This window comes from Derxia gummosa DSM 723, from assembly GCF_000482785.1.
In the GTDB taxonomy this organism is placed as follows: domain Bacteria; phylum Pseudomonadota; class Gammaproteobacteria; order Burkholderiales; family Burkholderiaceae_E; genus Derxia; species Derxia gummosa.
Window position 1 is genome coordinate 55,550 of sequence record NZ_AXWS01000015.1, and the last position, 115,343, is coordinate 170,892.

Consider the following 115,343-nt stretch of genomic DNA (forward strand, 5'->3'; position numbering starts at 1 on the left):
AGTCGCTCGACGACGAGTTCCGCTTCGGCTACGGCTATGCCACGCCGGTCACGCCGGCCGGCGGGCCGCAGGCACTGGCCGATGCCTTCGCGCACCGGCTGCTCGCGCTCGGCGGCCGGATCCTGCCCGGCTGCGCGGTGCGCGCGATCCGGCGCGAGGGGCGCGGCCACCGCGTCGAGACCGCGCTCGGCGCCATCACGGCCGGCATCGTGGTCACGACCCAGCCCAAGCCCGGCCATTTCCCGCCCGACCTGCGGCCGGGGCTGGGGGCCTCGGTGCTGCTGCTGAGTTTCGACGCGGCCTTCCGCTTTCCGCGCGGCGTGCACACGCATCTGCACTACCCGGCGGGCATCCGCGACTGGTTCGGCGCGATCCGCGACGGCCATCTGCCCGACGACTTCGGCTTTCATGTGTTTTCGAGCGATCTCGGCGACCAGGGCGGGCTGCGCACGGCCAACGTCTACTTCTATCTGCCCGAGGGCCGCGACCAGGACCCGGCCATGCGGCGCGCGGCGCAGAACCATGTGCTCGGCCGGCTCGACCGGCTGCTGCCCGGCCTGTCGCGCCATCTGCGCGCCAGCCAGCTCGTGACGCCCGACGAGTTCCGTGAGCGCCACGGGCTCGAATCGCGGGTCACGCCGCTCATCACGCCCTCGGGCCTGGGGCGCCCGCCCAACTACAGCCCCGAGACCGATCTCTTCCACGCGGGCGCGGCCGCCTGGCCGCCCGGCGAGCATGCGGGCGCGGCGGTGCGCTCGTCGCGCCATGTGGCCGAACTCGTGCGCGCGCGCCTCAACGGAGCCCTGAATGCAGCTTGAAGGCAGGACCGTCCTCATCACAGGCGGCAGCAGCGGCATCGGCCGCGCCCTGGTCGAGCGCTTTCTCGCGCTCGACTGCACGGTCGTCACCTGTTCGCGCCACGGGCCGGCGCCCGACGAGGCGCAGTCGCCCCGGTTGTGCCATCTGCGGCTCGACCTCGCCAGCCCCGAGGGCCGGCGCGCGCTGCTGACCGAGCTGCGCACCCGCTACGTGGATCTCTCGCTGCTCATCAACAACGCGGGCGTGCAGCATCTGGTGGACTTCACCACCGCGCCGATGAGCCACATCGAGGCCACGAGCCGCGAGGAGATCGCGCTCAACCTGGAGGCGCCACTGCTGCTCGGCGCCGCGCTGCTGCCGCTGCTGCGCGAGCAGCCCGAGGCGGCCATCGTCAACATCACGACCGGCCTCGCGCTCGCGCCCAAGAAGAGTTCGCCGGTGTACTGCGCGAGCAAGGCGGCGCTGCGCTCGTTCACGCGCTCCTTCCGCTACCAGGTGGAAGAGGTCGCGCCGCGGGTGCGCGTGGTCGAGGCGCTGCCGCCGCTGGTGGACACGCGCATGACCACCGGACGCGGCAGCGGCAAGCTCGCGCCGGCCGACGTGGCCGAGGCGCTGGTGGCCGGCCTGCGCGCCGGCCGCGACGAGATCTGCATCGGCAAGACGCGCCTGCTCAAGCTGCTGATGCGGCTGTCGCCGGCGCTGGTCTACCGCATCCTGCGAACCTGGTGAAACCGGAGAACGGAATGAAGCTTCTGACCCTCGCCGCGCTACTGGCCGGCCTGACCGGCGCCGTTGGCGCCACGCCCGTCGGCCTGTGGAAGACCATCGACGACGAGACCGGCCAGCCGCGCTCGCATGTGCGCATCACCGAACGCGACGGCCGCCTGAGCGGCCGCATCGAGAAGCTGCTGGTGCCGCCGGCCACGCCCGACTGCGTCAAGTGCAGCGACGAGCGCAAGGGCCAGCCGATCGAGGGCCTGACCATCCTGCGCGGGGTGCGCCGCGATGGCGAGGCCAACTGGGGCGGCGGCGACATCCTCGATCCGAAGTCGGGCAAGGTCTATTCGGTGCGCTTGACCGAGCTGGACGACGGCAGGCGGCTGGAGGTGCGCGGCTTCATTGGCGTGCCGCTGATCGGCCGCACCCAGGTGTGGGAGCGACTGGAGCCGTGATCGCCTCGCTGCTGCGCACGGCCATGCGGCGAGCCGGGGGGCTGTCGGGCGCGTGGCGGGCGTGGGGCGCCGCGCCCGCGTTCAGGCGACCGCGCGCAGCGGCGGCGCAAGCGCTTGCAGCCTCGCGTCCGTGCCGCCGGCCTCGCGGTAGCGCGCCGGCGTCAGGCCGACGCGGCGCAGGAAGTCGCGCGTGAAGTGCGGCTGGTCGCAGAAGCCGCAGAGATAGCCGATCTCGGCCAGTCCCACGCCGGTGTTGAGCAGCCACCAGGCGGCCGCGCGTACCCGCGCCTCGGCGACGATGGTGGTCAGGCTCAGCCCGTCGCGCGCGAGCATGCGTTGCAGCGTGCGCGGCGCGAGGCCGAGTTCACGCGCCACGCCGTCGAGGCGCTGGCCGGCGCCGCCCTCCGCCAGCACCTTGCGCGCGATGAAGCGCGCGGGCGCGGGCCAGCCGAGGGCGTCGCACAGGTCGGGTGGGCAACCGGCCGGTCGCGTCCTTGCATCGTTCACTGCCATGCCCTGCCAGCCGAAACGCCAGCGCGCGGTGCGGCCGGCGGCGATCAGCGCGCCGAGCGGGTGGGGCGAAGGAGCGCCGGTGCCGGCGTCGCGGTTGCCGTCGCCATCACCCGCCGTCGTGTCCGCCATGGCGCCGGGCGTGCCGGCTGAGCCGTCGTCCGCGGCGGGCGGCAGCGCCACGCCATCGAGCGCGAGCGTGAGTGGCCCCGTCACGAGCCGACGCAGCGCGCCGCACAGCACGCCCAGCACCACGAGGTTCTCGAAGGGATGGGGCGGCGGATCGCCGGGACGACGCGCCGCGTGCAGCAGTTCGGCGCCGTCGGCATCGGCATGCAGCAGCAGCACGCGATGCGCGGAGTGGACGTACTGCTCCAGCCGCTGCCAGCGCCGCAGCAGATCGTCGAGATCGCGTGCGCCGGTCAGTACTTGGTGCAGCGGCTCGCCCTGCACCGCGTCGAGGTCCTGCGCCAGGTCGAGCAGCCGCGCCGGCCCGTGCTGCCGGGCGATGTGACCCAGCAGCAGGCGCTTGGCCGCGAGCGGCACCGTGCCGCCCTCGGGCACGGGCATGGGCAGGTCGAGGCCGCGCCTCAGCATCGCGCGCAGCAGCAGCCGCAGCATCGCGGCACTCGCGAAGTCATCCATCGTCGTCGGAGCGCCGGTCGCATGGCCGGCGCTTTGCTTGAAAGTCGGACGTGGGTTTGGCACGCGGGCGGCCGGCGCGGCGCGCGGGCTTGCAGGCTGTTACAGGCATGACGGGCGCGGGGCTCGCGGACGGCCGGCCGCGCGACGCGGTTAGCCTTGCCGGGCGGGCCGGCGTTCCGGCCGACCGCGAACCCGTCGAGCCGGCGCGCACGCCGGCCGTCATTTCCTCTGGAGGAGACCCATGCAGGCCTACCGCATCCTGTTCGGCGCGGGCATCGACGCCCTCGCGCCCAGCACCGAAACCCCGCGCGCGCCCGGTCCGGGCGAGGTCAGGCTCAAGCTGCACGCCGCCTCGCTCAACTACCGCGATCTCATGGTCGCCACCGGCAGCTACTTCGCGCGCAGCCCCGAGCCGGTCATTCCCTGCTCCGACGGCGCGGGCGAGGTCGTCGAAGTGGGCGCCGGCGTGACGGGCTGGAAGCCGGGCGATCGCGTGTGCGCCAACTTCTTCCCGCACTGGATCTGGCCACCGGCCGAATACACGGTCGGGTCGATGAGGGCGTCGCGCAGGGTGCGGCGCGGCTGGGCGTACCAGTCGTTGTGGCCAGTCTCGTATTCGCTCACGGCTTCGAGGGCGATGCCGCCGCCGCCGCGGTTCCAGTACGACAGCACGCGGCCGGTGGCGTCGGTGCCCGCGTACTTGCCGGCGAAGGCGGCGTCGCGGCCGTCGAAGGCGTCGGGCTCCCACACCGAGTACACGCCGAACCAGTCGGGCCGCGAGTCGAGCAGGCCGCGCAGCTGGGTGTCGAGCTGCTCGCGCGTCGGCTGGCGGCCGGCGCCGCGCGCGGCGGCGAGCTGGGCCGCCATGCCGCGCGCCACGCCGAGGGTGGCGCGCAGGTCGTCGCCCACGTTGGCGGCAAGGCGTTCGGCGTCGAGCGTGGCGCGTTCGAGCGCGGCGTCCTCGGCCATGCGGCCGCCGGCGCGCGCGATGAACAGGCAGGTCACGATCAGGCTGGTGACGGCGCAGGCCACGGCCGCGAGCACCAGCCTCAGGCTGAGCGAACGGCCGCGGCGGCGCCGCGTGACGGGGGCGGCCAGATGCGCGGAAGAGGAGGAGGAAAAGCCTGGTTCGCCGTTCGCGCCGGCGGGCGAGGGGTGGTTCATGGTTCTGGGCCGCGGAGTGGAGGGGACGGCGCCGCCGGTCTGTGCCGGCGTCTGCCGCAGCGCAAAAAATGCCGACTGGAATGCTCGGGCAAAGCCGGCAAATGCGGCGGTGTTACAGCGCAAATCCGGCTCTCGCATCGTGGCAAGACCGCACGGCATGAACCCTGCACTACAGCGCCCGCCGAGGCGCGCGACCTCCTTCACCCGACAAAGCCGACAAAAACCGGCGGCCTTGTCGCGTCCGCGCGCCGCCAACCTCCCTCCGCGCGGAGCCAGCCCATGAAACTCCAGATCGAGCGCGCCCATGCGCTTGCCCTCGTCGAGCAGTTTCCCCATCTCGCCCACCTGAACGACCAGCTCAAGTTCGGCAGCAAGGTCGAGGTCAACTTCAGCCAGATCGGCGCCAGCGAGCTGGCCTTCCTCGGCAACCTGTACGAGCAGGGCGGCCCGACCATGAAGCTGCGCGCGGCCCAGATCGCCACGCTGCACAAGGCTCTGAATGACGACGGCGAGCGCTTCAAGGCCGACGACCTGGAGCAGCTCGTGCCCGCGATCGCGCGCTGGCTCGCCACCGACGCCCAGCGCGGCTGGCTGTTCACCGCGAGCGTCAATTCGCGGCCGCTGCCCTATGTGGTGACGCGCATCGACTTCACGCCCTCGTCCAACGACGAGACCGGCAAGGTCTTCCTGGAGCTGAAGGCGAATGCCAAGGGCACGCTCGCGACGGTGACGCTGCGCATCAACGGCACCGAGATGGCCGACCGCACGGTGGCCGAAATCTTTGCGGCCAAGGGCTACATCCACGAGACGCCGGAGCTGATCGAGGCCTACGACCGCACCACCGAGATCTACTTCGACTGGCGCGCGCGCTACGGCCAGCAGTTCAGCGGCCAGGGCACGGCCTTCTACGCCGAAGATCCCACGAGCACCCACCGCGACACCGACTGGTCGCGCAAGGACGTGGTGGTGCTGAGCACCGGCGGCGGAGCGGCCCGGCTGGTGAATGACGAAGGCATCCTCGCGACCCGCGCGCTCACGCTCGACGCGACCGGCGACATCCTCGGCCCCTACCTCCAGAAGGCGGCCAAGTCCAACCGCTACGACGCCGAGGACGAGGTCAAGGAACTCAAGGACGAGCTGCGCCGCGACCTGTTCACGCAACTGCCCGTCCATCCGCTGATCTTCATGTTCCACCTCGACCTGCACCATTACCTGTGGGTGCATGTGGAGGACATGGCGCTGTACGAATACCAGCCGCTGCTCAAGCAGAAGCTGGTGCTGCCCGAGGAGCAGACCGACCTCATCGACATCCTCACCGCCGAGATGGACGTGCTGATGGACGACATCGTCGCCGGCAAGTCGGGCGGCACGACGGTGCTGTGCGCCGGCCCGGCCGGCGTGGGCAAGACGCTCACCGCCGAGGTGTATTCCGAAATCATCCGCCGGCCGCTCTACCGCGTTCACTCGGGCCAGCTCGGGCTGAACGTGGCGGCGATGGAAACCGCGCTCAAGGACGTGCTGACGCGGGCGCAGCGCTGGGGCGCGGTCATGCTCATCGACGAGGCCGACGTGTACATCCGCCGCCGCGACGACAACATGACCGCCAACGCGGTGGTCGGCGTGTTCCTGCGCGTGCTGGAGTACTTCAACGGGCTGCTCTTCCTCACGACCAACCGTGTCGACGACATCGACGAGGCGATCGTTTCCCGCTGCATCGCGCTCATCAAGTTCAACCCGCCCGACCGCGCGGCGCGCCGCAAGATCTGGGGCGTGATGACCGGCCAGTTCGGCCTCGACGTGGCGCCCGAGCTGCTGGAGCAGCTGTCGGACATCTTCCCGGCCGCGACCGGCCGCGACATCAAGGGTCTGGCCAAGCTCACCGCCAAGTACTGCTCGCACAAGGACTGCGCGCCGACGCTGGAGGTGTTCAAGCGCTGCTCGGTGTTCCGCGGGATGGACCTGGGCGGCTGAGCCGCCGACACCGGCGCGGCGCCGGCCGGGCGCGGTCGGACCGCGTCGGCGACGCGCGGGAGTCCGCCAGCAACACCCGTCCGCGCGGCTGTCCGCGAGATGTAACCGGTGGCGGCTTCGGTCAGCGCGTGGCGGGCCGGGCCGTTGTAAGTTCGTGCCAATCGCGTCGTGACCGCCTGCTATCGGGCGGCGGCGCGCCACGAATCAGGTCATGTCCTCGCCCACCCCAAGCAGCCCGCCGCCCGCGCCCACGCCTCCCACCGGTACCGGCGAGGCCATGGCACGGCTGCTCGCGGCGGGCGGTCACGGCACGGGCGGGCAGGGCGCGGCGGGCGCCGGCGGCGGACAGGGCGGGCCGGACGGCGAGGGCGCGCCAGCCGAGCCGCGTGATCCGCGCGCCGAGATCGCGCGGCGCTTCAATGCGCTGATCGCCGCCGTCTTCATCGTCGGGCTGGTCGCGCTGGGCGGCTACTGGTGGAGCATCGAGCGCTCGATCGACCAGCTGCGCGCCAACACCGTGCGCGACGCGACCGAGTTCGGCCTGAGCCTGTCGCAGGCCGTCGCGGGCAGGGTCGATGCGACGGTGCGCGCGGTGGATGTGGCGCTCCAGTTCCTGAGCCGCCGCCCGCCCGAGCGCAATCCCGATTTCGATGCCGAGGCACGCGCCATCGCGGCGAGCTTCCCGCCCGGCATGCTGGTGCAGATCGGTGTCATCGGCGCCGACGGCAATCTCGCCTATTCCAGCCTGCCGGGCTGGAAGCCGCTGCACCTGGGCGACCGCGAGCATTTCACGGTGCATGCCGATGACAGCACCGACGACCGCCTGTTCATCAGCGCGCCGCTGCTCGGCCGCGTGTCCAACCAGTGGACGGTGCAGTTCTCGCGCCGCATCGACCGCGACGGGCATTTCGACGGCGTGGCGGTGATCTCGCTCGCGCCGGCGGCGCTGTCGGCCCAGCTCGGCGAGATCGGTCTGCCGAAGGGCGATGTGGCGGTGCTCATGCGCAGCGACGGCAGCTTTCTCGCGCGCAACACGGCGGGCGAGGAGGTGCTGGGCCGCAAGGTGCGCGCCGACCGCGAGTTCCTGCGTCCGGACGCGCCCCTGAGCGGCTGGTTCATGAGCCCCGGCACCTTCGACAAGACCGAGCGCATCTACGCCTGGCGCCGGCTGCCCGAGTTCGGGCTGGTGACGACGGTCGGACTCGATACCGCGCGCGTGCTGGCGGGTTCGGAGCGCGCGATGCTGCGCGGCCGGCTGCGCGGGGCCGGCATCACCGTGCTGTTCGTGCTGCTGACGGGCGGCGTGATGCTGCTGCTGTGGCGCGCGCGGCGCGACCAGATCGCGCTGGCCGACAACGCCCAGCTCTACCGCAACCTGTTCGACCGCAACCTGTCGGTCAAGCTCATGGTCGATCCCGAGACCGGCGCCATCGTCGAGGCCAACGCGGCGGCCTGCCGCTTCTACGGCTACACGCACGAGGAGCTGCTCACGCGCCGCATCGGCGACCTCAACACGCTCACGCCCGAACAGATCGCGCGCGAGATGGACGACGCCCGGCGCGAGCGGCGGCGCCAGTTCCGCTTCCGCCACCGCACCGCCTCGGGCCAGCTGCGCGATGTCGAGGTGTACTCGGGGCCGGTCGAGCGCGGCGGCCGCACGCTGCTCTATTCGATCGTGCACGACGTGACCGACCGGCGCCGGCTCGAGGAACGCCTGCGCGCCAGCGAGATGCGCCACCGCACGACCATCGAGCTGCTGGCCGAGGGCGTGCTGGTGTATGGCGCCGACGGCTCGCTGCTGTCGTCGAACGCGGCGGCGCGCACCCTGCTCAATGCCGACGATGCCGCGCTGTCGGCCGGCGACTATTCCCTCGTCAACCGCGACGGCGAGCCGCTCGCGCGCGACGACTATCCGTCGCGCCGCGCGCTGTCGGTGCTGGCCAGCCAGACCCTCGTGGGCGTGCCCCAGCCGGGCGGCGGCCATCGCTGGCTGGCGGTCAACACGCGCCGCCTGCCGCCCGAGATCGACGGCCACATCCCGGGCGCGATCCTGTCCTTCTCCGACGTCACGCGCGTCATCGACATGGAGCAGCAGGCGCTCAAGCTGACCCAGGCGCGCATCGCCGCCGAGGACGCGAGCCGCGCCAAGAGCGAGTTCCTGTCCAACATCAGTCACGAGGTGCGCACGCCGATGAACGCGGTGCTCGGGCTGGTGCGGCAGGCGCTCGCCACCCGGCTCGACGTGCGCCAGCGCGACCTGCTGGTCAACGCCTGGGCGGCGGCGAACGCGCTCATGAGCCTGCTCGACGACCTGCTCGACCTGTCGCGCATCGAGGCCGGACTGTTCGTGGTCGAGCACCGGCCCTTCAGCCTCGACGCGGTGCTGGAGGGCGCCGAATCGATCATCGAGCCGGTGTGCCAGCAGAAGGGGCTGGAGTTCCGCGTGCGCCGCGCCGAGGGCGTGCCCGACGGGCTCGTCGGTGATCCGATGCGGCTCGGCCAGGTGCTGACTAACCTGCTCGGCAACGCGGTCAAGTTCACCGAGCGCGGCGGCGTGAGCCTGCTGTGCGAGCTGGCCACCGACGAGGACGCGGGTACCGCGACCGTGCCGCTGGCAGTCACCGGCCTGCACGGCACGGCGCAGGCCGCGGCCGACTTCGTGGCCGCCGCCCCCGTCGCCGCGGCCGGCACCGACGGCGCCGGCCGCGTGCGCCTGCGCTTCGCCGTGATCGACACCGGCCTGGGCATGACGCCCACGACGGTCGAGCGGCTGTTCAGCCCTTTCAGCCAGGCCGACGGCTCGTCGACGCGCCGGCACGGCGGCAGCGGCATCGGCCTGTCGATCACGCGCCGGCTGGTGCGCCGCATGGGCGGCGACATCGCGGTCGCCAGCTCGCCGGGCATGGGCGCGACCTTCACCGTCACGCTCGCCTTCGGCCTCGCCGATCCGGTGGCCACGCCGGCGCCCGCGCCGCGTCCGCAGGCACCGGCGCCGGTCGTGGTGGAGGCCGACTTCGCGGGCCGACGCGTGCTGCTGGTGGAGGACAACCCGCTCAACCAGCTCGTCGCGGGCGAGATGCTGCGCACCCAGGGCATCGCCTTCGACATCGCCAGCCATGGCGCCGAGGCGCTCGACCGGCTCGCGCTGGCCGAATACGACGCGGTGCTCATGGACGTGCAGATGCCGGTGATGGACGGCTACACCGCCACGCGCGAGCTGCGCCGCAATCCGCGTCTCGCGCGGCTGCCGGTCATCGCGATGACGGCCAACGCGATGGTCGGCGACCGCGAGCGCTGCCTGGCCGCCGGCATGGACGACTACCTCGCCAAGCCGGTCGCGCCCGAGACGCTGTACGAGGCGCTGCGCCGCCAGTTCGCGCGCGTGGCCAGCGACAGCGGCGTGAATGCCGGCTGAGGGCCGCAAGCCGCGTCGGGGCGCGGGCGCGGCACAGGCCATGGCGGACGTCGCCATCGGCACCGCCAGCCCGACCGCGCGCCGGCCGGCCGCCGCCGGCAAGGCCACGCCGTCGGCCTCCCCCGACCCCGCCGCCTGGTTCGCCGCGCGCGGCTGGAAGCCCTTCGCCTTCCAGCGCGAGGTGTGGGCCGCGATCGCCGCCGGCCGCTCCGGCCTGCTGCACGCCACCACCGGTGCCGGCAAGACCTACGCCGTCTGGCTCGGCGCGCTCGCGGCCTTCGGCGCCGACGCGGGCGCCAACACGGTGCTCTGGATCACGCCGATGCGCGCCCTCGCGGCCGACACCACGCGTGCCCTGACCGACGCCGCCACCGCCCTCGTGCCCGGCTGGCGCCTCGGCGCGCGCACCGGCGACACCGGCAGCGCCGAGCGCGCCCGGCTCGATCGCAAGCCGCCGCAGGCCCTCGTCACCACGCCCGAATCGCTCACCCTGCTGCTCACCCGCGCCGACGCGCGCGAGCAGCTCGGCCGCGTGCGCATGGTGGTGGTGGACGAATGGCATGAACTCATGGGCAACAAGCGTGGCGTGCAGGTGCAGCTCGCGCTCGCGCGGCTCGCGCGCTGGAATCCCGCGCTCGTCGTGTGGGGGCTGAGCGCGACGCTCGGCAATCTCGACACGGCGCGCGCGGCGCTGCTGTGGCCGCTGCGCGGGCGCGAGCCGGCGCCGCCCGCGCAGCGTCGCCCGCGCGGCAGGGCCGCCGAGGCCGGCGCGGCCACCGCGGCGGGCGCGCCCGACACGCCTGATGCGCCCACGGCCATCCCCGGCGTGCTCGTGCAGGGCGAGCTGCCCAAGCGGCTCGTCATCGACACCCTCATCCCGGCGCAGATCGAGCGCTTTCCGTGGGGCGGCCACCTCGGCACCCGCATGCTCGAACCCGTCGTGCGCGAGCTGGACGCCGCCGCCACCTCGCTCGTCTTCACCAACACGCGCAGCCAGGCCGAGATCTGGTATCAGGCCCTGCTCGACGCGCGGCCCGACTGGGCCGGCCTCATCGCCCTGCATCACGGCTCGCTCGACAAGGAGATCCGCGACTGGGTCGAACTCGGGCTGAAGGAAGGGCGGCTCAAGGCCGTGGTGTGCACCTCCAGCCTCGACCTCGGCGTGGACTTCCTGCCGGTCGAGCGGGTGTTGCAGATCGGCTCGCCCAAGGGCGTCGCGCGGCTGCTGCAACGCGCGGGCCGCTCGGGCCACGCGCCGGGGCGGCCGAGCCGCGTCACGCTCGTGCCGACCCAGGCGCTGGAACTCGTCGAGGCCGCCGCCGCGCGCGAGGCCGCGCTCGCGCGCCGGGTCGAGCCGCGCGCCGCGCCGGCCAAGCCCATCGACGTGCTCGTGCAGCATCTCGTGAGCATGGCGCTCGGCGGCGGCTTCACGCCCGACGAGATGTTCGAAGAGGTGCATTCTGCGTACAGCTTTCGGGAGCTGACGCGCGCGGAGTTCGACTGGGCGCTCGGCTTCGTCGAGGGCGGCGGCCTGTCGCTCGCGGCCTATCCGGAGTACCACCGCATCGCGCGCGACGACGCGGGCATCTATCGCGTGCCGTCGGCGCAGATCGCGCGGCGGCATCGCATGAGCGTCGGCACCATCGTGAGCGACGCGATGATCAGCGTGAGCTGGCTCAGCGGCGGGCGCATCGGCAGCATCGAGGAACGCTTCATCGCCTTCCTCAAGCCGGGCGACGCCTTCGTGTTCGCGGGCCGGGTGCTGGAGCTGGTGCGCGTGCAGGCCATGACCGCCTACGTGCGCAAGGCCACCAAGAGCAAGGGCGTCGTGCCGCAATGGGCCGGCAGCAAGATGCCGCTGTCGAGCGAACTGGCCGACGCCGCCCTGCAAGCCATTGCACGCGCCCACGCCGGCGACCTGCGCGAGCCGGAACTCGCCGCCGTCAAGCCGCTGCTCGACCTCCAGCAGCGCTGGTCGGCGCTGCCCGAGCCGGGCCATCTGCTGTGCGAGACCTTCCGCTCGCGCGAGGGCCATCACTTCCTCTGCTATCCGTTCGCGGGGCGCATGGTGCACATCGGTCTCGGCTCGCTGCTCGCCTGGCGCGCCGCGCGCCATCGCGCCGACAGCTTCTCGATCTCGATGAACGACTACGGCTTCGAGCTGCTGTCGGCCGAGCCTTTCGACTGGCGTTCGCTCATCGACGGCGGGCTGTTCTCGCCCGACGGGCTGATGGACGACGTGCTCGAATCGCTCAACGCGAGCGAGCTGGCGCGGCGGCGCTTCCGCGAGATCGCGCGCATCTCGGGGCTCGTGTTCACCGGCTATCCCGGGGCGCCCAACAGCGCGCGCCAGGTGCAGGCCTCGGCCGGACTTTTCTACGAAGTGTTTCGCAAGCACGATCCGGCCAACCTGCTGCTGGCCCAGGCCGAGGCCGAGGCGCTGAGCCAGGAACTGGAACTCGACCGGCTGCGCGCCGCGCTCGAACGCATGAGCGCGCTGCCGGTGGTGCTGACCGCGCCGCCGCGCCCCACGCCCTTCGCGTTTGCCCTCATGGTGGAGCGCCTGCGCGAGTCGTTATCGACCGAGAAGCTCGCCGACCGCGTCGCCCGCATGCTGCGCGAACTGGAAGCGGCGGCGGGCTGAGCCACCCGCGCGGGCGAGGACAGGCACAACCGAGCGGGTGCCCTTGTAGGAAATCTTCTGACGCAAAACACAGAAGGCAGCCGTCTAAAGTTTTTGCGCGCGGCGGTTCACAGTGCAGTCCATGGTCATCGCTGCTGATGGCCGCAGACCAGATCGCACCGATCACAGGAAATCAGGAGCCCGCCATGAACCGCAACCAAGCCGCCAGCAACGACACCCTGCCGCTGACCTCGCCTTTCGCCCAGATGATTCCGGCCCTCGCGCGCCAGATCTGCGAACGCGGCGACGCGCTCAAGCTGCCGCGCAAGCAGTACTCGCCGCTCTCGCGCGGCGTCGCCTTCCAGTACAAGGAGATCGACGACGCGATCGACCGCGAGTTCGAGGCCAGCGCCAAGGCGGCGCGGCGCGCGGTTGCGGCCTGACCCGCATTCCTCCGCGATCGGAGCCGCGCGACGGGCGTGGCGCCGGGCCTGGGCAGCACGGTCTGCCAGCCATGGTGCCGGGCGCGTCCCCCGGGACTCGTGATCGATGTTTCAGCCGGCGGCGGAAGGACGCTCCGCCACCGGCCGGCGGCGACCTTCGGGTCGCCGCTTTCGTTTGTGCGGGCGCCATCGAGCGTGCCGCCCGGACCGCCCCGGCTCGCGCCCCGATGCAGCCGCGCCCGGTGACGATCGCGGCCCGTCACCGCGGCGGCGTCGTCACTCCGGCAGCGCGAACACCACGAATTCGCCTTCGCCCGGGGGCAGCGGCTTCGCGTCGGCGGCGAGCCGGCCGATGCCGTCGGCATCCGCCGCCAGTCCGCCCGCGCCGCTGAACACGCCCACGTACTGCCGGCCGCGCCATTCCCAGCTGGTCACGCTGCCCACCACGCCCGAACCGAGGCGCGGCGAGGTCCAGAGCACGCGGCCGTCGCGCGCGTCGAAGGCCTTGAGATAGCCGTCGAGCGTGCCGGCGAACACGAGGCCGGATGCCGTGGACAGCACGCCGCCCCACAGCGGCAGCGGCTCGTCATGGGTCCAGCGCGGCTTGCCGGCGAGCACGTCCCAGGCGAGCAGGGCGCCGGGCGAGGCGAGGGCGGGCGCGGCGCGCGGCGCGCTCGCGGCCGATGTGGCGGAGCCGTCGCCCGAATCCGAGCCGTCGCCCGAGCTGTCGCCTGAACCCAGACCCGCGCCAGCCGCTGGCGCGCGCCTGAGCGTATAGCTCGCGCCGATCCACGGCTGGCCGGCGGCGTAGTCGGCGGCGAAGGCTTCCATGTCCATGCACAGCCGGATCATCGGCACGAAGGCCAGGCCGCGCGCCGGGTCGAGGCTGGCGGGCGCCTGGTTCTTGGCGCCGATCGCGGCGGGGCAGATGTTGCTGACGGTCGTGTCCTCGCCCGCGTGCTGGAGCGATTTCGCGGGATCGACCTCGGGCCGGCCCGAGCGCGCGTCGATGCGCGTCGCCCAGTTGGCGGCCGGGTCGAAGCGGTCGGCGCGCACGAGGGCGCCGGTCTCGCGGTCGAGCACATAGGCCCAGCCGTTGCGGTCGAAGTGCGCGAGCAGCGGCCGGCGCGCCGGCGGCGGGCCGTCGAACAGCATCGACTCGTTGACGCCGTCGTAATCCCATTCGTCATGCGGCGTGAGCTGGAACACCCAGCGCACGCGGCCGCTGCGCAGGTCGCGCGCCCAGAGCGCGTTGGTCCAGCGGTTGTCGCCGGGGCGCTGCCGCGGATTCCACGTGCCCGGATTGCCGCTGCCGTAAATGACGAGGCCGCGCTTCGCGTCGAAGCTGAAGCCGCCCCAGGTCGTGCCGCCGCCGAGCTTCCAGGCCTCGCCCTGCCAGCTTTGCAGCGAGGAGTCGGGGCCGACCGGGCGCGCGGCGCCGTCGCGCCAGCTGAGCGTGCGGTCGGGATCGACGAGCAGATCGGCGTCCGGGCCGGTGCTGTATCCGCGCCAGAGGTGGCGGCCGCTGCGCAGGTCGTAGGCGTCGAGATGGCCGCGCACGCCGTATTCGCCGCCCGCGATGCCGGCGATGACCACGTCGCCGAAGACGCGCGGCGCGCCGCTGCTGCTGGCGCCGCTGGCCGGGTCGTCGAGTTGCGCGCGCCAGCGTTCGGCGCCGGTCGCCGCGTCGAGCGCGATGAGGCTGGCGTCGGCGGTGGCGACGATGACGGTGCCGGCATCGCGGCGGCCGGCGCGCGTCGCGGCTCGGGCCTCGGCCGGGGCCGCCGCTGGCGGTGCCCACGCCAGCCCGCGATTGACCGTGTCGCAGCACATGCGGCCGGGCGCGGATTCGTCCTGCTTGGGCGTGTAGGTCCAGCGCCGGCGCCGCGTGGCGAGGTCGAGCGCGATGACGCGGTTGGGCCAGGGCGTGACCATCCAGAGCGTGTCGCCCGCGATCACCGGCTCGCCTTCGTGGCCGCGCGTCGCGCCGGTGGCGAAGCGCCAGGCCGGCGCGAGCCGCGCGACGTTGGCGGGCGTGATCCGCGCGAGCGGGGAGTGGCGCCGCGCGGCGGGGTCGGCCGAGGGCGTGGCCGCAGGTGCGGCGCCCGGCGTGGCAGCGTCCGCCGGGCGCGCGGCCGTGGCGCCGGCAGGGACGCCAGGAGCGGCGGAGGTGGCGCCGGTAGCGGAGGTGGCAAAGGCGGCGGAGGTGGCGAAGGCGGCGGAGGTGGCGGAGGTGGCGGAGGTGGCGGCGTCGGGAGCCGCGCTCGCCAGCAGCGCGGCCAGCAGCATCGGAACGGGGCGGAAGGCGGTCATGGCCGCGACGCTAGCACCGCCGTCCGTCGCCGCCGCGCCGAGGGCAAGTCAGGTCTGCGGAATGCCGCCCGACCGTTCGTTCCGCGCCCCGGCGGCGCGGACGGCGCCGCTTGCCACGATGCGGCCGCGCGCGCCCCGTTCGATGGCGCGGCTTTCCCACATCCCGACCGTCGGCGGGCTTCTCAGGCGTGCTGGCGATGTTCCGCTCCTGACGGCGGCGCGCCAGAAAACTTGAGCGCGATGACCCGGCGTTTTCCATCGCAGCTCGCCCGCTTCTGGATGTAAGTCGGCACTTAGCCTCCGAGCCTGACCAAATTGGGTCCAGGCAGCGCGTTTCCATCGTGGGAGGGGCGCGACGCCGACCGCCTGCGCGGCAAGGACCCCCGGAGAACAAGATGGCCTCGCTCATCACCTCGATGTCCACCGCGCAGATCGCGGCGCTGTCCACCGCCTCGATCGCCCGCCTCGGTACCGCCGACTGGCGCGCCTTCAGCACCGCGCAGATCGCCGCGCTCACCTCGGCCCAGATCGCCGCGATTCCCACCTCGGGGATGGCCTCGCTCACCAATGCCGTGGTCGCCGCGCTGACGACGGCCCAGCTGCCGTCCTTCGGCACCGCCCAGCTGCGCGCGCTGACGCCGTCGCAGACCGCCGCGCTCACCAGCGCCCAGACGGTGGCGCTCACCACCGCGCAGGTGGCCGGCCTCACCAATGCCCAGATCGCCGCGCTGCCCACGGCCGACATCGCGGCGCTCACGACCGACCAGGTCGCCGCGCTGAGTTCGAGCCAGACGCTGTCGCTCACCACGGCGCAGATCGTCGCGCTCGACACCGACGCGCTGGCCGCGCTCACCACGGCCCAGGTGGCGGCGCTGACGGTGGCCCAGCTCGCCGCCTTTGCCACCGGCGACATCGCCGCGCTCACCACCGCCCAGATCGCCGCGCTCACCACGGTGCAGGCGCGCGCGCTGACCAATGCGCAGATGGGCGCGCTCACCACCGACCAGGTGGCCGCGCTCACCAGCGCCGACCTGCGCGCGCTGAGCGCGACCCAGGTCGGCGCCATCACCACGGCCGGCGTGGCCGCGCTCACCACCGACCAGATCGTCGCGCTCGGCACGGCCGGCGCGCGCGCCCTCACCAACGGCCAGATGGGCGCGCTCACCACCGACCAGGTGGCCGCGCTCGGCACCGCCCAGGTGGCCGGCATGCTGCCATCGCAGATCGCGGCGCTCGGCACGGCCCAGGCCGCCGCGCTCACCACGGCCCAGATCGCCGCGCTGCTGCCGGCCCAGACCGTGCTGCTGCCGACCGCGACGATGGCCGCGCTCACCACGGCGCAGATCGTCGCCCTCACCACGGCCCAGGTGCGCGCGATGACGGGCAGCCAGCTCGCCGCGCTCGACACCGACCAGATCGCCGCGCTCGCCACCGACGACCTGCGTTCCCTCACCAACACCACGCTGGCCGCGCTCACCGCCACCCAGGCGCCGGCGCTCGGCACGGCGCAGTTGCAGGCGCTGCTCAGTTCGCAGCTGCCGGCCCTCGGCACCGCCGCGCTGGCCGCGCTCACCACGACGCAGATCGCCGCGCTCACCACCGGCCAGATGCTCGCGCTGACCTCGGCCCAGCTGGTCGCGCTCACCACCGACCAGACGGCCTCGCTCACCACCGCGCAGGTGGCGGCGCTCACCGCCGCGCAGATCGTCGCGGTCGCCACCGACGACATGGCCGCGCTCACCACCGCGCAGGTGGCGGCGCTGACGCTGGCCCAGGCGCGCGCCCTCACCACGGCCCAGGTGCACGCGCTGACGAGCACCCAGGTGGCCGCGCTCACCACGGCCGACCTCGCCGGCCTGAACGTGGTCCAGATCGCCGCCATCGGCACCGACGACATCGGCGCGCTCACCACCGCGCAGGTGGCCGCGCTCACCGCCGCCCAGGCGCGCGGCATGACCACCGCCCAGCTCGCCGAACTCGGCACCGACCAGATCGTCGCGCTCGGCACGGCCCAGCTCGCCGGCCTGACCGGCGCCCAGGTGACGGCGCTCGGCACCGCCAATCTCGCGGCGCTCACCACCGGCCAGATCACCGCGCTGACGGCGCTCCAGGCCGCGGCGCTCGGCACGGCCGACATCGCCGCGCTCACCACCGCCCAGGTGGCGGCGCTCACCAGCACCCAGGTGGCGGCGCTCACCACGGCCGCCGTGCATGCGCTCGACGCGACCCAGATCGCCGAACTCACCACGACCGCCGTGGCCGCGCTCACCTCCACCCAGATGAACGCGCTCACCACCGCCCAGGTGGCCGCGCTCACGACGGCCCAGGTGGCGGCACTGCGCAACAGCCAGCTTTCGATGCTCGGCACCGATGACGTGGTGGCGCTCGGCACCGGCCAGGTGGCCGCGCTCACCACGGCGCAGATGGCCGCCTTCGGCACCGCCGCGATCGCCGCCTTCACCACCGACCAGATCGCCGCGCTGCCCACCAACCGCATCGCCGCGCTCAGCGCGACCCAGGTCGGCGCGCTCACCACGGCCGACGTGGCGGCGCTTTCCACCGGCCAGCTGCGCGCGCTCAACGCGGGCCAGCTCGCGGCCCTGACCACCGCCGGCATCGCCGCGCTCGACACGGCCCAGGCCGCCGCGCTCACCACCACGCAGCTGCCGGCGCTGCGCACCAACCAGATTTCGGCGCTCGCCACCGATGCCGTCGCCGCGCTCGGCACCGCCCAGCTCGCGGTGCTGACGCCCGCGCAGATGACGGCCTTCGGCACGGCCCAGATCGCGGCGCTCACCACCACCCAGCTGCCGGCGCTGAGCAATGCCCAGACGGTGGCGCTCACCACCGCCGCGCTGGCCGCGCTCACCACCGATCAGGTGGTGGCGCTGCGCACCGGCCAGGTGGCCGCGCTCACCAATGTGCAGGTGGCGGCGCTCACCACGGCCGAGGTCGGCGCGCTCACCACCGCCCAGGTGCAGGCGCTGACCAATTCGCAGATCGGCGCGCTGCGCACCGCCCAGGTGGCCGCGCTCGACACCGCGCAGGTGGCGGCGCTCGGCACCGGCCAGGTGGCCGCGCTCACCACGGCGGCCATCGTCGCGCTCACGACCGACCAGGTCGCGGCGCTCACGACCACGGCCTTCGCCGCGCTCACCGCCACCCAGATCCGCGCCCTCGCCACCGATGACGCCGCCGCGCTCACCACCGCCCAGGTGGCGGCGATGTCGTCGGCGCAGGCGGTGGCGCTTACCAATGCCAGCCTGGCCCAGATCGGCACGGCCCAGGTCGCGGCGCTCGGCACCGCGGCGCTGCGCGCGCTGCTGCCGGCCCAGGTCGGCGCGCTCACGACCGACCAGGTCGCGGCGCTCACCACCGGCCAGATCGCCGCGCTCACCTCGGCCCAGATGACGTCCTTCGGCACCGCCGACGTGGCCGCGCTCACCACCGCCCAGGTGGCCGCGCTTGGCACGGGCCAGATCCCGGCGCTGACCAGCGCGGGCATCCACGCGATGAGCACCGACCAGATCGCCGCGCTCGGCACGGCCCAGATCGCCGCGCTCAACACGGTGCAGGTGCTCGGCATCGGCACGGCGGCGGCCGCCGCGCTCGGCACGGCGCAGATCGTCGCGCTCGGCACGGCCAAGCTGGCGGCGCTCGGCACCGCCAACATCGCCGCGCTGTCCACCGACCAGGTGCATGCCTTCACGACCGACCAGGTGCGCGCGCTGACCACGGCGCAGATCGTCGCGCTCGACACCGCGCAGATCGAGACGCTCACCGCGGCCCAGGTCGGCGCGCTGACGGCGCCGCAGGTCGGCGCCCTCGCCACCGGCGACGTGATCACGCTCGCCACCGACCGCATCGCCGCGCTCGGCAGCGCGCAGATCGCCGCGCTCGGCACCGCCAACGCCGCCGCGCTCACCACCACGCAGATCGGCGCGCTCACCACCGCCCAGATGCTGGCGCTGACCTCGCTGCAACTGCCGGCGCTCACCACCGACCAGATCGCCGCGCTCGGCACGGCCCAGATCGCCGCGCTCACGGTGCCGCAGGTGATCGCGCTCACCGGCACCCAGCTCGCGGCCATCCCGACAGCCGGCATCGCCGCGATGACGACGGCCCAGCTGCTGTCCTTCACCACCGCCGACATCGTCTCGCTCGGCAGCGACCAGATCGGCGCGCTCACCACCGCCCAGCTCGTGGCGCTGACGCCGGCCCAGGTCGGCGCCTTCGGCACCGACGACATCGGCGCGCTCGGCACGGCCCAGGTCGCGGCCTTCACGACGGCGCAAGTGGCGGCGCTGCCGACGGCCGACGTGCATGCGCTCGGCACCGACCAGCTCGTCGCGCTCGGCGCCACGCGGCTGGCGGCGATGACCACCGCGCAGATCGGCGCGCTCGACACCGCCCAGGTGGCGGCGCTCACCACGGCCCAGGTCGCGGCCATCACCACGGCGCAGATGGCCGCCATCAGCACGACCGACATCGGCGCGATGAGCACCGACCAGATCGCCGCGCTCACCAGCAACCAGGCACGCGTGCTGACCACGGCGCAGATCGCCGCCTTCGGCACCGACCAGATCGCCGCGCTCACCAGCGCCGACCTGCGCGCGCTGCTGCCGGCCACCTTCCAGGCGCTGACGACGGCCCAGGTGGCGGCGCTCGGCACCGCCCAGGTGGCGGCGCTGACGGCGGCCCAGGTGCCGCTGCTCGGCACGGCCCAGCTCGGCGCGCTCGACACCGCCCAGCTCGTGGCGCTCGGCACCGCGCAGGTGGCCGCCTTCACGACGGCCCAGGTGGCGGCGCTCGGCACCGACCAGATCGCCGCGCTCACCACGGCCCAGATCGGCGCGCTGACCCAGCCGCAGACCGTGGCCATCACCACCGCCGACATCGCGGCGCTGACCACGGCCCAGGTGGTCGCGCTCACGACCAACCAGGTCAAGGTGCTCACCAACGCCCAGCTCGGCGCGCTCGATACCGCCCAGATCGCGGCGATGGAGACGGTCGATCTGCGCAGCCTGTCCAACAGCCAGGTCGCGGCCATCGCCACCGACGGCATCGCCGCGCTCGGCACGGCCCAGGTGGCGGCGCTGCTCGCCAGCCAGGTCACGGCGCTCACCACCGCGCAGGTGGCGGCGCTCGGCACGGCCCAGGCCGCCGCGCTCACGACCGGCCAGCTCATCGGCATGACCACAGCGCAGATCGCCGCGCTCGGCACCGACAACCTCGCCGCGCTCGGCACCGCCCAGGTGGCGGCGCTGACGACGGCCCAGGTGGCCTCGCTCACCTCGGGCGCGGCGGCGGCGCTCACCACCGCGCAGATCGGCGCGCTCACGACGGCCCAGGTCGGCGCGCTCGCCACCGGCGTCATCGCCAACCTGGCCGACACCCAGGTCGGTGCGCTCGGCACGGCGCAGATCGGCGCGCTCAAGCCGAACCAGATCGGCGCGCTCGCCACCGCCACCGTGGCCGCGCTCACCACCACGCAGTTGCAGGCGCTGGCCTCGGCCCAGGTGGCCGCGCTCAGCACCGGCGCCGTGGGCGCGCTCACCACGGCCCAGGTCGTGGCGCTCACCAGCGTCCAGATGCGCGCGCTGACCACGGCGCAGATCGGCGCCTTCGACACCGCCCAGGTCGCCGCGATCGAGACCGCCGACCTCGCCGCGCTCGCGCCGGCCAGCGTCGCGGCCTTCACCAGCACCCAGACCGCCGCCTTCACGACGGCGCAGATCGCGGCGCTGAGCGGCCCGCAGATCACCTCGCTCACCACCGACGCCTTCGCCGCGCTGACCACGGCGCAGATCGCCGCGCTCGGCACGGCCCAGGTGCTGGCGCTCAACACGCGCCAGATCGCCGCGCTCACCACCGACGAGGCCGGCGCGCTCAGCACCGCCCAGATCGCCGCGCTGACGGCGGCCCAGATCGCCAGCGTCGGCACCGCCGCGCTCGGCGCGCTCGACACCGCGCAGATCGCCGCGCTCAGCACCGGCCAGACCCGCGCCCTCACCACGGCCCAGCTCGCCGCGCTCGGCACCGACCAGATCGCCGCCTTCGACACCGCCGACATCGCGGTGCTGGCCGTCTCCTCGATGGCCGCGCTCACCACCGCGCAGATCGCCGCACTCACCACCGCCCAGGTGGTGGCGCTGAGCGCCCAGCAGGTGGGTGCGCTCGGCACCGCGCAGGTCGCGGCCATGACCACGGCGCAGATCGCCGCGATCGAGACCATCGACCTGCGCGCCCTCGGCGCGGCGGCGCTCGTGGCGCTCGGCACCGACCAGGTGGTCGCGCTCACCACGGGCCAGGTCGCGGCGCTGACGGCCGCGCAGGCGGCGGCGCTCGCCACCGACGACGTGGCCGTGCTCACCACCGACCAGATCGGCGCGCTCGGCACCGCCCAGCTCGCGGCGCTCACCACCGCCCAGATCGACGCGCTCACCACCGCCCAGCTCGCCGGCCTCACCACCGCCGAGATGGCCGCGCTCACCTCGGCCCAGGTGGTCGCCTTCGGCACCGACGACGTGCTCGCGTTCGGCACCGCCCAGCTCGCCGCGCTCTCGCTCAACGGCGTGCGCGCGCTCGAAACCGCCGACATGGCCGCGCTCACCAGCGACCAGGTGGCCGCCTTCGGTACCGCGCAGCTCGTGGCCCTGAGCACGGCCCAGCTCGCGGCCGTGGACACCGCCGCCATCGCCGGCCTCGGCACGGCGCAGATCGCCGCGCTCACCACGCTGCAGGTGGGCGGCCTGACCACGGCGCAGATCGGCGCGCTCACCACGGCCGAATTCGCCGCGATGACGTCGAGCCAGATCGCCGCGCTCGGCACCGCGCAGGTGGTGGCCATCGGCACCGCCGACATCGCCGCGCTCACCACGGTCCAGGCGCATGCGCTCACCACCGCGCAGATCGCCGCGCTCACCACCGACCAGGTGGTCGCGCTCGGCACCGACGCCATCGCCGCGATGACGATGACGCAATCGAGCGCCTTCACCGGCACCCAGATCGCCGAGATGAGCGTGAGCCAGCTCGACGCGCTGATCGCCACCTCGCCCGTGGTGCTCGACCTCGACGGCAACGGCGTGACCACGCTCGCCGCCGAGGCCGGCGTGAGCTTCGACCTCAACGCCACCGGCCATGCGCATCAGGTGGGCTGGGTCTCGGCCACCGACGGCCTGCTGGTGCGCGACCTGAACGGCGACGGCGTCATCAACGACGGCCGCGAGCTGTTCGGCAGCGCCACGCCGCTGGCCGACGGCAGCCGCGCCGGCAACGGCTACAACGCGATGGCCGCGCTCGACAGCAACCACGACGGCAAGCTCAGCGGCGCCGACGCGGCCTGGAACGAACTGCGCGTGTGGATCGACGCCAACGGCGACGGCAAGAGCGCCGCGAGCGAACTCGTGACGCTGGCCCAGCTCGGCATCACCGCGCTCGACCTGCATGCCAGCACCGGCACCACCGTCGACCACGGCAACCTGCTCGGACTCGAATCGAGCTACACGACGGCCGACGGCGCCTCGCATGCGATGGCCGACGTGTGGTTCGCGCGGGCCACGGGCACGGCGGCTTCCGCCACGCCGGCCGGCGTGGCGGCGGCGACGGTCGCGGCGGCCGCCGCGCATGACGCGACGGCGCACGACGCTCAGACGGGCGCTGGCGGCACGGCTGGCATCCCGGCCGATGCCGGCGCGCCGGCCGGCCACGCCACGCCTGCGCTCGCCGACCTGCTCGCCGCGCCGGGCAGCCTGGGCGGCGGACTCGATGCGGTGGCCGCCGGCCATGCGCATGCGGCGGTGGTCGGCGGCGTCGTGGCCAGCGCCACGCTGATCGAGGAGCAGAAGCATCTGCCGCTGATCTGACCGGTGGCGGGCGTATCGTCGCGGGCCGTCCCGAACCGCCCGCCCGAGATGCGCCTTCGATCCCTTCGCCTTCTTGCCCGCGCGGCGCTCGCCGCTTGCCTGGGCGCGCTCGCCTGCCCGCCGGCCGGTGCGGGCGCCGTGCCCGCCGTGCTGCTGCCGGGCAGCTATCCGGCCGACCAGGCCCCGGCCCGGCCGGGTGACGGCTGGTTTGCGCTGAACGCGCCCGACGAAGGCTGGCAACTCGTGCGCGTGAAGCTGCGGCCGGCCCGCATCGACAAGGGGCCGGGCGAGCCGCCCGGCGTGCGCATTCCCGACCGACCCGCCGGTGTGCTGGTCTTCGTGCGGCAGGCGGGGCTGACGGCCGGCAAGGTCCGGACGCCGGCATTGGACTTCCGCGCCGGCACGCTCGCCTTCGAGGCCGCCGCGCCGCTGCGGCTGCCCTTCGACGGGCGCGACTACCGAATCGACGTGGCCGATGGCCGCCCGCGCCTGCGGCTCGATGACCGCGTCACGCCACTCGACGGCCTGAGCGTGGGCGAGTCCGCCCCGGGCAGCGACTACCTGTCGTCAGCCAGCCTGCTGTGGGCCGGCGATCTGGATCGCGATGGCCGGCTCGATCTGCTGGTCGCGCACGACAGCCTCAACCGCAACGGCGTCTGCCTCTTCCTGTCGTCGCGCGCGGCGCCCGGGCAGCTGGTCGGTCGTGCCGGTTGCCACGATCTCGCCGGTTGCTGAGGCAGCGAGGCCGGGGGGCGGTGCCCGCTCGGCCGCGACGGTGCCGGCGGCGGGGCGCCGGCCGCGCATAATCGCCGGCCCCAAACCCCAACGAAAGGACGCGCCATGGGCGTCGAAATCGAGGTCGTCACCGAAGGCGACGGCAAGACCTTCCCGGCCAAGGGCCAGACCGTGATCGTCCATTACACCGGCACGCTGCTCGACGGCACGAAGTTCGACAGCTCGCGCGATCGCAACCAGCCCTTCCAGTTCGTGATCGGCATGGGCTCGGTCATCCGCGGCTGGGACGAGGGCGTGGCCAAGCTGTCGGTCGGCACGCGCGCCAAGCTCACCTGCTCGCCCGACTACGCCTACGGCTCGCGCGGCTTCCCGGGCGTGATCCCGCCCAATTCGACGCTGGTGTTCGATGTGGAGCTGCTCGGCGTGCGCTGAGCGACATGCGCCGGGCGCGGGCCGCTGGCTCCGCGACTGGCGCGCCACCGCGCTGCCGGATGGCGATGTGAAACGGCCCGGTTCGTCCGGGCCGTTTGCTTTTGCGCGCTCGCTTCGCGTCGGTGTTGTCTTACCGCGCCGCGAGCAAGCCCGGCCCGAGCGACCGCAGCCGCAGGTTCGCCTGATACCCGTCGAACAGCGAGTTGAGGTAGGCCGCCCGCAGCGCGTAATGGTCGGCCTCGGCGCTCATCACGTCGAACAGCGAGCGCCGGCCAAGCTCGGCCCATTGCTGGAAGGTGGCCTCGCGCAATTCGTCGCTGGCGCGCACCACGTCGCCGTAGCCGCGCGCGCGGTCGAAGCTGGCGGCGAGCTGGTCGAAGGTTTCGAGCAATTGCGTCTGGCGCTGGGCGTTGGCTTCGGTCACGCGCTCGCGCGCGGCGGCGGCGCGTTCGAGCGCGGCGCGGCGCGCGGCCACGTCGGACTGGCCGCTGAAGATCGTGTAGCTGAGCTGGATGCCGGCCATCCAGGCGCCCGCGTTCAGCTCGCCGTTGCGGCCGACGCTGCGCGAGGCGGCGAGACTGACCTGCGGCTTCTGCCCGGCGGCGACCGCCTCGGCCTGGCTGCCGGCGGCGTCGGCCTGGGCGCGCAGCTGGCGCAGCTCGCGGCTGTCGCGCGCGTCGGCGCTGAGCTGCTCGAAATCGGGCGCGCCGATGAGCGCGGGCGCGATGCCGTCGGCGGGTGCGAGGTCGTCGCCGACGAAGCGGCGCAGCCGGGTCTCGATCTGGCGCTGCGTGGCGAGCGCGGCGTCGCGCGCGAGTTCGGCCTGGGCCTGGGTCTTTCGCGCCTGCACGAGTTCGCTGGCGCGGCCGCGATCGACCGCGACGATCTGCCCGATGCGGTCGGCCAGCGCGGCCATGCGCAGTGCGTACTGGCGCTGCACGCCGGCCTGGGCGCGGGCGCGTTCGCGCTCGACGGCGAGGGTGGCGGCTTCGAGCGCGACGGCTTCGCGCGTGGCATCGACGCCGAGCGCGGCAGCTTCGGCGAGGCGACGGCGCCAGTCTTCGAGCGCGCTCTGGCGGCCGAAGTCGTACACCGGCACGCTCGCGCCGAGGCTGGCCGAGGTCTGGCGGCCGTTGCCGAGCCAGGGCGTGCTGGCGCCGGCAAAGGCGGCGCGCGCGCCGGCATCGACGCGCGGCAGACGGGCGCCGCGCGTCTCGTCGAGATCGGCGCGGCTCGCGTCGGCCTCGCGTTCGCCGGCCGCGACGAGCGCGCTGCGCGCGGCGGCGAGGCGCACGAGGGCTTGCAGGCGCAGTTCGGCGTCGCGGGTGTCGATCTGGAGGAAGCGGTCGGGGGCGGCGTCGGCGTCGCGCGCGGCGCGCGGGGCGTCGATTACGAGCGGCGCGGTGCCGGAGGCGGCGGCCGACACCTCGGCCCGCGCGGCGGCGCTGCCGAGCGCGAGCAGCAGGGCGAGGGCGGCCGTGCGAAGCCGCGTGCGGCCAGTGGCGGGCACCGGCGCGGCGCGTCGGGCGTCGCCTGCGGCGGCGCGCGTCGGCGCGGGGATACGTCGTTCAGCGTTCACGGAAAGCCTCCCGCGACTTGAGCACGGGCTTGAGCAGGTATTCGAGGATCGTGCGGTCGCCGGTGCGGATCTCGACGCTCGCGGTCATGCCGGGCACGACGGGCAGCGGCTCGCCGTGCGCGCGCAGCGTCGAGGCATCGGCGCTGACGATCACGCGGAAGTAGCCATCCTGCTGCTGGGCCGAGCGTTCGTCGGTGAGGGAATCGGGGCTGATGTACTCGACCCGGCCCGACAGCCCGCCATGCGTGAAGTAGTCGTAGGCGCTGAGTTTGATCTGCGCCGGCAGCCCCACCTGCAGAAAGCCGAGGTCGGCCGGCTTGACCTTGGCCTCGACCTTGAGCCGGTCGCCCACCGGCAGGATGTCCAGCACCGGCTGGCCGGCGGCCACCACGCCGCCGCGCGTGGCGATGCGGATGTTCTTCACCACGCCGCGCACCGGCGACACGAGCGTGCTGCGCTCGACCTGATCGCGCCGCGCGACCTGCTGCTCGTCGATGCCCGCGAGGTCGGCGGCGACGCGGGTGCGCTCGGCAGCGGCGTCCTGGCGGAAGCGGTTGATGCGCTCGCTGATGGCGGTCTCGGCGTCGTTGGCGGCGCGGCGCAGGCGGATGACTTCCACCTCGCTTTGCAGGCCGCGCGCGGCGAGGCTTTCGGCGATGGCGAGTTCGCGCCGCGCGAGGTCGAGGCTGGCGCGGTAGCCGGCCACCGATTCGTCGAGCGCGCGGCGGCGGGCGGCGAAGGCGTCGGCTTCGTCCTGCCGCGCCTGCGGGCGTTCGGCGAGGTCGGCGGGCCAGACGGGCGCGGCGCCGCGCGTCTCGGCGTCGAGCCGGGCGAGCTGGGCGCGCAGCGCGAGCTGGCGCGCGCGGCCTTCGTTGCTCTGCGCGGCGACGCGCGTCGGATCGAGCCGCGCGACGGGCTGGCCGGCCTCGACCAGCTCGCCGTCGCGCACGAGCAGCTCGGCGAGCAGGCCGCCTTCGAGGCTGGCGACGAGCTGCTCGCGGCCCTCGGGCACGACGCGGCCGTCGGCCTTGGTGACGACATCGACCTGCGCGACCGCCGCCCAGCCGATCGCCGCCGCGATGAATAGCGCCATGAGCCAGAGCGCCGCGTTGGCGCGCGGCATGCGCTCGGCGAGCTGGGCGTCGCGCAGGCCGTCGAGAAAGCGCTCGTCGCCGGGGAAGACGCGGCCGGCCGGGCGGGGGAGGGCGGGGCGGGTCATGGCGTGGGTTGGGCCGAGGCGGCTTGCGCGGCTTGGGGCGGTTGCTCGGGCCGCGCGGGTTGCGCGGCCGGTGCGGCGTTGGCGGTCTGCGCGGCGGCCGCCTGGGCGCGGCGGGTGAGTTCGGCCATCACGCGGCGGCGCAGGGCTTCGGCGGCAGCCGTGGCGGGGTCGGGTGCGGCGGCGGTCGTGGTGGCTGGCGTCGGTGTTTCGGGCGTGACGGGCGTGACGGGCGCGGTGGCGACGGTGCCGTCGGCAGTCGGGACGGCTTGCGCCGACGTCGCGGCGCGAGCGGGCATCGCGGCCTGTTCCGGCATTGCTTCGATCCGCGCCGACGCCTGAGCGGCCACCTGCGCCGGCATCGCCCGCGCCACCTGCGCGGCTTCGGCCGTCGTCACCCGTCCCGGCGTGGCGCTGCCCGCCATCGCCGTCTGCTGTGCCTGCAACGTCGCCAGCACCTCGGCCTTGCTGCCGTCGAGCACCACCTTGCCGGCCTCGACCACGACGATGCGGTCCACCAGCGCGAGCAGCGCCGGCCGGTGCGTCACCACCACGAGCGTGCGGCCGTCCACCGTCGCGCCGAGCTGGCGGATGAAATCCATCTCGGCCTGGGCGTCCATCGAGCTGGTCGGCTCGTCCATCAGCAGCACGCGCGGGCGCGTGACGAGGCAGCGCGCCAGCGCGACGAGTTGGCGCTGGCCGCCCGACAGCAGCCCGCCCATCTCGCCCACCGGCAAGTCCCAGCCGAGCGGATGCGCGGCCGCAAGCCGGTCGAGCCCGGTCTGCCGCGCCACCTGCTGGAACCAGCCGGCGTCGATGTTGGCGCGGCCCATGAACACGTTCTCGCGCAGCGTGCCGTGGAACAGTCTCGGCTCCTGCGCGACGAAGCCGGTCTGGGCGCGGAAGTCGGCCGGGTCGATCTGGCGCAGGTCGAGCCCGTCCACCAGCACCGTGCCCGCCGTCGGCTGGTACAGCCCCGCGAGCAGGCGCAGCAGCGTCGATTTGCCGCTGCCGATCTTGCCGAGGATGGCCACGCGCTCGCCGGCGCGGATGTCGAGGCTCACGTCCCTGAGCACGGTCGGCGCGTGGCGGCCCGCCGCGCCGGGCAGGCCGCCGAGGCCGCCGGCCGCGCCCGTCGCGCCGCCCGCGCCAAAGCCCGCCGCCCCCGCCGCCCCGAAGGCCGACGCCGCCATGCCCGCCGCCGCGCCCGCATGCCCGCCGCCGCGCCTGGCCGGATACGCAAAGCTCACGTCCTTCAACGCCAGCTCGCCCCGGATGTCCGGTCGCGCGAGATAGCTGCGGTCGGGCGCGCGCTCGGTCGGCAGGCACATGAGCTGGTCGAGCATCACCAGCGCCGCCTTCGCGCCCTGGTAGCGCGTGGCCAGCGCCACCACGCCGCCGAGCGGCGCGATCGCGCGGCCCGCGAACATCACCGCGCCGATCAGCGCGCCGCCGGTGATGACGCCGTCATGGATCAGATGCACGCCCCACACCAGCATCACCAGCGTGACGAGCTGCTGCGACATGCCGGCGATGTTGTTGACCCAGCTCGACAGCCCGCGCGCGCCCAGCGCCGAAGCCGCCGCCGCTGCGTTCGCCTCTTCGTAACGCTTGAGGAAATGCGCCTGCGCGCCGGCCGCGCGCACCTCCTCCAGCCCCTCGACCGCCTCGATCAGCACGCCATGCAGCGCCGCCTGCTCGACCTGGTTGGCGCGCATGTGGCGCGCGAGCATGCGCTGCGTGATCCAGCACAGCCCGCCCACCAGCGGCACGCTCACCACCAGCACCCAGGCCAGCGGCCCGGCGATGAAGAAGGTGACCGCGATGAACAGCGCCACGAAGGGCAGATCGCTCAGCGCCGACAGCGTGGCCGAGGCCGAGAAGTCGCGCACCGTCTCGATCTGCGCCACCTGATGCGCGAAGGCGCCGGCCGATTCGGGCTTGTGCTCCAGCCGGATGCCGAGCGTCTGGCGGAACAGCAGGCTGCCGAGCGCGAGGTCGGCCTTCTTGCCGGCGTGGTCGATGAGATGGCTGCGCAACTGGCGCGCCGCGAGATCGAAGCCCGTGGCCAGCAGCGCGCCCACCGCGAGCGAATACAGCGTGACGAAGGCCTCGTGCGGGATCACGCGGTCGTACACGACGGACGTGAAGAAGCCGCTCACCAGCATCAGCACATTGGTGATGAGCGCCGCGAGCATGGCCGAGCGGTAGTAGGGCGAGTAGCGCTTGAGCGTGCCCCAGAGCCAGTGCTGGCCGGGCGCGAGCAGCAGGCTGTCGCCGCCGGCGGGCGCGCGCTGGCCGGCCGGGCGCGGCGTGGCGAGCAGGGCGCTGCCGGCGTAGTCGGCCAGCAGCTCGGCTTCGGTGGCGATGCGCGCGATGCCGCTGGCCGGAAGCAGGATTTCGAATGCGGGTTCGCGCTGGTCGAGCCGGCGCGTGATGGCGACGACCTCGCCGCTCTTCATGAACAGCAGCGCCGGCAGCAGCAGGCTCAGGATGTCGCGCGGCGCGCGCCGCACGAGACCGGCGCTGAAGCCGGCGTTGCGCAAGGCCGCAAGCGCTTGCGCGGGCCGCAGCCGGCCGCTGACGGCGATGCCGTCGAGCAGCGCCGCGCCGCTGCGCTCCATGCCGTGATGGCGGCAGAGCCAGAGCAGCGCGATGATGAGCGGATCGTCGCCGGGGATGTCGGTGGCGCGGCGGTGATGGCTGTCGCCGCCCTGGGCGGCGTCGGGCGGCGTGCCTTCGGTCTGCGCGCCGGAAGCTGCGACAGGCGGGCGCATTGCGTCCGCCAAAGTGCTGCCGGCGCCGGACCCGCCCGGCGCGGCGGCATTCATCCCGCCAGCCGCTCGATGGCGGCTTCGAGGTCACGCACGAGGCCGGGGATGTCGAACAGCGGCGTGTTCATGCGCTCCTGCGCCAGATAGCGGCGGTAGCTCGCCACGCGCGCCGGATTGCGGCCGAGCGCGATGGCCAGCTTCTCGTACTCGGCCTCGCTCTCGGTGATGAGGTCGGGCAGGCCGACGGCGGTCAGCAGGCTGCCCGCCATGCGCGAGATGTAGCTGCGGCCAGAGCGCGTGACGAGCGGCAGGCCCATGAACAGCGCGTCGTTGGCCGTGGTGCCGGCGTTGTACGGGAAGGTGTCGAGAAAGAGATTGGCCAGCGGCAGGCGCGCGAGATAGTCGGCCGGCGCGGCGCGGCTGGCGAACACGAGCCGCGACGGATCGACGCCGGCCGCCGCCGCCGCGCGATGCATCGCGTCATGCGCCCAGCGGTTGTCGGCCAGCAGCCAGAGCTGGCTGTCGGGCACGCCGGCGAGGATGCGCATCCAGCTCCCGAACTGCGCCTCGCTGATCTTGTAGTTGTTGTTGAACGAGCAGAACACGAAGGCGTCGTCGCGCAGACCCATCTGGGCGCGCGTGGGCCGGGTGCCGATCTCGCGCTTGCGGTCGCTCACCTGGTAGCAGTGCGGCAGGTAGACCGGCTGCTCGGTCATGTAAGGCAGCAGGCTGTCGGGCATGACGTAGCGGTCGGCGATCACATGATCGACGCCGGGCAGGGCGCTGGTGCCGGGCAGGCCGAGCCAGCCGATCTGCACCGGCGCCGGGCGGTAGCCGAGGATGTCGGGCCGCGCGCCCGAGGTCAGCCCCTGCAAATCGATGAGCACGTCGATCTCGTTGGCATGGATGACGCGCGCGGCGGTCTCGTCGTCCAGATGGCCGATCGGCACGTAATGGTCGAAGCCCTCGACGATGCGCCGGCGCACGCTCGTGCCGTCCTCGCGCGACCAGCAGAAGCCATACACCTCGAAGCGCTCGCGGTCGTGCAGCGAGAACAGCTCGGCCGTCAGCAGCCCCACCGCGTGCAGGCAGAAGTCGCCCGACAGATAGCCGATGCGCAGCTTGCCCTCGCGGCCGTCCGGATGCGCCGGCAGCGGCACGGGCTGCTTCACGCGCTCGTGCACGAAGCGCTGGGCCGCGAGCAGTTGCAGCGCCGGGTCGTCGGTGTGGGCCAGCATCGCCAGCGGCGAGGTGCCCATGAGCAGCTTGTTGGGCGTGACGCCCGGCAGCTCGCGCATCACCGGCCAGGCGCATTGCTTCTGGCGGATGTGGACGTAGTGCTGCACCACCTTGGGCTGGTCGGGGCGGATCGCGAGGCTGACCTCCATGTAGGTCTCGGCCTCGTCATAGCGCTTCATCTCCTCCAGCACGCGGGCGAGGTTGTTGAGCGCATGCAGGCGCAGCTCGGTGTCGGCATCGAGTTCGGGCTGATCGTCGAGCAGGTCGAGCACCGAGCGCCATTCGCTCAGCGCGGCCTTGCGTTCGCCCAGGCGTTCGAGCTGGTGGCCGAGGTTGAGATGGGCGTGGATGAAATCGGGCTTGGCCGCGATGGCTTCGCGGTAGATGGTCGCCGCCTCGGAGCAGCGGTCGAGCGCGCCGAGCACGGTGCCGAGGTTGAACAGCGCGACGTTGCGGAACGGCGAGTCGCCGCGCGCGAGCCAGGCGCGGTAGAGCGTCGCGGCGGCATCGAGCTGCTGGCGGCCGACGAGCTGCTGGGCGCGGTCGATCACGTCGGGCAGCGCGAGCTGGCCCTCGCGCAGCGCGGCGAGCGAGGTTTCGAGAAAGCTGTCGGTGGCTGCGCCGGCCGGATCGGTCCTGTCCATCGCGTGTCGTTCCTGTGCTGACCCGCGCCTGCGGATGGGCAACGGGAAATGACGCGATGCTAGGGACGGCCGGCGGCGCGGATTCGGTGGAGGAAAGGGGTGGGCGCGGCCCTGTTTCGGGGTTGGCGCGGCGCGCTTCTGGCGGGTTGTGACGGAGTTGGCGCGAAGCGGAGTGCCGCATGGGCGCGTCGGCGTGGCCGGCATTCGTCGGCGCCGGTCCGCAACCGTTCACAGCGAATGCCGGCCGATTGGCGGGACGGAAACTCGTCCATTGCCGGGGCGGGATGGCGCCCTTTCGCGGCGATCCGATACGGAAATGAAAGCCGGGATTTCATTTGCCGAAGGCGCCAGCCGGGAGTTTCGCGCGCAATGAAATGGCGGTATCGCAATGCCGCAGCCGGAAAGTGTCTCGCGTGATCGTGGCGGCAATTCATTCCGGATGCCGGCGCGATTTGCCGGCCGTCTACCGTCTGCCGTTGGCCACCGGGTGACCGTTGCCGCTCCACCCGGGCGATTGCCGGAAATGAAGTTACCCCGGCGCGCAATTGCGCGATATGAATCGGCAATTGCGGTGGAATCGGCAGGAAGTTGTCGCCCGCTCGCCTTTTGCCGTCTTGCGTATCACGGGATTGCTCGATGCGGAATTGGCCGGCGAATTCGAGAATCGAATCACATGCGAGGCAATTCGGTCGTCATTGCCTCGAATGCGTGTGCATCCGCACTTGAGGCTTCCCTGTTCCGGCTAATAGTGCGGGGTTTCCCCGATCGAGCGGGCGGGCAAAGGCCGCCGGTGGGCGGCAACGACATGAACAAGGCGGTCCGGCGTGCGCCGCGTCGCCAATACGCAGGAAGGGAATGAGGATGGATGCGCAATTCATCACGCGCGATTTCATGGGTGCGCCGGGCGGCGGGCCGATGGCGCGACGGGGTGCGGCCCTGCGCAGCGGGTTGCTGGCGACGGCCTTCGTGCTGTTCGGATGGGTGACGGTCATCAACGGCGGCTTCGTGATCGCCGGCTGGCGCGCGCCGCTGTTCTTCTGCGAGGGCCAGATCGCGCTGGCGGCGGCGCTGGCGGTGTTCCATGTGGCGGGCCAGCTCGGGCTGCGCTTCGCCAAGCTGGTGGGATGGGGCATGGGCGCGGCCCTGGTGCTGATGCTGGGGGCGGTGCTGCCGCCGCTCGTCTGGCTGGCCCTCGGTCCGCGGGGCTGAGCGGCGGTTCGGCCGGCAGGCAGGCGGTTCGGCGCGCGCAGCCGGCCGGGACGGCGGCCGCCGCGACCGGGCGGCGCGCCGCCGTCGTCGATCAGGGAATGAGCCCGCAGGCGAGGCGCGCTCCGCCGCCGCCGAGCGGGGCGGGCTGGTCGGCGTAGTTGTCGCCGCCGGCGTGGATGACGATGGCCTTGCCCGCAACCTCGGCCAGCTTGAGGCGGGGCGCGACCACGGGCTTGCTGGCGCGGCCGTCGGGGTCCACGTCGAGCACCGGCAGGTCGCCCATGTGGCCCATGCCGCCGGGGCCGGCGTGGGCCTTGTGGCCCTCGGGGTCGAAATGCCCGCCCGCCGCGCCGGCCGGTACCGGCTTGCCTTCGGGGCTGGTGGTGGTGTCGCAGCTGCCGTTGGCATGCACATGGAAGCCGTGCGGGCCGGGCGGCAGGCCGGTGAGCATGGGCGTGAACTGGAGGCCGGCCGGCGTGTCGGCCAGCATGACGTGGCCGATGGTGGCGCCCGGGCCGTCGGGGCCGACGAGCTTGACGGTGACGCTGCTGTCGGCGCGCGCTGCGCCGGTGGCGAGCAGCGCGGCGGTGGCCAGCGCGCCGAGCGCGGCGTGCCGGAGGGCGGGCAGGCGGGGGTGGTTGGGCTTCATGACGGTTCTCGCACGCGGTTGTTGGAATGCGCGGCGGGGGGCTGCCCGGCCGTCGGGGCCGGCGCGACGCCCGCGCCGCGACCCGAAGACTGAACCCGTCGGCCCCGTCACGGCCAGCCCTGCGTGTAACCCCGGGATGGATGGGCAACGGGGCTGCCGGGGCGCGGGCGCCACCGCGTGCCCGCCGGACTCACCGGGCTCACCGGCGATGCGGCGATGCGGCGATGCGGCGATGCGGCGATGCGCCCGTCGGACCCGGGCGCTCTCGCCCGGCCGCTCAGAACGGCTGCGGCGCCGGCGTCGAGGCCACCGACGGTGGCAGTGCCGGCAGCACGATGCTCGGCTGCCGGCCCGTCAGCGTGCGCAGGAAGGCGGCGATCTTGCGCGCGTCGTCGTCGCCGATCTGCCGGCCGAGCTGGACCCGGCCCATGACCCGCACCGCTTCTTCCAGGCTGTTGACGCTGCCGTCATGGAAGTAGGGATAGGTCAGTTCGACATTGCGCAGCGTCGGCACCTTGAACACGTTGCGGTCCGACTCCTTGCCGGTCACGCCGGCGCGGCCGATGGCGGGGTTGTCGGTCCTGAACGGCTCGGCCACCCCGAGCTTCTGGAACGAGGTGCCGCCCACGGCCGGGCCGTTGTGGCAGGACACGCAGCCGGTGTCCTTGAACAGGGCGTAGCCGGCCAGCTCGTCGGCGTTCAGCGCCTTGCGGTCGCCCTTGAGCCAGAGGTCGAAGCGCGAGTCGGGCGTGACGAGCGTGTCCTCGAAGGCGGCGATCGCGGTGGTCACGCGGTCGATGTCGATGGCGGCGTCGCCGAAGGCGGCCTTGAATTCGGGCGCGTAGCCCGGAATGGCGCGCAGCACGCCGATGGCGAGTTCATGCGTCGAGGCCATCTCGCCCGGGTTGGCGATCGGGCCGCCGGCCTGGGCCTTGAGGTCGGGCGCGCGGCCGTCCCAGAACTGGGCGACGTTGAAGCGCGCGTTGAGCACCGTGGGCGAGTTGATCGGGCCCTGCTGCCAGCGGTCGCCGATCGAGCTGCGCAGGTTGTCGGTGCCGCCGGTGGCGAGGTTGTGGCAGGAGTTGCACGAGATCGCGCCCGAGCGCGACAGGCGCGGGTCGAAGTAGAGCTTCTTGCCCAGCTCGACGAGCGCGGGTTGCGTGACCTTGGCTGGCGCGATCGGTTGGATCGGCTCGGCCGGGGCGGCGTTCTGCCGCGCGAGCGCGATGCCCGACAGGGTGGCGAGGGTGGCAAGCGCCAAGGTGATGGCGAAGGGCTTCTTCACTGGCTTTCTCCGGATGGCTGGAAGTGCTTGTGCTGAGCCATCCGTGTGGATGGACGGCAGGGAAAACCTCGGCCGCCCGGCTTTGGGAATCCTTAAGACAAACGCTCCGGTACGTGCGCGCGTGATTCCCGTCACGAAAGCCGCGCCGGCTGCTGCCCGCGCGCTTCACGCGGGCGGGCGGGGACGCCGGCCGAAGCGGCGATGCCGATGGCGTGCCGGCGTGGTCGGGCGCTGGCGCGGCGGTCGTCCGGCGGTGGTCGCGGGTGTGATGACGGCGCGTTTGTCGGCGCGCGGGGCTGGGGGCGGGTATGCCCGCATCACGGGACGGGATCCCGGGCCGTTGTGACAAACCTCAACCCGGCCTCGGTGCCGCGTGCCTAGCATCCGCGCCGATCTCAACCTTTCTGATTCATTTCGACATCGACGCCATGAACACTTCCCAACACGTCCTGCGCGACCTCGGCATGAGCCGTCGCGGCTTCACCAAGCTCGCCGCCTTCGGCGCCGGCGCCGCGCTGTTCGGGCGCAGTTCGCTCGTGCTCGCGGGCGGCCATGCCGACGCGCTGCTGCTGAGCTGCATGGACTACCGCCTGATGGACAACGTGGCCAGCTACATGAACGGCCGCGGCCTGACCAAGCATTACGACCATGTGGTGCTCGCGGGCGCCTCGCTCGGCGCGGTGAGCGACAAGTTCCCGGCCTGGAACCAGACCTTCTGGGGCCATCTGGACGTGGCCATCAAGCTGCATGCCGTGCCCAAGGTGATCGTCATGGACCACCGCGATTGCGGCGCCTACAAGCTGGTGATGGGCGAAGGCCATCTGGCGTCGGTCGAGACCGAGCGCGATGCGCACGCCAAGGTGATCGGCGATTTCAAGCAGCAGGTGGCGGCGAAGTACCCGAGCCTTCAGGTGGAAGGGCTGCTGATGGCGCTCGACGGATCGGTCGAGGCGGTGTGACGCGGCGGGGCCTGTGCGGCCCCGCTCAGATGTGGAAGAACTTGGCCACGAGGCTCGCCACTGCCGACAGCAGCAGCGTGGTGGTGACGGGCAGGAACACCTCCCGCCCGAACAGCGTGAAGCGGATGTCGCCCGGCAGCCGGCCGAAGCCGAGCCGGTGCAGCCAGGGATTCACGGCGCCGATGAGCACCAGCGCGACAAAGATGGCGAGGAACCAGCGGATCACGTTCGTGCTCGTCAGAGGAGGGGCGCCGCCGCGCTCAGAGCGTGTGCGACCGGTCGCCGCTGGCGAAGCCGGGAATCGCGCCGTCGATGCCGTGTGCGAAGGCGATCACCTTGAAGAGCTCGCCCATCTCGTGCTCGTCGAGCAGCTTGTGAGCTTCGCTGGCGGCGCGCAGATAGGCGGCCGAGCGCGGCTCGCCGGCGGCGGCGATGTGGTCGGCGATGCCGGCGTCTAGCAGGAAGCGGTTCTGCGGCGCGTAGCCGGCGTGGGTCGCGCCGGCATCGATCGCGGCGAGCGCGACGGCGGTGAAATTGACGTGCGCGGTGATGTCCTGCAGGCCGGGCAGGAAGAACGGGTCGTCGTGCGCGTGGTGGCGGTAGTGGCACATGAGCGTGCCCTGCGCCCGCTGCGGGTGGAAGAACTCGGCGGCGGGGAAACCGTAGTCGATGAGAATTGCCGCGCCCCGGTCGAGCAGGCGGGCGAGGGTGGCGGCGAAGGCTTCGGCGGCGGGGCAGAGTTCGGTGAGGTAGGGCGCGGGCAGGCAGTCGGCGTAGAGCGCGAGGCGCTCGGCGGCGGGCGTGGCGGGCCAGTCGAGGCCGTCCTGTTCGGCGAGGCTGGCGCCGATGCTTGCGTCGATGAGGGCGAGGGTGTCGGCGGCGTGCGGGGCGAGGGTGCGCGACGCATCGCCGGCCTCGGCTCTGGCCGCATCGCCCGCCGACGCGCCTGCCGTCAGCGGCCGGTCTTCCCACTCGAAGCCGCTCGCGCCAATTGTCACGCCACGCTCGCGCCAGCCCTCGCCATCCCACAGCACCAGCTTCACCGGCATCGCGTCGAGCACCTCGTTGCCGACGATGCAGCCGCTGAAGCGGTCGGGCAGCGCGTCGAGCCAGACCAGCTTGTGCGCATGCGCGGGCGCGCGACGCTCGACCGTCTCGCGCTGGCGCGCGCGCAGCTCGGCCGACACCTCGACGATGAGGTACTCGGCGCAGTCGTCGCCGAGCGCGTTCAGCAGCTCGGCCGCGAGCGCGCCCGAGCCGGCGCCGAACTCCATCACCGCGCGGCTGTCTGCCGCCTTGAGCACCGCGCGCACCGGCGTGGCGAGCGTGCGGCCGTAAAGCGGCGACAGCTCCGGCGCGGTCACGAAATCGCTGCCGTCGGCGGCGAGGCGGCCGAACTTGTGGCTGCCGCCCGTGTAGTAGCCGAGGCCCGGCGTGTAGAGCGCGCGCTGCATGAAATCGTCGAAGCCGATCCAGCCGCCGGCGGCGCGGATCGCGGCCACGATCGCATCGGCCAGCGCCTGGGATTGCGCGAGCGCCTCGGGCGCGGGAGCGGGCAGCGCCGGGCGGCGCGAGGACGGAACGGGCAAGACGGGAACTCCTGACGACTACACTCGGACAACAACTCTCGGCACGCCAGCGGCGGCCGGCCGCGCGGCCGGCGCGCGGCGCGCCACCATCGGGACAACAACACGGCCCGCGGGCCGCATGGCGCATGAACCTGCCTCACCCCACGCGCGCGGCGCAGACCGGCGCAGCCTCCATCGACGCCGGCCAGCCGGCGGGCACCGCCACCGGCTCGGCGCGTGACGCCGGCCTCGCGCCCGACGGCCAGCGCCGCGTCGCGCTCGTCACCGGCAGCGCGAAGCGGCTCGGCCGCATGACCGCCACCGCGCTGCATGCGGCGGGGGCTGACGTGATCGTCCACCACCGCAACTCGCCGGGCGAGGCGGCCGAATTGTGCGCCATGCTCAACGCGCGCCGGCCCGGCTCCGCGATCGCGCTCCAGCAGCCGCTCGACGGCCGCGCGAGCTGCCGCGACCTCGCCCGCCGCGCGCTGCGCTGGCGCGATCGGCTCGACGTGCTGGTCAACAACGCCTCCGAGTTCTTCCGCACGCCGCTGCAATCGACCCACGGCCTGCACGGCGACCACCGCGCCGACAGCGCCATCGCCGAGGCGCTGGCCGAGGAGGAAGAGCGCGCGCTGCAACTTTTCGCCAGCAACTGCTTCGTGCCCGCGTGGCTCGCCATCGAACTGCTGCCGGCGCTGCGCCGGACGCGCGGCGCCATCGTCAACGTGCAGGACATCAGCATCGAGCGGCCGCTGCCGGGCTATCTGTTCTACACGGCGTCGAAGGCCGCGCTCGCCTCGGTCACGCGCTCGCTCGCGCTCGAAGCCGCGCCCGAGGTGCGCGTGAATGCCGTCTCGCCCGGCAGCTTCGACTGGCCCGACGGCCAGTTCACCGAAGCCGAGCGCCGCAAGCTGGAAGAGGCGATCCCGCTCGCGCGCATCGGCGAGGGGCGCGATCTGGCGGAGGCGATCGTGTTTCTCGCGCTCGGGGCGGCGTATGTGAATGGAGTGGATCTGAAGGTGGATGGCGGGCAGGGGCTGACCCGCTGATCCGAGGGTGCTGCAGATGCGCAGGAAAATGCGCAGAATCCTGTGCATCCAAACCACAAGGAGCGCCGCATGGCCATCTCCGCCCGCGACATCGTGCCCTTCACCCAGGCACGCGCGAACCTGTCCGAACTGGCCGAACAGGCCAAGGCCGGCGCCGAAAAGATCATCACGCGCAACGGCGAAAGCTATGTCGCGCTGATCGACGCCGACCGGCTCGACTACTACCACCAGCTCGAACGCGAGCGCATCCACCTGCTGCTGCTCGACGACGCGCGTCGCGGGCTGGCCGACATCGCCGCCGGCCGCACGGTCGAGGCTGACGGGGCGCTCGCGGTGCTCCAGCGGCGGCGGGCGGGCGCGGCTGCGACGAATGCGGCTGCCGCAAGCGCGTTAGCTACGCCGACGCCGATCGCCGCCGAGCCGCGCGCCGCCTTCGGCCCGTCGGCGGACGGCGATGACAACTCCGCCGGCCATGAATGACGCGCTCTGGCGTGTCGAGCTGACCGAAAGCTTCCTCGCCCGGCTCGACGCGATCGAAGCCTTCCTGACCGAGGCCGACGCCGGTCAGGCCTTCGACGCGCTGCTTGACGAGTTACGCGACACGGTCGTGCCCAATCTCGCGCGCTTTCCGCGCCTCGGGCGGCGCTATCTCGATCGGCCGCCGCAATCCGCCGAAGCGCTCGCGCTGCTCGCGGCCCTGCCGCCCGGCGCGCCCGACGGCCTGCGCGAATACCTGCACGGCGACTGGTTGCTGCTGTATCTGCCGTCGGACGAAGCGCGGACGGTGTTTCTGTTGTCGATACGGCATCACCGGGAGTTGTCGTTCGATTTCGGGCGTCATCGGGGATGAGCGGGATTGCGGGCGCCTGAGCGCGAGCGTCGGCGAGCGTCGTCGGCCGCGCCGCCGCGTCACACATCCCGACCACCGGCCGCATTCCGCGCCTTGCCCGGGCGGAACGATCGGTTATCGTTGCCCGCCCCGTACCCCCCGGCCGCACCATGATCTTTCCCGCCGACGCCCTGCGCGACTGCCGTCGCCTCTTCCTGCGCGACTACGAGCTCGACCTCTCGATCGGCTGGCACGCCTTCGAGAAGAAGCACGAGCAGCGCGTCATCCTCAATGTCGAGCTGTGGGTGCCGCTCGCGAGCACCACGCCGCGCGCCGACCAGCTCGACGAGGTGGTGGACTACGACCTCATGCGCGAAGCCGTGCTCGCGCGCGTGCGCCAGGGGCACATCCATTTGCAGGAAACCCTCGTCGACGACATCGCGCGCGAATTGCTTGCGCACCCCCAGGTGCGCGCCGTGCGCGTGACGAGCGAGAAGCCCGACGCCTATCCCGACTGCGCGTCGGTCGGCGTCGAGGTCTTCCACATGAAGGAGATTTGAAATGAGCGCAGTGCCCGAACAGGTCGCTGACACCGCCAAGGCCGAGGCGCGCCGCAAGGCCCACGAGGCCAACAAGTTGAGCAAGCGCCTGTGCCGCCAGGTGGGCGAGGCGATCGGCGACTTCAACATGATCGAGGCCGGCGACAAGGTCATGGTCTGCATGTCGGGCGGCAAGGACAGCTTCGCGCTGCTCGACATCCTGCTCATGCTGCGCGACCGCGCGCCGATCGACTTCGGCATCGTCGCGGTCAACCTCGACCAGGGCCAGCCCGGCTTCCCGCGCGAGGTGCTGCCCAATTACCTGCGCGAGCGCGGCGTCGATTTCCACATTGAGTCGCAGGACACCTACTCGATCGTCAAGAAGCTCATCCCCGAGGGCGAGACCACCTGCGGCCTGTGCTCGCGGCTGCGGCGCGGCATCCTCTACCGCGTGGCGGGCGAGCTGGGCGCGACCAAGATCGCGCTCGGCCATCACCGCGACGACATCCTCCAGACCGTGTTCCTCAACATGTTCTTCGGCGGCAAGCTCAAGGGCATGCCGGCCAAGCTGGTGAGCGACAACGGCAAGCACACCGTCATCCGGCCGCTCGCCTACGTGAAGGAAACCGACCTGGAGCGCTGGGCCGAGCACCGCCAGTTCCCGATCATTCCCTGCGACCTGTGCGGCTCCCAGCCCAACCTCCAGCGCCAGGAGATGAAGAACATGCTGCGCGACTGGGACAAGCGCTTCCCCGGCCGCGTCGACAACGTGTTCCGCTCGCTGTCCGACCTCGTGCCCTCGCATCTGATGGACCGCCGGCTCTATCCGTTCGAGACCATCCGCGCGACCGGCGTGGCCGATCCCGACGGCGACATCGCCTTCGACGATCCGGACGGCGGCTGCGCGCCGGCCGTGCCACGCTCGCCGGGCGGGCATTCGCCGGGGCATCACGCGAGCGAAGGTTCGCGCAACGTCGCGCCCGTCACGTTCATGCCGCGCGGCGCGGGCAATCTCCCGGCCTTTTCCGAAGACGACGACGGCGAGTGACGCGGCGCGGGGCCGCCACCGGCCTCGTCCCGCATCGCCACCCGCGCGGGCCCGCCGGCCCGCTCTCCCGAACCCTCCACGGCTCATTCCTCCCGAACCATGCAGAAGATCGTGCTCATCACCGGCGTCTCGGGCGCCGGCAAGTCGGTGGCGCTCAAGGTGCTCGAAGACACCGGGTTCTATTGCGTGGACAACCTGCCGGCCAACTTCCTGTCGGAACTCGTGGCCCATCTGCGCGAGCAGGGCGAGGAGCAGGTGGCGGTGGCGATCGATGCGCGCTCGGGCGCCTCGGTGGCCGAGCTGCCGCACATCATCGCGGGCCTGCGCACCTTCGGCGCCGACGTGCGGATGATGTTCCTCACCGCGAGCACGCCCGAGCTGGTGCGGCGCTATTCCGAGACGCGCCGGCGCCATCCGCTGTCGCCCACCGCGATCGGCGTCGATGCCGATTCGACGCCCTCGCTCATCGAGGCCATCGAGCGCGAGCGCGACGTGGTCGGCAAGCTCGCGCAGTACGGCCATGTGGTGGACACGACCTCGCTGTCGGCGCCCAAGCTGCGGCACTGGGTGAGCGAATTCGTCGGCCGCGAATGGACCGGCCTGACGCTGATGTTCGAGAGCTTCGGCTTCAAGCGCGGCATTCCGCTCGACGCCGACCTCGTGTTCGACCTGCGGCCGCTGCCCAACCCGTTCTACGACCCGGCGCTGCGGCCGCTCACGGGGCGCGACAAGCCCGTCATCGAATTTCTGGAATCGGTGCCCGACGCGATCCGCCTCGCGGACGACATCGAGCGCTTCGTGCGCACCTGGCTGCCGGCCTTCGTGCGCGACCAGCGCAGCTATCTGACGGTGGCGATCGGCTGCACCGGCGGCCAGCACCGCTCGGTGTGGTGCAGCGAGCGGCTGGCCAAGGCGCTCACGCCGGAGGTGCCGCATGTGATCGTGCGGCACCGCGAGCTGGGCTGAGGCCGGCTCGCGCTTGCCGGGCAGGGCGCCCGGCATGACGCGGGCGGGTGGCGGGCATGTCACCCGCCACACAGCCCGCCACGGCCGGGCATCGCGCCCGGCCGCTTGTGGCGACTACTTCTGCGCGCCCGGCACCTGGCCGAACAGCGGGCTGCGCGGGCCCGGCAGGATGCCGTTGTTGAGCGGCGCGCCGAGCAGGCGCTGATCGGCGATGACCGAGTAGTTGTAGGCCGCGTCGGAGCTGGAATGGACGATCTGCTTGACCAGCGCCTCGACCAGCGCGCCGATCAGGCCGCCGCTGCTGCTGTTGTTCTGCTCGGCCGACGAGGCCGTTGCCGAACCGGCCCACAGCTCGGTGCCGCTGCGCAGGTCGATCACCTTGCCCTCGACCGTCACCCGCGTCTCGCTGGAGATGACGGCGTAGGTCGTGCCGTACTGCTTGACGCGCAGGTACACGGCCGCGTCGGCGCCGAACACTTCACGCAGCTTGGCCAGCGGTACCGACTGGGCGTCGCTGGCCGTGAGCACGCCGTTCTCGCGGAAGCTCTGGTCGACGAGCGTGACCGGCACCACGTAGTAGCCGGCCTCGGCCAGCGGCAGCGTGGCCGAGGCCCAGACCGCCGGCGTCGCCTTCACGTCGTTGGAATCGTTGACCGGCGGCAGCACCAGCATCGACGCCGGCTTGGCGGCGAGGAAGGCCGTGTAGTCGCGCTTGGCCGGCGTGGCGCAACCCGCGAGCGCGAGCAGCGCGACGCAGGCCGCCAGGGTGGGAAGACGCAGGAGCTTCATCACGATTTCTTCCCCTGGGCGGCGGTCGTCTTGCCGTCCATGCGGCGCAGCAGCGAATCGATGAACACGGCCGACTCCGGAAAGCTGGCGCGTTCGGCCTCGAACAGCGCGCGGGCCTGGTCGGGATTGCCGACGTTCAGGTACATCAGCCCGAGATGGGCGCGAAAGCCCGGCGGCAGCGCGAGGTTGCCGGCGCGGGCCTTCTCGGCCTGGGCTTCGAGCGTCTGGATCTGGGCCTGCGGATCGCTGCCGTCCATGAGCAGCGTCTGGTACTGCTGGCGCGGGAATTCCTGCCAGTGGTAGAGCGGCTTGGGCGCGGTCTGGCAGCCGGTGGCGGCGAGCGCGACCGCGCCGCAGGCCAGCGCGTTGGCCAGCGCGCGCGAGGCGCGGGTGCCGGGGCGTGCGGCGGGCAGCGGCGGCAGCGCGGCGACCGAGGCCGGCGCCGGCGCGGCGGTCATGGCCGGGCCGGCGTCGGTCGGGCCGGCCGCCGGCAGGGCGGAAGCGGACGAGCGACGCGCCATCAGTTGCCCCAGCGGTTCGCTTCGCGCGCGGCGACGAGGTCCTGCACCGCCTCGCGCATGGCCAGGTCGAGCACCTTGCCGTTGAGCGTGGCGTCATAGCCCGCCGTGCCGCCGAAGCCCAGCACCTCGCGGTTCGACAGCTCGTACTCGCCGGCGCCGCGCGCCGCGTACACCACCTCGGAGGTGCGCGTGTTGACGACGTTGATCGTCACCTTCGCGTAGGCCACCTGGCGCTTGCCGCGGCCGAGGATGCCGAACAGCTGCTGGTCGCCCACTTCCTTGCGGCCGAATTCGGAGATGTCGCCGGTGATGACGAAGTCGGCGCCCTTGAGCGTCTGGCTGATGCCCTGGATGCGCGCTTCCTGGCCCGTCTCGGCCATGTTGTCGCGGTCGAGCACCGAGAAGCGGCCCGACTGTTGCAGGTGGGCGATGAGCGTGGTCTTGGCCTGGCTGCCGAGGCGGTCGACGCCGTCGGAGAAGATGCCGCGCATGTAGCTGGAGCGGTTGTCGAACTTGCCCACCGAGATCGGCAGCTGCTTGCCGGCATAGGGCGTGTAGGCCGACTGCACGCGCTCGACCGCGACGCTGTGCGAGCTTTCGGTGGCGCAACCGGCGAGCAGGGCCAGCGCAACGGCGCCTGCGGCGGCGACGACGAATTTCTTGCTCATGTGAATCCTTCGAATCGTTGGTACGCGCGCGGCTGCTGCCGGCGCGCGGACGGCGATTAGAGCCGATCCGCCGGAATCCGATCTTGTTCAAAGCCGAAAGTGTCCCCAAGGCAACGCCGCGCGCGCGGCGTCGGCGCCACGGCCACCCCGATCCGGCGTACCGTCGCGGCTCCTCCACCGCCCATCGCGCCGGCAGCGTTCCGGCCGCCGCCGTCATGAACGATCTGCCGCTGTTCCCGCTCAACACCGTGCTGTTCCCGTCCGGCGTGCTGCCGCTGCGGGTGTTCGAGGCGCGCTACATGGACATGGTGCGCGACTGCCTGCGCGACGGGACGCGCTTCGGCGTGTGCCTGATCGCGCGCGGCAACGAGGTCGCGCGCAAGCCGGGCGAGGCGGCGGTGCCCGAGGACGTCGGCTGCATCGCCGAGATCCTGGCCTGGGACATGCGCGATCTCGGCGTGCTGCACATCCGCACCGTGGGGCGCGAGCGCTTCCGGGTGCTGCACTCGCGGGTGCAGGCGAACGGGCTGGTGCGCGCCGATGTCGAGATGATCGCGGCCGACGCGCCGGCGCCCGTCGCCACCGAGCACCGCGAATGCGTCGCGCTGCTCGCGCGCCTGATCGCCGAGCTGGAGGAGAAGCGCGACAACGCCGACGAGCCGCCCGAACCCGGCGCGCTCGACACCTTCCCCTTCCACGAGCCCTACGCGCTGCACGAGGCGGGCTGGGTGGCGAACCGGCTGTGCGAGGTGCTGCCGGTGCCGCTCAAGGCCAAGCAGAAGCTCATGGAGCTGGAAAGCGGCCATGAGCGGCTGGCGATCGTCGATACCTATCTGCGGCAGCAGAAGGTGCTGTGAGGCGCGCGGCCCCGCGACCCGGTCCGGGATCGCGCGGACGTGCGTTCGTCGGGCGCGGTGGCGTGCCCGCGCGCCGGGGCGCGGTCGGTGACGGCTATTCCGCGCCGAACAGGCCGCCGCGCTGGCTGGCGTCGATGTCGAGCAGCACGCGCTTGACGGGAGCGGGCAGGGCGGCGGTTTCCGCATCCGCGAGCGGCAGCCAGACTCGGCCGGGTTCTTCCGCGCCGGCCGGCTTGCGCACGAGGCGCGCGAGCATCGGCGTGAAGTTCAGGCGGAAGTGGGTGAACTGGTGCTCGCGCGGCGCGAGCGGCCGGGCGACGGCTTCGGCGTCGAGGCGGGCGAGGGCAGCGTGCAGCGCGGCTTCGTCGGCGAATTCGGGCAGGGTCCAGAGGCCGCCCCAGATGCCGCTGGGCGGGCGGCGTTCCAGCAGCACGTCGTCGCCTTGCAGCGCGAGGAGCATGACGGCGCTGCGCGTGGGGATGGCCTTCTTCGGGCGCGGCGCGGGCAGTTGCGCGGTGCGGCCGTCGCGCAGCGCGACGCAGTCGGCGGCGAGCGGGCAGGCGTCGCAGCCGGGCTTGCCGCGCGTGCAGACGGTGGCGCCGAGGTCCATCAGCCCTTGCGTGTGGCTCTCGATGGCGCCGGGTTCGTCGGGCGGGAGCACTTCGGTGGCGAGCGTCCAGAGCTTCGCTTCCACCGCCGGCGCGCCGGTCCAGCCCTCGATGCCGGCCCAGCGCGCGAGCACGCGCCGCACATTGCCGTCGAGGATGGCGCCTCGTTCGCCCGAGCTGAAGGCGGCGATGGCGGCGGCGGTCGAGCGGCCGATGCCGGGCAGGGTTTCGAGCGTGGCGGCGCGGGTGGGGAAGACGCCGCCGTGGTCGCGCATGACGGCGATGGCGCAGGCGTGCAGGTTCCGCGCGCGGGTGTAGTAGCCGAGGCCGGCCCACAGCGCCATCACGTCGCCGTCGGGCGCGGCGGCGAGGTCGGCGACGGTCGGGAAGCGTTCGAGAAAGCGGCCGTAGTAGGGGATGACCGTGGCGACCTGGGTCTGCTGCAACATGATTTCGGACAGCCAGATGCGGTAGGCGTCGCGGGTCTGTTGCCAGGGGAGGTGATGGCGGCCGTGGCGGCGCTGCCAGTCGACGAGGCGGGCGGAGAAGCTTGCGGTATCGGGCATCGGCCGATGATGCCAGCGGCGGCGGGCGGCACTGGCGTTGGAGAAGCGAGCCCCAACGCGGTTCGCGGCCCGCGTGATTCGCCGCGCAGCCGCCGACCGGCCGTGCTTCGTCAGCCCGCCGTGCCGGGCACCGGCGCAGCCGCGCCTGCCACCATTGCCGAGGCCGAGCCGCTGATGCGCATGCGCGGCACGTCGGTGGCCGTGAGCGGCTGCACCTCGGTGGCGATCTGGATGCGCAGCTCCTGGCTGCGCGCGTCGTGGTCGGTGGTGAGCTGGGTGGCGAACGTGAGCTGGCCGCGCAGTTCGTCGACGCGGTCATCGAGTTCGTGGCTGGCCTCGTGCACGCGGCGGATCGACTCGAGCCGGCGGCGCAGATCACGCTGGTACTCGCGCACCTGCGATTCGATGGGCGTGAGCGCGCAGTCGAGCCAGGCTTCGGCGTCGCGGCCGGCGCGGTCGAAGATGTCGCGCACGCCCTGGGCCATGGCCGCGAAGAAGCGCTCGACCAGATTCGCGCGCAGCCGCGTCACGATGTTGAGCGCGCCGAAATGCGCGTCGGCCTTGCGCCGCAGCCGGTCGATCGCCTCGACGTAGCGGCCGAGCTTGAGCTGGGGCGCGGGCGGGATGGTCATGCTGCGCTCCACCGCGAAGCGCTTGCCCATCGCGTTGACGAGCGACTGGATCTCGTCGAGCGTCGATTGCGCGATGCGCATGCGCTCGCCCAGGGTGTCGAAGTATTCGTGCATCGAGCCGCGCAGCGGCGCCGAGAAACGGTGCTGGATCATCTTGTCGCGCGCTTCGCGCGCCGCCTCGTTGACCGCCTCCTCGCCGAGCACCGCCCATACCTGGTTGGACAACCGCGTGAACACCGCGCGCAGCGCCACCAGCTGCTTGACCAGCTGGTCGAAGTCGCTGCGTTCGTTCTGGAGCCGTTCGAGCATGCGGTCGACGGCGACGGTGTTCTTGCCGCGCAGCGATTCAAGTTCCTCCAGTTGCTCGGCCACGATGCGCTGGCGCCCGACCAGCAGCGAGCGCGCCTCGCGGTCGACGGCCGCGAGGTCGAGCGCGAGCTGGGTGCGCACGATGCGCTGGCGCTGCTCGACCAGGCGCTCGGACAGCGCGGTCTCGAAGGCGCCGACACCCGAGCGCGCGAGCAGCTCGTCGTCATGGTCGATCTTGGCCAGCAGCGCCTTCTGCGCGCTGAGCGCGAACACCTGGTCGCGCTCGAGGCCGAGGGTGCGGGCGCTTTCGTCGACCTGGCGCGCGATCTCGGCCTCGATCTCGGCCGGCGTGCGCAGCGCGTCCCACATCGCGTCGATCTTGTTGAGCACCACCACGCGATGGCTCGACGCCATGCCGCCCAGGTGCTCGCTCCAGACCTCGTGCTCGGACAGCGTCACGCCGGTGTCGGCGGCGAGGATGAACACCACCGCGTCGGCGCCCGGCAGCAGGTTGAGCGTGAGCTCGGGTTCGCTGCCGAGCGCGTTGAGGCCCGGCGTGTCGATCACGACCAGGCCCTGCTCCAGCAGCGGATGCGGGAAGTTGATGATGGCGTGGCGCCAGACCGGGATCTCGACCGTCGAGGCCGGCTCGTCGTCGGCGGCGAGGCCCAGTTCGCGCGCCTCGGCCACCGGCGCCTCGCGCGTCTCGGCCACGCGGGCGAGCGCGGCGGCGACGGCGTCGGCGTCATCGGTGCGGAAGTTGAAGCTGGTCCAGGCGTCGGGGCGCTGGCGGTAGTCGGAAGTGGTGGCGGCGCTGGCGCGGGTCTCGATCGGCAGCAGGCGGATGCAGGCCGGCAGCGACGGGTCGTACACCAGCTCGGTCGGGCACATCGTGGTGCGGCCAGCGGCGCTCGGCAGCATGCGGCGGCCGTAGCTGGCGAAGAAGACCGCGTTGATCAGCTCGCTCTTGCCGCGCGAGAACTCGGCGACGAAGGCCACGCTGAGCTTCTCGCCCCGCAGCCGGTCGAGCATGCGGCCGAGCGCGGCCGAGACGGCGGGGCTTTCGAGACCTTCGCCCGACAGCCAGTCGCGGTGGCGCGCGATGGCCTGGGCGAGGGTGCTGCGCCAGCTGCTGTAGTCCTCGACCTGGCGAGCGAATTGGCTCATCGGGGGTGCTCCGTCGGGTAGTGCTTTGGGGGTTCGGGCGACGGTAGCACGCGGTTTCAATGCTGACAGGTCGAGCACCAGTAGGTTGCGCGCTGTCCTTGACGGATTGCTCGCACGGGATTGCCGCAGGCCCGGCAAGGCTCGCCGGCGCGGCCGTAAACCGCGGTTTCGAGCTGGAAATAGCCGGGCGAGCCGTCGCTGCGGGCGAAGTCGCGCAGCGTGCTGCCGCCGGCCTGGATCGCGCGGCCGAGCACATCGCGGATGGCGGCGGCGAGCCGGTCGCAGCGCTCGGCCGACAGTCGCCCCGCCGGCGTGGTCGGCCGGATGCCGGCCAGGAACAGCGCCTCCGACGCATAGATGTTGCCGACGCCGACCACGATGTCCCCCGCCAGCAGCACCTGCTTGATCGCCGTGCGCCGCCCGCGTGACAGCCTGTGCAGCAGCGCGCCGTCGAAGCCGGCCGAGAACGGCTCGATGCCCAGGCTGGCGAGCAGCTTGTGCTCGTCCAGCGGCCCGTCGGCCCGCGCATGCCAGACCACGGCGCCGAAGCGGCGCGGATCGGTCAGCCGCAGCAGCTGCCGGCCCGCTGCGCCGTCGAACACCAGATCGAAGTGGTCCCACGGCCCCAGTGCCGTGCCCTCCGGCAGAACCGAAAGCCGGCCCGACATTCCAAGGTGGATCACGAGCCAGCCGGGCTCGGTCTCGACCAGCAGGTACTTGCCGCGCCTGCCGACCGCGAGCACTTCCCGGCCCGTGACCTGCGCGGCGGCCTCGGCGGCGAGCGGCCAGCGCAGCGCCTTGCCGGAGAGCCGGATCGCGACCACGCGCGCATGGAGCAGATGCGGCTCGACGCCGCGCCGCGTGACCTCGACTTCGGGCAGTTCGGGCATGGGAGCTATCGGAGGCTGAACGCAGGAATCGGCCCGCGTGCATGGACTATGCTTGCCGCGAACCACCACATGTGATCGGGCAGGGCGAATGGATATCGGAAGGCTCAAACATTCTAGTCGGGCGATCTGCCTCGCCTTCGGCCTCGCGGGCCTGCTGCCGGCGCTGCCCGCGTGCGCCATGCCGGGCCGCGTCGCGCTGGCCCAGGCCGACGGCGCCGCCGCCCCGCCGCCGGTCGCGCCCGCCGCCGAGCGCAAGCTGCCGGCCGAGCGCTTCGACGCGCCATCGATGTACCAGATCCTCATGGCCGAGATCGCGCTGCAACGCGGCGAGATCGCGGCCGGCTTCACCACCTATCTGTCGGTCGCGCGCACCACCGGCGACGCCCGGCTCGCGCGGCGCGCGGTCGAGATCGCGCTCGCGCGCCGCGACATCGAGGCGATGCTCGAAGCCACGCGGCTGTGGGCCAGGCTTGCGCCCGACGACCGCGACGCCCAGACGGCGTTGCGCGGTCTGCTGGTCGAGTCGGGCCGCATTGCCGAGGCCGAGCCGCTGCTGCGCGACTGGCTTGCCGGCCTCGCCCATCCCGAACTGGCCTTCGGCGAATTGCAGCAGCAGGCTTCCCTCGGCAGCGACAAGTCCGCCACGTTCCAGGTGCTCGACCGCCTTGCCGAGCCCTACAAGGATCAGCCGCAGGTGCGGCTCGCCCTCGCCCGCGCCGCCTTCGGCGCCAGCCAGCGCGAGCGCGCTCTCGACGAGGCCCGCGCCGCGCTCAAGCTCGACCCGTCGAGCGAGATGGCCGTGCTCATGACCGCCGAACTGCTCGGCCAGACCGACGCGCCCGGCGCGCTCGCGCTGCTGCGCGATCACGTCAAGGCCCATCCCGACAGCTACGAGGTCAAGCTCGCCTATGCGCGCGGTCTGGCCCAGTCGGGCGACGCGGCCGGCGCGCGCGGCGTGATCGCACCGCTCATGGAGCGTTCGGCGCCGCCGCGTCTCATCGCCGCCGCCGCCGCCATCGCCTACCAGATCAAGGAACCCGAACTGGCCCGTACCGGCTTCGAGCGCGCGATCGACGCCGCGCGCCGCCAGCCCAACAACGGCGGCCTCGATGTCGATGCCGTGCGCTTCGGCCTCGCCCAGCTGCTGGAGGACAGGTGCGACTACCGCGGCGCGGCCGACACGCTGCGCGGCGTGCAGGGCGCGCGCGCCTTCACCGCGCAACTGCGCGCTGCCACGCTCACCGCCCGCGCCGGCAAGGTCGATGACGCCCGCGCCATCCTGCGCGGCATGACCGCGCGCGACCCGTCGGAGGCGATGCAGATCACCCTCACCGAGGCCCAGATCCTGCGCGATGGCAAGGACGCGGCCGGCTCGTTCAAGGTGCTGTCCGACGCGCTCCAGAAGGCGCCCGACGCGCCCGAGCTGCTCTACGACTACGCGCTCAGCGCCGACAAGGTCGGCCAGCCGGCCGAGATGGAGCGCGCGCTGCGTCGCGTGATCGAACTGCGCCCGGACGAGGCCCAGGGCTACAACGCGCTCGGCTATTCGCTCGCCGATCGCGGCGAGCGGCTCGACGAGGCCGCCAAGCTCATCGACCGCGCGCTCGAAATCTCGCCCGACGACCCCTTCATCATCGACAGCAAGGGCTGGGTGCTGTTCCGCCAGGGCCGCTTCGACGAATCCATCGCCACGCTCCAGCGCGCCTACAAGCTGCGCAGCGATCCCGAGATCGCCGCCCACCTTGGCGAGGTGCTCTGGACCGCCGGCCAGCGCGACGCCGCCCAGCAGACCTGGAAGGCCGCGCGCGCCCAGGACCCCGCCAATGAGACGCTCGTCGAGACGCTCGCGCGGCTGAACGTGCGCTTCTGATGCGGCGGCAGTTGCGATCGGACGCCGGCGCCGGGGCGGAAAAGGCCGGCGTGTCGGCCGGCAACGGCGGCGTCATCGTGGCGGCGTGGATCGGCCTGAGCCTGCTGGCGGGGTGCGCCGCGCTGCCTTCGAACGGCGGCAATGGCGGCGGTGCCGCTCCGGCGACGCCCGCCGACACGCGCGCCGTCGCGCCGGTCACGACCACGGCGGTCGGCGCCGACGACATTCCGTCGCTCATCGTCGCCGGTCGGCTTTCCGTCACCACCGACAGCATCGAGCCCGACCGTTCGCCCGACTACAGCGGCGGCAGCTTCACCTGGACCGAGCGCGGCGACACCACCTCCATCGCCTTCGCGACGCCGCTCGGCCAGATCGTCGCCGAGCTGTGGATCGAGCCGGGCCGCGCGCGCATGTACAGCAATGCCGGCGAGGAAGTCGCTGCCACGCCCGAGGCGCTCGCCGCGCGCCGGCTCGGCTCGCCGCTACCCGTCTCGGGCATGCGCGACTGGCTGCGTGGCCGCGACCACGCCGGCCGCCAGCGCGCGCCGGAGGTCTTCACCGAGGACGGCTGGACGATCAGCTACCCGCGCATGGCGGATGACGACGCCCGGCCCGCCGTGATCCGCCTGCGCCGCGCCGGCCCGCCCGCGATCGATGTGCGCATCGTCATCGACGAATGGAGCCTGCCCGTCCGCTAGCCTGTGCCGACCGCCGACCGCCGACCGCCGACCGCCGACCGCCGACCGCCGACCGTCGACCGTCGACCGCTGACCGCTGACCGCTGACCGCTGACCGCCCGGCGCCGAACAATGGCGGCGCCAGCCGTGGTGGCGCCCCGCGCATGGCGTCGCCGGTGGTGTCGATGCGGCTTCGTTCGCGCCTCGGCCCCGTGTTCAGGCTTTGCCAGCCAATTCGCCTTCCGCGCTTCAATTTCCCGCTCCCGATTTCTTCAGGACTGCCCGTGGTGATGCCCTCCATCCGCTGGCTCGATGACGGCGGCGTCATGCTGCCCGCGCCCGCCAAGATCAATCTCTTCCTGCATGTCGTCGGCCGTCGCGCCGATGGTCGGCACCTGCTCCAGAGCGTCTTCCGCATGCTCGACCTCGCCGACGAGATAGAGCTGCATCCTCGCGCCGACGGCCGCATCGAGCGCATCACCGGCATGGACGGACTTCCACCCGAGCAGGATCTCGCCGTGCGCGCCGCCCTCGCGTTGCGCGAGGCCTCCGGCTGCACCGCCGGCGTGACTCTCGGCGTGCACAAGCGGATTCCGGCGGGCGGCGGACTCGGCGGCGGCTCGTCCGATGCCGCGACCGTGCTGCTGGGCCTCAACCGGCTCTGGAAGCTCGACCTGCCGCGTGCCCGACTCATGGAGATTGGTCTCGCGCTCGGTGCCGACATTCCCTTCTTCATTCATGGCCGCAGTGCCTTTGCCGAGGGCATCGGCGAGCTGCTGACGCCGGTCGAGCTGCCTCTGGCCAACTACCTTGTTGTTTTTCCGGGAGTCGCCGTCCCCACCGCCGAGATTTTCAAGGCGCCAGAGTTGACACGCGATACGGGACTCACTACAGTAGAGAGCTTTTCGGAAGCCATGCTTTTGGGTGCTTGCGGAAACAGCCGGCAAACACTGGGCTTCGGTCGCAACGATCTGGAGCCAGTCGCTGCAAGGCGGTATCCACAGGTTCAAGCCGCGCTCGACTGGCTGCAAGCCAAGTTCAGGCAAGGTCGGATGAGCGGCTCGGGAGCCAGTTGCTTTGCCCAGATCAGCGGCGCAGGCATATGGCAAGGCGAGTTGCCTGAAGGCATGCGGGCCGAAGTCGCAAGTGGAATCGATGTGCATCCCTTGCTTGACTGGGCCTGATCGCTGACGAAAAAGCAGTCATCCGTGCATTGCCGTCAGGCAGTGCATTAGGGGAGTCGCCAAGTTGGTCAAGGCACCGGATTTTGATTCCGGCATGCGAGGGTTCGAGTCCTTCCTCCCCTGCCAGCGCACAGCCCGCCAGGGTCTCCTGGCGGGCGTTTTGCTTTGTGGGGCGCGCTTTTCTGCATGTGCGCGTTCTCACGCGGTCCGTTCGTCAAAGCTCTCGTTCTTCCGCACGCCATGACACCCGTCGCCGACAGCCTGATGGTCTTCACCGGCAATGCGAACCCCAAGCTCGCCGCCGAAGTCGCCCGCAACCTGAATGTCCCGCTGGGCAAGATGACCGTCGGTCGCTTCTCCGACGGCGAAGTGATGGTCGAGATCAACGAGAACGTGCGCGGTCGCGACGTGTTCGTTATCCAGTCGACCTGCGCCCCGGCCAACGACACGCTGATGGAGTTGATGGTCATGGTCGACGCGCTCAAGCGCAGTTCGGCCGGCCGCATCACCGCCGTCATTCCCTACCTCGGCTATGCGCGCCAGGATCGCCGCACGCGTTCGGCTCGGGTCGCGATCAGCGCCAAGGTCGTCGCCAACATGCTCCAGGTCGCCGGTGTCGACCGCGTGCTGACGATGGATCTGCATGCCGACCAGATCCAGGGTTTCTTCGACATCCCGGTCGACAACATCTACGCCTCGCCGGTGCTGCTGGGCGACATCTGGAAGCAGGACATCAAGAACCTGCTCGTGGTGTCGCCGGACGTGGGCGGCGTGGTGCGCGCCCGCGCGATCGCCAAGCGTCTCGACAGCGACCTCGCCATCATCGACAAGCGCCGCCCCAAGGCGAACGTGTCGGAGGTGATGAACATCATCGGCGACGTCGCCAACCGCACCTGCGTGATCATGGACGACATGGTCGATACCGCCGGCACGCTGTGCAAGGCGGCCCAGGCGCTCAAGGACCACGGCGCCCAGCGCGTGCTGGCCTACTGCACGCACGGCGTGCTCTCGGGCGGCGCGGCCGAGCGCGTGGCGAATTCGGCGCTCGACGAGCTGGTCGTGACCGACACGATCCCGCTGCGCGACGACGCAGCCAAGTCGGGCAAGATCCGCGTCCTTTCGGTGGGCGCGCTGCTCGCCGAGACGATCAATCGCATCACCAAGTCGGATTCGGTCAGCAGCCTGTTCATGGAATGAGGCTGCCGGCCATCGCGATGCCGGCCTGAGCCGGCATCTTCACCTCGTGCGTGCCTGGTCGCGGGCCGCACATGCCAACGGAGCAATTCAATGCAAATCGAAGCCATTTCGCGCAGCCTGCAGGGCACCGGAGCGAGCCGCCGCCTGCGTCGCGCGGGCAAGGTCCCCGGCATCGTCTACGGTGGTGCCGCCGCCCCCGTGTCGATCGAGATCGATCACAACTTCCTGTTCCACGCGCTGCGCAAGGAAGCCTTCCATTCGTCGATCCTCGACCTGAGCATCGATGGCGCCGCCGCCGGCCAGGTCCTGCTGCGCGACTTCCAGATGCACCCGTACAAGCAGCTCGTCCTGCACATCGACCTGCAACGCGTCAGCGCCACCGAGAAGCTCCACACCAAGGTGCCGCTGCACTTCGTGGGCGCGGAAGAGTCGCCGGCCGTCAAGCTCGGCCACAACGTGGTCAGCCACGTCGTCACCGAACTCGAAGTCCTGTGCCTGCCCAAGGACCTGCCCGAGTTCCTGACCGTCGACCTGAGCAAGCTCGAAGCCGAAACCTCGGTGCACGCCAGCCAGCTCGCGCTGCCCGCCGGCGTTGAGCTCGCCGCCGCGTCGGCCGACGTGACCGTTGCCAGCGCTGTCGCGACCGCCAAGGGCGCGAGCGACGCCGCCGCCGAGTAATCCTCCGGCGCACCAGCAGAAGGCCCGCCCCGCGCGGGCCTTTTTTCTGCCCACATGAAACCCATCAAGCTCATCGTCGGCCTCGGCAATCCGGGCGGCGAATACGAGGACACGCGCCACAACGCGGGCTTCTGGTTCGTCGACCGGCTCGCGCGCCGCGCCGGCGCCACGCTGCGCGCCGAGAAGAACTGGAACGCCTTCGTCGGCAAGGGTCAGCTCGGCAATTCGCCGGTGTGGCTCATGCAGCCGCAGACCTTCATGAACCGCTCGGGCGTGTCGGTGTCGGGCATCGCGAGCTTCTACAAGATCACGCCCGAGGAAATCCTCGTCGCGCATGACGAGCTCGACTTCCTGCCGGGCGTGGTCAAGTTCAAGAAGGGCGGCTCGTCCGGCGGCCACAACGGGCTGAAGGACATCGACGCGCGCATCGGCGGACGCGACTACTGGCGCCTGCGCATCGGCATCGGCCATCCGCGCTCGCTCGCGCTGAACCAGCAGGTGGTGGATTTCGTGCTGCACCGGCCGAGCCGGACGCATCAGGACGAGATCGACCGCGCCATCGACGACGCCATCGACGTGATGGACGACTTCGTGCGCGGCGACGGCGACAAGGCCGTCGCGAAGCTGCACGCGCGCTGAGACCGTCCGGCCCGCGCCAGTGCGGCAGATGACAGGCGCGGCCGGCCGGACGGCTGGCGTGCCGCCTCTCCGCCCACCGCGCCGTATCCGCCGCCAGCGCTGACCGAACCCCGCCGGAGCCGCCTAGCTACACTCCGCGCATTCTTCTGATCGGAATTCCCATGAGCCTCAAATGCGGCATCGTCGGGCTGCCCAATGTCGGCAAGTCCACCCTGTTCAACGCGCTGACCAAGGCCGGCATCGCGGCCGAGAACTATCCGTTCTGCACGATCGAGCCGAATACCGGCACGGTCGAGGTGCCTGATCCGCGCCTCGTCGCGCTGAGCGCCATCGTCAAGCCCGAGCGCGTCATGCCCGCGATCGTCGAGTTCGTCGACATCGCCGGTCTGGTGGCCGGCGCGAGCCAGGGCGAAGGGCTCGGCAACCAGTTCCTCGCGCACATCCGCGAAACCGACGCGATCGTGAACGTGGCGCGCTGCTTCGAGGACGAGAACATCATCCACGTCGCCGGCCGCGTCGATCCGATCAGCGACATCGAGGTCATCCAGACCGAGCTGTGCCTGGCCGACATGGGCACGGTCGAGAAGTCGATCCACCGCTATCAGAAGACCGCGCGCAGCGGCGACAAGGAAGCCAAGAAGCTGGTGGACATCCTCGAACGCGTGCAGGCCCAGCTCGACCAGGGCCTGCCGGTACGCGCGCTCGACCTGAGCGACGACGAGCGGGCGCTCATCAAGCCGCTGTGCCTCATCACCGCCAAGCCGGCGATGTTCGTCGGCAACGTGGATGAAGGCGGCTTCGAGAACAACCCGCACCTCGACAGGCTCAAGGAATACGCGGCCAAGCAGAACGCGCCCGTCGTGGCCATCTGCGCCAAGATCGAATCGGAAATCTCCGATCTGAGCGACGAGGACAAGGCCGTGTTCCTGGCCGACATCGGCATGGAAGAACCGGGCCTCAACCGCCTGATCCGCGCCGGCTTCAGCCTGCTGGGCCTGCAAACCTATTTCACCGCCGGCGTGAAGGAAGTGCGCGCCTGGACCGTGCCCGTGGGCGCGACCGCGCCGCAGGCGGCCGGCGTGATCCACACCGATTTCGAGCGCGGCTTCATCCGCGCCGAAGTCATCGCCTATGACGACTTCATCGCGTTCAAGGGCGAGCAGGGCGCGAAGGAGAAGGGAAAGATGCGGCTCGAAGGCAAGGAATACGTCGTGAAGGATGGCGACGTGATGCACTTCCGGTTCAACGTCTGACGCTGGCGTCGGCGTTAGCCCCCTGCCGGCCGGCTCGCGTCACGCACGACCCGATCAGCCGGAATGCTGTGCTAGCTTGGCCCGGGCTAGTCGGGTGGCCATGCGCATCGCCCGCCTGAGCGCCCGGGCAAGCCCCGGGCACGGCTGATTCCAACCGCTCCCGAGGCTGATGCATGTCGATGGTCATTTACGAGCAGGACGGCGTGAGGCGCCGTACCAGCGGATCCTTCTATCGCGGTGAAACCGTCAATTACCACCCGCAGGATGCGTCTTTCGAGCGTGCCGATGCCATCGAGCAATATTTTGTGCATGGCTGGATGCCGGAAAAGGGATTCGTCAGCAAGAACACGCCCATCGTTGCATTCGGCTCCTGTTTTGCCGCCAATATTTCGAAGTATCTGCATGCGCGCGGCTATGACGTACTGACCAAGCGCGACAACAAGTCATACGTGACTTCAATGGGCGACGGCATCGTCCATACCTTTGCCTTGCGACAGCAATTCGAATGGGCCTGGCTCAGGAAGGTGCCCACCGTCGAACTCTGGCATGGCTACAAGGCCGAGCAGTTCGGCTATTCCGAGGATGCGCGGCGCGATACCGAGATGCTGTTCAACCGAGCGTCGGTATTCATCATCACACTCGGCCTGAGCGAGATCTGGTACGACGAACCGACCGGCGAGGTGTTCTGGCGTGCGGTGCCGGCCAGCAAGATCGACCCGTCGCGCCACAAGTTCCGCGTCTCGACCCATGCCGAGAATCTCGAGAACCTGCGCGCCATCCACGCGCTGATCCGCCGTTTCCGGCCCGAAGTGCCGGTGCTGTTCACGGTGTCGCCCATTCCGCTCACGGCTACTTTTCGGCCGGTGTCCTGCATTACCGCCAATTCGGTTTCGAAGGCGATATTGCGCTCGGCACTCGATGAATTCATTCGCGAGGCCAATGATCCGAAGCTGTTCTATTTCCCGAGCTACGAGATCGTGATGCATGGCTTCAATCATCAATGGATCGATGATCGCAAGCATGTCTATTCGCATGTGCTCGATTTCAACATGAAGGTGTTCGAGCATTTCTTCTGCACGCCGGGATTGCCGCGCGAAGAACTCGAAAGCTCGTTCCGGCGCGCGCTGCTGCTCGACCAGGCGATCGGCCGTGAAGGCCATTCGGTGGCGGCGGTGAAGCCGGCGACCGAGCGGCGGCCGCTGCTGACGCGCGACGAGCGCATCGAGCAGCGTCGGGAAGCCCGCCGCGCGGCGCGTGTCGCCGAGCGCATCCAGCAGCGCAAGCAGGTCAAGGCAGAGGCGACGGCCGCCGCCGTGCCGGCACGAAAGATTGCCTCGGCGGCCGCTATGCCCGCTGGCGTGCCGGTCCGGCCGCGGCGCGGCTGGCGCGCGCGGCTGGCGGCCTGGTTCGGGCGCCACGCTGCCTGAAGCCGGCGCACCGGCACGCAAGCGAGTGCCCGGGCAGTCGGACAGGGCCGACGGACGTGATCGTGACGGATGCCGCCGAGCGCCGGCTTCCGCGATGATCGCGGCCCGGAGGTCCAGATGAATTCCCAACTCTTGCGCCAGCGCGGCCCGCGCGTGGCGCTGGTCGTCGCGGCGGCGCTGCTCCTGCTGCATGCACTGTTCGGCTTCTTCGGCGTGCCCGCGCTGCTGCGCTGGGCCGCCGAATCGTTTGGCCAACGCGAACTCGGCCGCGCGCTGCGGATCGACGCGGCGCGCTTCAATCCCTACACGCTCCGGCTGGAACTGGATGGCGTCACGCTGGCTGGTGCTGGTCCTGGTGCTGGTGCTGGTGGCGGTGGCGGTGGCGGTGGCGGTGGCGGTGGCGGTGGCGACGCGCCGGGCGAGGCGACATCGGCCGGCGCGGACGCGGGAAATGGCGTGTCCGCCAGCGCCACCACGCCTGCCCCGCCGCCGCAGCTGAGCCTGCGCGCGGCCACGGTCGACCTGTCCTGGGCTTCGCTCTGGCGCCTCGCGCCGGTGGTGCAGGCGCTGCGGCTCGACGGGCTGGCGCTGAACGCGACCCGGCTCGCGCCGACGCGCTTCGATTTCAGCGACATCGTCGACCGGCTCGCCGCGCGGCCGCCGTCGCCCGACAGCGGACCGGCCCGCTTCTCGGTCAGCAACATCGAGATCAGCGACGCGAGCCTGGTGCTGGACGACCGCGTGCGCGGCCGGCGCGACGAGGTCACCGGGCTCAGGCTCGGCATTCCCTTCGTGTCGAGCCTGCCGGTCGATGCCGACGTCTGGGTCGAGCCGGTGCTGGCGCTCGATCTGAACGGCGCGCCGCTGAGTGCCAGCGGCCAGCTGCTGCCCTTCGGCGCGACCGGCGTGGAAGCGCGGCTCAAGCTCGCGCTTGACGGGCTCGACCTGCCCGGACTGCTCGGCTTCGCGCCCTTGCCGCCCGGCATCGGCCTGCGGTCGGGGCTGCTCGACGCCGATCTGACCCTGAGCTACCGGGCGCCGCGCGGCACGGCCGAGGCCTCGCCCGAACTCGACATCGGCGGCAGCCTGGCGCTGCGCGAGCTGGCGCTGGCAGGCCCCGAGCCGCTGCTGGCCTTCCGCCGACTCGCGGTCGGCATCGACACGCTCAAGCCCCTGGCGCGCGAGCTGAAGCTCGGCGAGGTGAGGCTGGAGACGCCGGAGGTCGAGCTGCTGCGCGACGCGGGCGGGAGCAACTGGCAGCGCTTCGTCGCGCGGCTGATGGCGGGCGAGAAGGCGGCCGGCGGCGACGCGGCGGATGTGCCGGTCGCGGCAAGCGGGTCTTCGCCGGCTGCCGGTGCCCCGGCCGAGCCCTGGCGGTGGTCGGTCGCGCGGCTGGCCATCGACGACGGCCGGCTGCATCTCGTCGACGCGACCGTCGGCGCGCAGCGCCGCGTGCAAGCGCTGTCGCTCGACCTCGCCGATCTGGCCGGCACGCCCGGCCAGCGCGCCAAGCTCAAGCTGCGCGCCGCCACGCCCGAGGGCGAGACGCTCGCCATCGACGGCAGCCTCGCGCCCGCGCCGCTGGCCGGACGCCTGCGTGTCGCGCTCGCCGGACTGGCGCTGGAGGGCGCCGCGCCCTGGCTCGCCGACGTGCTCGACGGCAGCCTCGCCGGGCGGGCCGACGTGGCAACGACACTGGATTTCTCGACCGGCGCCGCCGGTCGCCTCGGCCTGCGGCTCGACGGGCTTGTGCTCGACGCGCGGACGCTGCGCCTGCGCGGGCCGGCCGGCAGCGGCGCCGAGCTGGATGTCGCCCGGCTCGCGCTCGATGGCGGCACGGTCGATCTGACGGGCCGTGCCGTCGCGCTCGGCCGACTGGCGATCGAGACGCCCCGGCTGGGCCTGCGCCGGCTTGCCGACGGCAGCATCGGCTGGCAGCGGCTGGTGAAGGTCGGGCAGCGCGGGCAGGGCGGGCAGACCACGCCGGCCGGAACCACGCCGGCCGGAACCACGCCGGGCGAAGCCGACCCATCCGCAAGCGCCCCGGCCTGGAAGCTCTCCCTCGCCGGCCTGCATCTCGCCAGCGGCAGCGTCGCCTTCGACGACCTCGGCGCCGACCCGCTGCCCGCGCTCTCCGTCGGCGGCATCGGCCTCGATACCGGCCGACTCGATCCGGCCAGCCCCGCGCCGGTGCCGCTGCGTTTCGCGGCCATGATCGGCAAGGGCCGCATCGGCGCCGGCGGCACGGTCGCGCTCGCGCCGCCGGCCGCCCGGCTCGATCTCGACCTCGCGCGGCTCGACCTCGCCCAGCTCCAGCCCTGGATCGCGCGGCGCTTCAATGTCGTGCTCGCGTCGGCGCCGCTGTCGCTGCGCGGCCGGCTCGACGCCAGCCTCCCGTCGGGCGCGCCGCCGCGTCTCGGCTACGAAGGCGGCGTGCAGCTCGACGACTTCCGTCTCGCCGAGGGCGGCGGACGTGGCGACCTGCTGCGCTGGCAGTCGCTCCAGACCGCGCGGCTCACGCTGCGCAGCGACGGCGGCGCGCCGCTGATCGAGACCGCGCCGGTCACGCTGGCCGGCTTCTACGCGCGGCTGCGGGTGTCGCCGCAAGGGCGGCTCAACTTCGCCGAGCTGGCGCATGCGCCGGACGGCGGCCGCGCCGGAGCGGCGGGCGAGGGCGCGCGCGCAGCCCGGCCCGATGGTGCGTCGGCCGATCCCGCGCGTGGCAAGGCGGATGCCGCCCCGGCCGCCGCCGGCGCGCCGCAGTCCGTACCGGGCGCGTCCGCCGCCGCTTCGGCCTCCGCGCCCGTCATCCGCATCGCCGGCATCGCGCTCGGCAACGGCTCGGCCGACTTCACCGACGACTTCGTGCGGCCCAACTACCGCGCGCGCCTGACCGATCTCGGCGGCGCGATCGGTGCGCTCGCCAGCGACGCCGCCGCGCCCGCGCCGGTCAGCCTCGCGGCGCGCATCGACGGCGAAGCGCCGGTCAGCATCACCGGCAGCATCAACCCGCTCGCGCCGCGCCTCGCGCTCGACCTGCGCGCCGACGCGCGCGGCATCGATCTGCCCGGCCTCACGCCCTACTCGACCAAGTACGCCGGTTATCCGATCGAGCGCGGCAAGCTGTCGGTGGACGTCAGCTACCGGCTCGACGACGGCCGGCTCGATGCCGAGAACCATGTCTTCATCGACCAGCTCAGCTTCGGCGAGCGCGTCGAGAGCCCCACGGCCACGAAGCTGCCGGTGCTGCTCGCGGTCGCGCTGCTCAAGAACTCGCGCGGCGAGATCGACCTGCGCCTGCCCGTCAGCGGCTCGCTCGACGATCCGCAGTTCTCGGTCGCGGGCCTGATCGGCCGCGCGCTCGCCAACCTGGTTGCAAGCGCTGTCACCGCGCCGTTCCGGCTGCTCGGCAACCTGTTCGGCGGCGGCGAGGAACTCGGCCGCATCGACTTCGCGCCCGGCAGCGCCAGCCTCGGCGCCGACGCCGCGGCCCGGCTCGACAAGCTCGCCGCCGCGCTGCGCGACCGGCCCGGCCTGCGGCTCGACGTGACCGGCCGCGCCGATGCCGCCCGTGACGACGCCGGCCTGCGCGCGGGCCGGCTCGAAGCCCGCCTGCACGCGCTGCGCGGCGATGCGCCGACCGGCGCGAACGCTGGCCCCGCCGCGCCCGGCGCCGATCCGCTCACCGGCCCGGCCGCGCCCTCGCACCGCACCAGCGATGCCGAGCCGGCGCCGATCCCGCCGGCCGAGCGCGCCGCGCTGCTCGTCCGGCTGTGGAAGGCCAGCGAGCTGCCCGACAAGCCGCGCAACCTGCTCGGTCTCGTCACCACGCCGCCCGCACCGGAGATCGAGCAGCGCCTGCTCGCCGCCGACACGATCGACGCCGCCGCGCTGCGCGGACTCGCGCTGGACCGCGCCCGCGCCGTCATCCGCAACCTCGCCGAGCGTGAGGGCGTCGCGCGCGAGCGGCTGTTCCTCAACGAACCGAAGCTCGGCGGCGATGCTGCCGCCGGTGAGGCGGCCGGCGGCGGCATTGGCGTGGAGTTCGGCCTGCGCTGAACATCAGGCCGCCAACCTGCCCGCGCGCGCCGCGCGCCCCGCCGGCGGCCCGGGAATCCTTCCGGAACCGACCGCGCCGTTCGCGCGCCGGATCGCCGGTTCCCTCCGCCGGGCGTCGCGCGCCAGCGTCGGCCGGGCCGGCATCATCACGCCGTCCCGGTCCTGCTCGTCATGCAAGCGCTTTCACGCCGCCAGCGACCGCGCCCGCGCGGCCATGCGCCGGCGCCGTTGCGCTCCCAGCGCGCCGACGCCCGCCACCATCAGCGCGAGCGACGAGGGTTCGGGCACGGCCGCGGTCACATCGCGCAGGCCGCCGCCCGAGAACAGCGTGTTCGGCCCGCTGCCGAAGTCGCGCACATGGAACTCCAGTCCCGACGCCGCGCCGCCCGCGCCCGACAGCGAATTGGCGATCAGCGTGCCGTTGAAGCCGCCCCAGCCCGCCGTCACATCCGCCAGCGGCGCCAGGAAGCTGCCATGCGCGCTGCCTTGGAAGGTGAGCGACGTCGCCTCGTACAGGTTGAACAGCACATGGTCGAGCGTGATGCCGCCGGCCGAGCTGAAGCCCGTGTTCGGCATCGACAGCGAACTGCCCGCCACGTTGATGACCACCGTCGCGCCCGCCGGCGCAAAGATGCTGAAGCCCGAATAGGCGTGGTTGAAGCTGTCCGCCGACACGTTGAAGAAGCTGGTGCTGCCTGGCGCCGCACCGCCCGCATTGACCATCAGGGCGCCCCATTGCAGGCCGGCGGTCGGGTCGGCCGCATCCACCTGAGCCGCCGACAGCGCGGTCAGCTCGCCGCGCGCCGCCGCGAAGTCCACCGGCAGCGTGGTGCTGCCCTGGGTCGCGCTGCCGTTGAGCGTGAAGCTCGACGTCTTGCCGAAGTTGCTGCCGTAGGTGACGTTGCCGTTGATCTGCCCCGCCGGTGCGAGCGTGACCGAGCCGCCCGCCGACAGGTTGCCGTCGAGCCGCAGATTGCCCAGCGAGGCATTGCCGCCCACGACGATGTTGCTGCCCGGGCGCAGCGTCGCGTTCGTGTAGGTCAGGTCGCCGCCCACCACCAGCGTCGGCTCGCTGCCGTAGGTCAGGTCACCCACCGGCATGTTGGTGAAGGTGGCGTTGCCGCCCACCGCGATGCGGCCCTGGGTGTCGGAAGTCTGGTTGCTGTTGCCGAACAGGAAGACGTTGAACCCCCCCGCCACGCCGAGCGCCGAGGTTGCGTGCGCGCTGCCGCCACCTGCCACCAGTCCGATCGCGAGCAGCAGCGGCTTGAGCCGGAAGTGCGGAGGTCGTGCGAGTCTCATGGTCCTGATTTCCCTTGGATTCTGTTGTTGGAAGTCGGACAGCGCAGGCTTGCAATGGCATGCGGGCCAGGGTTTGCAAGCGCCTGCATTGCCGTCCGGGAACAAAAGAGAAATCAGGGAAACACTTCCGCGCCGAGACAAAAGTCGCGCGATTCACTCGGGTGTCATGAGGTGCGGGGCTTTCTCTTATCCAGGGAAATCCAGGTCTGATGCTTGCCGCATGGCGGGCGGTCTAACCTGGGTGGGCGACTTCCGGCGGAGGGTGGGACAACAGTCGAGCCGGTGCCGCACGGGTGCGGCAGGGCCGACCCGACGCGCGTGAGTCGCCCTTCTCCGTGCCGCTCCGGAGCGGTTGCTTTACTTGTGGTCGGGCGAGTCGTGACTTGCCGGGCAGTCGCGCAGCCTGCCCGCGGCCTCGCGGTCGAGCAGCGCCCGCTTGCGCTCGACGCCCCAGCGATAGCCCGACAGGCCGCCATCGCCGCGCACGATGCGGTGGCAGGGCACGGCCACGGCCACAGGATTGGCGGCGCAGGCGCCAGCGACCGCGCGCACCGCGCGGGGCGCGCCAATCGCGGCGGCGATCTCGGTGTAGCTCGCGGTCCGCCCGGGTGGCACGGCGCGCAACGCCTGCCACACGCGCAGCTGGAAGGCGGTGCCGCGCAGGTCGAGCGGCAGATCGAGCCCGAGCCGGGGCGCCTCGACGAAGCCGATGACCGTCGCCACCGTGCGCTCGAAATCGTCATCGCCGCCCACGAGATCGGCTGCGGGAAAGCGGCGCTGGAGATCGGCCACGAGCGGCGCGGGATCGTCGCCGAGCAGGATCGCGCAGATGCCGAGGTCGGTCGCCGCCACCAGCACCGCGCCGAGCGAGGACTCGGCCACGGCAAAGCGGATGCGCGTGCGCGGCGCGCCGGCGCGGTAGCGGCCGGGCGCCATGCCGAGCGCGGCGTCGGCGGCCTCGTAGAAGCGGCCGCTGGAGCCGTAGCCGGCGGCGTGGAAAGCCTCGGTCACACTGGCGCCGCCGGCGAGTTCGTCGCGCACGCGGGCGGCGCGGCGGGCGGCGGTCCAGGCCTTGGGGCTGAGGCCGGTCACGGCCTTGAACACGCGCTGGAGATGCCAGGCGCTCAGGCCGGCGCGCGCGGAAAGCTCGGCCAGCGTGGGCGGCGTCTCGGCCGCGTCGATGTGGCGGCAGAGGTCGGCGACGAGCGCGGCGTGGGGATGGGCGGGCGCGGCGGGGAGGGACGAGCCGTCGGCGGCGATGGCGCGCGGGCCGTCGGTGTCATGCATGCGGGAGGGAAGGGCGGCGTCCATCGCGGGTCTCCGGGAGTGCGTGCGGCGATTGTCGCCAGCGGCGACGGCCGCTGCACTCCGGAGCTTGCGGTTGGCGCGCGGGTCGGGCGACGCCGCGCGGCCATCGACGCAAGCGGGCCGCGCGCAAGGCGACCCGCCCGCCGTCACGCCGCCGACTGCATCTCGAACGGCAGCGAGCGCAGCCGCTTGCCGGTGAGCTTGGCGACCGCGTTGGCAAGCGCCGGCGCGAGCGCGGGCAGGCCGGGTTCGCCCATGCCCGTCGGCGCGTCCACCGACGGCACGATGAACACCTCCACCACCGGCATGTCGGGCATGCGCGCGACCGTGTACTGGTGGAAGTTGGTCTGCTCGACCGCGCCGTCCTTGAGCGTGATCGCGGCGCCCGGCAGCGTCGTGCCCAGCGCCATCAGCGCCGCGCCTTCCACCTGAGCCTGCACCGTGAGCGGATTGACCGCGAAGTTGCAATGCACGCCGCCCCAGACGTGATGCAGCTTGGGCTTGCCGTCGGCGACGGACGCCTCCACCACATAGGCCACGACCGAGTTGAAGCTCTCGTGCAGCGCCACGCCCCAGGCATGGCCGGCCGGCAACCTGCGCTTGCCGTAGCCCGACTTCTGCACCGCGAGGTCGAGCGCCGCGAGATGGCGCGGATGGTTCGGCCCGATGAGCTTGCGGCGGTACTCGACCGGATCGGCGCCGGCATTGGCGGCCAGTTCGTCGACGAGCGTTTCCATGACGTAGGCGGTGTGCGTGGAGCCGACCGAGCGCCACCACAGCACGGGCACGTTCACGTCCATGTTGTGTACCGACAGTTCCATCGGCACGGCATAGGGCGCGCCCATGCCCTCGACCATCGTGCCGTCGATGCCGTTCTTGAACAGGAAGCCCTCGAACAGCGTGCCCTTGACGATGCTCTGGCCGACGATGCGGTGCTCCCAGGCCAGCACCCGCCCGCCCGCATCCACGGCGATGCGCGCGCGGTGGACGTGCATCGGCCGGTAGTAGCCGCCGCGGATGTCGTCCTCGCGGCTCCAGATCATCTTGACCGGCTCGGCATGGCCGTCGGCCGCCCAGGCACGGGCGATGCGCGCGGCCTCGACCACGTAGTCACTGCTCGGCACCGCGCGCCGGCCGAAGCCGCCGCCCGCCATCTCGGTGTTGAACTTCACCTTCGCCGGTTCGAGGTCGAGCGTCTTCGCGATCGCGTTCTGGTCGACGGTCTGGAACTGCGAGCCGCACCACACTTCGGCCGAGCCGTCCTTGAGCGCAATGGTGCAGTTGAGCGGCTCCATCGGCGCATGGGCGAGGTAGGGGAAGACGTATTCGGCCTCGATCACCTTCGCGGTCGCGCCGAGCGGCTCGGTGACGGCGGCGGTGCTGGGCGCGCCGGTGACGGTGGTGGCGCGCGCCGTGCCAGCGACGGTCGTCATGCCGCCGGCTGCCGCGCCCGCACGGTCGCCCGCGCCGAGCGGCGCCGTGAGCGGCCCCATGTCGGCGGCCATCGCGACCGTGCCCTTCTGCTTCGCGCGCTCGCGGTAGCTGGCGAGCAGGGCGGCGCTGTCGGGCTTCTCGACGGCGGAGGTGTCCCACTTGATGTCGAGCGCCTCGCGCGCCTGCTTCGCGGGCCAGTAGCCGTCGGCCACCACCGCGATCGCCTCGCCGCCCCGGTCGGCCGGGATGCGCAGCACCGCGCGCACGCCCTTCACCGCCTTCGCCTTCGCGTCATCGACGGACGCCACCTTGGCGCCGAACACCGGCGGATGCGCGACCACCGCCACCTTCAGCCCCGGCAGCTGGCGGTCGATGCCATAGCTCTGCCGGCCGCTCGACTTGGCCGTCGCGTCGAGCCGGCGCGTCGGCTTGCCGAGCAGGCGGAACTGCTCGGGCTTCTTGAGCATGACCGTCTCGGGCAGCGCGATGCCGGCGGCCGATTCGGCCAGCTCGCCGTAGCGCAGCCGCTTGCCGTCGGGCGCGATGACGGCGCCGTCGGCGGTGCGCAGCGAGGCCACGTCGAGCTTCCAGCGCTGGGCCGCCGCGTTGACGAGCAGCGCCCGCGCCGTCGCGCCGAGCGTGCGGTAGTGCAGCCAGCTGTTCTTGATCGAGTTGGAGCCGCCGACCATCTGGATGCCGAACACCGGGTCCTTGTAGGCGTCGCCGGCGGGCGCGAGTTCGGGCTTGATCTTGCGCCAGTCGCAGTCCAGCTCCTCGGCGATGAGCATGGGCAGCGCGGTCTGCACGCCCTGGCCGAAGTCGAGCCGGTTCACCTGCACGGTCACGCTGTCGTCGGCGCCGATGCTGATGAAGGGGCCGGGCGGCAGCGCCTTGGGCGGCGGCGCGGCGCCCCAGATCTGCGGCTTGTCGGTCTGCTCGCTGGCGGCGCGCGCGAGCGGCGCGAGGCCGAGCATGAGGCTGCCGGCGGCGGTCGAGAGCAGGAAGCGGCGGCGGTCGATGCGCACCTCGCCAGCGGCTTCGGTGGCGTCGATGAGCGGGGAGTCGGCCTGCGCGGCGGCGCGCAGCTCGGGGTCGGACAGGAAGCGGTCGAGTCGCATCTTCGGTCTCCGGATCAGGCGAGCGACGCGGCCGCGTCGTGGATGGCGGCGCGGATGCGCTGGTAGGTGCCGCAGCGGCAGACGTTGCCGGCCATGGCGGCGTCGATGTCGGCGTCGCTGGGCTTGCGCTTTTCCTTGAGCAGGGCGGTCGCGCTCATGATCTGGCCGCTCTGGCAGTAGCCGCACTGGGCCACGTCGTGCTTGACCCAGGCGGCCTGCACCGCCTTGCCGACGCGGTCGGCGCCGATCGCCTCGATCGTGGTGATCTTCTTGCCGGCGACGGCGCTGACGGGCGTGATGCACGAGCGCGTGGCCTGGCCGTCCACATGCACGGTGCAGGCGCCGCACATGGCCATGCCGCAGCCGAACTTGGTGCCGGTCATGCCGGCGCTGTCGCGCAGTGCCCAGAGCACCGGCGTGTCGTCGCCGACATCGAACTGCATGTCGCGGCCGTTGATGTTGAGGGTGGTGGTCATGCGGTCTCCCGGGGTGGCAGGGGATTGCCGCGCGCGGCCCGTGGCAGCGGGCAGTGAGCGAGCGGCGGTCAAGGGAGGGGAATCGTGCGCGGGCTAGACTTGCCGCCCGCGGCGCTTCGGGCGCGGTGCTTCGCCGGCTCGGCGCACCGCATTGTCGGCCGGACACGCGGATCGTGGCGCCAGTCTGGCGTGGTTATCGCAGGTCTCGCGTCGCGCGGGGATGCAGGCATTCGAGGAGCGACGCGCATGGCGTATTCGATCAAGGAAATCTTCTACACGCTGCAAGGCGAGGGTGCGAACGCCGGGCGCGCCGCGGTGTTCTGCCGCTTCGCCGGTTGCAACCTCTGGACCGGGCGCGAGGCCGATCGTTCCGGCGCGGTCTGCAAGTTCTGCGACACCGACTTTGTCGGCACCGACGGCACGCTCGGCGGAAAATTCGCTGACGCGGCAGCCTTGTCGGACATGATCGCGGCGCAATGGCCGACGTTGCCGACTGTTACCATCCGCCCCTTCGTCGTCCTCACGGGTGGCGAGCCGCTGTTGCAGGTCGATGCGGCCCTCGTCGATGCGCTGCATGCGCGCGGCTTCGAGATCGCCGTCGAATCCAACGGCACGGTGGCGCCGCCGCCGGGCATTGACTGGCTGTGCGTCAGCCCCAAGGCAGGCGCGCCGCTCGTCGCCACGCGCGGGCAGGAGCTGAAGGTGGTCGTGCCCCAGGCCGGCCAGGACCTCGACGCCCTTGCCGCGCTCGACTTCGAACACCGCTTCCTGCAACCGATGGACGGCCCGCTCGCGCGCGACAACGCCCGCCTCGCCGTCGAACTCTGCATGCGTGACCCGCGCTGGCGCCTCAGCGCGCAGACCCACAAGTACCTGGGCATCCGATGATTTACGAACTCACCCAGGAATTCTTCTTCGACGCCGCCCACACGCTGGAGCGCACGATCGAGACGGATTCCAGCCGCCGCATCCACGGCCACACCTATCACGTGCTCGTCAGCCTGCGCGGCCAGCCCGACCCGAAGAGCGGCATGCTCATGGACCTCGGCTACTTCCGCGCCGCGCTCGCGAAGCTGCGCGACAAGCTCGACCACCGCTTCCTCGACGAGATTCCCGAGATCGGCCCGGCCACGCTCGAAAACCTCTGCGCCTACGTCTGGCGCGAGCTGGAAGGCGAGCTGCCCGCGATCGCGCGCGTCACGCTGGAGCGCCGCGCCGGCGGCGACCGCTGCACGCTCAGCCGCGACTGACGGTCCGCGCCGCCTGCCGCGCCGCGCGTGGCCTGGCGCGGCCGCGCCGGCCGATGCTCGGCACGCCCGCCACAGCCCGCGCTTTCTCACTGATTTCACAGGGATTTCCGCCCGGAAGCGCCTTCGCGCGCTGCTAGACTCCGGCCCCGTTTCCACCCCTCACCGAACACTGCCATGAGCGACACGCCGGAACTCGATCTCGAACACGAAGCCGCCAAGGTGCCGCCGCGCGTCAAGGCCGAAATCCTGTCCGAGGCGCTGCCCTTCATCCGCAAGTTCCACGGCAAGACCATCGTCATCAAGTACGGCGGCAACGCCATGACCGATCCGGCGCTCCAGCAGGACTTCGCCGAGGACGTGGTGCTGCTCAAGCTCGTCGGCCTCAACCCGGTGGTGGTGCACGGCGGCGGCCCGCAGATCGACGAGGCGCTGGCCAAGATCGGCAAGAAGGGCACCTTCATCCAGGGCATGCGCGTGACGGATGAAGAGACGATGGAAGTCGTCGAATGGGTGCTCGGCGGCGAGGTGCAGGGCGACATCGTCGGCCTCATCAACCACGCCGGCGGCAAGGCCGTGGGCCTGACGGGCCGTGACGGCGGCATGATCCGCGCCCGCAAGCTCATGCTTCCCGACCGCGACGATCCGTCCAAGCTGCACGACATCGGCCAGGTGGGCGAGATCACCCAGATCGACCCGTCGGTGGTGCGCGCGCTCCAGGACGACCAGTTCATCCCCGTGGTGGCGCCGATCGGCTTCGGCGAGAACAACGAGACCTACAACATCAACGCCGATCTGGTGGCGGGCAAGCTGGCCGAGGTGCTCAAGGCCGAGAAACTCGTGCTGCTCACCAACATCAAGGGCGTGCTCGACAAGAACGGCGAACTGCTTACGAAGCTGACCGCCAAGCGCATCGACGAGCTGTTTGCCGACGGCACGATCAGTGGCGGCATGATGCCCAAGATCAGCTCGGCCCTCGACGCGGCCAGGGCCGGCGTCAATGCCGTCCACATCATCGATGGCCGCGTGCCGCATTGCCTGCTGCTCGAAATCCTCACGGAAAAGGGCGTCGGCACCATGATCCGCTCGCACTGAGCGGATGCCGGTGCCGGAAGCACGGCGCATCCCGATCGGGATGCCGCCGACGCGCCACGGCGCGGTGGTGCGCCGCGCTTGCAAGCGATTGCAGACGCGCGACGATGACAACGCTTGCAAGCTGCGTCCGGTCTGGTTGTTCGACCTCGACAACACGCTGCACAACGCCTCGGCCCGCATCTTTCCGGAAATCAACCGGCTGATGACGGACTACATCGCGCGCCGGCTCGGCGTGTCGCGCGAGGCGGCCGACGCGCTGCGCCAGCAGCTCTGGCTGCGCTACGGCGCGACGCTGCTCGGTCTCGTGCGCCTGCACGGCGTGGACGAGGCCGAGTTCCTGCGCGAGACCCATGCCTTGGACGACATCGGCGCGCTGGTCGTGCCGGGGCGCGGACTGGCCACGGCACTGCGCCGGCTGCCCGGCCGCAAGATCGTCTTCACCAACGGGCCGGCCGCCTATGCGCGTCAGCTGCTGTTCCATCTCGGCATCGACCGGCATGTCGACCGCTGCGTGGCGGTCGAGCAGATGCGACTGCACGGTCGGTTGAGGCCCAAGCCCTCGCGCGCCATGCTGCGTGCCTTCATCGCGCGCGAACGGCTCGATCCGCGTCGCTGCGTACTCGTGGAGGACAGCGCGCCCAATCTCGTGGCTGCGCGCTCGCTTGGCGTGGGCACCGTGCTGATGACGGCCCACCTGCCAAGTGTCAAGCGCCGCCGGATCAACTGGGCCAAGCTAAAAATTCACGACTTGGCAATACTGCAACGACGGATTTCACATTTCCTGTGATGTGCTGTCCGCGCGTGTGGTTGCTTCCACAGCTTGTATCTCCCGTGTTTTCTATGTCGCCGTGAATGGTGCGGAGGCTGATGGCCTGTCTAGAATCCGCCGGCATGTCAATTTCTGTGACATTTTTGTCGAAACCCCTACCGGCTGCGATCTCGAAAGATGACTCTCACCACACTCGCGAACGAACACATTTCCGATGACGCCGGTGTCTCCCGCAAGCGGGCTTACAGCAAGCCGGGCGAGCGTCGGGTGCAGATTCTCCAGGCACTCGGCGAGATGCTCGAGCACCCCAAGGGCGAGCGAATCACCACCGCTGCGCTGGCCGCGCGCCTCGAAGTCTCGGAAGCCGCGCTGTATCGCCACTTCGCGAGCAAGGCCCAGATGTTCGAGTCGCTGATCGAATTCATCGAAGGCACGCTGATCGGCCTGACCGAGCAATGCGCGGCCGACCATGACGATGGCGTCGAGCAGACCCGGGCACTCGTGCTCGCGCTGCTGGGTTTCGCCGAGCAGAACCGCGGCATGACCCGCGTGCTGGTTGGCGATGCGCTCGTCGGCGAGAACGATCGCCTCCAGGTGCGCATGAACGAACTGTTCGACCGCATCGAGGCCGCCGTCGCGCGCGGACTGCGCACCGCTCTGTTCCAGGGCCGTCTGCCCTCGGGCTTCGACGTGGATGCGCGCGCCAATCTCATCCTCAGCTTCGTCGGCGGCAAGTGGCATCGCTATGCCAAGAGCGGCTGGCTGCGCACGCCGGCCGAGGGCGCCGAAGCCCAGGTCGCGGCGCTGCTTGCGGTCTGATGCCCTCCGTGCGGAGCTTTCGCTCCGCACCGCGCCTCGGCTGCCCTGATCAGTAGGCGCCGAAACCGCTGTCCCGGGCGATCGGCCGCGCGACCGCGAACAGGCCGAGCAGCACCATCGCCGCGAACAGCATCATCGACAGCTGCGGGATGTTGAAGCCGAACAGCGTCCATTCGACGGTCAGGCAGTCGCCGTGGCCCGCGAAGATGCGCGGCATGAGCTGTTCGAGCGTGAAGTTCTGGAGCATCCAGCTGAAGGGCCGGCCGCAGCTCGCCGACTCGGGCGGATGCTCGATGAGCCAGGCGTGCCAGCTGGCCACGCCCAGCCCGCCGAGCGACACCAGCGTGGCGAGGCCGGCGATCAGCCTCATCAGCCACGCGCGGGTGCCCGCGAGCGCGCCGACGAGCGCCAGCCCGCCCGCGATCACGTAGCCGAGCCGCTGCACGATGCACAGCGGGCAGGGTTCGATGCCGAGTTCATGCTGGACGTAGTAGGCCGAGGCCATCGAGCCGACCGAAATCAGGCAGACGAGTGCGAGCGCGCGGCGCGCGTTGAGCAGCTTGAGCATGGTTGCGGGAGGAGAGGTTCTAGTTGTGCGCGCCGCAGACCGGACAGTCCGGGTCGCGCGGCAGACGGATGCGGGTCCATTCCATCGAGCGGGCATCGAGCAGCAGCAGCTGCCCGGCGAGGCTGCGGCCCACGCCGGCGACGAGCTTGAGCGCCTCGGCGGCCTGCATCGCCCCGACGATGCCCACGAGCGGCGCGAACACGCCCATCGTCGCGCAGCGGATTTCCTCGGCGTCGTCGGCTTCCGGAAACAGGCAGTGATAGCAGGGCGCGTCGGCCGCGCGCGGATCGAACACGCTGATCTGCGCCTCGAAGCGGATGGCCGCGCCCGACACCAGTGGCACGCCCGCAGCGACGCAGGCGCGGTTGACCGCATGGCGCGTCGCGAAGTTGTCGGAGCAGTCGAGCACGACCGTGGCGCGCGCCACTTCGCGCGCGAGCCGTTCGGCATCGAGCCGCTCGGCGATCGCCACCACCTCGATCTGCGGATTGAGCGCGGCGAGCATCTCGCGCGCCGAATCGACCTTGGCCCAGCCCACGCGCGCCGTCGTGTGCGCGATCTGGCGCTGGAGATTGGTGAGATCGACCGTGTCGCCATCGGCGATGACGATGCGGCCGACGCCCGCCGTCGCGAGATACATCGCCGCCGGCGAGCCGAGACCGCCGGCGCCGATCACGAGCGCGGTCGCGCCGAGCAGCTTCTCCTGCCCCTCGATGCCGATCTCGTCGAGCAGGATGTGCCGGCTGTAGCGCAGCAGCTGGTCGTCATTCACGGCGCGCTCCCGACTGGCCCGCGCGCCGCGAGGCCGAACCTCATTGCTCGGACGGCGCGCTGCCGCCCTTGTCGGCGCCGACGGCGGCCGTGGTCGCGCCCTCGGGCCGGGGTTTGGCGGTTTCCACCGGCTTGCCCTTGAGCTGGTTGAGCGCCTGCTGGAGTTGCCAGTCGTCGGCCGAGCCGTATTCCACCGGCTTGCGGTTCTTGAGCAGCTCCTCGATGCGCTTGGCATCGGCGGCGCGCTGCTCGGGCGTCTTCTTGTCGGGCTTGGCTTCACCGCCCTCGGGGTTGGCGAGGTGATGGTCGAGATCGGCCTCGCGCGGGCCGAATTCGGCAAACGGATCGCCGTCCTTGTATTCGTCCACCAGCAGGTCGGGCGTGATGCCCTTGGCCTGGATGCTGCGGCCGGCCGGCGTGAAGTAGCGCGCCGTCGTCAGGCGGATGGCCGTCGTGGCCGACAGCGGCAGGATGGTCTGCACCGACCCCTTGCCGAAGCTCTGCGAGCCCATGACCGTCGCGCGCTTGTGGTCCTGCAGGGCGCCCGCGACGATTTCCGACGCCGACGCCGAGCCGCGATTGACCAGCACCACCATCGGCAGCTTCTTGGCATCGACCGACAGCTTGGCGACGTAATCGTCGGTGCCGCGGCCGCGCAGGTAATCCTCGGGATTGGCGAAGAACTTGCGCTTGGCGTCGTCGGTGCGGCCGTCGGTGGACACCACCAGATCGCCCTTCGGCAGGAAGGCCGCCGACACGCCGATGGCCGCGTTCAGCAGGCCGCCTGGATCGTTGCGCAGGTCGAGCACGATGCCCTTGAGCTGCCCTTGCGCCGCCAGCTTGTTGAACTGGGTGACGAGGTTCTCGGCCGTGCTTTCCTGGAACTGGGTGATGCGCAGATAGGCATAGCCCGGCTCGACCAGCTTGGCCTTGACCGACGCCACCTTGATGACTGCGCGCTCCAGCGTGATGACGATGGGCTTGCTCTCGCCCTTGCGCGCGAAGGTGACCGTGACGTTGGTCTTGGGCTTGCCGCGCAGCATCTTGACCACGTCGGTCGTGCTCATGCCCTTGGTCGGCTTGTCGTCCACGCGGATGATCAGGTCGCCGGCGCGCACGCCGGCGCGCGCGGCGGGCGTGTCCTCGATCGGCGCGATCACCTTCGGGAAGCCGTCTTCGCTGCCGATCTCCATGCCCAGACCGCCGAACTCGCCCTGCGTCTGGGTGGTGAGGTCCTTGAACGCATCGGCGTCGAGGTATTGCGAATGCGGATCGAGGCTTGTGAGCATGCCGGAGATGGCCTCGGTCACGAGCTTCTTGTCTTCGACCGGCTCGACGTAGTTGTTCTTGATCGCGCCGAACACATCGGTGAACTGGCGGATCTCCTCATAGGGCAGGGCCGGGCGCGGCTCGCGCTGCGCGACCGCCGACAGTTGCAGGCTCACGAGCACGCCTGCCACCACACCCGCCGAAACCAGACCCAGGCTCTTCAACTTGCCCATCGTTAAACCACCTATCGCGAGACGGCCCTAGGCCGGGGAAATTCGCCGCAAAAAAACAGCCCGGCAAGGCTTTGCCGGGCTTTGCATCATGCGGTCAGCGCAGCCATCCGGAAGGATCAAAAGGCTGGCCCGCACGCCTGAGTTCAAAGTATAGGCCGGGGCGTTCGGCGCCTCCGGTGGCACCCACGCTGGCGATGGTCTCGCCCGCGTTGACGGTTTGACCGGCGGTCTTGAAATTCGATTCATTGCCCGCGTAGATCGACAGGTATTGCCCGCCGTGATCGACGATCACGATGTTGCCGAAGCCGCGCAGCCAGTCGGCGAACACCACGCGCCCGCGCGCCACGGCATGCACCTCGGCACCGGTCGGCGCGGCGATGAAGATGCCCTTCCACACCGAACCGCCGTCGCGCGGCCGTCCGAAGCGGCCGGTGATCTCGCCCGGCGCCGGCTGCGCGAGCCGGCCGCGCAGCGCCTCGAAGGCGGAGCCGTCGGGCAGCATCGCGATGCTCGGCGCGGGCGGTGGAGGCGGGGCGGGCGCGGGTTCGGGGGCATGCACGGGCGGAGGCGCAGGCACGGATGCTGGCGCGGGCGCCGGCATCGGCGCGCCGGCGGCGGCCGCCTGCTGGCGCGCACGCGCCTCGCGTGCCTCGGCCTCGGCACGCCTGCGGGCGGCTTCCTTCTCTGCCAGGGCGCGCTTGGCGGCCTCGGCGGCGGCGAGACGCGCGGCCTCCTCGGCGCGGCGCTTTTCGGCGGCGAGGCGCTCGCGCTCCTTGCGCTCCTCCTCGGCGATGACCTTGCCGAGCTTGTCGATCAGGCCGTTCAGCCGCTCGGCGTCACGTTCGAGCGCGCCGACCTGCTTGCGCTGCTCCTCGAGCTTTGCCGACACGCGCGCCAGCGTGGCGCTGCGCGCCTGCTTCTCCCGTTCGAGCGCGTTGCGTTCCGATTCCTGCTGGCCGCGGATCTGCGCCAGCTCGTCGCGGCGCTGGCGCTGGGTCTCGGCCAGCGTGGCCAGGCGGGCCTCGTCGGCTTCGAGTTGGGTGATGAGCTTCTGCTGCGCGCGCCCCACGTAGCCGAGCAGCGCGAGGTTGCGGCCGGTGGTGTTGGGGTTCTCGCCCGACAGCAGCAGCTGCCAGGGGCTGGTGCGGCCCTGGGTGTATTCGGCGCGGCTCAGGCGGGCGAGCCGGGCGCGGTTGTCGCCGATCGCGGCCTCGACACGCGTGCGCTCGGCCTCGGCGGCAGCGAGTGCGGTCTCGGCGTCGCGCTGGCGCTGGTCGAGGTCGCGCAGCTTGCGGTTGGCCTCGGAGATCGCGCCTTCCGATTCGCGCAGGGCGTCGCGCGCCTCGCTGCGGTCGGATTCGGCCTTGCTCAGGTCGCGCTTGAGCGACTGGATGCGGTCGCGCAGTTCGCCGGCTTCGCTCTGCGCGGCGCGGCGCTGCTCGGCGGTGGCGCCGACCGGCGCGGGCGCCGGAATGGACACGGCCGGCGCGGCGGCCGCGAGCCCCGGCCCACCCGCGACCAGCGCGAATGCGAACAAGGCCGCGCCGCGACGGATGCGCGGCGCGGCCTCGCTGGAAATGGGCCGTTGCCGGCCCGGGAGCTTCATGGGCCTCAAGCCGCCTTGGCCTTGCCCTGGTTGGCGACGGCGTTCATCGCCGCCTCGATCTCGGCCTGGTTGCCGAGGTAGTAGTGCTTGATCGGCTTGAGGTTCTCGTCGAGTTCGTACACCAGCGGACGCGCGGTCGGGATGTTGAGCGCGACGATCTCGTCGTCACCGATGTTGTCGAGGTACTTGACCAGTGCGCGCAGCGAGTTGCCGTGGGCGGCGATGATCACCTTCTTGCCCGACTTGACCGCCGGGGCGATGGTCTCGTTCCAGTAGGGCAGCACGCGGGCGACGGTGTCCTTCAGGCATTCGGTCGCGGGCAGCTCGGCGGCCGGCACGTCGGCGTAGCGGGCGTCGAAGCGCGGATGGCGCTCGTCGTCGAGCGCGAGCGGGTTCGGCGCGATCGCATAGGCCCGGCGCCACACCAGCACCTGCTCGTCGCCGTACTTGGCGGCGGTCTCGGCCTTGTTGAGGCCTTGCAGCGCGCCGTAGTGGCGCTCGTTCAGGCGCCAGTGCTTCTGCACCGGAATCCAGGTGAGGTCCATCTCGTCGAGCACGGTGTTGAGCGTGCGGATCGCGCGCTTGAGCACCGAGGTGAAGGCGAGGTCGAACGAGAAACCTTCGGCCTTGAGGAGCTGGCCGGCGGCCTTGGCTTCCTTCGCGCCGTTCTCGGTGATGTCGACATCGGTCCAGCCGGTGAAGCGGTTGTCGAGATTCCACTGCGATTCGCCGTGGCGAATGAGGACGATCTTGTACATGGCGGGTCAGCGTTGCGCTGGGAGTTTGGAAACCGGGTCCGGCGGCGGCGCCCTCGGGGGCGGGCTTGCGGTGCCCGCTGCGGCGACTGGCGCGCATGCGGGCTGGGCGCGGCGGGAGGAAACGGGGCGCATTTTATAATGCCGGGCTTCGCGTCAGCCTGACGCCTTACCCATCGCGGCACCGCCGCCGCAAGGTCGCCTCCAAGTGAAGTTCCTGCTCGACAACTGGTACCTCGTCGCCTCGGCCCTCGTGTCGGGCGGATTGCTGCTCTGGCCCGTGCTGCGCGGCGGCAAGGGCGGCGTCTCGCATCACGAGGCGACCCGACTCATCAATGACCGCGAAGCCTGGCTCGTCGATGTGCGCAGTACCGAAGAATTCGCGCGTGGCCACATCGCCGGCGCCCGCAACATCCCGGTCGATCAGCTCGAAGGCCGCATCGCCGAGCTGAACAAGGCCAGGAGCAAGCCCGTCATCGTCGTCTGCCAGACCGGCCCGCGCGCCCAGCGCGCGCTCGCCGTGCTGACCAAGGCCGGCTTTGCCGAAGTCGTCACGCTCGAAGGTGGCGTCGCTGCGTGGCAGGCCGCCGGCCTGCCGCTGCGCAACGCCTGACGCAGCGCCCATCACAGGAGAACACCGTGGCGAAGATCGTCATGTACTTCCGCGACACCTGCCCCTACTGCCGCCGCGCCGAAGGCCTGCTGGTGAAGAAAGGCATCACCGACATCGAGAAGCTGTATCCCGACGACGATGCCGACCTCAAGCGCGAGATGATCGAGCGCTCGGGGCGCACGACCGTTCCGCAAATCTTCATCGACGGCAAGCACGTCGGCGGCTGCGACGATCTGCTCGCGCTCGATCGGCGCGGCGGACTCGATCCGCTGCTCGCGGCCTGAGACGTTCCGGTCGCACATCGCCTCCGCCGCGCCGGCCGATCCGATAACAGCCTCGCCGGACTGCGCCGAGCGGCCGTCGTCCGGTTTTCCCGCCCGCTCACTTTTCCGCCCATGCCGGGCGGCAATCCCCACAGGTGCATTCCATGGCTGAACAGCAAGCCCAGGCTCCCGTCTTCAATCTCCAGCGCGTCTATCTGAAGGACGCCTCGCTCGAACTGCCGAACGCGCCGCAGATCTTCCTGGAGCAGGAAGCGCCCGCCGTCGAGATCCAGGTCGATGTCGCCAACCAGAAGCTGGCCGCCGACATCTACGAAGTCGAGATCACCGCCACCGTCACCACCCGCGTGAAGGACAAGGTGCTGTTCCTGGCCGAAGGCAAGCAGGCCGGCATCTTCCAGATCGGCGCGATCCCCGACGACCAGCTCGACCCGATCCTCGGCATCTTGTGCGCGTCGATCGTCTTCCCCTACCTGCGCGCCAACCTGTCCGACCTGATCACCCGCACCGGCCTGCCGCCCGTGCTGCTGCAGGAAATCAACTTCGAGGCCTTCTACCAGCAGCGTCTCGCCCAGCGTCAGGCTGGCGCGAACGGCACGGTGCAGTAAGCCGCGTGGGCGCATCGGCATCGTTTCCGACCCTCGGCGTGCTCGGCGCCGGCAGCTGGGGCACGGCCCTGGCCGCCGCGCTCGCGCGCCACGGGCGTGAAGTCACGCTCTGGGCGCGCGATGCCGATGCCGCCGCCGCGATGCAGTCCACGCGCGAGAACGCGCGCTATCTCCCGGGCAACCGTCTGCCCGACTCCCTGAGCATCACCCCCGATTTCGACCGCGCCGCCACCGCCGGTGTCGTGGTCATCGCCACGCCGGCCGCCGCGCTGCGCGCCACCGCCGCGCGGCTCGCGCCGCTTGCGCCGAAGGCCGTCGTCTGGCTCTGCAAGGGCTTCGAGGAAGGCTCGGACCGCCTGCTGCATGAAGTGATGGCCGAGGCGCTGCCCGGCGTGCCGGCCGCCGCGCTGTCGGGCCCGAGCTTCGCGCGCGAAGTCGCGGCCGGGCTGCCCTGCGCGCTCGTGTGCGCCGCCGACGACATCGCGCTGGCCGACCGGCTCGCCGCCGTCTTCCATTCCGAGGCGATGCGCGTGTACGCATCGAGCGACCTCGCGGGCGTGGAGGTGTGCGGCGCGATCAAGAACGTGCTCGCCGTCGCCGCCGGTGTCGCCGACGGGCTGGAGCTGGGCCTCAATGCCCGCGCCGCGCTCATCACGCGCGGCCTTGCCGAGATGACCCGGCTCGGCCTCGCGCTCGGCGCCCGCACCGACACCTTCATGGGCCTCGCAGGCGTGGGCGACCTCATCCTCACCTGCACCGGCGACCTGTCGCGCAACCGCCGCGTCGGCCTCGCCATCGGGCGCGGCGAGGCGCTGGCCGATGCCGTCGGCGCGCTCGGCCAGGTGGCCGAAGGCGTGCGCTCGGCGCGACCGGCGCGCGAGCTGGGCCGGCGCCTCGGCGTCGAGTTGCCCATCACGGAAGCGGTGTGCCGCGTGCTGTTCGAGGGCGTGACGCCGCGTCACGCGCTGGCCGAACTGCTCGCCCGCGACCGCGCGCGCGAAGGCTTCGGCGGCTGAGGCCGCCCGCCGCCCCGTGCAATCCCTGGAAGTTGTAATCATCAGCTTCTGCCCGATCAATTGCTGACTAAGCAGTGATATACATGGCAGCCATCGTCCCACCGGACCCGGAACCGCCATGCCCGACATCGATTTCTACCAGCCCGACAACTACGAACCGAGCGCCAGCCTCGGCTTCACGATCAAGCGCGTCCTCAACTCGCTGACCCGCGCGATCGACGACCGCATGGCGGTGCACGGCATCACCGACGCGCAATGGAAGCCGCTGATCCATCTGCGCAACGGCAATGCGCGCACCGCCGCCGAACTCGCGCGCCACGGCTGCATCGACACCGGCGCCGTCACCCGGCTGCTCGACCGGCTGGAGAGCAAGGGCCTCATCGCTCGCGTGCGCTCGACCGAGGACCGGCGCGTGGTGAACCTCGAACTCACCGACGAAGGCCACCGCCTCGCCGACCTCATCCCCGGCGTGCTGTGCGACGTCATCAACGGCCATCTCGCCGGCTTCAGCCGCGACGAGCACGCGCTGCTGATGGGCCTGCTGCACCGCATGCTCGACAACGGCCTGCGTATGAGCGGCGACCCGCTCGCGGCGGATGACGAGGAGGTGGCATGAACACGCCCGCCCGCACCGAGCCGGCCAGCGGCGCGCCCGACCTCGGCCCGCGCGCCGCCGCGCCGGCCCGCCCGCTGCGCCGCGCCGGCCTCGCGGTGCTCGCCGCGCTTGCCATTGCCGGCTGCGCCGACATGCGTGGCATCGCGCCGACCGCCCAGCTCTCCGATCCGGCCGCGATCGGCGCCGGCCGCGCTCTGCCGGAGGGCGCAAGCGCCTCGGCCACCACCGCCGCCCGCCCGGCCGACAACGCCGCCCCCCCCATCACCTGGCCCGGCGACCGCTGGTGGACCAGCCTCGGCGACGACCGCCTCACGGCCCTCATCGACAACGCCCTCGCCGACGCGCCGAGCATGCGCATCGCCGCCGCGCGTCTCGCCCAGGCCCAGGCCGGCACCGAGACCGCCCGCGCCGCGCTGCTCCCGCGCGCCGATGCCCAGGCCAGCGTCACCCGCGAGCGCTTCACCGAGAACTACATCTACCCGGCGCCGCTCGCGGGTAGCGTCGACAGCGACGCCCTGCTGCGCCTCGGCGGGCAATGGGAGCTGGACCTGTTCGGCCGCAACCGCGCCGCGCTCGAAGCCGCGCTCGGCCAGGCCCGCGCCGCCGAGGCCGATCTGGCCGCCGCGCGCTGGATTCTTTCCACGCAGATCGCCACCGCCTACATCGACCTCGCCCGCGACATCGAGCTGCGCGAGCTGCTCATCGCCACGCGCGAGCAGCGCCAGCACATCCGCCAGCTCGTGTCCGACCGCGTCAGCGCCGGCCTCGACACGAATGTCGAGTTGCGCCAGGCCGAGACCACCGTGCCCCAGACCGGCCAGGACATCGCCGCCGCCGAGGAGCGCATCGAGCTGGGCCGCATCACGCTCGCCGCGCTCGCCGGCATCGCGCCGCAGACGCTGGCCGACCTCAAGCCCGCGCTCGGCGCGACCCGCGTGCTGCCGCCGCCGGCCGTGATCCCGGCCGACCTCATCGGCCGCCGCGCCGACGTGACCGGCGCGCGCCGACGCGTCGAGGCCGCGCTCGCGGGCGTGGACGTGGCGCGCGCCGCCTTCTACCCGAACGTGAATCTCAGCGCCTTCGTCGGCTTCCACGCCCTCGGCCTCGGCGACTGGATCGACGCCGGCAGCCGCGAATGGGGCGTCGCACCCGCGATCAGCCTGCCGATCTTCGAGGGCGGCCGGCTGCGCGCCCAGCTCAAGACGCGCGCCGCCGCCGCCGACGAGGCGATCGGCGTCTACAACCTCACGCTCACGCTCGCCATCCGCGACGTGGCCAATGCGCTCACCTCCGGCCGCGCCATCGACCGGCAGGCCGAGCAGCAGCGTGCCGCGCAGGCTGCCGCCGAAAGCGCCTACGACCTCGCCGAGCAGCGCTACCGCGCCGGCCTCGGCAGCTTCCTGACCGTGCTGAGCGCGGAAAGCAGCGTGCTGGCCGAACGCCGGCGCGGCACCGAACTGCGCGCCCGCGCGCTCGAAAACCAGATCAGCCTCGTCCGCGCGCTCGGCGGCGGCTACACCACCGGCTCCTGAGGGGAACCCCATGGCAAACGACCGCAACGACTCTCCCGCCACCCCGGCACAACCGGCCGCGCAGGCCGCCGGCCCGGCCGCCGCGCCGCGCGCCACCCCGGTCGGCACCGGCCAGCCACCCGTCCACCGCCCGCCCTTCGGCCGCGCCAAGGCGCTCATCGCCGTGGCCGTCGCCGTCATCGCCGGCGGCGCGGCCTGGGGCGCGCACTGGTATTCGCATGCGCGCTGGTTCGTCGAGACCGACAACGCCTACGTCGCCGGCAACGTCGTGCAGGTGACGCCGCAGGTCGGCGGCACGGTCACGGCCATCTTCGCCGACGACACCGACGTGGTCGCGGCCGGCGCGCCGCTCGTCAAGCTCGACCCGGCCGACGCCCAGGTGGCGCTCGACCAGGCCGAGGCCCAGCTTGGCCAGACCGTGCGCGAAGTGCGCACGCTGTTCGCCAACGACGCCAGCTTCGCCGCCAACGTCAAGCTGCGCGAAGCCGACGCCCAGCGGGTGCGCGCCGACCTCGCCAAGGCCGAGGACGACCTCAAGCGCCGCTCGGGCCTCACCGCCACCGGCGCCGTCTCGGGCGAGGAGCTGGAACACGCTCGCACCGCCGTCGCCAACGCGAAGAGCCAGCTCGCCGCCGCCGAGGCCGCCGTCACCGCCGCGCGCGAACAGCTCTCGGCCAACCAGGCGCTCACGCGCGGCACCACGGCCGAGGACCATCCCAACGTCCAGCGCGCCGCCGCCCGCGTGCGCGAAGCCTGGCTCGCCGTGCATCGCGGCGAACTCGTCGCACCGGTGGGCGGGCAGGTGGCCAAGCGCAATGTGCAGGTCGGCCAGCGCATCGCCGCCGGCACGCCGCTGATGGCCGTCGTGCCGCTCGACCAGCTCTGGGTCGACGCCAACTTCAAGGAAGTGCAGCTCACCAGCCTGCGCATCGGCCAGCCGGTCAAGCTCGTCGCCGACCTGTACGGCGACAAGGTGGAATACGACGGCAAGGTCGCGGGCCTGGGCGCCGGCACCGGCGCGGCCTTCTCGCTGCTGCCGGCGCAGAACGCGACCGGCAACTGGATCAAGGTGGTGCAGCGCGTGCCGGTGCGCGTGGTGCTCGACGCGAAGCAGCTCGCCGAACATCCGCTGCGCATCGGCCTGTCGATGGTCGCCACGGTCGATGTGCATGACCAGAGCGGCCCGTCGATCGCCAGCGCCACCAAGGCCGACAAGCCCGCCTTCGCCAGCGCGCCCGACGAAAGCAGCGCCGAGGCCGACCGCCTCGTCGCCGAGATCGTCGCGCGCAATCTCGGCAAGCCGGTGTCGTCGGTGGCGGCGGGCCGGTCGGCGGGGATGGCCGCGGGCAAGCCGGCCGCGCTGCTGCATGACGCGATGGCCACCGGCGCCGGCAGGGCGCGGCTCATCACCACCGCTGCCGCGCTGCCGGCCGCCTACTGAGCGAGGCCGCCATGGCAGCCCCCCAGGCTCCCGCCGCGCATCCGCCGCTCGAAGGCGCGGCGCGGCTCGTCGGCACCCTCGTGCTGGCGGCGGCCACGTTCATGAACGTGCTCGACACGTCCATCGCCAACGTGGCCATTCCCACCATCGCCGGCGACCTCGGCGTCAGCCCCAACCAGGGCACCTGGGTCATCACGAGCTTCGGCGTCGCCAACGCGATCACCGTGCCCATCACCGGCTGGCTCACCCAGCGCATCGGCGCCGTGAAGCTGTTCGTCAGCAGCGTGCTGCTGTTCGTGCTCACGTCCTGGCTGTGCGGCGTGGCGTCGAGCATCGAGATGCTGATCTTCTTCCGCATCCTGCAAGGCGCCGTGGCCGGGCCGATGATCCCGCTCAGCCAGACGCTGCTGCTGTCGAGCTACCCGAAGGAAAAGGCCGGCACCGCGCTTGCGTTCTGGTCGATGACGACGCTGGTCGCGCCGGTGGCCGGGCCGTTGCTCGGCGGCTGGATCACCGACAACATCAGCTGGCCGTGGATCTTCTACATCAACGTGCCGGTCGGCATCGTCGCGGCGGCCGGCACCTGGGCCATCTACCGCAAGCGCGAGACGCCCACGCGCAAGCTGCCGATCGACAGCATCGGCCTCGCGCTGCTCGTGCTGTGGGTGGGCAGCCTCCAGGTCGCGCTCGACAAGGGCAAGGAGCTGGACTGGTTCGAGTCGCCCTTCATCGTCGCGCTGCTGCTGGTGGCGGCCGTGGGCTTCGTGGTGTTCCTGATCTGGGAGCTGACCGACAAGCATCCGGTGGTCGATCTCACGCTGTTCACGCGCCGCAATTTCTGGGCGAGCACGATGACGCTGTCGATCGCCTTCGGCCTCTACTTCGGCAACGTGGTGCTGCTGCCGCTGTGGTTGCAGCAGTACATGGGCTACACCGCCACGATGGCCGGCGCGGTGCTCGCGCCCGTCGGGTTGCTGGCGGTGGTGCTGTCGCCGGTGGTGGGGCAGACGGTGCACAAGGTGGACACGCGCTGGTACAGCACGATCGCGCTGCTGGTGTTCGGCCTCGTGTTCTGGATGCGCTCGGGCTCGACGACCGACATGGACTTCCGCTCGATCATGCTGCCCACGCTCATCCAGGGCGTGGCGATGGCCTTCTTCTTCATCCCGCTGATCTCGGCGGCGCTGGCGGGTCTGCCGCCGGAGCGCATCCCGGCCGCGTCGGGGCTGAGCAATTTCTGCCGCATCACGGCGGGCAGCTTCGGCACCTCGATCTCGACCACGCTCTGGGACGACCGCATGACGCTGCACCACGCCCAGCTGGTGGAGCACATCACGCTCGCCGACCCGGCGGCGGTGCAGACGGTGCGGCAGCTGTCGGCGTCAGGACTGGGCGCCGATCAGGGCAGCGCGGTGCTGAACCGCCTCATCGACACCCAGGCGGCGGTGCTGGGGGTGAATGACATCTTCTGGGGGAGCGCGGTGCTGTTCGTGGCGCTGGTGGGGCTGGTCTGGGTGGCGAAGCCGGTGAGGAAGAGTGCGGCCGGCGGTGGTGGGGCCGAGGCGGCGAGTGGGGCGCATTGACGCTCCCCGCTGAAGGCCGTTGGCCTGATTCGCACAGGGCAAGGCGCGGCTGGCTGAATGCCACCGCGCCTTTGCCTTTTCCGGTCAGGCGACCGGCGCGTCGTCCTGCCAGTTCTCGGTCGCCAGCCCGTCCACCCGGGCGAATTCGCGCAGGTTGCGCGTGACCAGCGTCAGCCCGCGCGCGCGGGCCTGACCGGCGATGAGCACGTCGAACGGCCCGATCGGCGTGCCGCGCAGCGCGAGCTGCGCGCGCACCTCGCCGGAGTGACGGGCGTCTTCGGTGTCGAAGGGCAGTACTTCCAGCCGGATGCCATCCACGATCGCCAGATTGCGGTCGCGCCTCGGCGGCTGGCTCTTGAAGGCGCCGAAGTAAAGCTCGTGCATGACGACGGCACTCACGCCGATGTCGGCCGGCGCGTGCTGCCGCATGCGCTGCGCGACCGCGCCGGCCGGATCGTTGAGCACGGCAATCAGCGCGTTGGTGTCGAGCAGGTAGCGCATGGCGCCGCGGCCTCAGTCGCCGAAGAGCTGGTCGAGGCCGGGGCGTTCCTCGGCGGCCGGCTGCTCGGTCGCGGCCTGGACCACGGCGGCGTCAAGCGGGCCGCCGAGCGCATCGAGCCAGCCCCAGTCGTTGGCGATCGGTTCGAGGATCACCGCCGCGCCGTGGCGGCGGATGCGTACTTCGCTGCCTTCGATGCGGAATTCCTTCGGCAGGCGGACGGCCTGGGAGCGGCCGGACCAGAAGAGCTTGGCGGTTTCCATCGGCGAGTCCTTCGCGGGTATGTGCTGGATATCAGAAAGATATACCAATGCTTTCTGCTCTACGGACTCGGGTTGATGAGTGCGCCGGAACGCTCAGGCCACCGCCCTGAACGCCCCCGCCGCCGCAACCAGCGTCTCCGCCACCACCGCCCCGTCATGCGCGGCGCTCACAAACCCCGCTTCATACGCCGACGGCGCCAGATACACGCCGCGATCCAGCATCGCGTGGAAGAACTTCTTGAACCGCTCCACATCCGCCGTGTGCACCTCGCTCAGCGTGCCGGGCAGGCCCTCGCGGAAGTAGAAGCCGAACATCCCGCCCACGCTGTCCACCGCGAGCGGCAGGCCGGCGCTTTCGGCGGCGGCCTGGAAGCCGGCCATGAGCTTGGCGGTCTGCTCGCCGAGCCGGTCATGAAAGCCCGGTTCCTGGATCAGCCTGAGCGTCGCCAGCCCCGCCGCGACCGCCACCGGATTGCCCGACAGCGTGCCCGCCTGATACACCGGCCCCTCGGGCGCCAGAAACTTCATCACCTCGGCCGAGCCGCCGAAGGCCGCCACCGGCATGCCGCCGCCGATCACCTTGCCGAGCACCGTCAGGTCGGGCCGGATGCCGTACAGCGATTGCGCGCCGCCGAGCGCCACGCGGAATCCCGTCATCACCTCGTCCCAGATCAGCACCGAGCCGTGCTGGGTGCACAGCTCGCGCAGGCGGGCGTGCCATTCGGGTGTGCCGCGCACGAAGTTCATGTTCCCGGCGATCGGCTCGACGATCACGCAGGCGATCTCGTGGCCAAATTTCTCGAAGCAGGCGTCGATCTCGGCGATGTCGTTGTAGTCGAGCACGATGGTGTGCGCGGCGAAGTCGGCCGGCACACCGGCGCTGGTCGGGTTGCCGAAGGTGAGCAGGCCGCTGCCGGCCTTCACGAGCAGCGAGTCGGCGTGGCCGTGGTAGCAGCCGTCGAACTTGACGATGCGGGTGCGGCCGGTGGCGCCGCGCGCGAGGCGGATGGCGCTCATCGCGGCTTCGGTGCCGCTCGACACGAAGCGGATCTTTTCGAGGCTGGGCATGAGCTTCATGACCTCCTCGGCGATGACGATCTCGGCTTCGGTCGGCGCGCCGTAGCCGAGGCCGTGGGCGGCGGCGTCCTGCACGGCGGCCACGACGGTCGGGTGGGCGTGGCCGAGGATCATCGGGCCCCAGGAGCCGACGTAGTCGATGTACTCGCGGCCGTCGGCGTCCCACAGGCGGGCGCCGGCACCGCGTTCGAAGAAGCGCGGCGTGCCGCCGACCTGCCGGAAGGCGCGGACGGGCGAGTTGACGCCGCCGGGAATGCTGCGCTGCGCGCGCGCGAAGAGTTCGTCGTTTCGGCTCATGCGGGTGCTCCGTGATGCGGGGTGTGGCCGGCGGCGGGCGCCGGCGGGTGTTCTTGAATTTGGGGCGGCGCGGGCCGCCGGAATCATTTGCTTGGGGGCGGGATGCGGCGGCGGTCGCCGCTGCTCGTCGCCTGCCGCGTCAACTCATTTCCACAGCGCCGCGAACTCGGCGGCGCGCGCGCGGATGTCGGGCGCGGCAAACAGGTCGCTCACCACGGCGAGCATGTCGGCGCCGGCCGCGATCACCCGCGGCGCGTTGTCGAGCGCGATGCCGCCGATGGCCGCGAGCGGCAGGCCGAGGGCGCGCGCCTGTTCAAACAGCGCGAGCGGCGCGCGCACGGCGGCCGGCTTGGTCGATGAGGTGAACACGGCGCCGAAGGCGAGGTAGTCGGCGCCGGCCTCGGCGGCGGCGCGGGCGCGCTCGGGCTCGTCGTAGCAGCTGGCGCCGATGAGCAGGCCGGGATGCGCGGCGCGCAGCTCGGCGATCGGGCCGTCGTCGCGGCCGAGATGGACGCCGTCGGCGCCGACGGCAATTGCCAGTTCGGGCGCGTCGTTCACGAAGAAGAGGGCGCCCGCGCGGCGGCACAGCGCGGCGAGGGCGTGGGCATCGGCGCGGCGCTGGTCGGCGTCGTCATGCTTGGCGCGGTATTGCACGACGGTCGCGCCGCCCGCGATGGCGGCGGCGGTCGCGGCGAGCAGGTCGGCGCCGCGCAGCGATTCAGGCGTGACGGCGTAGAGGCCACGCAGGCGCGGGCGTAGCGCGATGCGCGCGGCGTCGGCCGGGATTACGCCGGCGAAGGCGCTGGCGGGCGTGGCGAGGGCGCCGCTCGCGACGCCATCCGGCAAGCCGCTCATTGCCCAGCCTCGTCTTCGCCCATGCGGGCCCAGAAGAAGCGGTCCGGGATCGCCTGTCCCATGCCCGGCCGGAAGCCGCCCGCGAGCGTCGCCCAGGTGAATTCCTGGGCTTCGCGCACCGCGTCGGTCAGTGCCATGCCCTGACCGAGCAGCGCCGCGATGGCCGAGGCCAGAGTGCAGCCCGAGCCGTGATAGCTGCCCGGCAGGCGGTCCCATTCATCACTACGGATGAGGCCGGCGACGCCGTAGAGCTTGTTGATGACGCTCGCCGTGCCCTCGTGGGTGCCGGTGATCAGCACGTTCTCGGCACCCATCTCCAGCAGGCGAGTGGCGCAGTCGTGCAGCTCGGGGTCGGTGTCGGGCTCCTCGTCGTGGTAGGCGAGGCGGCGCGCCTCCAGGCTGTTGGGCGTGATGATCAGCGTCTGCGGCAGCAGCAGTTCGCACATCGCGCCGAGCAGGTCTTCGTCGCCGAGCGGATCGCCACGCCCCGACGCCAGCACCGGGTCGAGGATGAGCGGCAGGTCGGGATAGTCGGAGGCGATCTCGGCCACCACCTGCACGTTCTCGGCCGAGCCGAGCACGCCCACCTTGATCGCGGAGATGCGCATGTCCTCGAGCAGCAGCCGAGCCTGGTCTTCCACCCACTCGGCGTCCATCACGAACATGCCCTCCACGCCGGCCGTGTCCTGCACGGTCACGCCGGTGACGATGGACAGCCCGTGGCAGCCCATCGCGGCAAAGGTGAGCAGGTCGGCCTGGAGGCCGGCGCCCGAGGTCGGGTCGGTCGCGGCAAAGGTGAGGATGAGGGGAGGAGAAGTGGCGTCGGTCATGAAGAGTTCCGGGCAGGGACCGGGCAGAATGCGCGCTGGTCGGGTCGGCCGGCGCATGGCAACCGAAAGCCGGCGACCCGCCCGGCCCGACCGATTCTAGCGACTCACCCGCCCGCGCCCCGGTGCATGGCGGGGTCGCAACCCTGTTCCTGAAGTTCCACTACTCCCCACAAACATGAAGACCTGGATGTGCCTGATCTGCGGCTGGATCTATGACGAAGCAGCCGGAGCGCCCGAAGAGGGCATCCCCGCCGGCACCCGCTGGGAAGACGTCCCGCCCAACTGGACCTGCCCCGAATGCGGTGCGCGCAAGGAAGATTTCGAGATGACCGAGTTTTGAGAAATAACAAAACTCACGGGATTGGCAGGTCGCAGGCGCGTGCGATTGCACATTCGGGCAATCGGGCACGACACTAGAGCGATGGCCCGCCACTAGAATCGTTTTCCCCCAGGCATCGTCGGCTGCGGCGATGCGGATCAGGCTTATCCGATGACTCAAGACTCCCCGCTGGCCGGCATCAAGGTCATGGTGATCGATGACTCCAGCACGATTCGACGCAGCGCAGAAATCTTTCTCGTCCAGGCCGGCTGCCAGGTGATCCTGGCCGAAGACGGCTTCGACGCGCTCGCCAAGATCAGCGACCACGTCCCCGATCTCATCTTCTGCGACATCCTCATGCCGCGGCTCGACGGCTACCAGACCTGCGCGCTCATCAAGAAGAGCCCGAAGTTCCACAACACGCCGGTGATCATGCTGTCGTCCAAGGACGGCCTGTTCGATCGAGCCCGGGGGCGACTGGTCGGCTCGGATGAGTACCTCACCAAGCCCTTCACCAAGGACAGCCTGCTCAAGACGGTACGTGCCCACTCGGGCCGCGACTGAGGCTTCATTCCCCGGAGACACATTCCATGGCGATCAAGAAAGTCCTCGTTGTCGATGACTCGCCCACCGAGCGCTTCTATCTCGCCGATCTGCTCACCAAGGCCGGCTTCGTCGTCGTCACCGCCGACAGCGGCGAGGAGGCTGTGAGCCGCGCGCGCGAGCAGCGCCCCGACCTCATCCTGATGGATGTGGTGATGCCCGGCGTCAACGGCTTCCAGGTCACGCGCCAGATCACGCGCGACACCGATCTCGGGCACATCCCCGTGATCATGTGCACGAGCAAGAACCAGGAAACCGACAAAATCTGGGGCATGCGCCAAGGCGCGCGTGACTACGTCACCAAGCCGATCAACGCCGACGAACTGCTCTCCAAGATCGCGGCCCTCGGCTGACGCACTCCATGGCACGCAACGAGCCCCGCACCCGCCTGCGCGAATTCCAGGCCGAACTGACCGAGCGGCTGGCCCGTGCCAAGACCGCCGCGGTCGGCAGCTCCCATCTGGGCATCGGCATCAACGACGAGCGCTGGCTCATCGACCTGACGGAGGCGGGCGAGATCGTGCCGGTGCCTGCCATCGTGCCGGTGCCGCACACGCTGCCGTGGTTCCGCGGGCTCACCAACGTGCGCGGCAACCTGCTGAGCGTCATCGACTTCTCGCGCTTCCTGGGGGGCGCGCCCACCCAGGTCGACCGCGACAGCCGCTGCCTCGTGTTCGGCAATTCACTCGACATCAACGCGGCGCTGCTCGTCAGTCGCATGCTCGGCCTGCACAGCACCGTCGGCTGGACCCGCACCGAAGCCGCTGGCGCCGATGGCGCTGCCAGTCCCGCGGTGTGGACCGACGACCAGCAGCGCAGCTGGCGCGAACTGAGCCTCGCCGCGCTCGCCAACGATGGGCGCTTCCTGCACATCTCGGCGATATGAATCGAATCGCAGCACTTCACATTCATTCCAAATTCGATCAGCCGGCCCGGTGACGGGCGGGAATACAGGAGAGGGTCATGGCATTCAGATTCCCTGAATTGCGTCTGCCGGCGGGACTTGCGGGGCGGCTCGCGCGTCCCGAGGCGGCACCGGGTTCACTGGGTGGCACCGATGGCCTGCCGGGCACGCGCGGCGGTGCCGACACGCGCTGGATGATCGGCGCGCTGGCGGCCGCGGCCGTCGTGGGTACCGCGACGCTGGCCTATGACTTCAGCGTCGCCAACCGGCTGAGCCGCCAGATCGACGTGGTCGGTTCGCTGCTCATGCACACCCAGCGCATGGCGCGCGTGGCGAATGACGCGGTGTCGGGTTCGCAAGTCGCCTACGACATCTTCCGCGATGCCCACGGCACGGTGCAGCGCAGCCTGGCCGAACTGCGCAACTCGACTTCCGGCGACGCGCTGGCGAGCTACGAGAAACTCGCCAAGCTCTGGGAGCCGAGCGACGTGGCCGCGACCCGTCTGGCCGAGGCCGAATCCCTCATCGGCCTGCAAGCCAGCGTGCATGACGCCACGCTCAACGCCGAGCGCGATCTGCTGAACCTGGTCGATCGCCAGGTGGCCAAGGCGCGCTCGCACGGCCCGGGCGCGCGCGACTACCTGCCCAGCTTCCAGCTCGCGATCGCGTCGACCGAGGTGTCGCGCACGATCGGCATGCTGATGCGCGGCGACTTCGCCGAGATCGATGCCGACCCCGCATCCATCGGCAAGCTCGACGGCCAGCTCAACGCGATGTCCGACGCGATCGATGCGCTCGACCGCAGCGGCGACGATCCCGACACCAAGGCCACCGTCGCGCGCCTGCGCACGATCGTGACCGGCTTCCGCACCTCGCTCAGCGGCCTCATGAGTCCCGAGCAGGACAAGCGCATCCAGGAAGTACACCAGATGGCGGTGCACATCGAGGCGTCGTCCGAAGCGGTGAAGGACGCGCTGCTCGAATTGCGCTCGGCCTACCTGTCGGAGGACTCGAGCCGCAAGGTCGACTTCCTGATCATCCTGGTCAGCGGCGCGCTCGTCGTCGGCCTGGGCATCGCGCTCGGCAAGACCTTCATCGACGACAGCCAGCGCCGTGCGGTCGAGGCGGAATCCCGCCGCGAACAGGCCGAACGGCAGGAGCAGGAGATGAAGCGCGTCAACGACCAGAATCAGGCGGCGATTCTCCGGCTCATGAACGAACTGCAGGAGGTGGCCGACGGCGACCTGACCGTGCAGGCAACCGTGTCGGAAGACATCACCGGCGCCATCGCCGACTCGGTCAACTACACGGTTGAAGAACTGCGAAACCTCGTCGGCCGGATCAACAACGCCGCCGAGCAGGTGGCGAACGCATCGAGCCAGGCGGCCCAGCGCTCGCAGGCGCTGCTGACCGCGTCGGAGTCGCAGTCGCGCGAGATCCGCGAGACCGGCGAGTCGGTCCTGCTGATGGCGCAGCAGATTCAGGAAGTGTCGTCGTCGGCGGCCGAGTCGGCCGAGGTGGCGCGGCAATCGCTGAAGGCGGCGGCCGATGGCCGGCTCGCGGTGCAGAACGCGATCTCGGGCATGAACGAAATCCGCGAGCAGATCCAGGAAACCTCCAAGCGCATCAAGCGGCTGGGCGAGTCGTCGCAGGAAATCGGTGAAATCGTCGAACTGATTACCGACATTACCGAGCAGACGAACGTGCTGGCGCTTAACGCCGCCATCCAGGCCGCGTCGGCGGGCGAGGCGGGCCGGGGCTTCTCGGTGGTTGCGGAAGAAGTGCAGCGGCTGGCCGAACGCTCCGGCGAGGCGGCCAAGCAGATCGCGGCGCTCATCCGAACCATCCAGACCGACACCCAGGACGCGGTGGCGGCCATGGAGAAGTCGACGGCGGGTGTGGTGGAAGGGGCCCGGCTGTCGGATGACGCGGGTCGCTCGCTGGAAGGCATCGGCGAGGTCTCGCGCACGCTGGCGGAGCTGATCGAGCGCATCTCGACCACCACGTCCGAGCAGGCCGGTTCGGCCGGCAGCGTGGCGCGCAGCATCGAGCGAATCCTGGCGGTGACGGAGCAGACCTCGCTCGGTACCGAGCAGACGGCGCGCTCGATCCGCGAACTCGCCGCGCTGGCCAAGGAACTCAAGAATTCGGTCGCGCGCTTCCGCGTGGCCTGATCGCCGTTTTCATCTAGGAGTGAGTGCATGACGACGGCCAACGTCCCGACGGGGATCGACACCGGTCCGCTGTCCTGGGTCATCGACGAGGTCCGGCAGGCGCTCGATTCGTCGCTGACCGGACTGCGCAATTTCGCGTCGCATCCCGATGAAGCCACGCCGCTGCGCATGGCCCGCACGCATCTGCACCAGGCGCATGGCGCGCTGCAGATGGTCGATCTCGATGGCGTGTCGCAGATCACCGCGCTCGGCGAGCGCGCCTTCGACCGCTTCACCGACGCGCCCGAGCTGTGCACCGAGGCCAACGTCGCGATCATCGACAGCGCCTTCCACGGGCTGGTCGAATATCTTGACGACCTGCTCGCGGGCCAGCCGCATCAGCCGGTGCGGCTCTATCCGCAATACCGCGACCTCGCGGCGCTGGTCGGCATCGACCGCGCGCATCCGGCCGACCTGTTCTTCCCCAACCTTGCCGAGCGCGTGCTCGACGACGATGCCTGCGAGCCGGTGGACGAGCCGGCGCGGCTCGCGCCGGCCCGCGCGAGCTACGAGCGTGGCCTGCTCAAGCTGCTGCGCAACATCGACCCGGCCTCCGCCGCGGCCGAGATGGGCCGGGCGGTGCGCAACTTCCGCGCTGCGCAGACGCCGGGCGCGGCGCGCTCCTTCTGGACCGTGCTGCATGCGCTGTGCGAAGGCATCGCCGACGGCAGCGTCGCGCCGTCCGACCTCCACCTCAAGCGGCTGGCCGCGCGCGTGAACATGCAGATGCGCCGCGCCGTAAACGGCCAGCCGGCGCTGGCCGAGCGGCTGCTGGCCGACGCGCTGTTCCATCTGTCGGCGTCGGACTCGCCCTCGCCCGAGATCGCGCGCGTGCGCAATACTTTCCGTCTCGCCAGCGTCCCGCGCGACTACGAGCATGCCCATTACGGCCGAGTCGATGCGCGCGTCGTCAAGCGCGCCAAGGAGCAGCTCGGCGCCGTGCGCTCCTCGTGGGACCGCTATGTCGGTGGCAAGGCCGCCGAGGCCGAGAGCCTGTTGCGCCAGGCTCGCATGTTCGGCGAGCTGGCCGGCGAGCTGGGCGAGCCGGGCATCGCCACCGTGTCGGCCGCCGTCACCGGCGTGGCCGAGACCTGTGCCGCCGCGCCCGGCGTCGCCACGGCCGACCTCGCGATCGAAACCGCGACCGCCATCCTCTTCCTCGAACACGGGCTCGACACCTTCAACCGCCTGAGCCCCGAGTACGCCGAGCGCGCCGACACGATCGCCGCGCGCCTGCGCCATGCGCTCGCCGGCGAGCCGAGCACCGAATCGGTCGCATGGCTGGCCGAGCTGTCGCGCGAGGCGCACGAGCGCTCGACGATGGCGACGCTCGTCAACGAGATCCAGACCAACCTGCGCGCGATCGAGCAGGCGCTCGACGCCTTCTTCCGCGACCCGTCGCGCCGCGATGGTCTCGGCAACTGCGCCGCGCTGCTGGCCCAGAGCGCCGGCGCGCTCGCCCTGCTGGATCACGAGACCGCGCACCAGGCGATGGAAGACTGCCGCGCCGCGATCGAGCGCTTTGCCGATCCCACCGTCGAGGCCGATCCGGCCGAATTCGACCGCGTGGCCCAGACCTTCGGCGCGCTCGGTTTCGTGGTCGATTCGCTGCGCCAGCCGACCGGCGCGCCGCATCCCGAACTCGAGCGCGATCCCGAGCGCGGCGGCTGGCGCGTCAAGGGCGTCGAGACGCCGCGTCGCGGCCTGACCGAGACCGTGCCGCCGCCGCTGCACATCCGGCCCGAGGCGCCGACCGAGCAGCCGGCCGAGGTCACGCTCGCGCCGCTCGCCCCCGACGAGCCCTTCGCCGAGCTGACCGAGGTGGTGGAGGTGGTCGAAGCCGCCGCGCCGCCCGAGGAGGGCGAGGCCGGCATCGACGGCGCCCATGCGAGCGTCGAGAACGAGCTGCGCGACTGCATCGCCGGCGCGCGCGCCGCCTTCGACCGCCTGCGCGCCGCTCCCGACGACGCAGCGCGTGCCGCCGAACTGCGCGGCCTGCTCACCCAGATCCGCCAGGACGCCGACCTCGTCGACGACGCACGGCTTCAGACCGCCGCCGCCAACGCGATCGCGCTCGCGGGCCAGCTCGGCCCCGAAGGCTCGATCGAGGCGCTTGGCCTCGCGCTCGCCGGGCTCGACATCGACAGCGCGCCGGCCACGGTCGCAGCGCCGGACGCCGCGACGCTCGCGCTCGCGGCCGCCGACGACGAGACCATCGACGCCGAGCTGCTCGACATCTTCCTGGGCGAGGCGCGCGAGGTGCTCGACACCATCGACGCCGCGCTTGGTCGCTGCAAGGGCGATCCGGGCCACCAGGGCAACCTGACCACGCTGAGGCGCAGCTTCCACACGCTCAAGGGATCGAGCCGCATGGTCGGTTTGCGCCAGTTCGGCGAGGCCGGCTGGGCGATGGAGCAGGTCTACAACCTCTGGCTGGCCGAGGAACGCCCGGGCGACCCGGCGCTGTTCGGTCTCACGCACGCCGCCCATCGCCAGATGGGCAGCTGGATCGACCAGATCGCAGCCGGGCAGGTGCACGCGGTGCAGCCCGACCGGCTCATCGCGGCAGCCGACCGGGTGCGGGCGGGAGAACATTTTTTTTTGACCGGTGAGAACACCTTCGCGGCGCCTGACTCACCTGTTTACCCGGCGCCGCCGTATGACCACGAACCGAGCTTCGACCCCGATTTCAAGAACGACGACGGGCTCTACCCCGGTTTCCGCTTCCGCGACGAGATCGGGCCGGCACTGACGGCCGAGACTGGCGATGCGCCGGCCGACAGCGGGCTCGCGCCGCCTCCGGCCGACGCCCCCCTCGCCGCGCCCGTGGATGTCGCCGGCACATTGCCCGAGCTTCCCGCCGCGCGTCTGTCGCCCGATCTCGAAGCACTGCTCAGCACGCCGCCCGAACCGGGCGAACTGCTCGACCTGCCCACCGGCTTCCTGGCCGGCAGCTCCCTCGTGCGCGGCATGGCGCACGAGCCGGGCGTCGATCTGCCGGTCGAGGCCGCGCAGCACGAGGCGGCGCCGCAGGCCGCGACCGACGAGGTGACCCTGACCACCGACCCGCCGGCCGACGGCGCGTCCGGCGCCGTCGGCATGCCGACGCCCGACGGCGACGCGCAGATCCCCGACGGCGCCTGCCCGGCTACCGAGGCGCATCTCCACGACGACACAGCGCCGGTCGATGCCCCGGCGCCGGACGACAGCACGCCCACGCCCGAAGCGGCGCTTCCGGTCGAAGCCGCGATGCCGAACGCACCGCTGCCCGCGGCCGACGATCCCGCCGACCCGGCAACGACCGAACCCGACCCGCCGAGCGCCGGCTTCGACGACTTCGCCGAGGCCGAGGCGCGGCACGCCCAGGAAGTTAGCCTGCTCCAGACCGATCTCGACCCGTTGCTGCCGCTCGACACGGCCGATGCCGATGGCACCGATCTCGCCTTGCCCGAGCCTGTCGCCGACGCCGAGCCACCGGCGGTCAATCCCGACGAGCGCCGCATCGGTCCGCTCGTCATTCCGACCCAGCTCTACGAGATCTACCTCGCCGAGGCCGACGACTGCCTGCGCATCCTCCAGCAGGAAGCCGAGCGCTGGCGCCATTTCCCCGACGGTCGTCTGCAGGAGCCGGCGGTGCGCAGCGCGCATTCGCTGGCCGGCTGCTCGGCCACCGCCGGGCTGATTCCGGTGCATGAACTCGCGGGTTGCGTCGAGAAGCTGCTCCAGGCCGCGCGGCGCGGTCACATCGTGCCCGTCAGTGCCGAGTTCGACACGCTCGAAGCGGCGCTGGACGGCCTCGCGGCCATGCTTCACCGCTTCGCCGCCGGCGTGCATCCCGACGCCGAGCCTGCGCTGATCGCGCGCGTGCACGAACTGGCGCTGCGCTGGAACGAAATCGCGGATGCCGGCGAACGCACGCCGGCCATCCGTTCGGCCGAGACCCGGCTCGACGATTTCGGCGCCGATCTCGACCTCCAGCTCGACATCGAGCTGCCGGTGGACGGTGTCGCGCCGGACGCGACCCAGCATGTCGGCTTCGCGCCCAAGGATCTGTTCAGCCGCTCGATCGGCAGCATCGATCTCGACCTGTCCGCGCTTGCCGACGAGCCGGTCGCCTCGCCCGAAGGCGCTGCCGCCCAGCCCGCCATCGCGCGGCCTGTCGGCACCGCGTCCGTGGTGAGTTCGGTCGTCGCGGCCATGCCGCCGGGCATTGCCACGGCCGGCGCGGCGCCGGCGCCGCGCGCCGCCAAGCAGGAGGAAAAGCCCGCGCGCGCCCGCGCCGACGACATCGAGCTGCCCGACGACGAGATCGATCCCGACCTCATCGACATCTTCATCGAGGAAGGGCGCGACTACATGCCGCGCATCGAGCAGGGCTTGCAGGCCCTGATCGACATGCCGGCCGATGACGCCAGGCTCGCAGCGGTGCTGCGCGCGCTGCACACGGTCAAGGGCAGTGCCCGCATGGCCGGCGCGATGCGGCTCGGCGCGCTCTGCCACGACATCGAGTCGCGCGCCGAGGCCGCGCGCGAGACGCCGACCGCCGAGCTGTTCGATGACCTCCTGCATCGCTTCGACAACGCCTACGCCGAGTTCGCGCGACTGTCGGGCGAGGAGTCGGTGTTCGAGACCGCGCCGGACGAGCCGCTGCCCGGCAACGCGGCGTTTGCCGCGCCGGCCGGCGATGCAATCGATGACGACCGGGACGCGCAAGCCATCGCGTCCGACACCGAGCCTGCCTCGCATGTCGCATTCGGCGCGGTCGCCGGCATCGGGAGGGCGCCGGACGACGTCGCGCCGCGCGAGGCCGGGACGGCCCTGGCCGGCGCCTCGTCGGATGGCGGCGCGCACGACACGGATGCCGCCACCCTTGATGTCTCGCCGCCGCCGATGCCCGACCCGGCGCCGGCGCCGAGCAGCTTCCGCTGGCCGGTCGCGCCGCTCACCGATCCCGACGGTCCGCTCTATCAGGCGGACGACGTCCGGGAGCCGGTCCAGCCTTCCGGGGCTGCCGAGCCTGTGGCTTCGGACACCGGGGCCGTGACTGTCGCCGGTATCGACATCGGCGCCTCGGCCGACGGCGCGGCCGTTCTCGCATCGTCGGACGAGGCATCGCGCGCGGACGCCATTGCGGCCGCGGCCGCAATGCCGCCACCCGCGCAGCCCGTCGCCTCGTCCGTGGCGCTTGCTCAACCGGTTGCCGTGTCCGCGCCTGCCGCGGCGGCCCAGGCTGCCGCCCAGCGCCAGCAGCGTCAGCAGGCACTCGTGCGGGTGCGTTCCGACCTGCTCGACCGCCTCGTCAACAACGCCGGTGAAGTCTCGATCGCCCGCGCGCGGCTCGAGAACGACCTCGGCACCGTCAAGGGGGCACTCGGCGACCTGACCGACAACGTCGATCGCCTGCGCGCCCAGTTGCGCGAGATCGAGATCGCCGCCGAAGCCCAGATGTCGAGCCGGATGGAGGCCGAAAAGGAAGCCGGCCGTTCCTTCGACCCTCTCGAATTCGACCGCTTCTCGCGCCTGCAGGAACTCACGCGGATGCTGGCCGAGTCGGTCAGCGACGTGCAGACGCTCCAGCAGAACATCGTCAAGGGCATGGACGGCGCCAACAAGGGCCTGCTCGGCCAGGCCCGCCTCACGCGCGAATTGCAGGAAGACCTGATGCGCGTGCGCATGGTGCCGGTCGACAGCGCGGCCGAGCGGCTGTACCGCGTCGTGCGCCAGTCAGCCAAGGAAGTCGGCAAGCGCGTCAACCTCGAACTGCGCGGCGCGACGGTCGAACTCGACCGGGGCGTGCTGGAGCGCATGACGGGGCCGTTCGAGCATCTGCTGCGCAACTCGGTCGTGCACGGCATCGAGTCGCGCGAGCGTCGCGTGGCGGCGGGCAAGCCCGAGGCAGGCACGATCGTCATTTCCGTGCGCCAGCGCGGCAATGAAGTCGAACTCGCCTTCGAGGACGACGGCGCCGGCATCGACGTGAACGCGGTGCGCGCCAAGGCAATCGCCAAGGGCCTGATCGCGGCCGATGCGCCCATCACCGACGCCCAGGTGGCCGAACTCGTGTTCGCGCCCGGCTTCACGACCGCGACCGAGGTCACCTCGCTCGCGGGCCGGGGTGTCGGCATGGACGTGGTGCGCGCCGAAGCCGGCGCGCTCGGCGGCCGGGTGCTGATCGACAACCATCCGGGCCAGGGCGTGACCTTCACGATCCGCCTGCCGCTCACGCTGGCCGTCACCCAGGTGGTGCTGGTGCGCGCGGGCGGTCGGCTGCATGCGATTCCGGCGGTGCTCGTGGGGCTGGTGCAGCAGCTGCGCTCGCCCCAGCTCGTCGCGGCCTACAACAGCGGCCGGCTCGACGTGGGCGGCCAGCCGGCCGATTTCGCGTATCTGCCGGCGCTGCTCGGCGATCACGACAGCCATGCGATCGCGCAGCGCTATTCACCGGTCATGACGCTGGAGTCGGGCGACCGGCGCGTCGCGCTGCACGTCGACGAAGTCGTCGGCAACCAGGAAGTGGTCGTCAAGAACATCGGTCCGCAGCTCGCGCGGATGGTCGGCATCACCGGCGCGACCGTGCTCGGCTCGGGCGACGTGGTGCTCATCATCGATCCGGTGCAGCTCGTCGAGCGGCTCGGCGTCACGCCGCGCCTGCCGACCGGTGTCGGGGCGGACGCGGTGGCGTCGGTCGAAAGTGCCGTGCCGGTCGATGCGGCGGACGCTGGCGAGGCTGGCGGGGTGGCAAGCGTCGCGGGCGTGGCACCGGCTGCCCAGCCGGTGGGCGCGCCGCGCGCCGTCAGGCCGCGCGCAGCCGACGCGGCGCTCGCCGCGCTGCCGGTCGCGATGGTGGTGGACGATTCGATCACCGTGCGTCGCGTCACCCAGCGTCTGCTCCAGCGCGAGGGCTATCAGGTCGTGCTCGCCAAGGACGGCGTGGATGCGCTGGAACAGCTCCAGGAATTCCGCCCGGACGTGATGCTGGTGGACATCGAGATGCCCCGCATGGACGGCTTCGACCTCACGCGCAACGTGCGTTCCGACTCGCGCATCGCCGATGTGCCGATCGTGATGATCACCTCGCGCACGGCCGACAAGCACCGCAACCACGCGCTCGAACTGGGCGTGAATGCCTATCTCGGCAAGCCCTACCGTGAAGACGAGCTGCTCGCCGTCATGCGCGGGCTGATCGAGGCGCATCGCGCGGCGGCCGAGGAAGTCTGAGCGCCTGCGACCACGCGACGGCGTGAGCCGACCCTGCCCGACGGCCGGTGGCGCCCCAGCCCCGGCCGTCGTCGCTTGTGCGATGGCCCGGGACGCAGGGCCGATATGGCGACGGTGGCGCGGCCGGTCGTGGAGCGCGTTGCGGGACTGCCCGCTCGCGCCGGTCGTCCGTCCCGGCTATTCGCCGCCCGCGAAGCCGTTCTGCCGCCAGGCTTCGAACACCACGACCGCCACCGCGTTCGACAGGTTGAGCGAGCGGTTGCCGGGCTGCATCGGCAGGCGCAGGCGCTGCTCGGGCGGAAAGCGGTCGCGCAGTCCGGGCGCGAGGCCGCGTGATTCGCTGCCGAACACGAACACGTCGCCGGGCTGGAAGGTCAGCGAGTGCGCCGGCCGCGAGGCATGGCGGCTGAGCGCGAACATGCGCGCCGGATCGGGCGTGACGGCGGCGAGGAATGCGTCCCAGCCGGCATGGGTGCGCACGCGCGCGTACTCGTGATAGTCGAGCCCGGCGCGCCGCAGCTTCGCGTCGTCGAGTTCGAAGCCGAGCGGCTCGATCAGATGCAGCCGCGCGCCGGTGTTGGCGCACAGGCGGATCACGTTGCCGGTGTTGGGCGGGATTTCGGGCTCGACGAGCACCACATCGAACATGTCAGGAACCTTCTTCGGAATCGGGCGGCGGCGTGCGCAGCGCGGCGATCGCGGCCAGCACCGGCAGACGCAGCGGCGCAAGCGCGCGGGCAGCCTCGGCCAGCGTCGCGCCTGTCGTCAGCACATCGTCGACGAGGGCCACGCGCCGGCCGGCGAGCCGCGCATGCGCGCCGGGCGCAAGCGCGAAGGCGTCGGCCACGGCCCGGACGCGGGCCGCGCGGCCGAGCGTGGCGATGGCCGGCGTGTCGCGCCGCCGCAGGAGGGCGCCATTGTCCACGCTCGCGCCGGTCGCGTCGGCCAGCATGCGGGCGATCTGCCGCGCCTGGTTGTGGCCGCGTGCCGCGAGCCGTGACGGCGCGAGCGGAATCGGCAGCAGTACCCAGCCGGCAAGGTCGATGCGGCGGGCACGCGCCGCGCACGCGATCAGCAACGCGAGCGGCGCCGCATGCGCGAGCTGGCCGCCGTACTTGAGGCCGCGGTCGATCGCGTCCCAGGGCGGCGCATAGCTCGCGCCGACCAGCGCGAAATCCCAGGGCGGGACACTCGCGGCGCAGCGCCGGCACAGCGGCGGGGCCGAGAACGGGCCGGCGAGGTGTGGCAGCGCGGTCGGGCCAGCTGTGGTCGGGATGCCGGTGGGCGAGTCGGGTGCGGCGTCGGCTGCGTTGGCGCGGAAGTCGCCGGGAGGCCGCTTCCGGGCAGTCGGCATGCCCGGCCGGATCTCCTCCGCGCAGGCCGCGCAGCGTGGGATCCGCCGCTCGATGCGCCGCGCGAAGCGCAGGCAGGGTACGCACAGTCCGTGCGCCCCGGCCTGGTCGTCGCAGGCCACGCAGCGGTTGCCGAAGGCAGCGGCGGCCAGCGTGCGCATGAACATGCGCGGCGAATGCAGCTTCAGCTGCGAGGCGTGGCGGGCGAGGGCGGGCGGATCGGCGGCTGGCATGGGGGCGGCGAAGGCGGGATGGCCGGGGCGGCCGGGATGACCACGCCGGGGCAGGGCCGTGACGGGCGGCCATCCTCACGCGTGGCACCATCGCGCGCCATGACTTCCGCCACCTCCCGCTCCAACGCCGGCCTGATCGACCCGCTGGCCGCCCGCCTCCAGTTCGAACGCCGCGCGCGCGGTTTCGATGCCCACGACTTCTTCCATCGCGAGGTCGAATCACGGTTGCTCGAACGGCTCGATCCGTTGCGCATCGAGCCGACGCGGGCCATCGACCTCGGTTGCGGTACCGGCCATGCGCTCGGCGTGCTGGCCGAGCGCTATCCGCGCGCCGACTGGACAGCGGTCGATCTCGCGGGCGGCATGCTGGCGCGAGCCCGGGTCCGCGCGCGCGAGGCGGCCGGCCTCGGTGGCACCGTCGCGCGGCTGCTCGGGCGGGTCGGCATGGGCGGCATCGCCCAGCGCGTGCCAGCGACGCGGCCGGGCGCCGCGAGCCTTGCCGGCGCGGGCTTCGTGCAGGCCGACTTCGCGCGCCTGCCCTTCGCCGACAACAGCTTCGACCTGCTCTGGTCAAACCTCGCGCTGCATTACGCGCCCGACATCGGCCGCGTCGTCGGCGAGTGGTCGCGCATCGCGCGGCCCGGCGCGGCGCTGATGTTCAGCTGCCTCGGCCCCGACAGCCTGCGCGAGTTGCGCGCGATCTGGCCCGGTGACGCACCGCGTGCCTTCGTGCCCTTCGCCGACATGCACGATCTCGGCGATCTCATGGTCCACAGCGGCTTCGTCGATCCGGTCATGGGCATGGAGCGCATCACGCTCACCTACGCCGATCCGACGCGCCTGTTGTCCGAACTCCGCGCGCTGACCGGCAATCCGCTCGCCGCGCGCGCGCCGCGCCTGCACGCACGCCGGCTGCGCGCCGACTTCCTCGCCGCGCTCGACGGCGCGCGCAACGCCGACGGCGTCATCCCCGTCACGATCGAAGTCGTGTACGGCCACGCCTGGGCCGGCGAGCCACGCCAGAAGCGCGAGCCGCTGCCCGGCGGCGGCGAGATCGCGTCGGTGCCGGTCGCTAGCCTCAAGCGTGGCGGTCGTCCGAACGCCTGAGCGCATCGCGCCGGCTGTTCGATCAGGCGGCGGCGCCCTTCCGCTTGCGGCCGCGCGGCGCGTGTCCGCGGCTGCGGCACCGCCTTGAGCGCCGGCCTTGGCTGGCAACCGGCGCCGCACGACAAGGCTCGCGAGCTTCGGTCCGATGTTGCCGACCGTAAGCGCCCGTGCGCCCGGCCCGCGCGCCCGCCGAGACTCGCAACGCGTACCGCGAGCCCCCGGGCCGGCCATGGCGACCACCGTCGCGGCGGCCGCACCCGAGGGGAAGCCCCCGGTGCGCGGGGCAGGCGAGTGTTCCTATGATCGGCTCGCCTTTGTCGTCAGCCTGACGTCAGCCGCGCAAGCGGCCGGGCGGCGGCAAGGCGCGCCAACGTAGAACCGGCCGGGCGCCTCCAGCCCGATGTCGCGCAAGCCCGCGCGGCACCGTGAGGGCGTTCGACAGCCTCCATACGAGGGAGATCATGCTCAGAACGCCGTGCCTCGCGCTCGCGCTCATCGCATCGACCCAGGCGGCCCGCGCGGCCGACGGGGTACAGAGCAAGTACAACCTCGCGCCGCCCATGTCGCCCATGGCGGAGGAGATCTACAGCCTCCACCACTACGTGATGGGCATCTGCGTCGCGATCTTCCTGTTCGTGTTCGCATGGATGTTCATCGCCATCCTGCGGCACCGGAAATCGGTCGGGCACCAGCCGGCCAACTTCCACGAGAACACGACGGTCGAGATCATCTGGACCGTCATTCCCTTCCTGATCGTCGTGGCCATCGCCGTGCCGGCCACGCGCATCGTCGTGGCGATGAAGGACACGTCGAGCGCCGACATCACGATCAAGGCCACCGGCTACCAGTGGAAATGGGGCTACGAATACCTGCGCGGCGAAGGCGAGGGCATCAGCTTCCTGAGCAATCTCGCCACGCCGCGCACCCAGCTCGCCTCGCTGTCCAACGACCGGGAGAGCAACGCCAACTACCTGATCGAGGTCGATCAGCCGCTCGTGGTGCCGGTCGATTCCAAGATCCGTGTCATCACCACCGCGACCGACGTCATCCACGCCTGGTTCGTGCCGGCCTTCGCCGTGAAGCAGGACGCCATCCCCGGCTTCGTGCGCGACACTTGGTTTCGCGCCACGGCCGTCGGCACCTATCGTGGCCAGTGCGCCGAGCTGTGCGGCAAGGAGCATGCGTACATGCCCATCGTCGTGCAGGTGCTCTCGCGCGAGGATTACGCGGCCTGGGTGGCGAACAAGAAGCGCGAATTGCAAGCGCTTGCGGATGATCCGGCCAAGACCTGGCAGCTCGCCGAGCTGACCGCGCGCGGCAAGACCGTGTTCGAGACCAACTGCGCCGCCTGCCATCAGGCCAACGGCAGCGGCAACGCCGCGATCGGCGCGCCGGCGCTCGTCGGCAGCAAGGTGGTGACGGGCGCGCCGGCCGAGCAGATCGACGTGGTCCTGCACGGCCGCAACAACCGCATGCCGCCGTGGCAGTCGCTGTCGGACGTGGAGCTGGCCTCGGTCATCACCTACACCAAGCATGCCTGGGGCAACAGCGTCGATCAGGTGATCCAGCCGCGCGACATCGCGGCGGCGCGCACGGCCAGGTAGCCGGCGCCTCCCATACCAACAGGCGCCGCCCGCGACGGCGACGCCAGCAGAGCGAGGGCGATGGCCGACATGCCGGCCGTCGAAGATTCATCCCGATTGCGGCTTACAACCACGCCGCCGGAGAAGCCCATGAGCGCAGTCCTGCCCGGCATCGAACATGACCCACACGCCCACGGCGCGCCCGAGGGCTGGCGGCGCTGGCTGTTCGCCACCAACCACAAGGACATCGGCACGCTCTACATGTGGTTCAGCTTCACGATGCTGCTGACCGGCGGCGTGCTCGCCCTCGGCATCCGCGCCGAGCTGTTCCAGCCCGGGCTGCAACTGTTCGAGCCCGAGCGCTTCAACCAGCTCACGACGATGCACGGCGTGATCATGGTGTTCGGCGCGATCATGCCGGCCTTCGTGGGCTTCGCGAACTGGATGGTGCCGCTGATGATCGGCTGCTCCGACATGGCCTTCGCGCGCATGAACAACTTCAGCTTCTGGCTCATGCCGCCGGCCGCGCTGCTGCTCGTCACGAGCTTCTTCGTGCCCGGCGGCGCGATGGCGGCGGGCTGGACCATGTACGCGCCGCTCTCGACGCAGATGGGCATCGGCATGGACATGGCCATCTTCGCGCTGCACATCCTCGGCGCGAGTTCGATCATGGGCTCGATCAACATCATCGTGACCATCCTCAACATGCGCGCCCCGGGCATGACGCTCATGAAGATGCCGATGTTCGTGTGGACCTGGCTCATCACCGCCTATCTGCTCATCGCGGTGCTGCCGGTGCTCGCGGGCGCCATCACGATGGTGCTGACCGACCGCCATTTCGGCACGCATTTCTTCAACGCGGCGGGCGGCGGCGACCCGGTGATGTTCCAGCACATCTTCTGGTTCTTCGGGCATCCGGAGGTCTACATCATGATCCTGCCCGCCTTCGGAATCATCTCGCACGTCATCCCGGCCTTCGCGCGCAAGCCGCTGTTCGGCTACAGCTCGATGGTCTATGCCACGGGCTCGATCGCCATCCTCTCGTTCATGGTCTGGGCCCACCACATGTTCACCACGGGCATGCCGGTGACAGGCCAGCTCTTCTTCATGTACGCGACGGCGCTTATCGCCGTGCCCACGGGCGTGAAGATCTTCAACTGGCTGGCCACGATGTGGCGCGGCGCGATGACCTTCGAGACGCCGATGCTGTTCGCGCTCGGCTTCATCTTCGTGTTCACGATCGGCGGGCTGACGGGCGTGATCCTGTCGGTCGCGCCCATCGACATCCAGTTGCAGGACACCTACTACGTCGTCGCGCACTTCCATTACGTGCTGGTGGCCGGCTCGCTGTTCGCGCTGTTCAGCGGCACCTACTACTGGCTGCCCAAGTGGACCGGCCATTACTACGACGAGAAGCTCGGCAAGCTGCACTTCTGGTGCTCGCTGATCTTCTTCAACGTCACCTTCTTCCCGATGCACTTCCTCGGCCTCGCGGGCATGCCGCGCCGCTATGCCGACTACCCGCTCCAATTCGCCGATTTCAACATGCTTGCAAGCGTCGGCGCCTTCGGCTTCGGGCTGTCGCAGCTCATCTTTTTGTGGGCGGTGCTCAAGTGCATCCGCGGCGGGCCGAAGGCGCCGCCCAATGCCTGGGAAGGCGCCGAGGGTCTCGAGTGGATGGTCGATTCGCCCGCGCCCCACCACACCTACGAAGACCCGCCCATCGTCAAGTGAAGGAGGCCGCCATGCAGCTCGACGACGAAATGATGGTCATGACCCTGAGGCCGGAACACGAGGCGCCCGCCGCCGATGACGCGCGCCGGCGCGCCGCGCTGCGCACCGGCTTGATCCTCGCCACGATTGCCGCCGTGTTCTTCGTCGGCATCATCGTCAAGATCGGCCTGCTCGGCGCCTGAGGCACGCATGCCCGCCGCCCGCGTCGCCACGCTCAACGCCGTCATGCTGCGCAAGCTCGCGGTGATGGCGGCGGTGATGTTCGCCTTCGGCTTCGCGCTCGTGCCTTTCTACAAGTCGATCTGCGAACTCACGGGCGTCAACCGCATCGTCAAGGCCGACGCGGCCGAGACGGGCGCATCGGCGGTGGACGCGACGCGCACGGTCACGATCGAATTCGACGCCAGCCCGCGCGCCGACTGGAGCTTTCGCCCGGTGCGGCATTCGCTCGACGCGCATCCGGGCGAGCTGGTGACGATCGAATACGAGATCACCAACCATGCCGCGCGCGACATCGTCGGCCAGGCCATCCCGAGCTACGCGCCGGTGCAGGCCGCCGCCCATCTGCGCAAGCTGGAGTGCTTCTGCTTTCGCCAGCAGCTGCTGCGCGCGGGCGAGACGCGGCGCTTTCCGGTCGTGTTTGTGATTGACCGCGCGTTGCCGCGCGAAGTGGCCACGGTGACGCTGTCGTACACCTTCTTCGAGATTCCGGGCGGCTCGCTCGCCGCCGTCGGCGGCGCGCGCAGCGGCGCCACGACCGCCCGCGCCGGAGACGGAGCGTGAGCCGCGATGACGACCACGATCGCCCCGACCCCGATGCCGCAGCGCGCGATCCGCGCGCCGATGCCCGCGCGCCGGCCGAGGCCGGTGCGCCGTCGCCTCGCGCCAGCCTCGGCCAGGTCGCGCGCGCGGTGTTCTGGTCGTTCTTCGGCGTGCGGCGCGGGGCCGCGCATGCGGAGGACTTCGCGCGCATCCGGCCGATGCAGCTGGTCATCGTCGGCATCGCGGCGGGCCTGCTGTTCGTGCTCGCGCTGGTGGCCATCGTCCGGCTGGTGCTGGCCTGAACCCGAAGATCGAATGCAGCTTCAACCGTGGGAGTCGAGATCATGAGCGCCACCCAGCATGCCAGTCCGAGCGCCCACGCCGCGCCTTTGCCGCACGGCGGACCCGCGCCGCGCTACTTCGTGCCCGCGCCGTCGAAGTGGCCGCTGGTCGGATCGTGCGCGATGCTGTTCGTGGTGTTCGGCGCGGCGATGACGGTCAACGGCATCGGCCCCGGGCCGTGGTCGCTTGCGATCGGCTTCGCCATCCTCGCGTACATGCTGTTCGGCTGGTTCGGCGAGGTCATCGACGAGTCGGAGCGCGGCAGCTACAGCGAGCATGTGGACATGTCCTTTCGCTGGAGCATGGGCTGGTTCATCTTCTCGGAGGTGATGTTCTTCAGCGCCTTCTTCGGCGCGCTGCTCTACGCGCGTGTCATCACCGTGCCCTGGCTGGCCGACGCCAATCACCAGGCCTTCCTGTGGCCCGGCTTCAGTTCGGCCTGGCCCACCGAGGGGCCGGCCGGCACCATCGACGACTTCCAGACGATGGGCCCCTGGCCCATTCCCACGATCAACACGCTGCTGCTGCTGAGTTCGGGCGCCACCGTCACCTGGGCGCATCACGGCCTGCTTGCGGGCAAGCGCGGCCAGCTCACGCTCGGCCTCGCGCTCACGGTGCTGCTCGGCGCCGTGTTCCTGAGCTTCCAGGCCTACGAGTACCACCACGCCTACACCGAGCTGAACCTCAAGCTCAGTTCGGGCGTGTTCGGCTCGACCTTCTTCATGCTGACCGGCTTTCACGGCTTTCACGTCACGCTCGGCGTGATCATGCTGACCGTGATGCTGGTGCGTTCGATGCGCGGGCATTTCACGCCGCGCCACCACTTCGCCTTCGAGGCGACCGCCTGGTACTGGCACTTCGTGGATGTGGTGTGGCTCGGGCTCTACGTGCTCGTGTACTGGCTCTGATCAGCCGCCCATGCGTCTGAACGCCACGCCGTGCGCCTCGATCCAGCCGAGCCTCCAGGCCAGCAGGATGAACAGGAACAGCGCGATCGAGAGGCCGATGCGCAGCGTGAGCGCGCGCGCCGTGCGGGCGCTGTCGCGACTCTTGAGCAGGAAGAACAGCGCCGAGAACAGGCTGGCGACGATCACGGCGAAGGCAAGGGCGACGAGCAGCTTCATGGCATTGTCCCGGTTCCGTCAGTCATCGCATTGGACCACCGTGGCAGTCCCCTTCAAACCCTCGTTCTGGCCGACGGTCGCGGCGCTCGGCCTTGTCGTGACAACGCTTGCACTCGGGCAATGGCAGCTCGGCCGTGCCCACGAGAAGCGGGCGCTGTACGCCGCCGCGCAAGCGGCCGATCGCGCCGAACCCGTGAGCATCGGCGGCGCACTGGTCGAGCCCCAGGCCGTCGCCCAGCGGCACGTGAGGCTGCGCGGGCATTTCCTGCCCGAAACCACCGTCTACATCGACAACCGCATGCTCGCCGACCGCGCGGGCTTCTACGTCATCACCGCCTTCGTGCCCGCCGACGGCGGCGCGGCCACGAGCGTCAACCGCGGCTGGTGGCCGCGCGATCCGGCGCGCCGCGACCATGTGGATGCGCCTCCGCCGCCGGCCGGCGACATCGAGATCGAAGGCAAGGCCGCGCCCCAGCTCGCGAGCTACTGGAATCTCTCGGGCATGGGCGCCGACAAGGACAAGGGCATCTGGCTCAACTTCGCGCTCGACGCCTTCGCCCAGCGCACCGGCCTCGTGCTGCAACCCTTCGTCGTGCAGCAGACGACCGACACGCATGACGAGCTTGTGCGGCTGTGGGACGAGCCCGGCTCCGGCGCGGCCAAGCACTACGGCTACGCGGTGCAATGGTTCGGCCTCGCGGGCGTCGCACTCGTGATGTGGGCGCGTGCCGGACTACGGCGCGGCCGCGCGCCGGCGGCGGGCGAGGGTGGACCGATCACTGACGACACGCGAGTCGCCGCGCCGATGGGCCGGACCGAGCCGTCGGCCGATTCACTGGCCGCGTCGTCGGACGCCGAGCCGGCCCGCCCCGCCGCCGCGGCGCCCTCGCGCCATCTGCCCGACTGAACCGGAGCCGCCATGCCCGCCACGCTCGCCGTCCCGTCCCCGCGTCCGCCGCGTCGCCTGTGGCCCTTGTGGGCCGTGCTCGCGGTGAGCCTCGCGCCCCTGCTGGCGGCGCTCGCGGCCTGGAGCCTCGACTGGCCCGGCGCGCGCGGCAACTACGGCGCGCTCGTCGATCCGCCGCGTGCCTTGCCAGCGCTTGCAACGCTCGATCTCGGCGGCCGGCCGGTCGACATGCGGCAATCCGCCAGCCGCCGCGCCGAGCCGACGTCATTGTCACTCGCCGGTGGTGTGCCTCCGGCGCTCGCTGGCAATCCATCGCTGCCGCGCTCCGCGGCGCATCCGCCGCGCTGGCGCATGCTCGTCGCCGCGCCCGCCGCCTGCGACGCCGCCTGCCGCCATCACCTCTGGCTCACGCGCCAGCTGCGCGCCGGCACCGGCGAGGACCGCGTGCGCATCGAGCGCGTCTGGCTCGTGACCGACGGCGCCATGCCCGACGCGGCCCTGCTCGCCGAGCATCCCGACCTGACCGTGCTGCGCGTCGCCGACGGCGCGAGCCGCGCCGCGCTCCTGCGCTGGCTCGGCGATGGCGGCTCGGCGCCGCGCCTCCTCGATCCGCGCGACGAACTCATGCTCGCCTGGCCGGCTGCCTCCGACGGCGCGCGCATGAGGCGCGACCTCGCGCGGCTGCTCAAGGTCTCGCGCATCGGCTGACGGCCGGCATCCACAGGAACGCGCATCGCATGCATCCCGCCCTCGTCCTCGCCATCGCCGTCTTCGTCGGCTGCGTGATCGTCGGCGCGCTCGTGCGCTGGCTGGAGGAGGGCGACGACCGGCGCTTCCGCCGGCTGGCGGCGCTGGCGGCGGCGCTCGCGCTCGGCGTGGTCGTGCTCGGCGCCTATGTGCGCCTGAGCGACGCCGGCCTCGGCTGCCCCGACTGGCCCGGCTGCTACGGCCATCCCACGCCGGCCCATGCGAGCGAGCACATCGCCGCCGCCGAGCAGGACGCGCCCTTCGGCCCCGTGTCGATGGCCAAGGCATGGAAGGAGATGGCGCATCGCTACCTCGCGGCGAGCCTCGGTCTGCTCATCCTCGCGCTGGCGATCGGCGCCTGGCGCAAGCGCTTGCAGGCGCCGGCGCGCGCGCGACTCGCGCTGCTGCTGCTGGGCGTGGTGCTGCTGCAAGGCGCGTTCGGCGCCTGGACGGTCACGCTGCTGCTGCGGCCCGCCATCGTCACCGGCCATCTGATCGGCGGCATGACAACGCTTGCATTGCTCGGCTGCCTCGCGCTGCTGCCGCCGGGCCGGCGCGCCGCGCCGCGCCTGCTGCCCGAGCCGCGCGGCCTGCGCTCGGTGCGCGCGGCGGCCACGCTCGCGCTCGGCGCGCTCGCGGTGCAGATCATGCTGGGCGGCTGGGTCAGCACCAATCACGCGGCGCTCGCCTGTCCCGATCTGCCGTTGTGCCAGCGCGCCCTCGTGCCGCCGATGAACTTCGGCGATGCCTTCCATCTCATGCGGCCGCTCGGCATGGCCGCCGATGGCGAGCCGCTGCCCTTCGCCGCGCTCACGGCCATCCATTGGACGCATCGCATGTTCGCGCTGGTGGCGACCGTCGCCATCGCGCGCTGCATGCTGCGGGCGTACTTCGCGCCGGGCCTGCGCTGGCTCGCGCTCGGTCTCGGGTCGGCACTGCTTGCGCAGCTTGCCCTCGGCATCTCGAATGTGCATTACGGCCTGCCGCTGGCGGTCGCGGTGGCGCACAACGCGGGGGCGGCCACGCTTCTGCTCGTGCTCGTCGCGATCCGGATGCGCGCAGGCCGTGCCGTCAGGTCCGTCGTCGAGGAGGTCACGCCATGCAAGCCAGCATCGCCGTCGCACGTCAGTCCGCCAGCCTGCGCCAGTACTGGGCACTGACCAAGCCGCGCGTCACCCAGCTCGCGGTGTTCTGCGCCGTGATCGGAATGTTCCTCGCCACGCCCGAGCCGCCGTCATGGCGCATCGTGCTCGCCGGCTCGGCCGGCATCTGGCTGATGGCGAGCGCGGCCTTCGCCGTCAATTGCCTGATCGAGCGCGAGGTCGATGCGCGCATGAGCCGCACGCGCCGCCGCGCCACCGCCAGCGGCGAGATCCCGCCGCAGCGCGTGCTGGCCTTCGCGGGCGCGGTCGGCGGCGCCGGCATGGCCGTGCTGCTGACCTGGGTGAACGCGCAGACCATGTGGCTGACGTTTGCCACCTTCATCGGCTACGCGGTCGTGTACACCGTGCTGCTCAAGCCCAACACGCCGCAGAACATCGTGATCGGCGGCCTGTCGGGCGCGATGCCGCCAGCGCTCGGCTGGGTCGCGGCCACCGGCCAGCTCACGCCCGAGGCCTGGCTGCTGGTGCTCATCATCTTCGTGTGGACGCCGCCGCACTTCTGGGCGCTCGCGCTCTACCGCACCGAGGATTTCCGCAAGTCGGGTCTGCCGATGCTGCCCGTGACGCACGGCCGCGAGCTGACCGGCCTGCATGTGTTCCTGTACACGCTGGCGCTGGTGGCGGTCACGCTCATGCCCTTCGCCATCCGGATGAGTGGGGTGGTGTACCTTGCGTGCGCGCTGCTGCTCGGCGCGCGCTTCGTGCAACTGGCATGGCGCGTGTGGCGACGCTACAGCGACGACATCGCGCGCCGGACCTTCCGGTACTCGATCGTCTATCTCGCGCTGCTGTTCGCGGCGCTGCTCGTCGATCACTACCTCCATCTGCCATGAAGCTTGCCGCCGTCCTGCTTGCCTCCGTCATCGCCATCGCGGGCTGTTCCCGCGCTCCAGAGTTCCACGGCACCGACATCACGGGCAGCAGCATCGGCGGCGACTTCACGCTCACCGGCCATGACGGCAAGCCGCATTCGATCGGCGAGTACAAGGGCAAGGCGGTGGTGCTGTTCTTCGGCTTCACCCACTGCCCCGATATCTGCCCGACCACGATGGCCACGCTGTCGCAGGCGATGAAGCAGCTGGGACCCGACGCCGACCGCGTGCAGGTGCTGTTCGTGTCGGTCGATCCGGAGCGCGACACGCCCGATCTGCTCGGCCATTACGTGCCGGCCTTCGACCCGCGCTTCGTCGGCCTCACGGGCACACCCGAGCAGGTCGCCGACGTGGCCAAGCAATGGCGCGCCTTCTACCAGAAGGTGCCCGGCAGCACGCCCGACAGCTACAGCGTCGACCATTTCGCGGGCATGTACGTGCTCGACGCCGAGGGCCGGCTGCGCCTCTTCCTGCGCGGCGAGCAGCCGCCGGCGGACATCGCGGCGGACCTGAAGAAGATCGTCGGCTGAGGCTGGCGACTTCCAGCGCAGCAAGCCCCGCGGGCGTGGCGCTGGGTATTGCGTGCGGCGTGCCGTCTGGCGCAAAGGCGCCTGTGCGCCGCTTGGTCAATACAGCGACGGCTCGCCCGGCGGCCGCGTCTTGAAGCGCCGGTGCACCCAGTAGTACTGCTCCGGCATCTCGCGGATGCGCTCCTCGATGAAGGCGTTCATGCGCCGCGCGTGGGCCGGATCGTCGGGCGGCAGATCGCCCGGAAAGTTCTCCCACTCCGGATAGAGCGTCACCACATAGCCGTCGTCGGTCATGCGCGTCACGCAGGGCACGACGGCCGCGCGCGTCATCTGCGCGAGCCGGGCGAGGCCGGTGATCGTGGCCGCCGGTACGCCCATGAAGGGCACGAATACCGAGTCGCGCGGGCCGAAGTCCATGTCGGGCAGGTAGTAGAAGGCGCGCAGGTCGCGGATCGCGCGCACGATCGCGCGCAGCCCCTCCTGGCGCGACAGCAGCAGCCCGTGACCGAAGCGCAGGCGGCCGTCGCGCACCGCCTTGTCGAACACCGGATTGCTCTGCGTGCTCATCACCGAGCACCAGTCGCGGTCGATCGACAGCACCGCCGCGCCCGCGTCGAGTCCGACGAAATGCGGACTCAGCAGGATGACGGGGCGGTCATCGGGCAGACGCTCGCGGTGCTCGATCTTCACGAGCTGGCGCAGCCGTTCGGCGCTGGCCGAGAAGGCGAAGGAGCGGTCGAGCAGGCTGCGCGCGAGCATGCGCACATGCGCCCGGCCCAGGCGCTCGCGCGCGGCGGCGTCCAGCTCGGGAAAGCAGAGTTCGAGATTGCGCAGCACGATGCGGCGGCGCGAGCCGGCCACGCGCCACAGCAGCGCGCCCAGGCCGTTGCCCAGCGCGCGCAGCAGTGGATGCGGCACGAAGCGCAGCGCGGCGATGAAGCCGACGGCCGCATGCGCGCCGGCGCGGGCGAGGGCGGAAGCGCCCCGCTTGTTGGAATCGGTCATGTCGCTTGAAGAAGGCGGGGCCGGCTCAGACCAGCCCCTCGCGATGCTTGTCGAGGCCGCCCGGAGGTTCGGGCGCGCCGGCCGGATGCTTGTAGCGGTGATAGCCCCAGAGGTACTGGTCGGGCATGCGCCGGATCAGGTCTTCGAGCGCCTTGTTCATCGCGAGCGTGAACACCTCGGGGTCGTCCGACTCGGGCGGCACGAAGCGGTGGAAGTCCACCAGATAGCGCCCGCGCAGCGCATCCAGCCTCGGCTCGGTGATGACGATGGCCGCGCCCGACATGCGCCACAGCTTGGCAGGCAGGGTGATGGTGTAGGCAGGCTTGCCGAAGAAATCGACCCAGATGCCTTCGCCACCCGACGGCGCCTGGTCGGGCAGGATCGCGACCGTCTCGCCGCGCTTGAGGGCGCGCGCCAGTTCGCGCACGCCGCCGAGCGTCGCGGGCGCCACCGTCATGCCCTCGCGCAGCCGGCCGAGCCGCAGCACTTCGTTGAGGTAAGGCTTGTGCGGCAGCCGGTACATCGCCATGAGCGGCTTGCGCGACGCGAGCAGCGAAGCCGCCGCCTCGAAGCAGCCGATGTGCGGCACGAGATAGATGATCCCCTTGCCCTCGCGCTCGGCCTTGTCGATCACGTCGAGCGAGTTGCAGACGATGCGCCGCTTCACCTCCTCGTTCGGCCGCAGCCAGATCTTGGGAAGGATGGCGAGCGCCTGGCCAGCGGCGGCAATCGCGGCATTGCGCGTGGCCTTGGAATACAGGCCGGCCTGGCGCAGGTTGTTGCTCAGGCGCGCGCGGTAGCGGCCGCTGAAGGCCCAGGTCAGCCAGCCGCCGACGGTGCCGATCAGCGCAAGCAGGCGCAGGGGAAGCAGCGAGAACACCCGCAGCAGGGTCAGCATCGGAACAGGGGGAAAGGAACGGGAATCGGAAGTGGCCGGGTTAGTCAGCGCTGTTCGCGCGACCGTCGTCCGGCGGGGGGGAGCGTCACGAACCTATAATGTTCGCACGCCGAGTTAACTGGACAACTTGCGGGGCGTTCATCAAATACCGCTAAAGCGTCGCTCCGACCTGGACCCTCCCGCTTTGGCCGCCCCGCTCCTACCAAGATCCGAAGGAGCACGTACATGGGGCGCGAATATCTCTTCACCTCCGAATCCGTTTCCGAAGGCCATCCCGACAAGGTGGCCGACCAGATTTCGGACGCCGTCCTCGACGCCATCCTGGCGCAGGACCCGACCGCGCGCGTCGCGGCCGAAACCCTCGTGACTACCGGCCTGTGCGTGCTGGCCGGCGAGATCACCACCAGCGCCAAGGTCGATTACGCCAAGGTCGCGCGTGAAGCGATCCGCCGCATCGGCTACAACGACCCCGAACTGCGCTTCGACGCCGACGGCTGCTCGGTGCATGTGTGCTACGGCCAGCAATCGCCCGACATCGCCCAGGGCGTCGATGAAGGCAAGGGCCTGCACCTCGACCAGGGCGCGGGCGACCAGGGCCTGATGTTCGGCTATGCCTGCGACGAGACGCCGGAGCTGATGCCCTTCCCGATCTACTACGCGCACCGCCTCGTCGAGCGCCAGAGCCAGCTGCGCCGCGACGGCCGTCTGCCCTGGCTGCGCCCGGACGCCAAGTCGCAGCTCACGCTGCGCTACGTCGATGGCAAGCCGGTGTCTGTGCATACGGTCGTGCTCTCGACCCAGCATCACCCGTCCAAGACGCACAAGGAGATCGAGGAAGCGGTGATCGAGGAGATCATCAAGCCGGTGCTGCCGCCCGAAATGCTTCAGGACACGCGCTATCTCGTGAATCCGACCGGCGCCTTCATCATCGGCGGCCCGCACGGCGACGCCGGCCTGACGGGCCGCAAGATCATCGTCGATACCTACGGCGGCGCGGCGCCCCACGGTGGTGGCGCGTTCTCGGGCAAGGACCCGACGAAGGTCGATCGTTCGGCCGCCTACGCGGCGCGCTACGTGGCGAAGAACATCGTCGCCGCCGGCCTCGCGAAGCAGTGCGTGGTGCAGGTGAGCTATGCGATCGGCGTCGCGCGGCCCATCAACATCACAGTCGATACCAAGGGCACCGGCAGGATCGACGACGCGAAGATCGCCGAACTGGTCGAGGCGAACTTCGATCTGCGCCCCAAGGGCATCATCCAGATGCTGGATCTGCCCCGGCCCATCTATCGCAAGACGGCGGCGTATGGTCACTTCGGACGAAGTGAACCCGAGTTCACCTGGGAAGCCACCGACAAGGCCGAAATCCTTCGCAATTTCCTTTGATCGGCGCCGGACGGTAGCGGGTAAAAGTCAGGGAAAATCCGTTGGTCTGATGCGGAAGGATGCTTAGGAGCGCTTGCCTGGCGCAGGCATCCTCCTCACCCGCGAGGTGTTTCCTTGGATCCCAAGCCGTCCTCGGGCAACTGCCCGAACACGCTGCTGGTTGGCGCGCCCCGCGTGACCGGCAGCGAGCGTTATGTCCGCCACAGTGCCGACATCTCCCTTCTGACACCCGCCGGGCGCCAGGACTTCGGCGAACTCTGGTTCGAAGCCGAAAGGCCCTGGGCCTGGGAAGCGCCCGACGCGGAGATCTTCCTGCTGGCGGTGTACCAGTGGGCGATGGCGCTCAATGCCGACGTGCGCATCGACGGCACCGTCACGCATGGACTGCTCGCCAACCTCGAAGAGTTCG

95 protein-coding genes, 1 tRNA gene and 2 pseudogenes (2 of these 98 running past the window's edge) are annotated in these 115,343 nt (G+C 71.4%); 63 read left to right on the top strand and 35 right to left on the bottom strand.

All coding sequences use genetic code 11. From position 1 onward, the window contains the following. The 3 genes in view from H566_RS0115755 to H566_RS0115765 are tightly spaced (at most 14 nt apart) and all read left to right on the top strand, a layout consistent with a single transcriptional unit that may run on beyond the window. Positions 1–818: the 3' portion of a phytoene desaturase family protein gene (locus tag H566_RS0115755; protein WP_028312188.1), read on the top strand. Its footprint begins 508 nt before the window's first position; 818 of the gene's 1,326 nt are visible here — the last part of the coding sequence; its start codon lies off the left edge, out of view; its stop codon occupies positions 816–818. Then, positions 808–1,548, top strand: coding sequence for an SDR family oxidoreductase (locus H566_RS0115760; RefSeq protein WP_028312189.1), 741 nt, complete (start codon positions 808–810; stop codon positions 1,546–1,548). Before H566_RS0115755 ends, H566_RS0115760 begins: the two co-directional genes overlap by 11 nt. Positions 1,549–1,562: 14 nt before the next feature. After that, complete coding sequence (locus tag H566_RS0115765; RefSeq protein WP_034411996.1) at positions 1,563–1,991, top strand: DUF2147 domain-containing protein; 429 nt, start codon at positions 1,563–1,565, stop codon at positions 1,989–1,991. An 81-nt stretch (positions 1,992–2,072) separates the two neighbouring features. Here H566_RS0115765 and H566_RS25660 read toward each other — a convergent pair whose 3' ends face one another. Beyond that, positions 2,073–3,146, bottom strand: a complete 1,074-nt coding sequence (locus H566_RS25660; RefSeq protein ID WP_051378854.1) for a helix-turn-helix transcriptional regulator — start codon at positions 3,144–3,146, stop codon at positions 2,073–2,075. Between the two features lie 373 nt (positions 3,147–3,519). On the opposite strand from H566_RS25660, the gene H566_RS29725 reads away from it, so the two are divergent. The 5 genes from H566_RS29725 to H566_RS0115795 all read left to right on the top strand — a co-directional run bounded on the left by H566_RS29725 (position 3,520) and on the right by H566_RS0115795 (position 12,762). Then, complete coding sequence (locus H566_RS29725) at positions 3,520–4,593, top strand: alcohol dehydrogenase catalytic domain-containing protein (RefSeq protein ID WP_245591391.1); 1,074 nt, start codon at positions 3,520–3,522, stop codon at positions 4,591–4,593. Then, positions 4,590–6,281 carry an AAA family ATPase gene (locus H566_RS0115780; RefSeq protein WP_028312191.1) on the top strand — a complete coding sequence of 564 codons (1,692 nt, stop codon included), beginning with the start codon at positions 4,590–4,592 and terminating at the stop codon, positions 6,279–6,281. The genes H566_RS29725 and H566_RS0115780 overlap by 4 nt, the downstream gene beginning before the upstream one ends. 211 nt (positions 6,282–6,492) lie before the next feature. Further along, positions 6,493–9,696 (top strand): response regulator, encoded by a 3,204-nt coding sequence (locus tag H566_RS27615; protein WP_084545185.1) that lies wholly within the window; start codon positions 6,493–6,495, stop codon positions 9,694–9,696. A 40-nt stretch (positions 9,697–9,736) separates the two neighbouring features. Beyond that, the gene (locus tag H566_RS25670) at positions 9,737–12,340 is read left to right on the top strand and encodes a ligase-associated DNA damage response DEXH box helicase (RefSeq protein WP_051378856.1); all 2,604 of its coding nucleotides are present in this window, start codon (positions 9,737–9,739) and stop codon (positions 12,338–12,340) included. Between the two features lie 185 nt (positions 12,341–12,525). Beyond that, entirely contained in the window at positions 12,526–12,762 is a 237-nt protein-coding gene (locus tag H566_RS0115795; RefSeq protein ID WP_028312192.1) for a hypothetical protein, read from the top strand. 276 nt (positions 12,763–13,038) lie between these two features. Here H566_RS0115795 and H566_RS25675 read toward each other — a convergent pair whose 3' ends face one another. Next, positions 13,039–15,075 (bottom strand): PQQ-dependent dehydrogenase, methanol/ethanol family, encoded by a 2,037-nt coding sequence (locus H566_RS25675; RefSeq protein ID WP_084545186.1) that lies wholly within the window; start codon positions 15,073–15,075, stop codon positions 13,039–13,041. 395 nt (positions 15,076–15,470) lie between these two features. Between H566_RS25675 and H566_RS25680 the strand changes: the two genes are divergently transcribed. The 3 genes from H566_RS25680 (at position 15,471) to H566_RS25685 (ending at position 24,107) form a co-directional block, all read left to right on the top strand. Next, complete coding sequence (locus tag H566_RS25680; protein ID WP_051378857.1) at positions 15,471–22,940, top strand: hypothetical protein; 7,470 nt, start codon at positions 15,471–15,473, stop codon at positions 22,938–22,940. Between the two features lie 138 nt (positions 22,941–23,078). Then, a complete protein-coding gene (locus tag H566_RS0115815) occupies positions 23,079–23,675 on the top strand; it encodes a hypothetical protein (RefSeq protein ID WP_156924462.1) in 597 nt (198 codons plus the stop codon). A 105-nt stretch (positions 23,676–23,780) separates the two neighbouring features. Then, positions 23,781–24,107, top strand: a complete 327-nt coding sequence (locus tag H566_RS25685; RefSeq protein ID WP_034411998.1) for an FKBP-type peptidyl-prolyl cis-trans isomerase — start codon at positions 23,781–23,783, stop codon at positions 24,105–24,107. A 130-nt stretch (positions 24,108–24,237) separates the two neighbouring features. Here H566_RS25685 and H566_RS0115825 read toward each other — a convergent pair whose 3' ends face one another. The 4 genes from H566_RS0115825 to H566_RS0115840 are packed head-to-tail and all read right to left on the bottom strand — an operon-like array spanning position 24,238 to position 31,559. Continuing rightward, the gene (locus H566_RS0115825) at positions 24,238–25,686 is read right to left on the bottom strand and encodes a TolC family protein (RefSeq protein WP_028312194.1); all 1,449 of its coding nucleotides are present in this window, start codon (positions 25,684–25,686) and stop codon (positions 24,238–24,240) included. Further along, positions 25,676–26,905 carry an HlyD family type I secretion periplasmic adaptor subunit gene (locus H566_RS0115830; protein WP_028312195.1) on the bottom strand — a complete coding sequence of 410 codons (1,230 nt, stop codon included), beginning with the start codon at positions 26,903–26,905 and terminating at the stop codon, positions 25,676–25,678. The genes H566_RS0115825 and H566_RS0115830 overlap by 11 nt, the downstream gene beginning before the upstream one ends. Next, a complete protein-coding gene (locus H566_RS29730) occupies positions 26,902–29,679 on the bottom strand; it encodes an ATP-binding cassette domain-containing protein (RefSeq protein WP_051378858.1) in 2,778 nt (925 codons plus the stop codon). Before H566_RS29730 ends, H566_RS0115830 begins: the two co-directional genes overlap by 4 nt. 50 nt (positions 29,680–29,729) lie before the next feature. Further along, entirely contained in the window at positions 29,730–31,559 is a 1,830-nt protein-coding gene (locus H566_RS0115840) for an O-linked N-acetylglucosamine transferase, SPINDLY family protein (RefSeq protein ID WP_028312196.1), read from the bottom strand. Between the two features lie 861 nt (positions 31,560–32,420). Here H566_RS0115840 and H566_RS0115845 point away from each other — a divergent pair. Beyond that, positions 32,421–32,768, top strand: coding sequence for a hypothetical protein (locus H566_RS0115845; RefSeq protein ID WP_028312197.1), 348 nt, complete (start codon positions 32,421–32,423; stop codon positions 32,766–32,768). Positions 32,769–32,859: 91 nt separating this feature from the next. Here the strand turns inward: H566_RS0115845 and sodC are convergent, their stop codons facing one another. Both sodC and H566_RS0115855 read right to left on the bottom strand, forming a co-directional pair. Then, the gene (gene sodC / locus H566_RS0115850) at positions 32,860–33,417 is read right to left on the bottom strand and encodes a superoxide dismutase family protein (protein WP_084545187.1); all 558 of its coding nucleotides are present in this window, start codon (positions 33,415–33,417) and stop codon (positions 32,860–32,862) included. 277 nt (positions 33,418–33,694) lie between these two features. Next, entirely contained in the window at positions 33,695–34,702 is a 1,008-nt protein-coding gene (locus H566_RS0115855) for a cytochrome-c peroxidase (protein WP_425387959.1), read from the bottom strand. 428 nt (positions 34,703–35,130) lie between these two features. Here H566_RS0115855 and H566_RS0115860 point away from each other — a divergent pair, with 428 nt between their 5' ends. Continuing rightward, entirely contained in the window at positions 35,131–35,661 is a 531-nt protein-coding gene (locus tag H566_RS0115860; protein WP_051378859.1) for a carbonic anhydrase, read from the top strand. A gap of 25 nt (positions 35,662–35,686) precedes the next feature. Here H566_RS0115860 and H566_RS0115865 read toward each other — a convergent pair whose 3' ends face one another. Both H566_RS0115865 and H566_RS0115870 read right to left on the bottom strand, forming a co-directional pair. Next, positions 35,687–35,887, bottom strand: a complete 201-nt coding sequence (locus H566_RS0115865) for a DUF2905 domain-containing protein (RefSeq protein WP_028312201.1) — start codon at positions 35,885–35,887, stop codon at positions 35,687–35,689. A 34-nt stretch (positions 35,888–35,921) separates the two neighbouring features. After that, a complete protein-coding gene (locus H566_RS0115870) occupies positions 35,922–37,250 on the bottom strand; it encodes a class I SAM-dependent methyltransferase (protein ID WP_028312202.1) in 1,329 nt (442 codons plus the stop codon). Between the two features lie 125 nt (positions 37,251–37,375). Here H566_RS0115870 and H566_RS25695 point away from each other — a divergent pair, with 125 nt between their 5' ends. From H566_RS25695 to rapZ, 6 genes and pseudogenes are all read left to right on the top strand, one after another. Then, positions 37,376–38,281, top strand: a complete 906-nt coding sequence (locus tag H566_RS25695) for an SDR family oxidoreductase (RefSeq protein WP_051378860.1) — start codon at positions 37,376–37,378, stop codon at positions 38,279–38,281. Between the two features lie 69 nt (positions 38,282–38,350). Then, positions 38,351–38,647: pseudogene (locus H566_RS25700) on the top strand (type II toxin-antitoxin system Phd/YefM family antitoxin); the annotation flags it as partial. A gap of 106 nt (positions 38,648–38,753) precedes the next feature. Then, complete coding sequence (locus H566_RS0115885; protein WP_028312203.1) at positions 38,754–39,131, top strand: type II toxin-antitoxin system RelE/ParE family toxin; 378 nt, start codon at positions 38,754–38,756, stop codon at positions 39,129–39,131. Between the two features lie 149 nt (positions 39,132–39,280). Then, positions 39,281–39,670 carry a dihydroneopterin aldolase gene (locus H566_RS0115890; RefSeq protein ID WP_034411999.1) on the top strand — a complete coding sequence of 130 codons (390 nt, stop codon included), beginning with the start codon at positions 39,281–39,283 and terminating at the stop codon, positions 39,668–39,670. A gap of 49 nt (positions 39,671–39,719) precedes the next feature. After that, positions 39,720–40,592 (top strand): annotated as a pseudogene (gene ttcA, locus H566_RS25705) (tRNA 2-thiocytidine(32) synthetase TtcA); the annotation flags it as partial. Positions 40,593–40,796: 204 nt separating this feature from the next. Next, positions 40,797–41,663, top strand: coding sequence for an RNase adapter RapZ (rapZ, locus tag H566_RS0115900; RefSeq protein ID WP_028312205.1), 867 nt, complete (start codon positions 40,797–40,799; stop codon positions 41,661–41,663). A gap of 114 nt (positions 41,664–41,777) precedes the next feature. Here rapZ and H566_RS0115905 read toward each other — a convergent pair whose 3' ends face one another. Genes H566_RS0115905 through H566_RS0115915 form a run of 3 tightly spaced genes read right to left on the bottom strand, consistent with a single transcriptional unit; the run spans position 41,778 to position 43,641 of the window. After that, on the bottom strand, positions 41,778–42,452 hold the full coding sequence (locus H566_RS0115905; protein WP_028312206.1) for a DUF799 domain-containing protein: 675 nt from the start codon (positions 42,450–42,452) through the stop codon (positions 41,778–41,780). Continuing rightward, a complete protein-coding gene (locus tag H566_RS0115910; protein ID WP_245591386.1) occupies positions 42,452–42,973 on the bottom strand; it encodes a DUF4810 domain-containing protein in 522 nt (173 codons plus the stop codon). The genes H566_RS0115905 and H566_RS0115910 overlap by 1 nt, the downstream gene beginning before the upstream one ends. Next, the gene (locus H566_RS0115915) at positions 42,973–43,641 is read right to left on the bottom strand and encodes a CsgG/HfaB family protein (protein WP_028312208.1); all 669 of its coding nucleotides are present in this window, start codon (positions 43,639–43,641) and stop codon (positions 42,973–42,975) included. Before H566_RS0115915 ends, H566_RS0115910 begins: the two co-directional genes overlap by 1 nt. Before the next feature lie 215 nt (positions 43,642–43,856). Here H566_RS0115915 and H566_RS0115920 point away from each other — a divergent pair, with 215 nt between their 5' ends. Beyond that, positions 43,857–44,498, top strand: a complete 642-nt coding sequence (locus tag H566_RS0115920) for an LON peptidase substrate-binding domain-containing protein (protein WP_028312209.1) — start codon at positions 43,857–43,859, stop codon at positions 44,496–44,498. Positions 44,499–44,592: 94 nt separating this feature from the next. On the opposite strand, the gene mutY is transcribed toward H566_RS0115920, so the two are convergent. The 3 genes from mutY to mutM all read right to left on the bottom strand — a co-directional run bounded on the left by mutY (position 44,593) and on the right by mutM (position 48,670). Further along, on the bottom strand, positions 44,593–45,672 hold the full coding sequence (gene mutY, locus H566_RS0115925; RefSeq protein WP_028312210.1) for an A/G-specific adenine glycosylase: 1,080 nt from the start codon (positions 45,670–45,672) through the stop codon (positions 44,593–44,595). Positions 45,673–45,782: 110 nt separating this feature from the next. Then, on the bottom strand, positions 45,783–47,780 hold the full coding sequence (locus tag H566_RS25710; RefSeq protein ID WP_051378863.1) for a dynamin family protein: 1,998 nt from the start codon (positions 47,778–47,780) through the stop codon (positions 45,783–45,785). 56 nt (positions 47,781–47,836) lie between these two features. Further along, positions 47,837–48,670: a bifunctional DNA-formamidopyrimidine glycosylase/DNA-(apurinic or apyrimidinic site) lyase gene (gene mutM / locus H566_RS0115935; protein ID WP_028312211.1), complete on the bottom strand. Its 834-nt coding sequence runs from the start codon at positions 48,668–48,670 to the stop codon at positions 47,837–47,839. 88 nt (positions 48,671–48,758) lie between these two features. Between mutM and H566_RS0115940 the strand changes: the two genes are divergently transcribed. The 10 genes from H566_RS0115940 to H566_RS25725 all read left to right on the top strand — a co-directional run bounded on the left by H566_RS0115940 (position 48,759) and on the right by H566_RS25725 (position 61,654). Beyond that, entirely contained in the window at positions 48,759–50,540 is a 1,782-nt protein-coding gene (locus H566_RS0115940) for a tetratricopeptide repeat protein (protein ID WP_028312212.1), read from the top strand. Between the two features lie 50 nt (positions 50,541–50,590). After that, on the top strand, positions 50,591–51,238 hold the full coding sequence (locus tag H566_RS27620) for an outer membrane lipoprotein LolB (RefSeq protein WP_169732545.1): 648 nt from the start codon (positions 50,591–50,593) through the stop codon (positions 51,236–51,238). 305 nt (positions 51,239–51,543) lie between these two features. Further along, positions 51,544–52,401: a 4-(cytidine 5'-diphospho)-2-C-methyl-D-erythritol kinase gene (gene ispE, locus H566_RS0115950; RefSeq protein ID WP_034412033.1), complete on the top strand. Its 858-nt coding sequence runs from the start codon at positions 51,544–51,546 to the stop codon at positions 52,399–52,401. A 49-nt stretch (positions 52,402–52,450) separates the two neighbouring features. Further along, positions 52,451–52,527, top strand: a tRNA-Gln gene (locus H566_RS0115955). A 114-nt stretch (positions 52,528–52,641) separates the two neighbouring features. Continuing rightward, positions 52,642–53,598, top strand: coding sequence for a ribose-phosphate pyrophosphokinase (locus H566_RS0115960; protein WP_245591388.1), 957 nt, complete (start codon positions 52,642–52,644; stop codon positions 53,596–53,598). 90 nt (positions 53,599–53,688) lie between these two features. Further along, positions 53,689–54,276 (top strand): 50S ribosomal protein L25/general stress protein Ctc, encoded by a 588-nt coding sequence (locus H566_RS0115965; protein WP_028312215.1) that lies wholly within the window; start codon positions 53,689–53,691, stop codon positions 54,274–54,276. 54 nt (positions 54,277–54,330) lie between these two features. Then, entirely contained in the window at positions 54,331–54,915 is a 585-nt protein-coding gene (pth, locus tag H566_RS0115970; protein ID WP_028312216.1) for an aminoacyl-tRNA hydrolase, read from the top strand. A 161-nt stretch (positions 54,916–55,076) separates the two neighbouring features. Further along, a complete protein-coding gene (gene ychF, locus H566_RS0115975) occupies positions 55,077–56,168 on the top strand; it encodes a redox-regulated ATPase YchF (RefSeq protein ID WP_028312217.1) in 1,092 nt (363 codons plus the stop codon). A 173-nt stretch (positions 56,169–56,341) separates the two neighbouring features. After that, positions 56,342–57,595, top strand: coding sequence for a GSCFA domain-containing protein (locus H566_RS25720; RefSeq protein ID WP_084545188.1), 1,254 nt, complete (start codon positions 56,342–56,344; stop codon positions 57,593–57,595). 117 nt (positions 57,596–57,712) lie between these two features. Then, the gene (locus tag H566_RS25725; RefSeq protein ID WP_169732546.1) at positions 57,713–61,654 is read left to right on the top strand and encodes a DUF748 domain-containing protein; all 3,942 of its coding nucleotides are present in this window, start codon (positions 57,713–57,715) and stop codon (positions 61,652–61,654) included. Between the two features lie 183 nt (positions 61,655–61,837). Here H566_RS25725 and H566_RS0115990 read toward each other — a convergent pair whose 3' ends face one another. The 4 genes from H566_RS0115990 to H566_RS0116005 form a co-directional block, all read right to left on the bottom strand. Next, positions 61,838–62,956 (bottom strand): choice-of-anchor A family protein, encoded by a 1,119-nt coding sequence (locus H566_RS0115990; protein WP_028312218.1) that lies wholly within the window; start codon positions 62,954–62,956, stop codon positions 61,838–61,840. 357 nt (positions 62,957–63,313) lie between these two features. Beyond that, positions 63,314–64,267, bottom strand: a complete 954-nt coding sequence (locus H566_RS25730; protein WP_156924464.1) for a methylated-DNA--[protein]-cysteine S-methyltransferase — start codon at positions 64,265–64,267, stop codon at positions 63,314–63,316. 143 nt (positions 64,268–64,410) lie between these two features. Next, positions 64,411–66,816, bottom strand: coding sequence for a xanthine dehydrogenase family protein molybdopterin-binding subunit (locus H566_RS0116000; protein WP_028312219.1), 2,406 nt, complete (start codon positions 66,814–66,816; stop codon positions 64,411–64,413). 14 nt (positions 66,817–66,830) lie between these two features. Further along, positions 66,831–67,292 (bottom strand): (2Fe-2S)-binding protein, encoded by a 462-nt coding sequence (locus H566_RS0116005; RefSeq protein ID WP_028312220.1) that lies wholly within the window; start codon positions 67,290–67,292, stop codon positions 66,831–66,833. A gap of 246 nt (positions 67,293–67,538) precedes the next feature. Here H566_RS0116005 and queE point away from each other — a divergent pair, with 246 nt between their 5' ends. The 5 genes from queE to slmA all read left to right on the top strand — a co-directional run bounded on the left by queE (position 67,539) and on the right by slmA (position 71,222). After that, entirely contained in the window at positions 67,539–68,180 is a 642-nt protein-coding gene (gene queE, locus H566_RS0116010) for a 7-carboxy-7-deazaguanine synthase (protein WP_028312221.1), read from the top strand. Beyond that, positions 68,177–68,542 (top strand): 6-pyruvoyl trahydropterin synthase family protein, encoded by a 366-nt coding sequence (locus H566_RS0116015; protein WP_028312222.1) that lies wholly within the window; start codon positions 68,177–68,179, stop codon positions 68,540–68,542. Before queE ends, H566_RS0116015 begins: the two co-directional genes overlap by 4 nt. A 174-nt stretch (positions 68,543–68,716) precedes the next feature. Continuing rightward, entirely contained in the window at positions 68,717–69,634 is a 918-nt protein-coding gene (argB, locus tag H566_RS0116020; protein ID WP_028312223.1) for an acetylglutamate kinase, read from the top strand. 40 nt (positions 69,635–69,674) lie between these two features. Then, entirely contained in the window at positions 69,675–70,421 is a 747-nt protein-coding gene (locus H566_RS25735; protein WP_084545209.1) for a pyrimidine 5'-nucleotidase, read from the top strand. 159 nt (positions 70,422–70,580) lie between these two features. Continuing rightward, positions 70,581–71,222: a nucleoid occlusion factor SlmA gene (slmA, locus tag H566_RS0116030; protein ID WP_028312224.1), complete on the top strand. Its 642-nt coding sequence runs from the start codon at positions 70,581–70,583 to the stop codon at positions 71,220–71,222. 49 nt (positions 71,223–71,271) lie between these two features. On the opposite strand, the gene H566_RS0116035 is transcribed toward slmA, so the two are convergent. The 5 genes from H566_RS0116035 to gpmA form a co-directional block, all read right to left on the bottom strand. Continuing rightward, entirely contained in the window at positions 71,272–71,790 is a 519-nt protein-coding gene (locus H566_RS0116035) for a disulfide bond formation protein B (protein ID WP_028312225.1), read from the bottom strand. A gap of 19 nt (positions 71,791–71,809) precedes the next feature. Further along, positions 71,810–72,562, bottom strand: coding sequence for a HesA/MoeB/ThiF family protein (locus H566_RS0116040; protein ID WP_028312226.1), 753 nt, complete (start codon positions 72,560–72,562; stop codon positions 71,810–71,812). Positions 72,563–72,602: 40 nt separating this feature from the next. Then, positions 72,603–74,063 (bottom strand): S41 family peptidase, encoded by a 1,461-nt coding sequence (locus H566_RS25740; RefSeq protein ID WP_084545190.1) that lies wholly within the window; start codon positions 74,061–74,063, stop codon positions 72,603–72,605. Between the two features lie 94 nt (positions 74,064–74,157). Continuing rightward, positions 74,158–75,600 (bottom strand): murein hydrolase activator EnvC family protein, encoded by a 1,443-nt coding sequence (locus H566_RS0116050; RefSeq protein WP_051378867.1) that lies wholly within the window; start codon positions 75,598–75,600, stop codon positions 74,158–74,160. 74 nt (positions 75,601–75,674) lie between these two features. Then, entirely contained in the window at positions 75,675–76,427 is a 753-nt protein-coding gene (gene gpmA, locus H566_RS0116055) for a 2,3-diphosphoglycerate-dependent phosphoglycerate mutase (RefSeq protein ID WP_028312228.1), read from the bottom strand. 205 nt (positions 76,428–76,632) lie between these two features. Between gpmA and H566_RS0116060 the strand changes: the two genes are divergently transcribed. The 8 genes from H566_RS0116060 (at position 76,633) to H566_RS0116095 (ending at position 84,114) form a co-directional block, all read left to right on the top strand. Then, on the top strand, positions 76,633–77,037 hold the full coding sequence (locus H566_RS0116060; protein ID WP_028312229.1) for a rhodanese-like domain-containing protein: 405 nt from the start codon (positions 76,633–76,635) through the stop codon (positions 77,035–77,037). 26 nt (positions 77,038–77,063) lie between these two features. After that, positions 77,064–77,321, top strand: coding sequence for a glutaredoxin 3 (grxC, locus tag H566_RS0116065; protein ID WP_028312230.1), 258 nt, complete (start codon positions 77,064–77,066; stop codon positions 77,319–77,321). 143 nt (positions 77,322–77,464) lie between these two features. Continuing rightward, positions 77,465–77,926 carry a protein-export chaperone SecB gene (secB, locus tag H566_RS0116070; protein WP_028312231.1) on the top strand — a complete coding sequence of 154 codons (462 nt, stop codon included), beginning with the start codon at positions 77,465–77,467 and terminating at the stop codon, positions 77,924–77,926. 5 nt (positions 77,927–77,931) lie between these two features. Continuing rightward, the gene (locus H566_RS0116075) at positions 77,932–78,942 is read left to right on the top strand and encodes an NAD(P)H-dependent glycerol-3-phosphate dehydrogenase (RefSeq protein ID WP_028312232.1); all 1,011 of its coding nucleotides are present in this window, start codon (positions 77,932–77,934) and stop codon (positions 78,940–78,942) included. 118 nt (positions 78,943–79,060) lie between these two features. Beyond that, on the top strand, positions 79,061–79,558 hold the full coding sequence (locus H566_RS25745) for a MarR family winged helix-turn-helix transcriptional regulator (RefSeq protein ID WP_034412002.1): 498 nt from the start codon (positions 79,061–79,063) through the stop codon (positions 79,556–79,558). Then, positions 79,555–81,090: an efflux transporter outer membrane subunit gene (locus H566_RS0116085; RefSeq protein ID WP_084545191.1), complete on the top strand. Its 1,536-nt coding sequence runs from the start codon at positions 79,555–79,557 to the stop codon at positions 81,088–81,090. Before H566_RS25745 ends, H566_RS0116085 begins: the two co-directional genes overlap by 4 nt. A 10-nt stretch (positions 81,091–81,100) precedes the next feature. Continuing rightward, a complete protein-coding gene (locus H566_RS25750; RefSeq protein ID WP_084545192.1) occupies positions 81,101–82,531 on the top strand; it encodes an HlyD/EmrA/EmrK family protein in 1,431 nt (476 codons plus the stop codon). 11 nt (positions 82,532–82,542) lie between these two features. Continuing rightward, positions 82,543–84,114 carry a DHA2 family efflux MFS transporter permease subunit gene (locus tag H566_RS0116095; protein WP_028312234.1) on the top strand — a complete coding sequence of 524 codons (1,572 nt, stop codon included), beginning with the start codon at positions 82,543–82,545 and terminating at the stop codon, positions 84,112–84,114. Positions 84,115–84,198: 84 nt separating this feature from the next. Here the strand turns inward: H566_RS0116095 and H566_RS0116100 are convergent, their stop codons facing one another. From H566_RS0116100 to thiD, 5 genes are all read right to left on the bottom strand, one after another. Then, on the bottom strand, positions 84,199–84,615 hold the full coding sequence (locus H566_RS0116100) for a type II toxin-antitoxin system VapC family toxin (RefSeq protein WP_028312235.1): 417 nt from the start codon (positions 84,613–84,615) through the stop codon (positions 84,199–84,201). Between the two features lie 12 nt (positions 84,616–84,627). Continuing rightward, positions 84,628–84,876, bottom strand: a complete 249-nt coding sequence (locus H566_RS0116105) for an antitoxin (protein WP_028312236.1) — start codon at positions 84,874–84,876, stop codon at positions 84,628–84,630. 93 nt (positions 84,877–84,969) lie between these two features. Next, positions 84,970–86,250, bottom strand: a complete 1,281-nt coding sequence (hemL, locus tag H566_RS0116110) for a glutamate-1-semialdehyde 2,1-aminomutase (RefSeq protein ID WP_028312237.1) — start codon at positions 86,248–86,250, stop codon at positions 84,970–84,972. Between the two features lie 144 nt (positions 86,251–86,394). After that, on the bottom strand, positions 86,395–87,105 hold the full coding sequence (gene thiE / locus H566_RS0116115) for a thiamine phosphate synthase (RefSeq protein ID WP_084545193.1): 711 nt from the start codon (positions 87,103–87,105) through the stop codon (positions 86,395–86,397). After that, a complete protein-coding gene (gene thiD, locus H566_RS0116120) occupies positions 87,102–87,935 on the bottom strand; it encodes a bifunctional hydroxymethylpyrimidine kinase/phosphomethylpyrimidine kinase (RefSeq protein ID WP_028312239.1) in 834 nt (277 codons plus the stop codon). The genes thiE and thiD overlap by 4 nt, the downstream gene beginning before the upstream one ends. Positions 87,936–88,110: 175 nt before the next feature. On the opposite strand from thiD, the gene H566_RS0116125 reads away from it, so the two are divergent. The 6 genes from H566_RS0116125 to H566_RS29485 all read left to right on the top strand — a co-directional run bounded on the left by H566_RS0116125 (position 88,111) and on the right by H566_RS29485 (position 99,192). Next, complete coding sequence (locus H566_RS0116125) at positions 88,111–88,275, top strand: rubredoxin (RefSeq protein WP_028312240.1); 165 nt, start codon at positions 88,111–88,113, stop codon at positions 88,273–88,275. 150 nt (positions 88,276–88,425) lie between these two features. Continuing rightward, entirely contained in the window at positions 88,426–88,818 is a 393-nt protein-coding gene (locus H566_RS0116130; RefSeq protein ID WP_028312241.1) for a response regulator, read from the top strand. Between the two features lie 26 nt (positions 88,819–88,844). Further along, complete coding sequence (locus H566_RS0116135) at positions 88,845–89,210, top strand: response regulator transcription factor (protein ID WP_028312242.1); 366 nt, start codon at positions 88,845–88,847, stop codon at positions 89,208–89,210. Between the two features lie 8 nt (positions 89,211–89,218). Then, a complete protein-coding gene (locus tag H566_RS0116140; RefSeq protein ID WP_028312243.1) occupies positions 89,219–89,743 on the top strand; it encodes a chemotaxis protein CheW in 525 nt (174 codons plus the stop codon). Between the two features lie 77 nt (positions 89,744–89,820). After that, the gene (locus tag H566_RS25755) at positions 89,821–91,935 is read left to right on the top strand and encodes a methyl-accepting chemotaxis protein (protein ID WP_156924466.1); all 2,115 of its coding nucleotides are present in this window, start codon (positions 89,821–89,823) and stop codon (positions 91,933–91,935) included. Positions 91,936–91,962: 27 nt separating this feature from the next. After that, on the top strand, positions 91,963–99,192 hold the full coding sequence (locus H566_RS29485) for an Hpt domain-containing protein (RefSeq protein ID WP_051378869.1): 7,230 nt from the start codon (positions 91,963–91,965) through the stop codon (positions 99,190–99,192). Positions 99,193–99,369: 177 nt separating this feature from the next. On the opposite strand, the gene H566_RS0116155 is transcribed toward H566_RS29485, so the two are convergent. Both H566_RS0116155 and H566_RS29490 read right to left on the bottom strand, forming a co-directional pair. Further along, positions 99,370–99,840, bottom strand: a complete 471-nt coding sequence (locus H566_RS0116155) for a tRNA (cytidine(34)-2'-O)-methyltransferase (RefSeq protein WP_028312244.1) — start codon at positions 99,838–99,840, stop codon at positions 99,370–99,372. Position 99,841: 1 nt separating this feature from the next. Next, the gene (locus H566_RS29490; RefSeq protein WP_051378870.1) at positions 99,842–100,777 is read right to left on the bottom strand and encodes a ComF family protein; all 936 of its coding nucleotides are present in this window, start codon (positions 100,775–100,777) and stop codon (positions 99,842–99,844) included. Positions 100,778–100,876: 99 nt separating this feature from the next. Here H566_RS29490 and H566_RS29495 point away from each other — a divergent pair, with 99 nt between their 5' ends. From H566_RS29495 to H566_RS0116195, 7 genes are all read left to right on the top strand, one after another. Next, entirely contained in the window at positions 100,877–101,884 is a 1,008-nt protein-coding gene (locus H566_RS29495; protein WP_051378871.1) for a methyltransferase domain-containing protein, read from the top strand. A 461-nt stretch (positions 101,885–102,345) separates the two neighbouring features. Continuing rightward, on the top strand, positions 102,346–103,488 hold the full coding sequence (gene coxB, locus H566_RS25775; protein ID WP_034412043.1) for a cytochrome c oxidase subunit II: 1,143 nt from the start codon (positions 102,346–102,348) through the stop codon (positions 103,486–103,488). Positions 103,489–103,617: 129 nt separating this feature from the next. Further along, a complete protein-coding gene (gene ctaD, locus H566_RS0116175; protein ID WP_028312245.1) occupies positions 103,618–105,201 on the top strand; it encodes a cytochrome c oxidase subunit I in 1,584 nt (527 codons plus the stop codon). Between the two features lie 11 nt (positions 105,202–105,212). Further along, complete coding sequence (locus H566_RS0116180) at positions 105,213–105,383, top strand: cytochrome oxidase small assembly protein (RefSeq protein ID WP_156924467.1); 171 nt, start codon at positions 105,213–105,215, stop codon at positions 105,381–105,383. 7 nt (positions 105,384–105,390) lie between these two features. Continuing rightward, positions 105,391–105,984: a cytochrome c oxidase assembly protein gene (locus tag H566_RS0116185; RefSeq protein WP_028312247.1), complete on the top strand. Its 594-nt coding sequence runs from the start codon at positions 105,391–105,393 to the stop codon at positions 105,982–105,984. Beyond that, positions 105,981–106,265 (top strand): DUF2970 domain-containing protein, encoded by a 285-nt coding sequence (locus H566_RS27635; protein WP_051378872.1) that lies wholly within the window; start codon positions 105,981–105,983, stop codon positions 106,263–106,265. The genes H566_RS0116185 and H566_RS27635 overlap by 4 nt, the downstream gene beginning before the upstream one ends. A 42-nt stretch (positions 106,266–106,307) precedes the next feature. After that, the gene (locus tag H566_RS0116195) at positions 106,308–107,213 is read left to right on the top strand and encodes a cytochrome c oxidase subunit 3 (protein ID WP_084545196.1); all 906 of its coding nucleotides are present in this window, start codon (positions 106,308–106,310) and stop codon (positions 107,211–107,213) included. On the opposite strand, the gene H566_RS0116200 is transcribed toward H566_RS0116195, so the two are convergent. After that, a complete protein-coding gene (locus tag H566_RS0116200) occupies positions 107,214–107,429 on the bottom strand; it encodes a twin transmembrane helix small protein (RefSeq protein WP_028312249.1) in 216 nt (71 codons plus the stop codon). It lies immediately after the preceding gene. Between the two features lie 40 nt (positions 107,430–107,469). Here H566_RS0116200 and H566_RS25785 point away from each other — a divergent pair, with 40 nt between their 5' ends. The 5 genes from H566_RS25785 to H566_RS0116225 are packed head-to-tail and all read left to right on the top strand — an operon-like array spanning position 107,470 to position 111,648. Further along, a complete protein-coding gene (locus H566_RS25785) occupies positions 107,470–108,336 on the top strand; it encodes an SURF1 family protein (protein ID WP_051378873.1) in 867 nt (288 codons plus the stop codon). Positions 108,337–108,348: 12 nt separating this feature from the next. Beyond that, positions 108,349–109,044, top strand: coding sequence for a hypothetical protein (locus H566_RS0116210; RefSeq protein ID WP_028312250.1), 696 nt, complete (start codon positions 108,349–108,351; stop codon positions 109,042–109,044). A 29-nt stretch (positions 109,045–109,073) separates the two neighbouring features. Beyond that, on the top strand, positions 109,074–110,243 hold the full coding sequence (locus H566_RS25790; protein WP_084545198.1) for a COX15/CtaA family protein: 1,170 nt from the start codon (positions 109,074–109,076) through the stop codon (positions 110,241–110,243). After that, complete coding sequence (gene cyoE, locus H566_RS0116220) at positions 110,183–111,079, top strand: heme o synthase (RefSeq protein ID WP_051378874.1); 897 nt, start codon at positions 110,183–110,185, stop codon at positions 111,077–111,079. Before H566_RS25790 ends, cyoE begins: the two co-directional genes overlap by 61 nt. Beyond that, complete coding sequence (locus H566_RS0116225; RefSeq protein WP_028312252.1) at positions 111,076–111,648, top strand: SCO family protein; 573 nt, start codon at positions 111,076–111,078, stop codon at positions 111,646–111,648. The genes cyoE and H566_RS0116225 overlap by 4 nt, the downstream gene beginning before the upstream one ends. Positions 111,649–111,744: 96 nt before the next feature. On the opposite strand, the gene H566_RS0116230 is transcribed toward H566_RS0116225, so the two are convergent. Together H566_RS0116230 and H566_RS0116235 are read right to left on the bottom strand one after the other, a co-directional pair. Beyond that, complete coding sequence (locus H566_RS0116230; protein WP_084545199.1) at positions 111,745–112,653, bottom strand: LpxL/LpxP family acyltransferase; 909 nt, start codon at positions 112,651–112,653, stop codon at positions 111,745–111,747. Between the two features lie 25 nt (positions 112,654–112,678). After that, positions 112,679–113,551 (bottom strand): lysophospholipid acyltransferase family protein, encoded by an 873-nt coding sequence (locus H566_RS0116235; protein WP_028312254.1) that lies wholly within the window; start codon positions 113,549–113,551, stop codon positions 112,679–112,681. A gap of 225 nt (positions 113,552–113,776) precedes the next feature. Between H566_RS0116235 and metK the strand changes: the two genes are divergently transcribed. Both metK and H566_RS27640 read left to right on the top strand, forming a co-directional pair. Further along, a complete protein-coding gene (gene metK / locus H566_RS0116240) occupies positions 113,777–114,934 on the top strand; it encodes a methionine adenosyltransferase (protein WP_028312255.1) in 1,158 nt (385 codons plus the stop codon). A gap of 114 nt (positions 114,935–115,048) precedes the next feature. Beyond that, positions 115,049–115,343, top strand: the 5' end (the start) of a protein-coding gene (locus H566_RS27640; protein ID WP_051378875.1) for a hypothetical protein. The gene runs 1,019 nt beyond the window's last position; 295 of the gene's 1,314 nt are visible here — the first part of the coding sequence; it begins with the start codon at positions 115,049–115,051; its stop codon lies beyond the right edge, outside the window.

Coding starts and splice junctions, on each gene's coding strand:
- H566_RS0115965 (WP_028312215.1), top strand. CDS start 53,689: ATGCAAATCGAAGCCATTTCGCGCAGCCTGCAGGGCACCGGAGCGAGC.
- H566_RS29485 (WP_051378869.1), top strand. CDS start 91,963: ATGACGACGGCCAACGTCCCGACGGGGATCGACACCGGTCCGCTGTCC.
- mutM (WP_028312211.1), bottom strand. CDS start 48,670: ATGCCCGAACTGCCCGAAGTCGAGGTCACGCGGCGCGGCGTCGAGCCG.
- H566_RS29725 (WP_245591391.1), top strand. CDS start 3,520: ATGGTCGCCACCGGCAGCTACTTCGCGCGCAGCCCCGAGCCGGTCATT.
- pth (WP_028312216.1), top strand. CDS start 54,331: ATGAAACCCATCAAGCTCATCGTCGGCCTCGGCAATCCGGGCGGCGAA.
- H566_RS0115845 (WP_028312197.1), top strand. CDS start 32,421: ATGGATGCGCAATTCATCACGCGCGATTTCATGGGTGCGCCGGGCGGC.
- H566_RS0115920 (WP_028312209.1), top strand. CDS start 43,857: ATGAACGATCTGCCGCTGTTCCCGCTCAACACCGTGCTGTTCCCGTCC.
- H566_RS0115795 (WP_028312192.1), top strand. CDS start 12,526: ATGAACCGCAACCAAGCCGCCAGCAACGACACCCTGCCGCTGACCTCG.
- H566_RS0116180 (WP_156924467.1), top strand. CDS start 105,213: ATGCAGCTCGACGACGAAATGATGGTCATGACCCTGAGGCCGGAACAC.
- cyoE (WP_051378874.1), top strand. CDS start 110,183: ATGCAAGCCAGCATCGCCGTCGCACGTCAGTCCGCCAGCCTGCGCCAG.
- H566_RS0115780 (WP_028312191.1), top strand. CDS start 4,590: ATGAAACTCCAGATCGAGCGCGCCCATGCGCTTGCCCTCGTCGAGCAG.
- H566_RS25745 (WP_034412002.1), top strand. CDS start 79,061: ATGCCCGACATCGATTTCTACCAGCCCGACAACTACGAACCGAGCGCC.
- H566_RS25750 (WP_084545192.1), top strand. CDS start 81,101: ATGGCAAACGACCGCAACGACTCTCCCGCCACCCCGGCACAACCGGCC.
- H566_RS0116095 (WP_028312234.1), top strand. CDS start 82,543: ATGGCAGCCCCCCAGGCTCCCGCCGCGCATCCGCCGCTCGAAGGCGCG.
- secB (WP_028312231.1), top strand. CDS start 77,465: ATGGCTGAACAGCAAGCCCAGGCTCCCGTCTTCAATCTCCAGCGCGTC.
- H566_RS25695 (WP_051378860.1), top strand. CDS start 37,376: ATGAACCTGCCTCACCCCACGCGCGCGGCGCAGACCGGCGCAGCCTCC.
- H566_RS0115885 (WP_028312203.1), top strand. CDS start 38,754: ATGAATGACGCGCTCTGGCGTGTCGAGCTGACCGAAAGCTTCCTCGCC.
- H566_RS0116230 (WP_084545199.1), bottom strand. CDS start 112,653: ATGACCGATTCCAACAAGCGGGGCGCTTCCGCCCTCGCCCGCGCCGGC.
- H566_RS0116135 (WP_028312242.1), top strand. CDS start 88,845: ATGGCGATCAAGAAAGTCCTCGTTGTCGATGACTCGCCCACCGAGCGC.
- H566_RS0115960 (WP_245591388.1), top strand. CDS start 52,642: ATGACACCCGTCGCCGACAGCCTGATGGTCTTCACCGGCAATGCGAAC.
- H566_RS0116125 (WP_028312240.1), top strand. CDS start 88,111: ATGAAGACCTGGATGTGCCTGATCTGCGGCTGGATCTATGACGAAGCA.
- H566_RS25660 (WP_051378854.1), bottom strand. CDS start 3,146: ATGGATGACTTCGCGAGTGCCGCGATGCTGCGGCTGCTGCTGCGCGCG.
- H566_RS25675 (WP_084545186.1), bottom strand. CDS start 15,075: ATGACCGCCTTCCGCCCCGTTCCGATGCTGCTGGCCGCGCTGCTGGCG.
- queE (WP_028312221.1), top strand. CDS start 67,539: ATGGCGTATTCGATCAAGGAAATCTTCTACACGCTGCAAGGCGAGGGT.
- H566_RS25685 (WP_034411998.1), top strand. CDS start 23,781: ATGGGCGTCGAAATCGAGGTCGTCACCGAAGGCGACGGCAAGACCTTC.
- H566_RS0116085 (WP_084545191.1), top strand. CDS start 79,555: ATGAACACGCCCGCCCGCACCGAGCCGGCCAGCGGCGCGCCCGACCTC.
- thiE (WP_084545193.1), bottom strand. CDS start 87,105: ATGAGCGGCTTGCCGGATGGCGTCGCGAGCGGCGCCCTCGCCACGCCC.
- hemL (WP_028312237.1), bottom strand. CDS start 86,250: ATGAGCCGAAACGACGAACTCTTCGCGCGCGCGCAGCGCAGCATTCCC.
- H566_RS0116140 (WP_028312243.1), top strand. CDS start 89,219: ATGGCACGCAACGAGCCCCGCACCCGCCTGCGCGAATTCCAGGCCGAA.
- H566_RS0115905 (WP_028312206.1), bottom strand. CDS start 42,452: ATGAAGCTCCTGCGTCTTCCCACCCTGGCGGCCTGCGTCGCGCTGCTC.
- H566_RS0116100 (WP_028312235.1), bottom strand. CDS start 84,615: ATGCGCTACCTGCTCGACACCAACGCGCTGATTGCCGTGCTCAACGAT.
- ychF (WP_028312217.1), top strand. CDS start 55,077: ATGAGCCTCAAATGCGGCATCGTCGGGCTGCCCAATGTCGGCAAGTCC.
- H566_RS0115940 (WP_028312212.1), top strand. CDS start 48,759: ATGGATATCGGAAGGCTCAAACATTCTAGTCGGGCGATCTGCCTCGCC.
- H566_RS27615 (WP_084545185.1), top strand. CDS start 6,493: ATGTCCTCGCCCACCCCAAGCAGCCCGCCGCCCGCGCCCACGCCTCCC.
- H566_RS0115890 (WP_034411999.1), top strand. CDS start 39,281: ATGATCTTTCCCGCCGACGCCCTGCGCGACTGCCGTCGCCTCTTCCTG.
- argB (WP_028312223.1), top strand. CDS start 68,717: ATGAGCGACACGCCGGAACTCGATCTCGAACACGAAGCCGCCAAGGTG.
- H566_RS29495 (WP_051378871.1), top strand. CDS start 100,877: ATGACTTCCGCCACCTCCCGCTCCAACGCCGGCCTGATCGACCCGCTG.
- H566_RS0115860 (WP_051378859.1), top strand. CDS start 35,131: ATGAACACTTCCCAACACGTCCTGCGCGACCTCGGCATGAGCCGTCGC.
- H566_RS0116200 (WP_028312249.1), bottom strand. CDS start 107,429: ATGAAGCTGCTCGTCGCCCTTGCCTTCGCCGTGATCGTCGCCAGCCTG.
- H566_RS25735 (WP_084545209.1), top strand. CDS start 69,675: ATGCCGCCGACGCGCCACGGCGCGGTGGTGCGCCGCGCTTGCAAGCGA.
- H566_RS0116210 (WP_028312250.1), top strand. CDS start 108,349: ATGCCCGCCACGCTCGCCGTCCCGTCCCCGCGTCCGCCGCGTCGCCTG.
- H566_RS25720 (WP_084545188.1), top strand. CDS start 56,342: ATGTCGATGGTCATTTACGAGCAGGACGGCGTGAGGCGCCGTACCAGC.
- H566_RS0115760 (WP_028312189.1), top strand. CDS start 808: ATGCAGCTTGAAGGCAGGACCGTCCTCATCACAGGCGGCAGCAGCGGC.
- H566_RS25755 (WP_156924466.1), top strand. CDS start 89,821: ATGGCATTCAGATTCCCTGAATTGCGTCTGCCGGCGGGACTTGCGGGG.
- H566_RS0116185 (WP_028312247.1), top strand. CDS start 105,391: ATGCCCGCCGCCCGCGTCGCCACGCTCAACGCCGTCATGCTGCGCAAG.
- H566_RS0115765 (WP_034411996.1), top strand. CDS start 1,563: ATGAAGCTTCTGACCCTCGCCGCGCTACTGGCCGGCCTGACCGGCGCC.
- H566_RS0116195 (WP_084545196.1), top strand. CDS start 106,308: ATGAGCGCCACCCAGCATGCCAGTCCGAGCGCCCACGCCGCGCCTTTG.
- H566_RS0115915 (WP_028312208.1), bottom strand. CDS start 43,641: ATGAGCAAGAAATTCGTCGTCGCCGCCGCAGGCGCCGTTGCGCTGGCC.
- H566_RS25790 (WP_084545198.1), top strand. CDS start 109,074: ATGCATCCCGCCCTCGTCCTCGCCATCGCCGTCTTCGTCGGCTGCGTG.
- H566_RS0116155 (WP_028312244.1), bottom strand. CDS start 99,840: ATGTTCGATGTGGTGCTCGTCGAGCCCGAAATCCCGCCCAACACCGGC.
- mutY (WP_028312210.1), bottom strand. CDS start 45,672: ATGCCCGATACCGCAAGCTTCTCCGCCCGCCTCGTCGACTGGCAGCGC.
- slmA (WP_028312224.1), top strand. CDS start 70,581: ATGACTCTCACCACACTCGCGAACGAACACATTTCCGATGACGCCGGT.
- ctaD (WP_028312245.1), top strand. CDS start 103,618: ATGAGCGCAGTCCTGCCCGGCATCGAACATGACCCACACGCCCACGGC.
- coxB (WP_034412043.1), top strand. CDS start 102,346: ATGCTCAGAACGCCGTGCCTCGCGCTCGCGCTCATCGCATCGACCCAG.
- H566_RS0116130 (WP_028312241.1), top strand. CDS start 88,426: ATGACTCAAGACTCCCCGCTGGCCGGCATCAAGGTCATGGTGATCGAT.
- H566_RS25730 (WP_156924464.1), bottom strand. CDS start 64,267: ATGGACGCCGCCCTTCCCTCCCGCATGCATGACACCGACGGCCCGCGC.
- H566_RS0115990 (WP_028312218.1), bottom strand. CDS start 62,956: ATGAGACTCGCACGACCTCCGCACTTCCGGCTCAAGCCGCTGCTGCTC.
- H566_RS0116035 (WP_028312225.1), bottom strand. CDS start 71,790: ATGCTCAAGCTGCTCAACGCGCGCCGCGCGCTCGCACTCGTCTGCCTG.
- H566_RS25725 (WP_169732546.1), top strand. CDS start 57,713: ATGAATTCCCAACTCTTGCGCCAGCGCGGCCCGCGCGTGGCGCTGGTC.
- H566_RS25740 (WP_084545190.1), bottom strand. CDS start 74,063: ATGGGCAAGTTGAAGAGCCTGGGTCTGGTTTCGGCGGGTGTGGTGGCA.
- H566_RS0116225 (WP_028312252.1), top strand. CDS start 111,076: ATGAAGCTTGCCGCCGTCCTGCTTGCCTCCGTCATCGCCATCGCGGGC.
- sodC (WP_084545187.1), bottom strand. CDS start 33,417: ATGAAGCCCAACCACCCCCGCCTGCCCGCCCTCCGGCACGCCGCGCTC.
- H566_RS25670 (WP_051378856.1), top strand. CDS start 9,737: ATGGCGGACGTCGCCATCGGCACCGCCAGCCCGACCGCGCGCCGGCCG.
- H566_RS0116005 (WP_028312220.1), bottom strand. CDS start 67,292: ATGACCACCACCCTCAACATCAACGGCCGCGACATGCAGTTCGATGTC.
- H566_RS0116235 (WP_028312254.1), bottom strand. CDS start 113,551: ATGCTGACCCTGCTGCGGGTGTTCTCGCTGCTTCCCCTGCGCCTGCTT.
- H566_RS0116000 (WP_028312219.1), bottom strand. CDS start 66,816: ATGCGACTCGACCGCTTCCTGTCCGACCCCGAGCTGCGCGCCGCCGCG.
- metK (WP_028312255.1), top strand. CDS start 113,777: ATGGGGCGCGAATATCTCTTCACCTCCGAATCCGTTTCCGAAGGCCAT.
- H566_RS25710 (WP_051378863.1), bottom strand. CDS start 47,780: ATGAGCCAATTCGCTCGCCAGGTCGAGGACTACAGCAGCTGGCGCAGC.
- rapZ (WP_028312205.1), top strand. CDS start 40,797: ATGCAGAAGATCGTGCTCATCACCGGCGTCTCGGGCGCCGGCAAGTCG.
- H566_RS0115910 (WP_245591386.1), bottom strand. CDS start 42,973: ATGGCGCGTCGCTCGTCCGCTTCCGCCCTGCCGGCGGCCGGCCCGACC.
- thiD (WP_028312239.1), bottom strand. CDS start 87,935: ATGACCGACGCCACTTCTCCTCCCCTCATCCTCACCTTTGCCGCGACC.
- gpmA (WP_028312228.1), bottom strand. CDS start 76,427: ATGTACAAGATCGTCCTCATTCGCCACGGCGAATCGCAGTGGAATCTC.
- H566_RS25680 (WP_051378857.1), top strand. CDS start 15,471: ATGGCCTCGCTCATCACCTCGATGTCCACCGCGCAGATCGCGGCGCTG.
- H566_RS0116015 (WP_028312222.1), top strand. CDS start 68,177: ATGATTTACGAACTCACCCAGGAATTCTTCTTCGACGCCGCCCACACG.
- ispE (WP_034412033.1), top strand. CDS start 51,544: ATGCTGCCCGCGCCCGCCAAGATCAATCTCTTCCTGCATGTCGTCGGC.
- H566_RS0116105 (WP_028312236.1), bottom strand. CDS start 84,876: ATGGAAACCGCCAAGCTCTTCTGGTCCGGCCGCTCCCAGGCCGTCCGC.
- H566_RS0115830 (WP_028312195.1), bottom strand. CDS start 26,905: ATGACCCGCCCCGCCCTCCCCCGCCCGGCCGGCCGCGTCTTCCCCGGC.
- H566_RS29730 (WP_051378858.1), bottom strand. CDS start 29,679: ATGCGCCCGCCTGTCGCAGCTTCCGGCGCGCAGACCGAAGGCACGCCG.
- H566_RS0115840 (WP_028312196.1), bottom strand. CDS start 31,559: ATGGACAGGACCGATCCGGCCGGCGCAGCCACCGACAGCTTTCTCGAA.
- H566_RS29490 (WP_051378870.1), bottom strand. CDS start 100,777: ATGCCAGCCGCCGATCCGCCCGCCCTCGCCCGCCACGCCTCGCAGCTG.